The 114,091-nt window shown below is 68.0% G+C and carries 109 protein-coding genes and 3 pseudogenes (1 of these 112 running past the window's edge); 26 read left to right on the top strand and 86 right to left on the bottom strand.

The annotated features are described in order from the left end of the window. Positions 1-239: 239 nt before the first annotated feature. From ACFVJ3_RS01135 to ACFVJ3_RS01120, 4 genes are all read right to left on the bottom strand, one after another. Positions 240-545 (bottom strand): hypothetical protein, encoded by a 306-nt coding sequence (locus ACFVJ3_RS01135; protein ID WP_378450283.1) that lies wholly within the window; start codon positions 543-545, stop codon positions 240-242. 128 nt (positions 546-673) lie between these two features. Beyond that, a complete protein-coding gene (locus ACFVJ3_RS01130) occupies positions 674-1,087 on the bottom strand; it encodes a hypothetical protein (RefSeq protein ID WP_378450282.1) in 414 nt (137 codons plus the stop codon). 135 nt (positions 1,088-1,222) lie between these two features. Beyond that, positions 1,223-2,953 carry an acyl-CoA dehydrogenase family protein gene (locus ACFVJ3_RS01125; RefSeq protein ID WP_378450281.1) on the bottom strand — a complete coding sequence of 577 codons (1,731 nt, stop codon included), beginning with the start codon at positions 2,951-2,953 and terminating at the stop codon, positions 1,223-1,225. 68 nt (positions 2,954-3,021) lie between these two features. Beyond that, positions 3,022-4,767 carry a proline--tRNA ligase gene (locus tag ACFVJ3_RS01120; protein ID WP_378450280.1) on the bottom strand — a complete coding sequence of 582 codons (1,746 nt, stop codon included), beginning with the start codon at positions 4,765-4,767 and terminating at the stop codon, positions 3,022-3,024. A gap of 56 nt (positions 4,768-4,823) precedes the next feature. Here ACFVJ3_RS01120 and yaaA point away from each other — a divergent pair, with 56 nt between their 5' ends. Then, positions 4,824-5,567 carry a peroxide stress protein YaaA gene (gene yaaA, locus ACFVJ3_RS01115; protein ID WP_378450279.1) on the top strand — a complete coding sequence of 248 codons (744 nt, stop codon included), beginning with the start codon at positions 4,824-4,826 and terminating at the stop codon, positions 5,565-5,567. A 55-nt stretch (positions 5,568-5,622) separates the two neighbouring features. Here the strand turns inward: yaaA and ACFVJ3_RS01110 are convergent, their stop codons facing one another. Genes ACFVJ3_RS01110 through ACFVJ3_RS01095 form a run of 4 tightly spaced genes read right to left on the bottom strand, consistent with a single transcriptional unit; the run spans position 5,623 to position 9,092 of the window. After that, a complete protein-coding gene (locus ACFVJ3_RS01110) occupies positions 5,623-6,009 on the bottom strand; it encodes a universal stress protein (RefSeq protein ID WP_037245669.1) in 387 nt (128 codons plus the stop codon). After that, entirely contained in the window at positions 6,006-7,565 is a 1,560-nt protein-coding gene (locus ACFVJ3_RS01105) for a tripartite tricarboxylate transporter permease (RefSeq protein WP_378450278.1), read from the bottom strand. The genes ACFVJ3_RS01110 and ACFVJ3_RS01105 overlap by 4 nt, the downstream gene beginning before the upstream one ends. A gap of 1 nt (position 7,566) precedes the next feature. Further along, entirely contained in the window at positions 7,567-8,106 is a 540-nt protein-coding gene (locus ACFVJ3_RS01100) for a tripartite tricarboxylate transporter TctB family protein (RefSeq protein WP_378450277.1), read from the bottom strand. Continuing rightward, positions 8,103-9,092 (bottom strand): tripartite tricarboxylate transporter substrate binding protein, encoded by a 990-nt coding sequence (locus tag ACFVJ3_RS01095; RefSeq protein WP_005259246.1) that lies wholly within the window; start codon positions 9,090-9,092, stop codon positions 8,103-8,105. Before ACFVJ3_RS01095 ends, ACFVJ3_RS01100 begins: the two co-directional genes overlap by 4 nt. 67 nt (positions 9,093-9,159) lie before the next feature. Between ACFVJ3_RS01095 and ACFVJ3_RS01090 the strand changes: the two genes are divergently transcribed. Both ACFVJ3_RS01090 and ACFVJ3_RS01085 read left to right on the top strand, forming a co-directional pair. Then, complete coding sequence (locus tag ACFVJ3_RS01090) at positions 9,160-10,776, top strand: ATP-binding protein (RefSeq protein WP_378450276.1); 1,617 nt, start codon at positions 9,160-9,162, stop codon at positions 10,774-10,776. Positions 10,777-10,806: 30 nt separating this feature from the next. Beyond that, entirely contained in the window at positions 10,807-11,481 is a 675-nt protein-coding gene (locus ACFVJ3_RS01085; RefSeq protein ID WP_378450275.1) for a response regulator, read from the top strand. Positions 11,482-11,490: 9 nt separating this feature from the next. On the opposite strand, the gene ACFVJ3_RS01080 is transcribed toward ACFVJ3_RS01085, so the two are convergent. The 10 genes from ACFVJ3_RS01080 to mqo all read right to left on the bottom strand — a co-directional run bounded on the left by ACFVJ3_RS01080 (position 11,491) and on the right by mqo (position 22,221). After that, the gene (locus ACFVJ3_RS01080) at positions 11,491-12,258 is read right to left on the bottom strand and encodes a trypsin-like serine peptidase (RefSeq protein ID WP_378450274.1); all 768 of its coding nucleotides are present in this window, start codon (positions 12,256-12,258) and stop codon (positions 11,491-11,493) included. 61 nt (positions 12,259-12,319) lie between these two features. Further along, a complete protein-coding gene (locus ACFVJ3_RS01075; RefSeq protein ID WP_378450273.1) occupies positions 12,320-12,691 on the bottom strand; it encodes a glyoxalase superfamily protein in 372 nt (123 codons plus the stop codon). 56 nt (positions 12,692-12,747) lie between these two features. Then, positions 12,748-14,181, bottom strand: a complete 1,434-nt coding sequence (locus ACFVJ3_RS01070; RefSeq protein WP_378450407.1) for an MFS transporter — start codon at positions 14,179-14,181, stop codon at positions 12,748-12,750. A 101-nt stretch (positions 14,182-14,282) separates the two neighbouring features. After that, complete coding sequence (gene cobA, locus ACFVJ3_RS01065) at positions 14,283-15,509, bottom strand: uroporphyrinogen-III C-methyltransferase (RefSeq protein ID WP_378450272.1); 1,227 nt, start codon at positions 15,507-15,509, stop codon at positions 14,283-14,285. A 47-nt stretch (positions 15,510-15,556) separates the two neighbouring features. Continuing rightward, on the bottom strand, positions 15,557-15,937 hold the full coding sequence (locus ACFVJ3_RS01060) for a cobalamin biosynthesis protein (protein WP_378450271.1): 381 nt from the start codon (positions 15,935-15,937) through the stop codon (positions 15,557-15,559). Next, complete coding sequence (locus ACFVJ3_RS01055) at positions 15,930-17,330, bottom strand: cobyrinate a,c-diamide synthase (RefSeq protein WP_378450270.1); 1,401 nt, start codon at positions 17,328-17,330, stop codon at positions 15,930-15,932. The genes ACFVJ3_RS01060 and ACFVJ3_RS01055 overlap by 8 nt, the downstream gene beginning before the upstream one ends. Beyond that, positions 17,324-17,938 (bottom strand): cob(I)yrinic acid a,c-diamide adenosyltransferase, encoded by a 615-nt coding sequence (gene cobO, locus ACFVJ3_RS01050; protein ID WP_005240608.1) that lies wholly within the window; start codon positions 17,936-17,938, stop codon positions 17,324-17,326. Before cobO ends, ACFVJ3_RS01055 begins: the two co-directional genes overlap by 7 nt. Positions 17,939-17,974: 36 nt before the next feature. Beyond that, positions 17,975-19,921, bottom strand: coding sequence for a magnesium chelatase subunit D family protein (locus ACFVJ3_RS01045; protein WP_378450269.1), 1,947 nt, complete (start codon positions 19,919-19,921; stop codon positions 17,975-17,977). A gap of 178 nt (positions 19,922-20,099) precedes the next feature. Continuing rightward, on the bottom strand, positions 20,100-20,621 hold the full coding sequence (locus ACFVJ3_RS01040) for a GNAT family N-acetyltransferase (protein WP_378450268.1): 522 nt from the start codon (positions 20,619-20,621) through the stop codon (positions 20,100-20,102). Positions 20,622-20,685: 64 nt separating this feature from the next. Further along, entirely contained in the window at positions 20,686-22,221 is a 1,536-nt protein-coding gene (mqo, locus tag ACFVJ3_RS01035; RefSeq protein ID WP_378450267.1) for a malate dehydrogenase (quinone), read from the bottom strand. A 121-nt stretch (positions 22,222-22,342) separates the two neighbouring features. Here mqo and ACFVJ3_RS01030 point away from each other — a divergent pair, with 121 nt between their 5' ends. From ACFVJ3_RS01030 to ACFVJ3_RS01020, 3 genes are read left to right on the top strand one after another with little or no spacing between them, the layout of a single operon-like run. Beyond that, entirely contained in the window at positions 22,343-23,353 is a 1,011-nt protein-coding gene (locus tag ACFVJ3_RS01030) for an alpha/beta hydrolase (protein ID WP_378450266.1), read from the top strand. Beyond that, a complete protein-coding gene (mtr, locus tag ACFVJ3_RS01025; protein ID WP_378450265.1) occupies positions 23,350-24,735 on the top strand; it encodes a mycothione reductase in 1,386 nt (461 codons plus the stop codon). Before ACFVJ3_RS01030 ends, mtr begins: the two co-directional genes overlap by 4 nt. Further along, on the top strand, positions 24,732-25,061 hold the full coding sequence (locus ACFVJ3_RS01020) for a YnfA family protein (RefSeq protein WP_378450264.1): 330 nt from the start codon (positions 24,732-24,734) through the stop codon (positions 25,059-25,061). Before mtr ends, ACFVJ3_RS01020 begins: the two co-directional genes overlap by 4 nt. Positions 25,062-25,091: 30 nt before the next feature. Here the strand turns inward: ACFVJ3_RS01020 and ACFVJ3_RS01015 are convergent, their stop codons facing one another. After that, positions 25,092-25,658 (bottom strand): alpha/beta fold hydrolase, encoded by a 567-nt coding sequence (locus ACFVJ3_RS01015; RefSeq protein ID WP_378450263.1) that lies wholly within the window; start codon positions 25,656-25,658, stop codon positions 25,092-25,094. Between the two features lie 103 nt (positions 25,659-25,761). Between ACFVJ3_RS01015 and ACFVJ3_RS01010 the strand changes: the two genes are divergently transcribed. The 3 genes and pseudogenes from ACFVJ3_RS01010 (at position 25,762) to ACFVJ3_RS01000 (ending at position 27,001) form a co-directional block, all read left to right on the top strand. Next, positions 25,762-26,124: a GntR family transcriptional regulator gene (locus tag ACFVJ3_RS01010; protein WP_378450262.1), complete on the top strand. Its 363-nt coding sequence runs from the start codon at positions 25,762-25,764 to the stop codon at positions 26,122-26,124. Further along, on the top strand, positions 26,121-26,306 hold the full coding sequence (locus ACFVJ3_RS01005) for a hypothetical protein (RefSeq protein ID WP_378450261.1): 186 nt from the start codon (positions 26,121-26,123) through the stop codon (positions 26,304-26,306). Before ACFVJ3_RS01010 ends, ACFVJ3_RS01005 begins: the two co-directional genes overlap by 4 nt. Positions 26,307-26,353: 47 nt before the next feature. Then, positions 26,354-27,001, top strand: a pseudogene (locus tag ACFVJ3_RS01000) (ABC transporter permease). On the opposite strand, the gene ACFVJ3_RS00995 reads toward ACFVJ3_RS01000, so the two are convergent. The 4 genes and pseudogenes from ACFVJ3_RS00995 to ACFVJ3_RS00980 all read right to left on the bottom strand — a co-directional run bounded on the left by ACFVJ3_RS00995 (position 26,998) and on the right by ACFVJ3_RS00980 (position 31,532). Then, the gene (locus tag ACFVJ3_RS00995) at positions 26,998-28,536 is read right to left on the bottom strand and encodes a cobyric acid synthase (RefSeq protein WP_378450260.1); all 1,539 of its coding nucleotides are present in this window, start codon (positions 28,534-28,536) and stop codon (positions 26,998-27,000) included. The pseudogene ACFVJ3_RS01000 and the gene ACFVJ3_RS00995 overlap by 4 nt on opposite strands. After that, positions 28,533-29,390 carry a type I methionyl aminopeptidase gene (gene map, locus ACFVJ3_RS00990; protein WP_378450259.1) on the bottom strand — a complete coding sequence of 286 codons (858 nt, stop codon included), beginning with the start codon at positions 29,388-29,390 and terminating at the stop codon, positions 28,533-28,535. The genes ACFVJ3_RS00995 and map overlap by 4 nt, the downstream gene beginning before the upstream one ends. A gap of 10 nt (positions 29,391-29,400) precedes the next feature. Continuing rightward, positions 29,401-29,715 (bottom strand): annotated as a pseudogene (locus ACFVJ3_RS00985) (UTRA domain-containing protein); the annotation flags it as partial. 194 nt (positions 29,716-29,909) lie between these two features. Continuing rightward, positions 29,910-31,532: an AMP-binding protein gene (locus ACFVJ3_RS00980; RefSeq protein ID WP_378450258.1), complete on the bottom strand. Its 1,623-nt coding sequence runs from the start codon at positions 31,530-31,532 to the stop codon at positions 29,910-29,912. A gap of 109 nt (positions 31,533-31,641) precedes the next feature. On the opposite strand from ACFVJ3_RS00980, the gene ACFVJ3_RS00975 reads away from it, so the two are divergent. Then, positions 31,642-32,508 carry a response regulator transcription factor gene (locus ACFVJ3_RS00975; RefSeq protein ID WP_378450257.1) on the top strand — a complete coding sequence of 289 codons (867 nt, stop codon included), beginning with the start codon at positions 31,642-31,644 and terminating at the stop codon, positions 32,506-32,508. A gap of 54 nt (positions 32,509-32,562) precedes the next feature. Further along, positions 32,563-33,984 (top strand): APC family permease, encoded by a 1,422-nt coding sequence (locus ACFVJ3_RS00970; RefSeq protein ID WP_378450256.1) that lies wholly within the window; start codon positions 32,563-32,565, stop codon positions 33,982-33,984. 16 nt (positions 33,985-34,000) lie between these two features. Here ACFVJ3_RS00970 and ACFVJ3_RS00965 read toward each other — a convergent pair whose 3' ends face one another. From ACFVJ3_RS00965 to dxr, 8 genes are all read right to left on the bottom strand, one after another. Beyond that, positions 34,001-34,429 (bottom strand): AraC family transcriptional regulator, encoded by a 429-nt coding sequence (locus ACFVJ3_RS00965; protein WP_378450255.1) that lies wholly within the window; start codon positions 34,427-34,429, stop codon positions 34,001-34,003. Further along, positions 34,426-34,908, bottom strand: coding sequence for a GyrI-like domain-containing protein (locus tag ACFVJ3_RS00960; RefSeq protein ID WP_378450254.1), 483 nt, complete (start codon positions 34,906-34,908; stop codon positions 34,426-34,428). The genes ACFVJ3_RS00965 and ACFVJ3_RS00960 overlap by 4 nt, the downstream gene beginning before the upstream one ends. 1 nt (position 34,909) lies before the next feature. After that, complete coding sequence (locus ACFVJ3_RS00955) at positions 34,910-35,215, bottom strand: hypothetical protein (RefSeq protein WP_378450253.1); 306 nt, start codon at positions 35,213-35,215, stop codon at positions 34,910-34,912. Between the two features lie 156 nt (positions 35,216-35,371). Further along, positions 35,372-37,186: a penicillin-binding transpeptidase domain-containing protein gene (locus tag ACFVJ3_RS00950; protein ID WP_378450406.1), complete on the bottom strand. Its 1,815-nt coding sequence runs from the start codon at positions 37,184-37,186 to the stop codon at positions 35,372-35,374. Between the two features lie 53 nt (positions 37,187-37,239). Further along, positions 37,240-38,076 carry a GNAT family N-acetyltransferase gene (locus ACFVJ3_RS00945; RefSeq protein WP_378450252.1) on the bottom strand — a complete coding sequence of 279 codons (837 nt, stop codon included), beginning with the start codon at positions 38,074-38,076 and terminating at the stop codon, positions 37,240-37,242. A gap of 94 nt (positions 38,077-38,170) precedes the next feature. Further along, entirely contained in the window at positions 38,171-39,328 is a 1,158-nt protein-coding gene (gene ispG, locus ACFVJ3_RS00940) for a flavodoxin-dependent (E)-4-hydroxy-3-methylbut-2-enyl-diphosphate synthase (RefSeq protein WP_378450251.1), read from the bottom strand. A gap of 41 nt (positions 39,329-39,369) precedes the next feature. After that, positions 39,370-40,590: a M50 family metallopeptidase gene (locus ACFVJ3_RS00935; RefSeq protein WP_378450250.1), complete on the bottom strand. Its 1,221-nt coding sequence runs from the start codon at positions 40,588-40,590 to the stop codon at positions 39,370-39,372. 6 nt (positions 40,591-40,596) lie between these two features. Then, positions 40,597-41,793 carry a 1-deoxy-D-xylulose-5-phosphate reductoisomerase gene (dxr, locus tag ACFVJ3_RS00930; RefSeq protein ID WP_378450249.1) on the bottom strand — a complete coding sequence of 399 codons (1,197 nt, stop codon included), beginning with the start codon at positions 41,791-41,793 and terminating at the stop codon, positions 40,597-40,599. A gap of 81 nt (positions 41,794-41,874) precedes the next feature. Between dxr and ACFVJ3_RS00925 the strand changes: the two genes are divergently transcribed. Continuing rightward, positions 41,875-42,144, top strand: a complete 270-nt coding sequence (locus ACFVJ3_RS00925) for a DUF2631 domain-containing protein (protein ID WP_378450248.1) — start codon at positions 41,875-41,877, stop codon at positions 42,142-42,144. Positions 42,145-42,223: 79 nt separating this feature from the next. Here ACFVJ3_RS00925 and rlmN read toward each other — a convergent pair whose 3' ends face one another. Next, entirely contained in the window at positions 42,224-43,333 is a 1,110-nt protein-coding gene (gene rlmN, locus ACFVJ3_RS00920) for a 23S rRNA (adenine(2503)-C(2))-methyltransferase RlmN (protein WP_005240549.1), read from the bottom strand. A gap of 114 nt (positions 43,334-43,447) precedes the next feature. Here rlmN and ACFVJ3_RS00915 point away from each other — a divergent pair, with 114 nt between their 5' ends. Further along, positions 43,448-43,861, top strand: coding sequence for a lipopolysaccharide assembly LapA domain-containing protein (locus ACFVJ3_RS00915; RefSeq protein ID WP_378450247.1), 414 nt, complete (start codon positions 43,448-43,450; stop codon positions 43,859-43,861). 83 nt (positions 43,862-43,944) lie between these two features. Further along, a complete protein-coding gene (locus tag ACFVJ3_RS00910; protein WP_378450246.1) occupies positions 43,945-44,796 on the top strand; it encodes an HpcH/HpaI aldolase/citrate lyase family protein in 852 nt (283 codons plus the stop codon). A 10-nt stretch (positions 44,797-44,806) separates the two neighbouring features. On the opposite strand, the gene ACFVJ3_RS00905 is transcribed toward ACFVJ3_RS00910, so the two are convergent. From ACFVJ3_RS00905 to rpsB, 6 genes are all read right to left on the bottom strand, one after another. Then, positions 44,807-45,508: a class I SAM-dependent methyltransferase gene (locus ACFVJ3_RS00905; RefSeq protein WP_378450245.1), complete on the bottom strand. Its 702-nt coding sequence runs from the start codon at positions 45,506-45,508 to the stop codon at positions 44,807-44,809. 10 nt (positions 45,509-45,518) lie between these two features. Then, a complete protein-coding gene (locus ACFVJ3_RS00900) occupies positions 45,519-46,445 on the bottom strand; it encodes a phosphatidate cytidylyltransferase (RefSeq protein WP_378450244.1) in 927 nt (308 codons plus the stop codon). Between the two features lie 28 nt (positions 46,446-46,473). Further along, complete coding sequence (gene frr, locus ACFVJ3_RS00895; protein ID WP_378450243.1) at positions 46,474-47,031, bottom strand: ribosome recycling factor; 558 nt, start codon at positions 47,029-47,031, stop codon at positions 46,474-46,476. 81 nt (positions 47,032-47,112) lie between these two features. Next, positions 47,113-47,841, bottom strand: a complete 729-nt coding sequence (pyrH, locus tag ACFVJ3_RS00890; protein ID WP_005240535.1) for a UMP kinase — start codon at positions 47,839-47,841, stop codon at positions 47,113-47,115. 174 nt (positions 47,842-48,015) lie between these two features. Further along, entirely contained in the window at positions 48,016-48,843 is an 828-nt protein-coding gene (gene tsf / locus ACFVJ3_RS00885; protein WP_378450242.1) for a translation elongation factor Ts, read from the bottom strand. Positions 48,844-48,955: 112 nt separating this feature from the next. Next, on the bottom strand, positions 48,956-49,843 hold the full coding sequence (gene rpsB / locus ACFVJ3_RS00880) for a 30S ribosomal protein S2 (RefSeq protein ID WP_141466989.1): 888 nt from the start codon (positions 49,841-49,843) through the stop codon (positions 48,956-48,958). 243 nt (positions 49,844-50,086) lie between these two features. Between rpsB and ACFVJ3_RS00875 the strand changes: the two genes are divergently transcribed. Further along, positions 50,087-50,689 (top strand): M23 family metallopeptidase, encoded by a 603-nt coding sequence (locus ACFVJ3_RS00875; protein ID WP_378450241.1) that lies wholly within the window; start codon positions 50,087-50,089, stop codon positions 50,687-50,689. On the opposite strand, the gene ACFVJ3_RS00870 is transcribed toward ACFVJ3_RS00875, so the two are convergent. After that, positions 50,686-51,711: a MinD/ParA family protein gene (locus tag ACFVJ3_RS00870; protein WP_378450405.1), complete on the bottom strand. Its 1,026-nt coding sequence runs from the start codon at positions 51,709-51,711 to the stop codon at positions 50,686-50,688. The genes ACFVJ3_RS00875 and ACFVJ3_RS00870 overlap by 4 nt on opposite strands. 125 nt (positions 51,712-51,836) lie before the next feature. Further along, a pseudogene (locus ACFVJ3_RS00865) lies at positions 51,837-52,763 on the bottom strand (tyrosine recombinase XerC). 85 nt (positions 52,764-52,848) lie between these two features. Between ACFVJ3_RS00865 and ACFVJ3_RS00860 the strand changes: the two are divergent. Further along, entirely contained in the window at positions 52,849-54,018 is a 1,170-nt protein-coding gene (locus ACFVJ3_RS00860) for a multidrug effflux MFS transporter (RefSeq protein ID WP_378450404.1), read from the top strand. A gap of 18 nt (positions 54,019-54,036) precedes the next feature. On the opposite strand, the gene ACFVJ3_RS00855 is transcribed toward ACFVJ3_RS00860, so the two are convergent. From ACFVJ3_RS00855 to ACFVJ3_RS00815, 9 genes are all read right to left on the bottom strand, one after another. After that, positions 54,037-54,816, bottom strand: coding sequence for a siderophore-interacting protein (locus tag ACFVJ3_RS00855; protein ID WP_378450240.1), 780 nt, complete (start codon positions 54,814-54,816; stop codon positions 54,037-54,039). 72 nt (positions 54,817-54,888) lie between these two features. Beyond that, on the bottom strand, positions 54,889-56,436 hold the full coding sequence (locus ACFVJ3_RS00850; RefSeq protein WP_378450239.1) for an acyl-CoA carboxylase subunit beta: 1,548 nt from the start codon (positions 56,434-56,436) through the stop codon (positions 54,889-54,891). Between the two features lie 938 nt (positions 56,437-57,374). Next, positions 57,375-57,947: a hypothetical protein gene (locus tag ACFVJ3_RS00845; protein WP_378450238.1), complete on the bottom strand. Its 573-nt coding sequence runs from the start codon at positions 57,945-57,947 to the stop codon at positions 57,375-57,377. Positions 57,948-57,998: 51 nt separating this feature from the next. Continuing rightward, positions 57,999-58,592 carry a hypothetical protein gene (locus ACFVJ3_RS00840; protein ID WP_378450237.1) on the bottom strand — a complete coding sequence of 198 codons (594 nt, stop codon included), beginning with the start codon at positions 58,590-58,592 and terminating at the stop codon, positions 57,999-58,001. 263 nt (positions 58,593-58,855) lie between these two features. Beyond that, a complete protein-coding gene (gene dprA / locus ACFVJ3_RS00835) occupies positions 58,856-60,010 on the bottom strand; it encodes a DNA-processing protein DprA (protein WP_378450236.1) in 1,155 nt (384 codons plus the stop codon). Further along, complete coding sequence (locus ACFVJ3_RS00830) at positions 60,007-61,515, bottom strand: YifB family Mg chelatase-like AAA ATPase (RefSeq protein WP_378450235.1); 1,509 nt, start codon at positions 61,513-61,515, stop codon at positions 60,007-60,009. Before ACFVJ3_RS00830 ends, dprA begins: the two co-directional genes overlap by 4 nt. Next, on the bottom strand, positions 61,515-61,871 hold the full coding sequence (locus ACFVJ3_RS00825) for a YraN family protein (protein WP_005259362.1): 357 nt from the start codon (positions 61,869-61,871) through the stop codon (positions 61,515-61,517). The genes ACFVJ3_RS00830 and ACFVJ3_RS00825 overlap by 1 nt, the downstream gene beginning before the upstream one ends. Before the next feature lie 210 nt (positions 61,872-62,081). Next, a complete protein-coding gene (locus ACFVJ3_RS00820) occupies positions 62,082-62,954 on the bottom strand; it encodes an LLM class F420-dependent oxidoreductase (protein ID WP_378450234.1) in 873 nt (290 codons plus the stop codon). 52 nt (positions 62,955-63,006) lie between these two features. After that, complete coding sequence (locus ACFVJ3_RS00815) at positions 63,007-63,909, bottom strand: Lrp/AsnC family transcriptional regulator (protein ID WP_378450233.1); 903 nt, start codon at positions 63,907-63,909, stop codon at positions 63,007-63,009. A gap of 224 nt (positions 63,910-64,133) precedes the next feature. Here ACFVJ3_RS00815 and ACFVJ3_RS00810 point away from each other — a divergent pair, with 224 nt between their 5' ends. Continuing rightward, positions 64,134-65,852, top strand: a complete 1,719-nt coding sequence (locus tag ACFVJ3_RS00810; RefSeq protein ID WP_378450232.1) for an amidohydrolase — start codon at positions 64,134-64,136, stop codon at positions 65,850-65,852. Beyond that, positions 65,849-67,192 (top strand): MFS transporter, encoded by a 1,344-nt coding sequence (locus ACFVJ3_RS00805; protein ID WP_378450231.1) that lies wholly within the window; start codon positions 65,849-65,851, stop codon positions 67,190-67,192. The genes ACFVJ3_RS00810 and ACFVJ3_RS00805 overlap by 4 nt, the downstream gene beginning before the upstream one ends. A 55-nt stretch (positions 67,193-67,247) precedes the next feature. Here ACFVJ3_RS00805 and ACFVJ3_RS00800 read toward each other — a convergent pair whose 3' ends face one another. From ACFVJ3_RS00800 to ACFVJ3_RS00770, 7 genes are all read right to left on the bottom strand, one after another. Further along, entirely contained in the window at positions 67,248-68,291 is a 1,044-nt protein-coding gene (locus tag ACFVJ3_RS00800) for a patatin-like phospholipase family protein (protein ID WP_378450230.1), read from the bottom strand. Positions 68,292-68,325: 34 nt separating this feature from the next. Further along, the gene (locus ACFVJ3_RS00795) at positions 68,326-68,643 is read right to left on the bottom strand and encodes a DUF2469 domain-containing protein (RefSeq protein ID WP_005240496.1); all 318 of its coding nucleotides are present in this window, start codon (positions 68,641-68,643) and stop codon (positions 68,326-68,328) included. Between the two features lie 37 nt (positions 68,644-68,680). Then, positions 68,681-69,361, bottom strand: coding sequence for a ribonuclease HII (locus tag ACFVJ3_RS00790; protein WP_378450229.1), 681 nt, complete (start codon positions 69,359-69,361; stop codon positions 68,681-68,683). Further along, a complete protein-coding gene (lepB, locus tag ACFVJ3_RS00785; RefSeq protein WP_378450403.1) occupies positions 69,358-70,140 on the bottom strand; it encodes a signal peptidase I in 783 nt (260 codons plus the stop codon). Before lepB ends, ACFVJ3_RS00790 begins: the two co-directional genes overlap by 4 nt. Before the next feature lie 81 nt (positions 70,141-70,221). Next, a complete protein-coding gene (rplS, locus tag ACFVJ3_RS00780; protein ID WP_005240490.1) occupies positions 70,222-70,563 on the bottom strand; it encodes a 50S ribosomal protein L19 in 342 nt (113 codons plus the stop codon). 94 nt (positions 70,564-70,657) lie between these two features. Beyond that, positions 70,658-71,563 (bottom strand): hypothetical protein, encoded by a 906-nt coding sequence (locus ACFVJ3_RS00775; protein WP_378450402.1) that lies wholly within the window; start codon positions 71,561-71,563, stop codon positions 70,658-70,660. Positions 71,564-71,637: 74 nt separating this feature from the next. Then, positions 71,638-73,971, bottom strand: coding sequence for a Tex family protein (locus ACFVJ3_RS00770; protein WP_378450228.1), 2,334 nt, complete (start codon positions 73,969-73,971; stop codon positions 71,638-71,640). Between the two features lie 75 nt (positions 73,972-74,046). Between ACFVJ3_RS00770 and ACFVJ3_RS00765 the strand changes: the two genes are divergently transcribed. Next, positions 74,047-75,102, top strand: a complete 1,056-nt coding sequence (locus ACFVJ3_RS00765; protein ID WP_378450227.1) for a serine hydrolase — start codon at positions 74,047-74,049, stop codon at positions 75,100-75,102. Positions 75,103-75,127: 25 nt separating this feature from the next. On the opposite strand, the gene trmD is transcribed toward ACFVJ3_RS00765, so the two are convergent. The 14 genes from trmD to ACFVJ3_RS00695 form a co-directional block, all read right to left on the bottom strand. Then, positions 75,128-75,820 (bottom strand): tRNA (guanosine(37)-N1)-methyltransferase TrmD, encoded by a 693-nt coding sequence (gene trmD / locus ACFVJ3_RS00760; RefSeq protein ID WP_378450226.1) that lies wholly within the window; start codon positions 75,818-75,820, stop codon positions 75,128-75,130. Positions 75,821-75,830: 10 nt separating this feature from the next. After that, a complete protein-coding gene (rimM, locus tag ACFVJ3_RS00755) occupies positions 75,831-76,382 on the bottom strand; it encodes a ribosome maturation factor RimM (RefSeq protein WP_378450225.1) in 552 nt (183 codons plus the stop codon). Positions 76,383-76,395: 13 nt separating this feature from the next. Further along, the gene (locus tag ACFVJ3_RS00750) at positions 76,396-76,638 is read right to left on the bottom strand and encodes an RNA-binding protein (protein ID WP_005240479.1); all 243 of its coding nucleotides are present in this window, start codon (positions 76,636-76,638) and stop codon (positions 76,396-76,398) included. Continuing rightward, positions 76,635-77,096 (bottom strand): 30S ribosomal protein S16, encoded by a 462-nt coding sequence (gene rpsP, locus ACFVJ3_RS00745; RefSeq protein ID WP_378450224.1) that lies wholly within the window; start codon positions 77,094-77,096, stop codon positions 76,635-76,637. The genes ACFVJ3_RS00750 and rpsP overlap by 4 nt, the downstream gene beginning before the upstream one ends. A gap of 179 nt (positions 77,097-77,275) precedes the next feature. Next, the gene (locus tag ACFVJ3_RS00740; RefSeq protein WP_378450223.1) at positions 77,276-78,361 is read right to left on the bottom strand and encodes an amidohydrolase family protein; all 1,086 of its coding nucleotides are present in this window, start codon (positions 78,359-78,361) and stop codon (positions 77,276-77,278) included. Between the two features lie 3 nt (positions 78,362-78,364). After that, on the bottom strand, positions 78,365-79,951 hold the full coding sequence (gene ffh, locus ACFVJ3_RS00735) for a signal recognition particle protein (protein WP_378450222.1): 1,587 nt from the start codon (positions 79,949-79,951) through the stop codon (positions 78,365-78,367). A gap of 76 nt (positions 79,952-80,027) precedes the next feature. Then, complete coding sequence (locus ACFVJ3_RS00730; protein WP_378450221.1) at positions 80,028-82,580, bottom strand: [protein-PII] uridylyltransferase; 2,553 nt, start codon at positions 82,578-82,580, stop codon at positions 80,028-80,030. Next, complete coding sequence (locus ACFVJ3_RS00725; RefSeq protein ID WP_005240467.1) at positions 82,570-82,908, bottom strand: P-II family nitrogen regulator; 339 nt, start codon at positions 82,906-82,908, stop codon at positions 82,570-82,572. Before ACFVJ3_RS00725 ends, ACFVJ3_RS00730 begins: the two co-directional genes overlap by 11 nt. Before the next feature lie 4 nt (positions 82,909-82,912). Beyond that, entirely contained in the window at positions 82,913-84,232 is a 1,320-nt protein-coding gene (locus ACFVJ3_RS00720; protein WP_210752954.1) for an ammonium transporter, read from the bottom strand. A gap of 260 nt (positions 84,233-84,492) precedes the next feature. Beyond that, positions 84,493-85,932, bottom strand: coding sequence for a signal recognition particle-docking protein FtsY (ftsY, locus tag ACFVJ3_RS00715; RefSeq protein WP_378450220.1), 1,440 nt, complete (start codon positions 85,930-85,932; stop codon positions 84,493-84,495). A gap of 66 nt (positions 85,933-85,998) precedes the next feature. Beyond that, on the bottom strand, positions 85,999-89,604 hold the full coding sequence (gene smc, locus ACFVJ3_RS00710; RefSeq protein WP_378450219.1) for a chromosome segregation protein SMC: 3,606 nt from the start codon (positions 89,602-89,604) through the stop codon (positions 85,999-86,001). 22 nt (positions 89,605-89,626) lie between these two features. Further along, on the bottom strand, positions 89,627-89,896 hold the full coding sequence (locus tag ACFVJ3_RS00705) for an acylphosphatase (protein WP_378450218.1): 270 nt from the start codon (positions 89,894-89,896) through the stop codon (positions 89,627-89,629). Positions 89,897-89,901: 5 nt separating this feature from the next. Beyond that, the gene (locus ACFVJ3_RS00700) at positions 89,902-90,831 is read right to left on the bottom strand and encodes a hypothetical protein (RefSeq protein WP_378450401.1); all 930 of its coding nucleotides are present in this window, start codon (positions 90,829-90,831) and stop codon (positions 89,902-89,904) included. Continuing rightward, positions 90,831-91,271, bottom strand: a complete 441-nt coding sequence (locus ACFVJ3_RS00695) for an OsmC family protein (protein ID WP_378450217.1) — start codon at positions 91,269-91,271, stop codon at positions 90,831-90,833. Before ACFVJ3_RS00695 ends, ACFVJ3_RS00700 begins: the two co-directional genes overlap by 1 nt. 147 nt (positions 91,272-91,418) lie before the next feature. Between ACFVJ3_RS00695 and ACFVJ3_RS00690 the strand changes: the two genes are divergently transcribed. Further along, positions 91,419-92,123, top strand: a complete 705-nt coding sequence (locus ACFVJ3_RS00690) for a pyridoxamine 5'-phosphate oxidase family protein (protein WP_378450216.1) — start codon at positions 91,419-91,421, stop codon at positions 92,121-92,123. Here ACFVJ3_RS00690 and mutM read toward each other — a convergent pair. The 10 genes from mutM to ACFVJ3_RS00640 form a co-directional block, all read right to left on the bottom strand. Beyond that, positions 92,065-92,943 (bottom strand): bifunctional DNA-formamidopyrimidine glycosylase/DNA-(apurinic or apyrimidinic site) lyase, encoded by an 879-nt coding sequence (gene mutM, locus ACFVJ3_RS00685; RefSeq protein WP_378450215.1) that lies wholly within the window; start codon positions 92,941-92,943, stop codon positions 92,065-92,067. The genes ACFVJ3_RS00690 and mutM overlap by 59 nt on opposite strands. Beyond that, on the bottom strand, positions 92,936-93,694 hold the full coding sequence (gene rnc / locus ACFVJ3_RS00680) for a ribonuclease III (RefSeq protein WP_378450214.1): 759 nt from the start codon (positions 93,692-93,694) through the stop codon (positions 92,936-92,938). Before rnc ends, mutM begins: the two co-directional genes overlap by 8 nt. Before the next feature lie 19 nt (positions 93,695-93,713). Next, positions 93,714-93,896, bottom strand: a complete 183-nt coding sequence (gene rpmF, locus ACFVJ3_RS00675; protein ID WP_005240446.1) for a 50S ribosomal protein L32 — start codon at positions 93,894-93,896, stop codon at positions 93,714-93,716. A 2-nt stretch (positions 93,897-93,898) separates the two neighbouring features. Then, positions 93,899-94,459: a YceD family protein gene (locus ACFVJ3_RS00670; RefSeq protein ID WP_378450213.1), complete on the bottom strand. Its 561-nt coding sequence runs from the start codon at positions 94,457-94,459 to the stop codon at positions 93,899-93,901. Between the two features lie 158 nt (positions 94,460-94,617). Continuing rightward, on the bottom strand, positions 94,618-95,391 hold the full coding sequence (locus ACFVJ3_RS00665) for a DivIVA domain-containing protein (RefSeq protein WP_378450400.1): 774 nt from the start codon (positions 95,389-95,391) through the stop codon (positions 94,618-94,620). A 108-nt stretch (positions 95,392-95,499) separates the two neighbouring features. Then, on the bottom strand, positions 95,500-95,994 hold the full coding sequence (gene coaD / locus ACFVJ3_RS00660) for a pantetheine-phosphate adenylyltransferase (protein WP_073359143.1): 495 nt from the start codon (positions 95,992-95,994) through the stop codon (positions 95,500-95,502). Further along, entirely contained in the window at positions 95,991-96,557 is a 567-nt protein-coding gene (gene rsmD, locus ACFVJ3_RS00655) for a 16S rRNA (guanine(966)-N(2))-methyltransferase RsmD (RefSeq protein WP_378450212.1), read from the bottom strand. Before rsmD ends, coaD begins: the two co-directional genes overlap by 4 nt. Then, a complete protein-coding gene (locus ACFVJ3_RS00650; protein WP_378450211.1) occupies positions 96,554-99,958 on the bottom strand; it encodes a pyruvate carboxylase in 3,405 nt (1,134 codons plus the stop codon). The genes rsmD and ACFVJ3_RS00650 overlap by 4 nt, the downstream gene beginning before the upstream one ends. 155 nt (positions 99,959-100,113) lie before the next feature. Beyond that, positions 100,114-102,372 (bottom strand): ATP-dependent DNA helicase RecG, encoded by a 2,259-nt coding sequence (gene recG, locus ACFVJ3_RS00645; protein ID WP_378450210.1) that lies wholly within the window; start codon positions 102,370-102,372, stop codon positions 100,114-100,116. A gap of 8 nt (positions 102,373-102,380) precedes the next feature. Continuing rightward, positions 102,381-104,075 (bottom strand): DAK2 domain-containing protein, encoded by a 1,695-nt coding sequence (locus ACFVJ3_RS00640; protein ID WP_378450399.1) that lies wholly within the window; start codon positions 104,073-104,075, stop codon positions 102,381-102,383. Between the two features lie 236 nt (positions 104,076-104,311). Here ACFVJ3_RS00640 and rpmB point away from each other — a divergent pair, with 236 nt between their 5' ends. Together rpmB and ACFVJ3_RS00630 are read left to right on the top strand one after the other, a co-directional pair. Next, a complete protein-coding gene (gene rpmB, locus ACFVJ3_RS00635) occupies positions 104,312-104,503 on the top strand; it encodes a 50S ribosomal protein L28 (protein WP_005240429.1) in 192 nt (63 codons plus the stop codon). A gap of 149 nt (positions 104,504-104,652) precedes the next feature. Continuing rightward, positions 104,653-105,441, top strand: a complete 789-nt coding sequence (locus tag ACFVJ3_RS00630) for an enoyl-CoA hydratase/isomerase family protein (protein ID WP_378450209.1) — start codon at positions 104,653-104,655, stop codon at positions 105,439-105,441. Positions 105,442-105,502: 61 nt separating this feature from the next. On the opposite strand, the gene ACFVJ3_RS00625 is transcribed toward ACFVJ3_RS00630, so the two are convergent. Genes ACFVJ3_RS00625 through ACFVJ3_RS00615 form a run of 3 tightly spaced genes read right to left on the bottom strand, consistent with a single transcriptional unit; the run spans position 105,503 to position 107,619 of the window. Then, on the bottom strand, positions 105,503-106,180 hold the full coding sequence (locus tag ACFVJ3_RS00625; RefSeq protein WP_378450398.1) for a uracil-DNA glycosylase: 678 nt from the start codon (positions 106,178-106,180) through the stop codon (positions 105,503-105,505). Further along, entirely contained in the window at positions 106,177-106,698 is a 522-nt protein-coding gene (locus ACFVJ3_RS00620; protein ID WP_073359150.1) for a gamma carbonic anhydrase family protein, read from the bottom strand. Before ACFVJ3_RS00620 ends, ACFVJ3_RS00625 begins: the two co-directional genes overlap by 4 nt. A 9-nt stretch (positions 106,699-106,707) precedes the next feature. Then, positions 106,708-107,619, bottom strand: coding sequence for a thiamine-phosphate kinase (locus ACFVJ3_RS00615; protein WP_378450208.1), 912 nt, complete (start codon positions 107,617-107,619; stop codon positions 106,708-106,710). Positions 107,620-107,866: 247 nt separating this feature from the next. Here ACFVJ3_RS00615 and ACFVJ3_RS00610 point away from each other — a divergent pair, with 247 nt between their 5' ends. Further along, positions 107,867-108,100, top strand: a complete 234-nt coding sequence (locus tag ACFVJ3_RS00610; RefSeq protein WP_005240420.1) for an Lrp/AsnC ligand binding domain-containing protein — start codon at positions 107,867-107,869, stop codon at positions 108,098-108,100. Between the two features lie 2 nt (positions 108,101-108,102). After that, positions 108,103-108,699 (top strand): DUF3515 domain-containing protein, encoded by a 597-nt coding sequence (locus ACFVJ3_RS00605; RefSeq protein ID WP_378450207.1) that lies wholly within the window; start codon positions 108,103-108,105, stop codon positions 108,697-108,699. A 20-nt stretch (positions 108,700-108,719) separates the two neighbouring features. On the opposite strand, the gene ACFVJ3_RS00600 is transcribed toward ACFVJ3_RS00605, so the two are convergent. From ACFVJ3_RS00600 to ACFVJ3_RS00590, 3 genes are all read right to left on the bottom strand, one after another. Beyond that, a complete protein-coding gene (locus ACFVJ3_RS00600) occupies positions 108,720-109,826 on the bottom strand; it encodes a D-alanine--D-alanine ligase family protein (RefSeq protein WP_378450206.1) in 1,107 nt (368 codons plus the stop codon). Between the two features lie 92 nt (positions 109,827-109,918). Then, complete coding sequence (locus ACFVJ3_RS00595) at positions 109,919-111,043, bottom strand: cystathionine gamma-lyase (protein WP_378450205.1); 1,125 nt, start codon at positions 111,041-111,043, stop codon at positions 109,919-109,921. Between the two features lie 4 nt (positions 111,044-111,047). Next, a complete protein-coding gene (locus ACFVJ3_RS00590) occupies positions 111,048-112,046 on the bottom strand; it encodes an NAD(P)H-dependent glycerol-3-phosphate dehydrogenase (RefSeq protein WP_378450204.1) in 999 nt (332 codons plus the stop codon). Positions 112,047-112,195: 149 nt separating this feature from the next. Between ACFVJ3_RS00590 and cofC the strand changes: the two genes are divergently transcribed. Further along, positions 112,196-112,918, top strand: a complete 723-nt coding sequence (cofC, locus tag ACFVJ3_RS00585; protein ID WP_378450203.1) for a 2-phospho-L-lactate guanylyltransferase — start codon at positions 112,196-112,198, stop codon at positions 112,916-112,918. Between the two features lie 68 nt (positions 112,919-112,986). Next, on the top strand, positions 112,987-114,091 hold the 5' portion of the coding sequence (locus tag ACFVJ3_RS00580; RefSeq protein WP_378450202.1) for an RNA degradosome polyphosphate kinase. It continues 1,100 nt past the right edge of the window; 1,105 of the gene's 2,205 nt are visible here — the first part of the coding sequence; the start codon lies at positions 112,987-112,989; its stop codon lies off the right edge, out of view.

Below are 114,091 nucleotides of genomic sequence, written 5' to 3'. Positions count from 1 at the left end.
CCTCACAGAGGGGGGCTCCCATCGGAAGACCTGCCCGATGCGCCGACCGTCGAGCATGCGGCGACCCGACAGTGCCCGGGTAGAGGACCCCGGAATCTCACCTCGTGAGTGCCGATCCCGGGTCCTCGCCGCGAAGAAGCGACCGGTCCGGGCCGCCCGTGACTGGAGCGGTCTTCGCCGCGCCTTCAGGATGCGGCGTCCAGTTCAGCCGGACCAGGCACCCTGGGGTGGGGAACCCGTCACCCCCAGGGAAGGCCGGGGCCACCCCCTCCGCCGAAGTCGTAACCGCCGACGTTCGCTCCGCCGGGTCCGGCCTTGATGCCGTCCACCGCGATCGGTCCGACGTGTGGGCCGCCGATGTCGACGTTGCCGCCCTGGGCGTTCGGTCCGGGGGCGACGGTAGCCACGGAGGGGTCGGACGAGGGGGCATCCGCATCCGGGGCGGCAGACGCGATGCCTGCGCCGGCCGCGAGAACGAAGAACGCGGCCGCGACGGTGGCACCCGTGCGTGTCAGTACGGTGGAGAGGTCGAATGAAGCCGACATAGGGAAGAACCTTTCGCAGTGCGTGGTGCCGGGGAGGCTGGGGAGGACAGTCCTGGCGCCGAGGGGCCGACACCCGCAGGTGACGGCCCCTCGGCACTGTTCAGGGAGATCGATCGATCACGACTCGGTCACCAGCAGATGATGAACCCGCAATTCTGGGTGTTGTCCGTGGTGGTCGTGTCGCCGGCACCCGCGCCCCCGTTTGCGTTGCCGCCGTTGGCATCACCGGCGTTGCCGCCGTTGGCATCTCCGGCGTTTCCTCCGTTGCCGCCGTTTCCTCCGTTGCCGGCGTTCTGCGGCCCGGTGGTGGTGCCCGGACTACCGATGACCGGCCCGCCGAGGACGACGTTTCCACCGGCGCCGTTGCCGCCGGCACCGCCGGCGCCGCCCTGCGACGTGCCGCCGTTGCCACCCTGCGAGGTCCCGCCCGGAGCGGTGCCGCCGTTGCCACCCGGATCAGCCGAGGCGATTCCTGCTCCGGCTGTGAGGGCGAAGCCCGCGATGGCGAGAGCGGAGAGGGTGCGCTTGAGGGTGTGTGCCATGTGTGGATCTTTCTGTGGGGGTGGGGTTTTGCTTGCCATATAAGAATGCGCCGATTGCACCCACCCGAACAGGTACCCCAGGGGGCGCTACCGGCACCCCGAGGGATGACGCCGCCCCACCCCGTAGAGCCGTGTCTACGGCCGCATTTCGTAGGCGCCGTCGTAATTCTCCACCTGCGCCCACACCCGCGAGAACCGCTCCGCGTCCACCACCGGGCGGCGAATCGCGCCGAGCGCCCACTTCTGCTGCGCCTCGGTGGCGGACGATTTACCGTGCAGCGCAACGGCATAACCGGAGAAGTCGCGGATCTGGAAGTCGAAGATCTGGTCGATCAGATCGCGATCGATGCCGGCGATCGCGGCTTGCTCGAGAATCAGGTGCCCGTAGACCACGAGCGAGAACAGGTGCCCGAGGTCGAGCAGGAAGTCGAGATCCTTCTGCTGGCCTGCATCGGGCGGGGCGGTGGTGAGCAGTTCCCTCAGCGCGATCGCCTGCTCGTGGAACCGGGCCACGTTGGGGACGTCCGAGTGCGCCTCGTAGGTCTTCGTCCAGTCGTGGAACTGAATCTTGCCCGCACCGCGGGTCGGGCCCTGGGCCCAGAAGAAGGCATCGTCGGCGGCGTCGAGCCGGGTTCCGATCTCCGGGTATTCCGCCGGGTTGAGCAGGTAGTTCGGCATGAACTTGAGGATGAGGCCGACGTTGACGTGCACGGTGCCCTCGAGCTTCGGCAGGGTGCCGATCAGCTGGGCAGCCTCGCGGAAGTAGGTGTTCTTCTCGTAGCCCTTTGCCGCGATGACGTCGTGCAGCAGCGCGATCACCTTCTCGCCTTCGGAGGTCACCTTCGCCTTCGTCATCGGGTTGAACAACAGGTACCGGCGATCGTCGAGACTCGCGTTGCGGAAGTAGTCGACGGAGCGTGCACTGAACAGCTTCATCGCGATCAGCCGGCTGTAGGCGTCGACGAAGTTTCCGCGCACGTGCGCGAAGTCGGTAACGGGGTTGCCGTAGAGAATCCTGTTGTGCGCGTGGGTGATCGACTCGTAGAACGCGTGCTCGGAGATCCCGATGGATCCCGTGCACAGGTTGAACTTGCCGACGTTGACCGTGTTCAGCGCGGCCTCGAAAGCGGCGACCCCCGTGTGGAGGATGTCCTCTTCTCGCACCGAGTAGTCCTCGAGCCGGAACGTGCTGACGTACATCTGGCCGTGCACCACATTGCCCTGCAGATGGTATGCCGGGTGGCGACTGTCCACGAGGAAGAAGACGTACCCGTCGCTGCCCTCCACATCGGTGCGCCTGCCGAACACCGACACCATGCCCGCGACGTTGCCGTTGCCGATGTAGTACTTGTCGCCGCTCGCGGTGAACGCAAGATCCGGGTCATTGTCCGCAGGGGTCAGCAGCATGTCCGTCGAGTAGACGTCCGCGCCGTGTTCCTTCTCCGACAGACCGAACGCCAGCACCCCGCCGTCGTCGAGGAGCGTCGCGGCGCGTTCCTTCGCAGCGCGGTTCCCGCTCATCCAGATGGGGCCGAGACCCAGGATGGTCACCTGCCACGCGTACCAGTACGCGAGACCGTAGAAACCGAAGATCTCACTGAGGGCGGCGTTGCGTGCCGCATCCCAGCGCTTGTCCGGATCGCCGCCCGCCAGGTCGGCAGGCGTGAGGAACTTCGCGAACAGTTTCTCCTGTTTCACGAACTCCAGGAAGTCGTCGGGCCACACGGCCTCGAGGTCGTCCTCGAGCAGCCGCTTCTTCCCCCGCGACTCGAACCACTCGATCAGCGCCCGCAGCAGTCTGCGCGTCTCCGGATCGAAATGCTCGGGATCGTAGGAGGTCGGATCGAACAGCAGGGAATTCGTCACAGCAGGCCTTTCGTCCGGACGTGTCAGGCCAAGCTAACAGTCCGGACGAAAGGCGTGGGGCGGTTTGATCAGCCCCTGACGGTCTCGACGATCTCGCTCAGCGCGGACTCGGCGGCCACCTCACGGCTCTCGCCGGTAAAGCGGTCGCGGACCTCCACCTTGCCCTCGCCCCAGCCACGGCCGACGACCACGACCAGCGGGACACCGAGCAGTTCGGAGTCCTTGAACTTCACGCCGGGCGATGCCTTGCGATCGTCGAGGATCACCTCGAGACCGGCCTTGTCGAGTTCGGCGGCGAGTCCCTCGGCGCCTTCCCGGGCGGTCTCGTCCTTGTTGGCGATCACCACGTGCACGTCCGCGGGCGACACCTCGGCCGGCCAGCGGAGGCCCTTCTCGTCGTGGTGCTGTTCCGCGATCACGGCGACGAGGCGGGAGACGCCGACACCGTAGGACCCCATGGTCGGGCGGACGGGCTTGCCGTTCTCGCCGAGCACGTCCACGGAGAACACGTCGGTGTACTTGCGGCCGAGCTGGAAGACGTGACCGATCTCGATTCCCCGGGCCGAGACGAGCGCGCCGGCTCCGTCGGGTGACGGGTCGCCGTCGCGGACCTCGGCGGCCTCGATGGTGCCGTCCGGGGTGAAGTCACGGCCCGCGACGAGCCCCACCACGTGCTTGCCCTTCTCGTCGGCTCCGGTGATCCAGCTGGTGCCGTCGACGATGCGCGGATCGACCAGGAAACGAACACCGTTGGCTTGCAGCGCCTTCGGTCCGATGTAGCCCTTGACCAGGAAGGGGTTGGCCGCGAAGTCGGCCTCGGTGAGCAATTCGAACTCCGCGGGCTCGAGGGAGGCACCGAGACGCTTGTCGTCCACCTCGCGGTCGCCGGGAACACCGATACCGAGCAGTTCCCACTCGCCACCGGGCTGCCGGGTCTTGACCAGGATGTTCTTCAGGGTGTCCGCCGCGGTGACGGTCCGACCCAGGTCGGCGCCGTTGGCCCAGTCGACGAGCGTCGCGATCGTGGGGGTGTCCGGTGTGTCGTGCACCTTCGCGGCAGGCAGTCCGTCGAACGGGACGGCCTCGGGAGCCAGGGTCTTCACGGCCTCGACGTTGGCGGCGTAGCCGGACTCGAGGCAGCGGACGTAGGTGTCCTCACCGATCTCGCTCTCGGCGAGGAACTCCTCCGACGCGCTGCCACCCATCGCACCGGACGTCGCCGACACGATCACGTACTTGACGCCGAGCCGGCTGAAGATCCGCTCGTAGGCGTCACGGTGCGCCCGGTACGACTCGGTGAGGCCCTCGTCGGTGAGGTCGAAGGAGTACGAGTCCTTCATGACGAACTCGCGGCCGCGGAGAATGCCGGCCCGCGGGCGCTCCTCGTCGCGATACTTGGTCTGCACCTGGTACAGGGTGACCGGGAAATCCTTGTACGAGTTGTACTCGCCCTTGACGGTGAGCGCGAACAGTTCCTCGTGGGTGGGGCCGAGCAGGTAGTCGCCGCCCTTGCGGTCCTTCAGGCGGAACAGTCCGTCGCCGTACTCGGTCCAGCGGTTGGACGCCTCGTACGGTTCGCGCGGCAGGAGCGCGGGCAGGGAGATCTCCTGGGCACCGATGCCGTTCATCTCTTCCCGCACCACCCGCTCGACCTCGCGCAGCACGCGCAGACCCAGCGGCAACCACGAGTAGACGCCGGGCGCGATGCGACGCACATAACCGGCGCGGACCAGCAGCTTGTGGCTGGGGACCTCGGCGTCGGCGGGGTCGTCGCGCAGAGTGCGGAGGAACAGGTGGGACAGGCGGGTAATCACGGGATACCAGAATAGTCGGCTGGGAGTGGGCCGAGCGCGTCGGTAGGGTTTCGTGCGTGCTGGTGTTACTTCCTCCCTCCGAAACCAAGTCCGACGGCGGCGCCGACGCGCCGCTCGACCTGGCCGAGCTGTCCATGCCGCAGCTCACCGAAACCCGCGAACTGCTGGTCCAGGCGTTGGTCGCGCTGGCGGCGGACGAGGAGGCGTCGCAGCTCGCGCTCGGCCTCGGCCCCACCCAGGCCGACGAGATCGAGCGGAACGCCAAACTGTGGGTCTCCCCCACCCGGCCCGCACTCGAGCGTTACACCGGTGTGCTGTTCGACGCGCTCGACGCGAAGTCGTTCACCAAGGCGCAGAAGTCCAAGGCGCTGTCGCGGCTGGCAATGGGGTCCGCGCTGTTCGGTGCGGTGCGCGCCGGCGATCTGATCCCCGCCTACCGGCTGTCGGGCGGGTCTAAGCTTCCCGAGCTGGGCACGCTCCGGGCGTTGTGGAAGCCGGAGCTGAGCCGGGCGATCGCCGCGGAAGCGGACGGTCTCGTCGTCGACCTGCGGTCGGGGACGTACCAGCAACTCGGACCGATCCCCGAGGCCGTGATCGCCACCGTCCTGACCGAGAAGCCCGACGGCACCCGCACCGTCGTCAGTCACTTCAACAAGCATCACAAGGGTCTGCTGGCGCGGGCGCTCACCGTGTCCCGCGCCGAACCCCAGGACGTTCGCGGGGTGGCGCGGGTGGCGTCGAAGGCCGGCCTGCGCGTCGAGGTGGCGTCGAACCGCGAGCTGATCATCCTCACCGACTGACCCCAGCTGTGAGTACTTATCAACCGCGGGCGGTTGATAAGTACTCACAGGCGGTCTATTCGGGCTTGACGGCCAGGACGGGTTTGCGGCAGGACAGCAGCAGGCGCTGGGCGGTGCTGCCCATCAGGAGCTTCCCGACGGGGGTGCGGTCGCGGATGCCGATCACGAGCAGTTCCGCGCTGGGCGCCGTCATGGCCTCGAGAATCACGTCGACGGTCTCGTCTCCCACGATCTGCCGGACTTCGTGGTCGACCCCGCTCGCAGCCAGCTTGCCTTCGAGTTCCTGCAGGTGCGCGTTGTCGGCGAACGACTGGTCGGCGAGGGAGTCGCCCTTCGACGTGTTGATCACGAGCAGCGACGTACCGCGCAGCTGCGCCTCCGCGACGCCGTGTTCGAGGGCCGCCCCTCCGAACTGGTCGGGGGTGTATCCGACGACGATCATGCGTGTGCCTTCTCTCTGGTGTCGGTGGCGTCGCCACCCGCCGGTCCGTCGGGGAAATCGGGCGCCGCGACGGGGTAATGCGAGCGGACGACCTTGGCGACGAGGGGTGCGATGAGGAGCACTGCGATCACGATGTAGACGATGATCGCGACGGGCTCGGTGAACAGGCTGCCCCAGTCACCGCCACCGAGCTGCAGGCTCTGCCGCAGTTGGCGTTCGATGCGCGGTCCGAGGATGACGCCGATGATCAGCGGCAGCACCGGCAGCCCGAACCTCCGCATCATCAGACCCATCAGCCCGAACGTCAGCAGCAGCGCGAGGTCGAGCCACTGGAGGTTGACGGCGAACGCGCCCAGCGCGGCGAAGAACAGGATGCCGGCGTAGAGGTAGGGGCGCGGTGTGCGGAGCAGCTTCGCCCACAGCGGTGCGAGCGGAAGGTTGAGCACCAGGAGCAGGAAGTTGCCGATGAACAGGCTCGCGATCAGCGTCCAGATCAGGAGCGGTTCCTTCTCGAACAGTGTCGGGCCCGGCTGGATTCCGTACGACACGAACGCCGTCAGCATGACCGCGGCGGTGGCGTTGGTCGGCAGGCCCAGCGACAGCATCGGCACGAGTGTGCCTGCCGCGGAGGCGTTGTTGGCGGCCTCCGGGCCGGCGACACCTTCGATGGCGCCCTTGCCGAATTCGTCCTTGTGCTTGGACAGCTTCTTCTCAGTGATGTAGGAGAGGAAGGTGGGCAGTTCGGCGCCGCCTGCGGGGAGTGCGCCGAACGGGAATCCGTAGGCGGTGCCCCGGAGCCACGGCTTCCACGAACGCTTCCAGTCGCTCTTGCCCATCCACGGCCTGCCGACGGGAATGACCTCGGCTGGCTTGCGGCGGAGGTGAGCGGCGACCCAGAGGGCCTCACCGAGTGCGAACACGGCGACCGCGACGACGACGATGTCGATCCCGTCGGACAGCTGCGGGATGCCGAACGTGGCACGCGGCTGACCGGTGAGGAAGTCGATGCCGACCAACCCGATCGCGAGACCGAGCAGCAGGGAGATGCATCCACGCATCTTCGAGGTTCCGAGGACGGCGGTGACGGCCACGAGGGCGAGCAGCATGATTGCGAGGTAGGACGGGGCTCCGAGGGTGACCGCGAAACTCGACACCATGGGCGCGAACAGCACCAGGAGCATCGTGCCGATCGACCCGGCGACGAACGACCCGATCGCGGCGGTCGCCAGGGCCTGCGCGGCCCTGCCGGCTTTCGCCATCTTGTTGCCCTCGATCGCCGTGATCACCGACGACGACTCCCCCGGCGTGTTCAGCAGGATCGACGTGGTGGAACCGCCGTACATGCCGCCGTAGTAGATGCCGGCGAACATGATGAAGGCGGCGCTCGGGCTGACGTTGTAGGTGACGGGAAGCAGGAGGGCCACGGTCATGGCCGGTCCGATACCCGGGAGCACGCCGACCGCCGTGCCGAGGAGGACGCCGATGCACGCGTAGAGCAGATTCATGGGGGTGGCTGCTTGCTCGAACCCCTGCAGCAGCCAGTTCAGATTGTCCATGTCAGAGAATTCCGTCCAGAATGCCGGCGGGCAGCGGTATTCCGAGCCCGACGTAGAACGCGTAGAAGCTGCCGAATCCGAGCACGGCCCCGATGACGATGTTCCGCACCCAGTGGCGGCTGCCCAGAATGGTTGCGGCCCCGGCGAACAGGACGGTGCCGATGATCGCCCAGCCCAGGAAGTCGACGAGCGCGATGGTCACGACGAACAGCCCGACGAGTAGGCCCACCGTCTTCCAGTCACCCGGGGAGTCCGGATCGACGTCCTCGCCGCTGTCGGCTTCCCCGGTGGAGCCCCGCAGGATCGCGACGGCGAGCACCACAGCGAAGACCAGCAGTCCCCCGCCGATGACGAGCGGGAACAGTCGCGGGCCCACCGGGTCGACCTTCGCGAAGCCGTCGCTGAGCGACAGTGCGTCGACGATGAGGAACACCCCGATCACCGCCATCACCGCGGAGACGATGAACTGTGCGTAGTCGCGCCGCTTCGGCGCCGGGGCCGTGTCCGCGGAGACGGCGGACGGTTCTGCGGGCGCGGTCATGTCAGCCCCAATTCGGCCAGGGTGGACGAGACCCGCTCGTCCTGGTCCCGGAGGAACTGCTCGAACTCCGGTCCCGTCGTGAAGGCGTCACTCCAACCGTTCTTCACCAGGGCCTCCTTCCATTCCGGTGTGTCGTGCAACTTTTCGAGCGCCTCGACCATGTCGGCCTTGGCGCCGTCGGACAGTCCCGGCGGCGCCAGGATTCCCCGCCAGTTGGTGAAGGTCAGGTCCACCCCGGCCTCCGTGAGGGTCGGCGCGTCGATTCCTTCGACCCGCTCGTTCCCCGACACCGCGAGGACCCGGACCTGGCCGGCCTCGATCTGGTCGACGTACTCGCCGAGTCCCGACGTGCCTGCGGTGATCTTCTGGCCGAGAAGGGCAGTCAGCAGGTCACCGCCGCCGTCGTAGGACACGTAGTTCACCGCGTTCGGGTCCACTCCGACCGCGCGGGCCGTCTCCATCGGAAACAGGTGGTCGGGACCGCCGGGCGAGGAACCGCCGCCGATGGTGATCGACGCCGGGTCGGCGCGCCATGCGGCCACGAAGTCGTCGATGGTCTGCAACGGCGAATCCGCGGGCACGAGGATGCCCTCCTGCTCCTCGACCACCTTGGCCAGCGCGGTGGCCTCGGAGACGCGTGCGGTGGATCCGTTGGTGTAGCCGGCGCCGACGACACCCAGGCCCATCATCATCATGAGGTCGTCGTTGCCGGCCTCGTTCATCAGCCTGGCCATCGCGACCGTTCCACCTGCGCCGATCACGTTGAAGACCTCGACGCGGCCGGTGATGCCCTCGTCTTCCATGATCTTCACCGCGGTCCGCGCCGTGAGGTCGTAGCCGCCGCCCGGACTGTTCGGAACCATCATCCGCACCCTGTGCAGGCCCTCGTCCTCGCCGCGGGTGACCCCGCAGCCGGCCACGAGGAGGCCTACGAGCGCGAGCAGGAGCAGCGCGCGTACCCTGCTCCCGCTACCTGTTCTCGACATCGTTCCTCATTTCGCCATGAATGTGATCTTCCGCAATACTGAACCTCAGGGGTGATGCACGTCACCTATGCGAACGAAACGGAACTTAAGTTCATTGTGGTCACCACTTCATCCCCGCGTGCGTAGCCTCGCGGGCCAGGTTCTGCTCCTCCAGCTCGTCGTCGTCGGCGTCGTGCTGCTCGCGGTGGCCGCCGTGTCGGTCCACCAGTCGACCGTGGAGTTCCGCGACCTCCAGGGTCAGCGCATGATCGCGGTGGCCGAGAACGTGGCGTCGACGCCGGTGGTGCGCGACCAGCTGTCGGACCGCTCGGTCGAGCGCGTGCTGGCGCCGGAGGTCGATCGCGCCGTCAACCTGTCGGGCGCCACTCTCGCCGAGATCGTCGCGCCGAACGGGGCGGTGACCGTGTCGTCCGATCCGACGCGGCTCGGGGTGCCCGCGGAACTCGGCGCCAGCGATGTGATGACCGGGCGGGCCTGGTCGGGCGACGTGGAGGTCGACGGCCGCCGCGCCATCGTCGGGCATGTCCCGATCCTGTCCGCCACCGGGGACGTCCTCGCGGTCGTGTCCGTCAGCGACGACTACCCGTCCGTGTGGGACCTGCTCAGCAGCGCGGGCGCGCGCCTGCTCCTGTATCTCGGAATCGGTGCCGGTCTCGGGCTTCTCGGCTCGTGGCTGCTGTCCCGCCGGATCAAGACCCACACCCGCGGTCTCGAGATCGCCGAGATCGCAAGCCTTGCCGACCATCGCGAGGCCCTGTTGCACAGCATCCGCGAGGGTGTGGTCGCGGTGAACCCCGACGGGGTGATCACCCTGCTGAACGACAGCGCCCAGGAACTGCTCGACCTCACCGACGACGCCGTCGGCCGACACGTCGACGACGTCGCGCTCGACCCCGCCGTTCGGCAGTACTTACTCAACGGAGAGGACGGCCGCGACGTGGTGCTGTCGACGTCGTCGCGCATGCTCGCGCTGAGCCGGCGTGCGGCCACCAGCCAGGGGCACAAGATCGGCACCGTCACCACGATGCGTGACAGCACCGAACTGGCATCGATGCAGAGCCAGCTGTCTTCGCACAAGAGCGTCACCGACACCCTGCGCGCGCAGACGCACGAGTTCGCCAACCAGCTGCACACGATCTCGGGCCTGACGCAGCTCGGTGACTACGACGCGGTCACCGACTTCGTCGGCACCCTCACCCGCCGCCGAGCCGAGATCAGTGATGCTGTCACGCAACGCATCTCGGATCCGGCCGTCGCCGCGCTGCTGATCGCGAAGACGTCGCTCGCCGCCGAGACCGGGGTGTCGCTGACGCTGGAACCCGACTCGCACCTGCACGCCCTCGACCCCGAACTCGCCACCGACGTGATCACCGTCCTCGGCAATCTCATCGACAACGCCGTCGACGTGTCCGAGGGCGGCCGGGACGCGCGGATCTCGATCCGGATCACCGACGACGACGGCATTCTCATCGAGGTCGCCGATTCCGGCCCCGGAGTTCCCGAGACGATGCGGGAGGAGATCTTCTCGCGCGGTGTCACCTCGAAGCCGGGCACACCCGGTGGCCGGGGAATCGGGCTCGCCCTGGTCCGTCTCGTCAGCTCCCAGCACGGTGGGTCCGCAGCCGTGTCGGACGCACCCGGCACCGGTGGTGCCTTGTTCACCGTCCACGTGCCGCGTAGCTAGACTCTCCGATCATGACGGGACGGCGTGGCGATGTATGAGGTCCTGGTCGTCGACGACGACTTCATGGTCGCGGAGATCCACCGCCGATTCGTCGACAAGACACCGGGGTTCACCACCGTCGGGGTCGCACGGACTGCCGCCGAGGCCCTCGAATCGGTGCACACCGCAAACCCCGACCTCGTGCTTCTCGACGTCTACCTGCCGGACATGTCCGGCCTCGACGTCCTGCAACGACTGCGGGCGGAGGGCAACGCCGTCGGCGTCATCATGATCACCGCCGCCCGGGAGATCGACACCGTCAGCCGCGCACTGCACGGCGGCGCCTCCGACTATCTCGTCAAACCGTTCGACTACACGCAATTACAGGAGAAACTCGAGAACTTCCGGCGCCGTGCCCGGGCGCTCGAATCGCAGTCCGGCGCAGACCAATCCCTGATCGATTCCCTGTTCGGGGGCAAGGGCAAGAATCCGGAGTCGAGCCGGCTCCCGAAGGGGCTCAGCGCCGAAACCGGCCGCCTGGTGCTCGACATCCTGCGGTCGAAGGGCGAGCTGTCGTCGACCGAATGCGCCGAACTCGCCGGACTGTCCCGGGTCAGCGTGCGCCGTTACCTCGAGCACTACCTGTCCGAGGGACTGCTCGAGGTCCGGCTCGAGTACGGGGGCGCAGGCAGGCCCGTCCGCCGGTACCGGCCTGCCCCACGCTGACACGGTTCGTCAGGATCGGGTGCAGGTGCCGGCGAGGGCGAACGGTGTCGAGTCGCCGGCGTCACGGCGCTCCGCGCGGTCCAGCAGGGCGAGCGTTCCGGAACCGAACGTCGGTGAGTAGGACACCGAGTCGGTGCACCCGCCGTGGTCGAGGCCGCCGACGAGCGCGACGACCCGCGAACCCGTGACCCACGGGCCTCCACTCGTTCCCTCGCCGAGACCGTCGCAGACCACCGTGGGATAGCTGTCCGTCGACGTGGTCGCGGCGGTGCACGACACCGGACCCTCGCCGAGGGTCGGATAGCCGGTCACGGCCACGGTGGTCGCGGGTGCCGGCGCGGACGCCAACTCGAAACCCCCGCCGACCACCGATTCGACGGAAGCCGGCACGGTGGTTCCGCTCGGGGCCACCCGGAGAACGGCGTAGTCGTGCTGCGGGTCCTGCGACTCCAGCCAGGCGGGGTCGACGTAGATCTGAGACACCGTCCACAGTCCGAACGGGGACACGCCGCGGTCGAATCCGGGCGCGAACGACAGCGCGCCGCCCGACCCCGCGATGCAGTGCGCGGCGGTGAGGACGAGGTCGCCGTCCGCGCTGTCCAGAACCGATCCGGTGCAGACGTGGATCGGCGTGCCGGCCAGGAACAGCGGACCGACGCGAGGATCCGGTGCGGCGGGCGCAGGCGCGGCGGCGGCCGATCCCCCGGCTACGCAGGCAGCGAGGAGCAGGCCCACCGCGGCTGCCCCCGTGACGGATGTGCGGGAGGGCTTGACCACAGGACCATCATGCTCCGCCCGCCGCGCGCCGGGAGGCGGATTTCTGCGACCGGCCAGCCGGTCAGCTGCGTGGCGGAAGCTGCTGCAGCGCCCACTCGTTGCCGTCGGGGTCGGCGAAGTACACGAAGCGCCCCCACGCCAGGTCCTGTACCTCGCTGACCGGAACGCCACGGGAGGACAGCTCGGCGTGGGCGGCATCGGCGTCGTCGATGACGATCTGCAACCCGTGCACCGAGCCGGGCGGGGTGTCGACCAGGCCCTCGCCGACGGCAATCGAGCACGCCGACCCGGGAGGCGTGAGCTGGACGAAACGCACGTTCTCGCTCACGCGGTGGTCGTGGTCGACGACGAAGCCGACCTGGTCGGCGTAGAACGCCTTGGCCCGGTCCACGTCGGACACCGGCAGGATGATCAGCTCGATTTTGTAGTCCATGACCGGATGCTATAGACGGCCTCCGACAACCGGGCCGAAACCGGACCGGACCGCGTTCACGCCTGCTGCGCCGCCTTCTCGGCGGCCTGCGCCTGCGCGACCTGTTGCGGGGTGAAGCGGATGAACAGCGCGGCCAGTCCGGCGATGAAGGCGCAGCCGGCGCTGCCGACGAGGGCGAAGGTGTACCCGTTGCCGAGCGCCTCGAGTTGCGTCGGATTCATGTCGGCGACCTTGCCGGAGATGCCGCCGAGGGACAACGTGCGCGAGGTGGCCATCGCCCCGATGACGGCGAGGGCGAGGGGTCCACCGAGGGTCTGCGCCACCTGGGCGATCGCGGCGAGCGGACCGATCTCCGTCTCGGACACACCGGCGATGGCGCACAGCGGGAGCGGGACGACGGCGAGTCCGACGCCGAATCCGATACCGATGACCGGTACGAACAGGTTGCCGAGGTAGGTGGCGGAGCTGTCGAGGGTCGAGCCGTAGAGCAGCCCGACCACCATGATCGCGGCGCCGGCGATCACGAGCCACCGGGGCTGGATCCGGACGGCGAGCTTGGACGCCACAGCGGCCGCGCCGCCGAGGCCGAACGCGAACGGGATGAACGCGAGGCCCGCCTCGAGGGGGCTGTAACCGAGAATGTCCTGGACGAACAACGCCACGAAGGCGGCGACCGTGAACATGACGGCACCGGCGAAGAAGATCGCGACGAGCGTCGCAACCCGGTTTTTGTCGCGGAACAGGGAGAACGGCAGCAGCGGGTTGTCGGCGGTCCGCTCGACGTACAGGAACGCGCAGAACAGCAGCAGACCGGCGACGAGCGCGCCGACCACGTACGGACTCCCCCAGCCGAGTTCCGGCCCCTCGGTGAGCGCGAACACCACGCCCGTCGCCGCGACCGTCGCGAGAACCGCCCCGGGAACGTCGAGGGCCAGGCGCTCGCCCGCGGTCTCCTTCAGTGCCACGAACGCGCATCCCACGATGACGACGCCGATGGGGACGTTGATGAGGAAGATCAGGCGCCACGACACCTCGGTGAGGGCGCCTCCGATGATCAGTCCCGCGATCGACCCGATGCCCGTCATGGCCGCGAAGATCGCGATGGCCTGGTTGCGCGCAGGTCCGGCCGCGAACGTGGTCGCGACCAGGGCCAGTGCTGTCGGGGACGCCACCGCGGCGCCGACACCCTGCAGGAACCGGGCGGCGATCAGCATGAACTCGCCCACCGCGAGACCGCACAGCAGCGAGGCGACGGTGAACAGGGCGACACCGCCGACGAACATCTTCTTCCGGCCGAACGCGTCGCCGAGCCGTCCCCCGAGGAGCATGAGGCCGCCGAACGCGAGCGCGTACGACGTCAGCACCCAGTTGCGGCCGCTGTCGCTGAGACCGAGATCGGCCTGCAGCGGCGCGAGCGCCAGGTTGGCGACGGTGCCGTCGAGGACCACCATCATCTGCAGCCCGCTCAGCACGATGATCGCAAGCCCCATCACGCGGGTGGCGGCGGGCGGATTCACCGTGGCTCTCGCCGCAGACTTGTTCGAGGCTGATGCGCCTTCGGGTACTCGGGATTCAGACACGAGGGTTCACGTTACCCAGCGTCCACAGAAAACCCGGCCACCGGCCCGATGACCACGATGGCGGGCGGCCGGATCTGCTCTTCCTTCACCCGGGCGGCGACGGTCTGGAGATCGGCGCGCACGGTGCGCTGCGTGCGCAGCGTGCCCTCCTGGATGACCGTGACCGGGGTGTCCACCGGACGTCCCCCTTCCATCAGGACCGTCGCGAACGCCTCGATGCGCTCGACGGCCATCAGCAACACGATCGTGCCCTTCAACCGGGCCAGCGCCGACCAGTCGACGAGGGAATCCGGGTGGTCGGGGGCGACGTGACCGCTGACGACGACGAACTCGTGGGTGACGCCCCGGTGAGTGACCGGGATGCCGGCGGCCGACGGCACCGAGATGGCACTGGTGATCCCGGGGACGACCGTGACGGGCACGCCTGCCGCGGCGCACGCTTCGAGCTCCTCGTAGCCGCGCCCGAACACGTACGGGTCGCCGCCCTTGAGTCGCACCACGAACTTGCCTGCCTTCGCGCCCTCGATGAGGGCGGCGTTGATCGCCTCCTGCGCCATCGCACGGCCGTAGGGAATCTTCGCGGCGTCGATGACCTCGACGTCGGAGCCGAGTTCGGCGAGCAGTTCCGGCGGGGCGAGGCGGTCGGCGACCACCACGTCGGCCCGGGCCAGCAGTCGACGGCCGCGCACGGTGATGAGGTCGGGGTCGCCCGGTCCGCCGCCCACCAGTGCGACACCGGCCGCCGGGTGGTCGGCGGTGTCGGCGACCGCACCGGATTGCAGGCCCTCGACGAGCGCGGTGCGCACGGCGGCGGACCGGCGGTGGTCGCCGCCGGCCAGCACGCCGATGCTCATCCCGTCGTAGCTCGCGCTGGCCGGAGTGACGGCGGTGCCGTAGCGGGCGTTGTCGGCGCGGACGCAGAAGACACGATTCCGCTCGGCCTCGGCGACGATCGCCGCGTTGGTGTCCGGTTCGTCCGTGCACGCGATGGCGTACCAGGCGTCGGCGAGGTCGCCGTCCCGGTATTCGCGAAGTTCCACTGTGATCTGTCCCGCGGTGGCCATTCCCTCGACCGCCGGCGTGACCGCGCGGCTGATCAGGTGCACCCGCGCACCCGATGCGATCAGGAGCCCGAGCCTGCGCTGTGCCACTGTTCCGCCACCGACCACAACCACACGACGATCGGCCAAATTGAGTCCGACCAGGTAGTTGGTCTCGTCTCCGGTGGCAGCAGTCACGCGCTCTCCCCGTTTCTCCAGAAAATCCTGCACGTCTCGTCTCGAACCTACGAAACTTTACGGGCTGCCGCGACGACGACGCCATTCGCGGACCACTTGGTCACGATCAGGGGCCCGCCGCCCGCGCCGAGCACCGCCGCCGCTTCCGCGACGCTCGGCGATCCGGTCGCCGAGTGCACCCGGTCCGACGGGTTCGCCACCGCGACGGCGGTCAGTTCCCCGGCGGCGAATCCGCGGACCGGGACACCCAACGCCGCCGCCGCATCGCGGACAGCCGGTTCCGCGGCCTTGCGGTCGAGGGTGCACAGGCAGTCCAGGGTCGCGTCCGAACCCAGGTTCGCGGATGTCAGCACGTGCCGGACGGCGGCGAGGATGTCCGTGCTGCCCGCGGCCGCGCGGAACCCGACGCCGACGCAGAAGTCAGACATGCGCGGAGAAGGTGCGGGCCGCGGCCACGAAACGGGTGATCGCGGCCGGGTGACCCGCGGGGTGCGTGTGCAGGTACGAGGCGTGCACGCCGCCGCGCACGAAACCCTCGCGCGCGGGGTCGCCGTCCCAGGGCCGCCAGCCCCAGGCCGGCGCGAAGCCGTCCGCCTCGGCCGCGGCGAGCGACGTGCGATGGAACTCGTGGCCGACCACCCGCTCACCCGCCGAGAAGAGTGTGGAATCCGTGACCGCCACCGCTTCGCGGTACCCGAGCGTGAGACGAGACCCGAACGAGGCGTCGACCCCGACCACGGAGGCCATCGCGTGGCCGTCGAGACTGCGGGCGAGGTAGAGCAGACCGGCGCACTCCGCATGGATCGGCGCCCCCGCTGTGGCGAGTGCGCGTATCTGCGTCAGGAGCACAGAGTTGTCTGCGAGGGCGACGGCGTGCTCCTCGGGGAAACCACCGGGCAGCACCACGCCGCTCGTGCCGGGCGGCAGCGTGTCGTGCAGGGGGTCGAACGTGATCACGTCCGCACCGGCGGCGTTCAGTAGTTCGCGGTGTTCGGCGTACCCGAACGTGAACGCCCGGCCCCCGGCGATCGCCACGGTCGGGCGCGGGCCGGGCGGAATCGGCCCGGCCTCGGCGGCTGGGTCCCACACCGGCCCGTCGACCGCCGACGACGCGAGTGCGCGGATGGCGGGCAGGTCGAGGTGGCGGGCGGCCAATCGGGTCATGGCGTCGACGGCGTCCACCGCGTCGGCTCCGTGCTCCGCGGCCGGGATCAGCCCGAGATGGCGGGACGGGACCTCCAGTTCGGCCATCCGCGGCACGGCGCCGAGCACGGGGAGCCCGACGCGCTCGCATGCCTGCCGCAGCACGTGTTCGTGCCGCGGGCTTCCCACCCGGTTGAGGATCACCCCGCCGATGCGGACCCCGGAGTCGTAGGTGGAGAAGCCGTGCAGGACCGCGGCCAGGCTCTGGCTGTGGCCGCGGGCGTCGACCACGAGCACGACAGGGGCGCCGAGCAGTGCCGCCACCTGGGCCGTCGACCCCTCGGCCGACGGCTCGTGCGACGCGGCGTCGATCTTGCCGTCGAACAGGCCCATGACGCCCTCGACGACCGCGAGGTCGCACCCCGAACTGCCGTGCCGGTACAGCGGGGCGATCCGCTGTGCGCCCACCATGACCGGGTCGAGATTGCGGCCCGGACGTCCGGCCGCGAGCCCGTGGTATCCGGGGTCGATGTAGTCGGGGCCGACCTTGAACGGTGCCACCGTGCAGCCCGACTCATGCAGCGCTCCCACCAAACCGGTTGCGACAGTGGTCTTTCCGCTACCCGATGCGGGGGCGGCGATGACCACGGCGGGCACCGCGGGGAGACTGATCACCACTCGATGCCCCGCTGGCCCTTCCGGCCGGCGTCCATCGGATGCTTGATCTTGGTCATCTCCGTCACCAGATCCGCCGCGTCGATCAGCGCCTGCGGGGCGTCGCGGCCCGTGATCACCACGTGCTGGTTGCCCGGCCGGTTCTGCAGGACCTCGACCACCTCGTCGACATCCACCCACCCCCACTTCAGGGGATACGTGAACTCGTCCAGCACGTAGAACCGGTGTTCCTCGGCCCCCAGCCGGCGGGCGATCTCGCGCCATCCCTCGGCGGCCGCGGCGGCGTGGTCTTCCTCGCTGCCGTGCTTGCGCGTCCACGACCAGCCCTCGCCCATCTTGTGCCACTGCACCGCCCCACCGACACCGGTGTCCTCGTGCAGCTGACCGAGGGCGCGGAAGGCTGCTTCCTCCCCCACCTTCCACTTGGCGCTCTTGACGAACTGGAACACCCCGACGTCGAATCCCTGATTCCAGGCCCGCAGCGCCATGCCGAACGCGGCCGTCGACTTCCCCTTGCCCGGTCCGGTGTGGACCGCGAGCACGGGAGCGTTACGTCGTTGACGTGTGGTGAGGCCGTCGTTCGGAACGTTCTCGGGAACACCCTTGGGCATGTGTCTTCTCTCTCCCCTACCGAATCCGGGTCCGGATCACGCCGCGGCGCGGACGACGCCCGCGACCTGCTGCGCGGACAATTCACCGAGGCGGACGTAGCCGCCCCGCAGTTGCCGGGACAGTTCCGCGGCCAGCCCGAGCCGGACCATGCCGGTCTCGCAGTCGACGACCACCGACGCGACCGAGCTGTCGGCCAGCAGTCCGGCGGCCACCTTTGCCCGGTGCAATGCGTCCTTGCCGCCCGTCGCCCGCCCGTCCGTCAGTGCGACGACGAGCGCGCGGCGCTGCGGATCGCGGAGACGTTCCCGCAACACGACCTCACGCGCGCGTAGAAACCCTTCTGCCAGTGGGGATTTGCCGCCCGTCTTCATTCCTCGCAGGCGGCGGACGGCGATGTCCACCGAAGAGGTGGGCGGCAGGACCAGTTCCGCGGTTCGTCCGCGAACCGTGATCACCGCCACCTTGTCGCGGCGCTGGTAGGCGTCGCGCAGCAGTGAGACGACGGCACCGGTCACGGCCGACAATCGGTCACGGGCCGCCATCGACCCGGACGCGTCCACGACGAACACGACGAGGTTGCCCTCGCGGCCCTCGCGAATCGCCCCGCGCAGATCGGCGGAGTCCAGGATCATCCGACCGGCGCTCCGGCCGCGGGCCACCTGCCGCTCGGCGGCGGCGAAGAGCGTGCCCACGAGGTGGAGTCCGTGCCCCCGTTCAGCGGTGGAGCGCACGGCGCGACCGCGGGACGAGCGCGAACGGGAACGCCGGCCCGGCGCGCCCTCGCCGACTCCGGGTACCTCGAGGAGCTTGGTGGTGAACTGGGTTCCGGTCGGCCCGGCCGGGCGTTCCGGGGGTGCCGGAGCCCCGCCTCCGGGCCCGTCGGGATCGTCGGGTCCCTCGGGATCGGTGCCCCCGTCGTCCGGTCCGGGCGGGGTGCCGGGCGGAGTTCCCGGCTCCTGCTCCGGCGGTTCCTCGGCACCGGACCTGGCGTCCTCGTCGGCCTGGCGGAGAGCGTCGTCGAGCTGCTGTTCATCGAGGCCGGGTTCGTCGAACGGATCCCGGCGGCGGCGGTGCGGCAGGGTCAGCTCGGCGGCGACCCGCACGTCCTCCGCCGTGACGGCGACGGCGCCCCGCCATGCGGCGTGCGCAGTCGCGGTCCGGGCGAGGACGAGATCGGCGCGCATGCCGTCCACGTCGAACGACGCACAGAGAGAAGAGATTCGGCGCAACTCGACGTCGTCGAGCTCGACGGAGTCGAGCCGGCCGCGGGCCTCGAGGATGGCGACGGCCAGGGCGGCGTCCTGCTCGGCGTAACGCTCGGCGAACCGTGCGGGGTCACGCTCGAAGTCCAGGCGACGCCGGACCACCTCCATACGCACGTCCACCTCCCGCGACGCGGCGACGTCGACGGCCAGCCCGAACCGGTCGAGGAGCTGCGGCCGGAGCTCGCCCTCCTCCGGGTTCATCGTGCCGACCAGCACGAACCGGGCGGCGTGCGAGTGCGAGATGCCGTCACGCTCGATGTGGACGCGGCCCATCGCCGCCGCGTCGAGAAGCACGTCGACCAGATGGTCGTGCAGAAGATTGACTTCGTCGACGTAGAGAACACCCTGATGGGCGGCCGACAGCAGGCCGGGTTGGAACGCACGCTCACCGTCGCGCAGGACCTTCTCGAGGTCGAGGGAACCGACGACGCGGTCTTCCGTGGCGCCGACCGGCAGTTCGATGAGTCGCGCCGGGCGCGTCCCGTTCTCGTCGTGCACCGCGGGCAGCAGTGCGGTGAGTGCACGGACCACCGTCGACTTGGCCGTCCCTTTCTCACCGCGGACGAGGACGCCGCCGATACCGGGATGGACCGCGCAGAGGATGAGGGCCAGCCGCAACCGGTCCTGACCGACCACCGCGCTGAACGGGAATCCCCACGAAAAGTCGGGTCGAACCTGGTCCACTTCACGATCCGTACGCACGCTGCATCCCTTCATGTCCCGGTTTCCTCGCCGAGAGCCTTGGCCGGTACGAACGCCGCGGCAATCTGGCTGGGAGACCGGATCGGCGACCAGGGTGGTGGCAGCCGGTCAGAGATCCGTCACAGTGGCGGGACCGCGCCTGATTCGAACAGGACTTCCCCGCGGACATTCACCTGACGACCCTAGTCGGCGCTCACTGCCCGGCGCGCGACGGGGCCGCCTCCGCCACCTCGTACGCGGCACCGCCACCGCCATGGGCGGCACCGCCGCCGCGACGCATGGGGACGTGCGGGATGCCGTCCTCGACGAACTCTTCGCCGTCCGGCTTGAAACCGTGCTTGGCGTACATGTCCACCAGATACGTCTGCGCGTTGATGCGGCACGGCGCGTCGCCGACCTCCGCGAGTGCGGCGCGCAGCAGACGCGTCGTGTGCCCCTGACCGCGGGCCGGCCGCGACGTGCACAGCCGACCGATGCGGAACGACTTGTTGCCGTCGGCGTGCTCCTCGAGGAGGCGGAGAGTGCAGACCACCTGACCGTCTTGCTCCAGCCAGAAGTGGCGGGTCTCGACCAGCAGATCGCGGCCGTCGAGTTCCGGGTACGGGCACGCCTGCTCGACGACGAAGACCTCTACGCGAAGCTTGAGCAACTCGTAGAGCGTCTTGTTGTCGAGATCGAGTGCCCACGAACGCTTGAGTGCTGCAGTTGCCGTCATGACAGGCAACTATCGCACAGCACCGACGAGTGTGCGCGCCCGTGGACCCGGGCCGGCCGGTGCGTCAGACCGCGACCTCCACGTTGCTGGTGTCGAGCTGGAGCACCTTCGACGTCCAGTCCCATACCTGCGAGAACAGCGCGGTGTCGTCGGAGAGCTTCACGCCCAGCGACGGCACCATTTCCTGGAGCTTCGGCTTCCACGACTCGTACTGGGCCGGGAAGCAGCGCTGCAGCACGTCGAGCATGGCGGGCACCGCGGTGGACGCGCCCGGCGACGCGCCGAGCAGGCCCGCGATGCTGCCGTCGGCGGCGTTGACGACGGCGGTGCCGAACTCGAGGACACCGCCCTTGCCCTTGGCTCGACGGATGACCTGGACGCGCTGGCCTGCGGTGATCAGTTCCCAGTCCTTGCCGAGGGCCTTCGGGACGAACTCCCGAAGGGTCTCGATCCGGCCGGCCTCGGACATCGCGAGCTCACTGATCAGGTACTTGACGAGACCGAGTTCACTGACGCCGACACCGAGCATCGACAGCAGGTTGTTCGGCTTGACCGAACTGGGCAGATCCGTAACGCGGCCCTGCTTGAGGAACTTGGGCGACCAGCCGGCGTAGGGCCCGAACAGCAGTCCGGGCTTGTTGCCGATCACGCGGGTGTCGAGGTGCGGAACCGACATGGGCGGCGCGCCGACGGCGGCCTTGCCGTAGACCTTGGCTCGGTGCTGGTCGATGAGCTCCGGGTTGGTGCAGCGCAGGAACGCGCCGCTGACGGGGAACCCACCGAAGCCCTTGGCCTCCTCGATGCCGGACTTCTGCAGCAGGTGCAGCGCACCGCCACCGGCGCCGACGAACACGAACTTGGCGCGCACGACCTTCTTCGCACCGTTGCGGCGGTTGGTGACCTTGACCACCCAGCTGCCGTCGGACTGCTTGGTGAGGTCGGTGACCTCGTGCCCGAAGTGGACGACGCCGCCGGACGCGCCGACGTAACCGAGGAGCTGCTTGGTGAGGGCGCCGAAGTCGACGTCGGTGCCGTCCTGGGTCCAGTTGAGGGCGACGGGATCGCTGAAGTCGCGGCCCTTCGCCATCAACGGCAGGCGACGGGTGAATTCGTCGGGGGCGTCGATGTACTCCATGCCCGCGAACAGGGGGTGGCCGGCGAGGGCGTCGTAGCGGGCCCGCAGGTACTTGGCGTTGGCCTCGCCGTGCACAAAGCTCACGTGCGGGATGGGGTTGATGAACTCCTTGGGCTGCGTCAGCACACCGCTCTCGACGCCGTGCGCCCAGAACTGCCGCGACACCTGGAACTGCTCGTTCACGTTGACGGCCTTCGCGATGTCCACGGTGCCGTCGGCGTTCTGCGGAGTGTAATTGAGCTCACACAGCGCGGAGTGGCCGGTGCCCGCGTTGTTCCACGGGTCGCTGCTCTCGGCGGCTACTGCGTCGAGCCGCTCGAATGTGGTGATCGACCAATCGGGCTGCACCTGACGCAGGATCGCCCCCAGCGTCGCGCTCATGATGCCCGCGCCAACCAGCACTACATCCGTTTTCGTCTCTACCGCATTCTGATCTGACACTGGAGTATCGACTTCCTTGTCCATAGCCGTACGCGCATACGCCTGCCGTGTTCGCCGAATAGGTTACCCGCGCGTATGAGCGAGAATCACCTGCCCCAATTGTGCGCCTCCCCGCGCCCCCGAATTGCACATTAGATTGTGATCTGTGACTACTTGGGCTCCCGACGTTCTCGGCGACGGTTATCAGCAGCTGACCATTCCTCTCGGCACCGACCCCGACGGCGAGGGTGAGGTGAAGGCGACGCTCATCCGCTATCAGCCCGCGCTGGAGACGAAGAAGACCGGCCGCGCCGTGCTCTACGTCCACGGATTCACCGACTACTTCTTCCAGAAGCACCTGGCCGAGCACTTCGCCGAACAGGGTTACGCCTTCTTCGCGCTCGATCTGCGCAAGTGCGGGCGCTCGCTCGAACCCGGCCAGACGCCGCACTTCGTCTCTGATCTGACCCTGTACGACGCCGAACTGAACGAGGCGTTGCGCCAGGTCCGCGAGCAGACCGGTGACGGCGAGGTCCTACTGGTCGCGCATTCGACCGGCGGTCTGGTTCTGCCGCTGTGGCTGCACCGCCTGCAACGCAAGCCGGGCGGCACCGCCGCGCTCGGCATCAGCGGGGTCATCCTCAACAGCCCGTGGTTCGACCTGCAGGGTCCGTCGTACCTGCGGAACGTGGGGACGGTGGCCGTCGACGCGGTCGGGCGTGTCAAGCGCAAGTCGATCATCCCGAAGACCGGGCTCGACACGTACGGCGTGAGCCTGCACGTGGAGGGCAACGGCATCTGGAACTACAACCTCGACTGGAAGCCACTGAGTGGTTTCCCCGTCACGTTCGGATGGCTGCGCGCGGTGCGCCGCGGGCACGCCCAACTACACCGGGGTCTCGACATCGGGGTTCCCGCCCTGATCCTCCGGTCCAAGGCGTCGTACTTCGCGCCGCGGTACGACCCGAGGGTCGACACGGCCGACGCCGTCCTCGACGTCCGGCAGATCGCCCGCTGGGCGGGATGCCTCGGTGACCGCACCACGATCGTGCCGATCGCGGGCGCCCGCCACGACGTGTTCCTGTCCGCCGACCAGCCCCGGGCGGAGGCGTTCGCCGAAGTGGACCTCTGGCTCGACTGGCTGCACGGCCACAACGCTGCGGAGGCCAACCGGTGACACATTTCGATCTGGCGATCATCGGCTCGGGGTCCGGCAACTCGCTGCCCGACGAACGGTTCGCGGACAAGAAGGTCGCGATCCTGGAGGAGGGCACGTTCGGCGGGACGTGCCTGAACGTGGGTTGCATCCCGACTAAGATGTTCGTCTACGCCGCGGAGGTGGCCCGGACGGTCGGCAATTCCGCCAAGTACGGCGTCGACGCACAGCTCGAGGGGGTGCGCTGGCCGGACATCGTCAAACGGGTCTTCGGCCGCATCGACCCGATCTCGGCCGGCGGGGAGCGCTACCGCGCCGAGGACAGCCCGAACACCACGCTGTTCCGCGGGCACGCGACGTTCGTGGGCCCACGCACCCTCGACACCGGAACCGGGGAGACCGTCACCGCCGACCAGGTGGTGATCGCCGCCGGATCCCGGCCGATCATCCCCGACGCGGTCCGGGAATCCGGCGTGCGGTACTACACGAACGACGACATCATGCGGCTGCCGGAGCTGCCCGAGCGCATGGTGATCATCGGTGCGGGATACATCGCCGCCGAGTTCGCACACGTGTTCTCCGCGCTGGGCACCCGGGTGTCGCTGATCGCGCGCAGCTCCCACCTGCTGCGGCACCTCGACGAGGACGTCTCCCGCCGGTTCACGGATCTCGCCCAGAAGAAATGGGACGTGCACCGCGGCAGCGCCGTCGCAGCCGTGCGCCGGGACGGTGACGGCGTCGCGGTCGAACTCGAGGACGGCACCGTCGTGTCGGGTGACGTTCTACTGGTGGCGACCGGGCGGCAGTCGAACGGGGACGCCATCGGCGCCGCCGCCGGTGGGATCGACCTCGACGACGAGGGACGCGTCGTGGTCGACGACTACCAACGGACCAGCGCCGAGGGCGTTTTCGCGCTCGGTGACGTCTCCTCGCCGTACCAGCTCAAGCACGTCGCCAACCACGAGGCGAGAGTCGTTCAGCACAATCTCCTGCAGGACGCGTGGAAGGACACGTCGGGGCTGCGCGCCTCGGACCACCGGTTCGTTCCCGCCGCGGTGTTCACCGACCCGCAGATCGCGCACGTCGGGCTGACCGAGGCCGAGGCCCGGGAGGCGGGCTGGGACATCACGGTGAAGGTGCAGGCGTACGGCGACGTCGCCTACGGGTGGGCCATGGAGGACGACGAGGGCCTGTGCAAGGTCATCGCCGAACGCGGCACCGGGCGTCTGCTCGGTGCGCACGTGATCGGCGCCCAGGCGCCGACGGTGATCCAGCCGCTGATCCAGGCGATGAGCTTCGGGCTGACGGCGCAGCAGATGGCCCGGGGGCAGTACTGGATCCACCCGGCGCTGCCGGAGGTGGTCGAGAACGCTCTCCTCGGCCTCGACCTGCCGCCCGAGTGACGGTCGCCAAGTCCGTCGCGCTGTTCGCCGTCGCGGCGCTGTTCGAGATCGGCGGCGCGTGGCTGGTGTGGCAGGGCGTCCGCGAGCACCGGGGCTGGATCTGGATCGGCGCCGGCGTCGCGGCGCTCGGTGCGTACGGGTTCGTCGCGACGTTGCAGCCGGACGCCAACTTCGGCCGGATCCTCGCCGCGTACGGCGGCGTGTTCGTCGCGGGCTCGCTGCTCTGGGGCATGGTGGCCGACGGTTTCCGCCCGGACCGCTGGGACGTCTCGGGCGCCCTGATCTGCCTGCTGGGCATGGCCGTCATCATGTACGCCCCACGCTGAGCACGGTCGTGCGCGGCGTGGGGCCTGGATCTACCAGGGGCTGGTGCGGAGAACGATCTCGGTGGCCAGCTCCGCCGCCGCCGCGGCCGGGACGTTGGTGACATTCTCGAGTTGTACGACGCGGAAGTCCGAGTAGACGAAGCGTCCGCTCGCGTCCGCCTCGGCACGCCGGTCGGGACTGCCGACCATCACGGTCGTGGGGAGTTCGACCGGCGGGCAGTCGGATCCGCGCACCGCACCGGCGGCGTCGGGTGCCGCCGGATGCCCCCGGTCGGCCACTACGAGGCTGGCGAAGCGTCCGAACTGGCGCGCCGCCAGCGACCAGGCCAGTTCGGCTCCTTCCCGGCTCCCGACGAGGTTGACCCACCCGACCTTCAGTTCGTCGAGCAGCGCCATGATCGTCGTCTCGTCGAGACCGGTGATGTCCTCGGGCACGATCGTGCGCAGATCGGAATTGTGCAGGCGCTCGCAGACGCCGTCGTAGACGTCCGGTCCGTCGCCGGCCCCCGGTAGCAGGAGAACGGTGTGTTTGCTCGCCGGTCCGTCGATGCGGACCGTGCAGTTTCCATTTTCCACCGCCACGTGCGTCAGTTCCATGGGCTAAAAACTACGCGATCGGGGGCGTCTTGCGCTCGGACCTCCCTAGTCCTATGGTTCATTATATGAGTAATGAACCGGTCAACCGACGAGGCGGGCGTTGATGATCGACAACGGCAGACCGCTGTTCCAGCAGATCGCAGAGCTCATCGAGAACTCGATCATCGACGGAACCCTTCCCGAGGAAGGCCAGGCACCGTCCACCAACGAGCTCGCCGCCTTTCACCGGATCAACCCGGCGACCGCAGCCAAGGGACTGAATCAGCTCGTCGCCGACGGGATCCTCTACAAGAAGAGGGGAATCGGAATGTTCGTCACCTCCGGCGCCCGGAACGCGCTGCGCTTCCGGCGACGCGAGCGGTTCGCGCGCCAGTTCATCGATCCGCTCGTCACCGAGGCGGACAAACTCGGCGTCAGCATCGCCGAACTCAAGTCCATGCTCGACCAACGGGAGGGAGCACGATGATCGGCACAGCATTCGACACGAAAACGGTCGCCTCGGCGCGGGGCCTCGGCAAGAGATTCGGCGACTTCGTCGCACTCGACGGGATCGACTTCTCCTTGCAGGAGAACAAGATCTACGGAGTTGAAAGCCTTCAACAACTCGTGGTCCGCAGCACCACGGCCACCAAGGAGAACGCACGATGACGAACCGGGTCCTGACCGTCTCCCGCATCCACACCGTCGCCTGACCCCTGCTCGTCGCGTGGCCACTGGGCGTGCTGGTCGCGTAGTTCACGATCGGTGCGGCCATCTTCGCGATGGTCGGCGACACCGGCAGCGACACCAACTTCACCGGCGGCGTCTTCGCCCTCTTCGGGTTCGCCCTCGCGTTCTACCAGCAGGCAATGACACAGACGTTCCCGTTCGCACTGGGGATGAGCGTCACCCGGCGCGACTATTTCGCGGCCACCCTGATCGTCGCCGCCGTCAAGGTTCTCGTGTTCGGGGTGATGCTCTACGGACTGTCGTTGATCGAGGAGGCCACCGGCGGCTGGGGTGTCGGGATGCGGATGTTCGCGATACCCAACTACTTCACGTCCGACCCGGTGATCCAGCTGGCCGCCTACTTCGCCTTCCTGTCACTGACCGCGGCGGCGGGAATGTTCCTGGGCGCACTGCATCACCGGTGGTGGGGGGTGGGGCTCTTCACGCTCGGCGTCGGCACACTCCTCGCCGCAGGCGCCGCCGCATTCGTGATCACGTGGCAGAAGTGGTGGCCGGACATCGGCCACTGGTTCGCCGACGTGCCCCGGTCGGTGCCGATGGTGTGGCTGCCGGCACTGGCCGCGGCGGCGGGGATCGTCGCGGCGTGGGCGCTGGTCCGCCGCGCGACGGCCTAGCGCACCAGGGTCGACGCGATGGTCGGGAGGCTCGTCGGGGGGCCTTCGCCGAGGAGGTCCTCGAGGGCACGGAGATCGAGATTCTGCTCCACCAGGTCTGCGAGCAGATCGAGTTGAGCGGTCCGGATCGCGGCGACATCCGTGTCCGGCGCGGTGACGAAACCGGTTCTCCCCGCGTGTTCGGCCACGTCGTCCAGCAGGAGCCGGCGGAAGCGGTCGGTCTCGAGCAGTCCGTGCCAGTGCGTGCCGTAGACGGCGCCGCGGATACTGCCTTCCGCGGCGCCGCTGCTCGCGTGGAGCAGCGGCTGGTCGCCGTTGCGCCGCACCCGGCCGTGATGGATCTCGTACCCGGACACCGGAACTCCGTGGGCGTCGCCGCGCACCTGCGCGAGCACCTTGTCCGGGGCGAACTCCACCTCGAGGTCGAGCAGTCCGAGACCGGGCACCGCACCACGGCCGGATTCGACGTCGTCGACGATCACGGACCCGAGCATCTGGTAGCCACCACACACGCCGAGCACCGGGCCGCCGCGTTTCGCGTGCGCGGCGATCGCATCCGCGATCCCGTTGCGGCGCAACCATTCCAGATCCGACACGGTCGACTTGCTGCCGGGCAGGACGATCAGGTCGGCACCCTCCAGCCGCGACGGATCGGTGACCCAGCGCACCGACACCCCGGGTTCGCACGCGAGCGCCTCGACGTCCGTCGAATTGGAGATGCGGGGCAGGCGGATCGCGGCCACCCGCAGCCAGTCGTCGCCGATCGGGGGTGCCGGACGTCCGACCGGGGCGTCCCCCACCACCCCGAGCGAATCCTCCGCGTCGAGCCACAGTTCCTCGGCGAAGGGAATCACCCCCAGCGTCGGGCGTCCCGTCATGGCCGTCAACTGCTCGAGGCCCGGCGCCAGCAACGACACGTCGCCGCGGAACTTGTTGATCACGAATCCCGCGATCAACGCCTGGTCTTCCGGTGCGAGGACCGCCACGGTGCCGAACAGGTGGGCGAGCACCCCACCACGGTCGATGTCGCCGACCACGACCACCGGCAGGTCGGCGGCCCGGGCGAGCCCCATGTTCGCGAGGTCCGTGGCTCGCAGGTTGATCTCGGCGGGTGAGCCCGCCCCCTCGCAGATCACGACGTCGTACTCGGCGCGCAGCGACGCCAATTCCTCGGCCACCACCGCGCGCAGGTGCTGCCGGTGCTCGAAGTAGTCGCGGGCTCCGACGGACGTGACCGCGCGGCCACGCACCACCAGTTGCGACGTGCGGTCGCTACCCGGTTTCAGCAGCACGGGGTTGAAGCGGACACTCGGCTCCAGTCCGCAGGCCGCAGCCTGCAGGGCCTGCGCCCGGCCGATCTCACCGCCGTCCAGCGTGACGACGGAGTTGTTCGACATGTTCTGCGCCTTGAACGGCGCCACCCGGACACCTCGCCGCGCGAGCATCCGGCACAGTCCCGCGACGAGCACACTCTTGCCCGCGTCGGACGTGGTGCCGGCGACGAGCAGGGCGCCCTTCCACCGGCTCTCGCTCAAGGCAGGGTGAGGATCTCGTTGCCGGTCTCGGTGACCACGATGGTGTGCTCGAACTGAGCCGTCCACTTGCGATCCTTGGTGACGACGGTCCAGTCGTCGTCCCAGATCTCCCAGCCGATGTCGCCGAGGTTGATCATCGGTTCGATCGTGAACACCATGCCGGGTTCGATGACCGTGTCCACGGACGGCTCGTCGTAGTGGAGGATGACGAGGCCGTTGTGGAAGGTGGTGCCGATGCCGTGTCCGGTGAAGTCGCGGACCACGCCGTAGCCGAAGCGGTGCGCGTACGACTCGATGACGCGGCCGACGACGTTGAGCGCGCGGCCCGGCTTGACGGCCTTGATGGCGCGCATCGTCGCCTCATGGGTCCGCTCCACCAGCAACCGGTTCTCCTCGGCGACGTCCCCGGCGAGGAACGTGGCGTTGGTGTCTCCGTGCACGCCACCGATGTACGCGGTGACGTCGATGTTGACGATGTCGCCGTCCTGGATCACCGTCGAGTCGGGGATGCCGTGGCAGATCACCTCGTTCAGCGACGTGCAGCACGACTTGGGGAAACTCTTGTAGCCGAGCGTCGACGGATAGGCGCCGTGATCGATCATGAACTCGTGCGCGATGCGGTCGAGCTCGTCGGTGGTGACACCCGGCGCCACCGCCTTACCGGCCTCCTGCAGGGCCTGCGCGGCGATCTTGCTCGCCACCCGCATGGCCTCGATGGTCTCGGGGGTCTGGACCCACGGCTCGTTGCCTTCCTTCGCCGTGGGCTTCCACGCGTACTCGGGACGCTCGATCCCCGCCGGTACGGCGAGGACGGGCGACACGGTTCCGGGGCTCAGTGCTGTGCGGACAGACATGGGTACCAGGTTAGACCCGTGCATGGCCCGGGCGTCTCCGGACCCGGCGTGCGCGTCGACGCCACTCCCGCAGCGTGGTGAGGAAGGCGATCCTGTCGCCGCGGTAGAGGGAACGCACCCGTTCGATCGGGACGCCGCCGGTGTCGAGCGAGACACGGTGGAGCCGCAGCATCGGCATCGCGGTGGTCGAGTCGAGCAGCGCGGCCTCCCGCGGGGAGGCCGGCACGGTCTCGATCCGCTCGGTCGCGGACGCGAACACCACGCCGGTCCCGCGGATCGCCGCGCACAGCGAGGTTCCCGGGTCGAATCGGCGCGCCATCTCACCCAGGGAGTCGATATTCACGGCACCACGGTGAGCACCTCGACCACCTCGCTGCCGACGGCCGCGGCATCGCCGAACTCGTCCTCGAACGCGGCCTGCTCACCGAGGAGCGGCTGCACGAGCTCCGCAGGCGCTGACGCACCCGTGCGCCTTTCCGGTAGCAGGAGCTACCGGAAAGGCGCACGGGCCCGGAGGGCCTACTTCTGGCGGAGCAGATACCGCTGCACCTTGCCGCTGGGAGTCTTCGGCAGGTTGGGGACGAAGTGCACGGTGCGCGGGTAAGCGTGCGCCGCGAACTTCTTCTTCACCAGCGTCTGCAGCTCGACCTCGAGTTCGCCGGTCCCGTCGACGCCCTCGCGCAGGACCACGAACGCCTCGAGTACCTCGCCGCGCAACTCGTCGGGCATCCCGACGACCGCGGCCTCGACGACGTGGTCGTGCATGACGAGCACGCTCTCGACGTCGAAGGGCCCGATCCGGTAGCCGGCCATGATGATCACATCGTCGTCGCGGGCGGAAAAGAAGTAGAAGCCGTCCTCGTCGGTCTGCCCGGCGTCGCCGGTGAGGTACCACCGACCGTCGGCGGTGAACCGCTGCGCGGTCTTCTCCGGAGCGTCGACGTAGCCGGTGAACCACATCAGCGGGCTGTTGTGCGTGTCGATCGCGACCCGGCCCGGGGTGCGCGGCGGCGCGATCGCGTCGGAGCCGTCCTCGAGGACGGCGCACGCCCACCCCGGCAGCGGTTTGCCCATGGACCCGTCGCGCACCTCTTCCCGCAGTCCGTCGGCCCAGGAGTTGGCGATGAACATGCCGTGCTCGGTCTGGCCGTAGTGGTCGCGGACGAACACGTCCAGGTTGGCCTCGGCCCACGAGATCACGTCGGGAGTGAGCGGTTCACCCGCGGACGACGCGCGCCGCAGTTTCACCGTCTCGGGGATCGGCGTGGGGTCGGCCCGCAGGCTGCGGTAGACGGTGGGCGCGGCGGCGAAGTTGGTGACGCCGAAGCGCTCCATCACCTGCCAGGTGAGGGGTGCGGAGAACCCGGCGTGCAGCAGGATGCTGCGGGTGCCCGCGGCGAGCGGCCCGAGCAGCGCGTAGTACAGGCCGTACGCCCAGCCCGGGTCGGCGGCGTTCCAGAACACGTCGTCCTTGCGGACGTCGAGGCCGAACTCCTGGTAGGCGTGGAACGACGCGAGCGCCCGCAGTCGCACCGCCACACCCTTCGGTGTTCCGGTCGTGCCGCTGGTGAACAACTGAACGAGGGGTCCGTCGCCGCCGACCGTGACGGACGCGCCCTTCGCATCCGCGGCGTCGTGCGACTCGACGAGCGTCGCGAAGTCGAGAGCATCGGAGTCGGACCCGCCCACGACGACGACCTGCCAGGACGCATCCGCAGGCATGTCTTCTCCGGGGGCCAGCTTGTCGAGCTGGTTGGCGTCGGAGACGACGACCTTCGCTCCGCTCGCACCCAGCCGGAACGCGATCGCCGGCGGCGCGAACGCGGTGAACAGGGGAACGTGGACGGCACCCCGGCGCCAGATGCCGAGCAGTGCGACGACCAGTTCGGCCGACTTGCCCATCAGCGTCGCGACGTGGTCACCCGGCTCGACGCCGAGGTCCGCGAGCGCGGCGGCGAATCGCGTCGACTGCTCGCGCAGGTAGCCGTAGGTGAGGTCCGTCGACGACAGATCCGATTCGACGACGGTGAACGCCACGTCGTCGGCGCGGTGTCGATCACACAGCAGTTCCGCGGCGGACGCCGTCGGCGTGTCGTACTGGTCCAGCAGCTCACGCACGCGTGCGGTGGGATCGGTGGTCATGCGGTACTCCTTGTGCTCTCATGGCCCGTGACAGATGGTCGGGCCGTCGCCCGAACTCGCTACGGTTATGATCTAGCTCACAGACCGCTGTGACTACCCCCGGAAAGGGGTGACCGACTTGGTTGCTCGCGCACCGTCGCTGCTGCGCCCTCGGGACGGGGACGCTCTTCGCGGTGAACTGCGTTCCATCGCAGCTCACGGCGTCGCGCCGGTCCTGTTCGGCGGCGAGGTCCAGGACGGCACACTGCACCTCAGCGAGTTCGTCGGCACCCGCACCAACAACCTCAAGGGCCTCGCCATCCCCTCGCGTTCGGGACTCGGCGGCCGCGTGGTCGCCCAGCGCACACCCGCGGCGGTCAACGACTACGGCCGCTCCTCGACCATCACGCACCACTATGATCGGCCCGTCCTCAGCGAGGGGCTCCGGTCCATCCTGGCGGTGCCGGTCATGGTGCGGGGCAGCTCGCGCGCCGTGCTCTACGCCGCCATCCGCGACTGCGCACCGATCGGAGACCGCACCGCCGACATCGTCGTCGCGGCGTCGCGGCGCCTCGGCACCGAGATCGCCATCCGGGACGAGGTCGATCGCCGCCTCGAGATGATGAAGACGCTCGACGTGAACGGCGCCGGCGGCGCCACCACCGAGGAGCTCCGCGACATCCACGCGGAACTGCGGGGTGTCGCGCAGACCGTCGCCGACACGTCGTTGCAGGCCCGCCTCCGCGGGCTGTCGCAGCGACTGGCAGGCATTCTGCGGCCGGACGCCGACGAGGACCCCGCCGTCCACCTCACTCCACGCGAGATCGACGTCCTGTCCCATGTGGCCCTGGGATGCACCAACAGCGAAGCAGCACAGCGGCTCTCGGTGGGACCCGAGACGGTGAAGAGTTACCTGCGCAGTGCTATGAGCAAGCTCGACGCACGGTCGCGGCACGAGGCGGTGGTCACCGCGCGCAGGCTCGGGCTGCTCCCCTAGCGACACGCGTCTTCTCGAACGAGGGACGCAGGCGGTAGCGAAAGGCGGTGGATCATGGGATCGACAGCGGACGCCACGAGTTCGAACGCACCGGATTCGAATTCGCCCGAACAGCCGAGCCTCAAGCGGGTGATGGGCCCGGGGCTGCTACTGCTGTTCATCGTCGGAGACATCCTCGGCACCGGGATCTACGCGCTCACCGGAAAGGTGGCCAATCAGGTCGGGGGCGCGGTGTGGCTGCCGTTCCTGGTGGCGTTCGTCGTCGCGATCATCACCGCATTCAGTTATCTGGAGCTGGTCACCAAGTTCCCGAAGGCCGCGGGCGCCGCGCTGTACACGCACAAGGCGTTCGGGGTGCACTTCCTCACGTACATGGTCGCGTTCGCGGTGATGTGCTCGGGAATCACGTCCGCGTCGACGGCGTCGCGGGCGTTCGCCGCCAATTTCGTCGAGGCGTTCCACCTCGACTTCTCCACCGGGATCGGCATCACCCTGCTCGGTCTCGGCTTCATGACGCTGGTGGGTCTCGTCAACTTCCGCGGGGTCAGCGAGAGCGTCAAGACCAACGTCGTGCTCACCTGCGTCGAGCTGTCCGGTCTCCTGATCATCATCATGATCGGGCTGTGGGCCCTCGGCGTCGGAGACGGCGACTTCTCCCGGGTGGCTACGTTCGACACCGGCGACCGATCCGCACTCAGCGCGGTCGTCGCGGGCACCGCCCTCGCCTTCTTCGCGATGGTCGGGTTCGAGGACTCGGTCAACATGGCCGAGGAATGCAAGGAACCGAGCCGCATCTTCCCCAAGGTCCTGCTGACCGGGCTGATCATCACCGGCTGCATCTACGTGTTCGTGTCGATCACCGCGATCGCCCTCGTGCCGGTGAGCGAGCTCGGCGAGGGTGACACTCCGCTGCTGAAGGTCGTTCAGGCCGGGGCGCCCGGGTTCCCGATCGGGATCTTCGCGTTCATCACCATGTTCGCCGTCGCCAACACGGCGCTGATCAACATGCTGATGGCAAGCCGGTTGCTGTACGGCATGAGCCGGGAGGGCGTCCTGCCTCCCCCGCTCGGCAAGGTTCACACCACGCGGCGCACGCCGTACGTTGCCATCGTCTTCACCACGATCCTCGCCTTCGGCCTCATCACGTTCGTCGGTGAGGTCCCCGAACTCGGCGGCACCACCGCGCTACTGCTTCTGGGCGTGTTCACCATCGTCAACATCACCGTGCTCGTCCTGCGCAAGCAGCCGGTCGAGCACAAGCATTTCCGGGTGCCGACCATCCTGCCGATCATCGGCGCCCTCACGTGCGGCTTCCTCGTCACTCCTTTCGCCGACCGTCCCGCGGTGCAGTATCAGATCGCGGGCGTTCTCCTCGGAATCGGTGTCGTGCTGTGGGCCGGGACCGTCGTCGTGAACAAGAGGCTCGGCAAGGGCGGGCCCGAGATCGACCCCGAGAAACTCGCCGAGCACGAATGACCCGCCCGTTCGCCGCTCAGTACAGCGAGAGGAACAGTTCGACCGACCCGTCCGGATGATGCACCTCGAGGTCCTCGGTGAAGGCGCGTTCGATCCGGCCGCGCGCCGCCGCGTAGTCGGCGACGCTCCACGTCTCGGCGAGCGCATCCGGTTCCGATTCGTCCGCGCAACAGAATCGGGCGAAATAGCCGGAACGTACGCCGACCAGGACGTCGCCGTGCTCCATCTTGTCGATCGAATCGCACGGGTGTCCTACGACGACCGTGAAGGTGCGCGGCGGCGGGGAGGCCGCGTAGACGACGAAGATCTCGGAGATCCCCCGATCCCTGATCCGCTCCACCGTGTAGTCGACGAGTTCCCGGCCCGGCCCGGGACGTCCGGGTTTACCCTCGGGAATGGTCAGGCCCACAAACGATTCGGCCGCCCGCTTGACGATCTCGATCATCGCTTCTCACCCACCGCACTCGACGGCGCCCCGGACTCGTCCACGTGGATCGGAATGTACAGGTCCACGGCGTACGCGTGGGGATACGCTTCGAGGTCCCCGGTGTACGTCCGCTCGATGTCACCGTTCGTCTCCGCCTCACTGACCTGCGCCCACAGCCGGAGCATCACGTCGGGAAACATTCCCCGCGAGGAGAACTTGGCGTACGTGCCGGGCGGGATCCGCGAAATGACGTGACCCCGCGTGGCGTCGTCCACCGTCGCGCACTCGTACCCGACGATCTGGGTGTAATAGGACTCGACGTCGGGTGCGAAGTCGATGTAGGTGGACGCGAGCGGCCCCCCGACCTCGTGGTGGAGCACTCTCGTCCAGGCGCGGTCGAGGCGAGGGTCGCTCAGCTTCCCCAACGCTCGCTGGGGGCTTCGCACTGGTAGACCGGCCACCAGGGTCTCGCCGCGCTCGATGATCTCGAAGCCCATGTCAGATCGCATCCTCGAGAACGTGTGCGTCGCGAACGCCGACGCAGGGCACCCCTCGAGCCCGCGCCAGCTGCATCGCCATCGCATCGGACGGCGAACAGAGTCCGTCCAGGACGTCCTCGGTCGCGATCGCGCAGACGACGTCGCCCTCACATTCGCTGATCGATTCGATTCCGCGTTCGGAAGCCCACTGCCGCAACGCAACCCACCGCGTCAGCTCGGTGCCGGCGCCCGGGCGCCCGACGAACAACACCCTCCGGGTGCCGTTCGCTGTCTCCACGCGATTGACTTCTGCACTGATGGTCATGGTCCGACTTCCTGTCCACGTTGGCTTTTCGATCCCGACTGTGCGGGTTCTTCCGTCTGCAACCAACTATGGACCGCCCCGGCGGCCGAGTCTGTCCACCGATCAGCCCCTGAACAGGATGAATTCCGCGTCCCCCGATCGGTGGACAGCGGCGTGTCAGTACCCCTCGGGCAGCGCGGCGAACATGTCGCGGGTAACGGCGACGGCATTGTCGGAACTGCCGCCGCGCACCACCAGCGTCGCGAACGCGAGGTCGCCGCGGTAGCCGACGAACCAGGCGTGCGAACCGCCCTCGACCTCGGCCTCACCCGTCTTGCCGTACACCTCGCCCTGGTCTTCGATCCGCTCGGCGGTACCGCTCGTCACCACGAGGCGCATCATTCCGCGCAGCCCGTCGACCATCTCCGGGCTGATCTGCGGACGCTCGCCGTCGATCGTGGTTTCCCGTCCGGCGATCAACCGCGGCACGGGCGTCGAACCGTGTGCGATGGTCGCGGCGGCCAACGCCATCCCGAACGGGCTCACCACCACCTTGCCCTGCCCGAATCCGTCCTCGGTTCGCTGCACCAGATCCTCGGCCGGCGGCACCGAACCCGAGTCCGTCGGCAGGCCCACCACTTCGTAGTCGGGCCCGATTCCGTACTGCGACGCCGCGACCGTCAGTGCGTCGGGCCGCATCTCGCTGGCAAGTTTCGCGAACGATGTGTTGCACGACCGAGCGAACGCCGTCGCCATCGGCACGGTACCGAGCGCGAATTCGTTGTAGTTCGGGACGCTGCGCTCACCGATCTCGATGCGTCCCGGACACGGCACCATCGTGTCGGGTGTCGCGATGCCCGAGGAGATCGCGGCGCCTGCGGTGATGATCTTGAATGTCGAACCGGGCGGATACAGTCCGGTGAGCGCGACCGGTCCGTCCTTGTCCGCGGCCTTGTTCTGCGCGACGGCCAGAACGTCGCCGGTCGAGGGCTGGATGACGACCATCATCGTCTGGTCGGTGCGCGCATTGACGGCGTTCTGCGCGGCGATCTGGATGGGACGGTCGAGACTGATCGAGAACGACGGGGAGGTCTGCGGCGCCGTCTCGGTGAGCACGTCGGTGTCGACACCGTTCTGGTTGACCGTCACCACACTCCAGCCGGCCTTGCCGTCGACCTCGTCGATCACGGTCTTCTTCACCTGACCGACCAGATCGGGTGCGAAGTTCCGGTCGGTGGCCACGAGATCCGCCTCGTCGGACACGCTCACACCGGGAATGGCGCCGAGCACGCCGGCGACCTGTTCGTAGTCGTCCGACCGGAGCCTGGTGACGAGGTAGTCGCCCTTGACCGCCGTCGCCGATTCGGCGATCGACTGCGCAGTGAGCGTGTTGTCGAACGTGGCAAGCGCCGACGCGAGGGACTGCGCGCTGCCGATCACGTTGCCCGACTGCGCCGCATCGACCTTCACGCGGTACACCACGCCGGGCACGAGGACGTCCGACCCGGAATGCTCGTTGACCCGCGCCCGCGGGGGGGCAGTGGAACGCAGCGACATCGTCTGCCGATCACCCAGCCGGGGATGGACGTTGGTGGAACTCCAGCGCACGGCCCAGTCGCCGCCGCGCCGCCCCATCTGGAGTTCACCCGAATACGTCCACACCCGGTCCTTCGGCAGATGCCATTCGTACGTGTACCCGACGGTGGCCGTGTCACCGCTGACGTGAACGTCCGTCGTCCGGGCGTCGAGAGACTCCGCCTGCAGCGCCGTCCACGCGGACTCGAGGGCCTGGCGGGCGACGTCGGGGCGATCCGACAGATCGGCGGCCTGCTCCGGGTCCTGCTCGGCGAACGCCGTCAGAAACGCCTGCGCGGCTGGTTCCGGACCGTCCGGTCTCGGCGTGCACGCCGTGAGACCCACCGTCAGCACAGCGGCGCCGCAGAGGGCGATCGACTGGACGACGCGTAAGCGAGAATATGGCCGCAGGTTCATCGCCGCCCATGGTATGTCGGCGGACACCGCCGACACGGTAGGCGGACAGCGAGTCAGTCCAGGAGAATTGTCGCGAACGTCGCGACCTGGCTGAAGCCGATGCGCGCGTACGCGCTGCGGGCCACCGTGTTGAAGCTGTTGACATAGAGGCTGGCGATGCGGCCCTCGGCGATGACGGCCTCCGCGACCGTCGCGGTACCCGCCGCCCCGAACCCGTGTCCGCGATACATCGGATGCACCCAGACACCCTGGATCTGCCCCACCCGTGAAGACACCGATCCAACCTCGGCCTTGAACACCACCTGGCCGTCGTCGAATCTGGCCCACGCCCGGCCGGCGGCGATGAGATTGGCGACGCGGCGGCGGTACCCTCGTCCGCCGTCATTGGCGCGGGGATCGATGCCGACCTCTTCGATGAACATCGCGACCGCGGCCGGCAGATACTGCTCGAGTTCGTGCATCCGCACCTGCCGGACCAAGGGATCCGGGCGGCATTGCGGGGTACTCGCCAGCGCCAGCAGCGGCTGGTCGGCCCGGACCTCGCGGGCAGGCCCCCAATCCATCTCGAGCATCTCCCACAGCGGCAGCGTCAGTTCTGCCCTGCCGACCAGCGACGAACACATCCGCGGCGTGCGACAGGCCCGGTCGGCGAACGCCCGCATGTCGTCGATGCTGCCGCGCAGCGGCACGAAGTTCGCGCCCGAGAAGCACAACGATTCGAGCGGCCCGCCCCGACTCCACAACTCTCCGTGGATCATCCGGGGATCGATGCCGCCCTCTTCGACGCGAGCGGCAACCATGCAGGCGGCGACAGGATCGGCGTCGAGAACGCGAAGCACGTGTGCTGCGTCCCGACTGCTCAACTGTTTGGCACCGAGGAGCTTGAGCATCTACCCAACCTTGTCAGCTAGTGGACCTGCCCACCAGATTGCCATGAACTCGCCGGAAACGGGAGACGTTTCGTTGCCCGCTGCCTGCGCCGACTCAGCTGACCGTCACGACAGGTGATCCGGGCTTCGCATCACCCTCCATCTCCTCGGCGATCCGCATCGCTTCCTCGATCAGGGTTTCGACGATCTGCGCCTCCGGAACCGTCTTGATGACCTTTCCCTTGACGAAGATCTGCCCCTTGCCGTTGCCGGACGCGACACCCAGGTCGGCCTCGCGGGCCTCACCGGGACCGTTGACGACGCACCCCATGACGGCGACGCGCAGCGGGATCTCCATACCCTCGAGACCGGCGGTGACCTCGTCGGCCAGCGTGTACACGTCGACCTGGGCGCGCCCGCACGACGGGCAGGACACGATCTCGAGCTTCCGGGGCCGCAGGTTCAGCGACTGCAGGATCTGCGTGCCGACCTTGATCTCCTCGGCTGGCGGGGCGGACAGCGACACCCGGATGGTGTCGCCGATGCCGTCGGCCAGCAGCGCACCGAACGCCACCGCCGACTTGATCGTGCCCTGGAACGCCGGACCGGCCTCGGTCACCCCGAGGTGCAGCGGATAGTTGCACTGCGCCGCCAGCTGCCGGTAGGCCTCGACCATGATCACCGGGTCGTTGTGTTTCACCGAGATCTTGATGTCGCCGAACCCGTGTTCCTCGAACAGTCCCGCCTCCCACAGGGCGGACTCGACGAGCGCCTCCGGCGTGGCCTTGCCATACTTCTGCATCAGCCGGGGGTCGAGGGAACCGGCATTGACGCCGATGCGGATCGGGATGCCTGCGTCGCCCGCGGCCTTCGCGACCTCCTTGACGCGTCCGTCGAACTCCTTGATGTTGCCGGGGTTCACGCGGACGGCCGCGCAGCCCGCCTCGATGGCGGCGAAGATGTAGCGGGGCTGGAAGTGGATGTCGGCGATGACCGGGATCTGACTCTTCTTCGCGATGGTCGCGAGCGCGTCGGCGTCCTCCTGCCGCGGGCAGGCGACACGGACGATGTCGCAGCCGGACGCCGTGAGTTCGGCGATCTGCTGCAGGGTGGCGTTGACGTCGTGGGTCTTGGTGGTGCACATCGACTGCACGGATACCGGGAAGTCGCTGCCGACACCGACAGTTCCGACCTGGAGCTGGCGAGTCTTGCGGCGGGGTGCGAGAACGGCGGCCGGGCCTTCGGGCATACCCAATCCGACAGGGCTGGTCACGTGGGTGCCTTCTTTCGTAGCTTCAAGTCCGAGTTTAGCGATCACTGGAAGAGCTTGATCGGGTTGACGATGTCGGCGGTCAGGGTGAGGAGCATGTATGCCCCGCCTATGACGATCACCACATAGGTCACGGGCAGAAGCTTCATGTAGTCGACGGGTCCCCCGCTGGGCAGTCCGCGTCTGCTGCGGAACCAGTCCCGGACCCGCTCGTACAGGGTGACCGCCATGTGTCCGCCGTCGAGCGGCAGCAGCGGCAGGAGGTTGAACATTCCGAGGAAGAAGTTCAGGCTCGCGAGGAGCAGCACGAACGCCTCCCAGATGCCCTGTTCGGCGATCTGACCGCCGATGACGCTGGCGCCGTACACGGAGATCGGGGTCTCCGGGTCGCGTTCGCCGCCCGTCACCGCATGCCATAGGTCGACGGCCTTGCTCGGCATCTGCACGAGCCGCTCGGCGGTCATCACGAACATGTCGCCGGTGAACTCGAACGAGGCGGGCACCGCCGAGAGGGCCGAGTGCTCGACGACGCTCGGGGTCGCCCCGATGCCGATGGCACCGACCGTCGCCTCGTGAGGTTCGGTCTCCCCCTCTTCCTGGACCCAGCGCTGCACCTGCTGGACCGGGACGACGATCGTCTGCTCTTCGCCGTCCCGCTCGATCCTGAAGTCCACCGGGCCGGACAGCGGACGTGTGGCCGCAGCCACGTCGGCGAACGAGGGCGTGTCCTTGCCGTCGACCGCGGTGACGACGTCGCCGGTCCTGATGCCCGCCTGCTCGGCGGGGCCCGGGCCGGTGCACTCGGACAGGGCGTAGTCGGGGCCGGGACCCTGGGTGGGCGCAGCACACCCGACCGAGCCGACGACCGCGTCGGTGGAACGGTTGAGGTCGGGCAGCCCCCACCCGACTGCGAGGACGTAGACCAGCACGAGCCCGAGGACGAAGTTCATGCCGATGCCGCCGGACATCACCGCAAGGCGCTTCCAGGTCGGCTTCTTGTACATGGCCCGGTCTTCTTCGTCCGGTTCGAGTTCGTCCAGCGCCGTCATCCCGGCGATGTCGCAGAACCCGCCGAGCGGGAGCGCCTTGAGCCCGTACTCGGTCTCACCGCGGCGGAAGGAGAAGACCTTGGGTCCGAAACCGATGAAGTACCGGCGGACCTTCATGCCGGTGGCCTGCGCCACCCACATGTGCCCCGCTTCGTGAAGTGCGATCGACAGTGCGATCCCGAGGGCGAAGAGAACAACGCCCACTGCGAACACCATGCAGTTCTAGCCTTCCTGCTTCACGAGCTGACGTGCTCGCTCACGTGCCCAGCCGTCGGCGGCCAGTACGTCCTCCACGGTAGCCGGTGGCGCCGACCACTCGTCCGCCTCGGACAGCACGGAGGCGACGGTGCGGACGATGCGCGGGAATCGGATGATCCCGTCCAAGAATGCCTGAGCCGCGACCTCGTTCGCAGCGTTGTAGACGGCGGTGAGGCATCCGCCACCCTTGCCTGCCTCGCGGGCGAGGTCGACGGCGGGGAAAACCTGCGAGTCGAGTGGCTCGAACTCCCAGGTGGATGCGGTGCTGAAGTCGCAGGCCGCGGCGGCACCGGCAACCCGGTGCGGCCAGCCGAGCGCCAGGGCGATCGGGAGTTTCATGTCGGGTGGGCTGGCCTGCGCCAGCGTCGACCCGTCGGTGAACGTGACCATCGAGTGCACGATGGACTGCGGGTGAACGGTGACGTCGATCCGGTCGTAGTCGACGCCGAACAGCAGGTGGGTCTCGATCAGTTCGAGCCCCTTGTTGACGAGTGTCGCGGAGTTCAGCGTGTTCATCGGCCCCATCGACCACGTGGGGTGGGCACCGGCCTGCTCGGGTGTGACCGATTCGAGCCGATCGGCCGTCCAGCCGCGGAACGGTCCGCCAGAGGCGGTGAGAACCAGCCGGTCCACCTCGTCCGCGCTGCCGCCCCGCAGGCACTGGGCCAGCGCGGAGTGCTCGGAGTCGACCGGCACGATCTGTCCCGGAGCCGCCGCGGCCGTGACGAGGGGCCCGCCGGCGACGAGAGACTCCTTGTTGGCGAGGGCGAGCCGCGCGCCGGACTCGAGCGCAGCCAGAGTCGGCTCCAGTCCCAGCGAACCGACGAGTGCGTTGAGCACGACGTCCGCTTCCGTGGTCCGCACGAGTTCGGTGACGGCGTCCGGCCCGCTCAGCACGCCGGGCCGACCCAGCGATGCGGCCGCCCGCGGATCCGCGACTGCGACGGAGGACACACCCGTCTCACGAATCTGCCGGTCCAGCAGTTCGACGTTTCCGCCGCCTGCCGCGAGTCCCACCACCGTGAACTTGTCCGGGTTGGCGGCCACCACCTCCAACGCCTGGGTACCGATCGAACCTGTGCTGCCGAGCAGCAGGACGCGAGTGGGCCTGTTTTCATCCACCCACCCATTGTTCCTGATGAAATGCGGACTGCCCGCCATGGATGGCCCCGCTACATACGACGGGCAGTCGTATGTCACGATATGTCGAGTAGCGCAACCGAATCTGCAGGAGGATCGATCGTGGCCGGTACCCAGTTGGAGCCCTCGTCCAGCGACCCCATCGTGGCCGCACACATCGACACCGCGGAGGTCCCGTCGGCAGCGTGGGGCTGGAGCGGTGAGGCGCCGAAGACGTTCCGGTTCTTCGGATGGCTCTTCGCCGTGTTCCTGCTGCTCATGATCATCGGCAACCACACCGGCGAGATCGAGGACCTGTGGCTGATCGGCTGCGCGGCCCTGATGGTCCTGATCCTCGTTCGCGACATCGTCCTGCGGCGCAAGCCCCGGTAGCACCGAACCACGAACGAACCCCTCGCCCCGATCACTCGGGGACGAGGGGTTTTGTCGTTTCTGTCTGCGCGGCGGAACCTCAGTTCTCGGCGGCGAGCTGCCCGCAGGCGGCTGCGATCTCCTGGCCGCGGGTGTCCCGCACGGTGCAGGACACACCCTGCGCCAGCACGCGCCGGACGAATTCCTTCTCCACCGGCTTCGGGCTCGCGTCCCATTCACTGCCCGGTGTGGGGTTCAGCGGAATGAGATTCACGTGCACCAGCGGCCCGAGCGCCTTGCGCAGCTTCTTGCCCAGCAGGTCGGCGCGCCACGGCTGATCGTTCACGTCCCGGATCAGCGCGTACTCGATCGAGACGCGGCGGCCGGACTTGTCCGCGTAGTAGCGGGCGGCGTCGAGGACCTCCGCCACCGACCAGCGGTTGTTCACGGGGACCAGGGTGTCGCGCAGTTCGTCGTCCGGGGTGTGCAGAGACACAGCCAGCGTGACGCTGAGGTCCTCGTCGGCGAGCTTGCGGATCGCGGGCGCCAGACCCACCGTCGACACCGTCACGGAGCGTTGCGACAATCCGAGGCCGTCGGGGGCGGGCGACGTGATGCGGCGCACGGCGGCGACCACTCGCTTGTAGTTGGCGAGCGGCTCCCCCATCCCCATGAAAACGACATTCGACAACCGGCCCGGACCCCCGTGGACGTCACCGTCGCGCAGAGCGGCCGCGGCGGCGCGTACCTGGTCGACGATCTCGGCGGTCGACAGGTTGCGTTGCAACCCGCCCTGACCGGTCGCACAGAACGGGCACGCCATTCCGCACCCCGCCTGACTGGAGATACACAGCGTCGCGCGGTCGGGGTAGCGCATGAGGACGCTTTCGAGCAGCGTCCCGTCGTTCGCCTTCCAGAGCGTCTTGCGGGTGTCACCGCCGTCGCAGGCCAGGTGCTTCACGGGGGTCAGCAGCGTCGGGAACAGGGCCGCGCCCACCTGCTCGCGCACGGCGGCGGGGAGATCGGTCATCTTCTCCGGATCCGCCTCGAGCCGCGCGTAGTACTGCCGCGCCAGCTGGTCGGCCCGGAACCCGGGCAGACCCAGCTCCTTGACGGCCTCCCGCCGCTCGGCGGAGTCGAGGTCCGCGAGATGCTTGGGCGGCATCCCACGCCGGGGCGCGGTGAAAACGAGGGGAAGCGAGACAGCCATAGTTTCTCCATTGTCCCATTGATTCGGGGGTCGTTGTCGTGCGGATGCCTGATCGACGTCGTTTCGCCGCCCGATGCGCATGCGGAACCCGCCCAGGTGGGTGAAGATCAACTTATGTCGACAACACCGGACGACCCCTCGAACTTCCCGCCGGACGTCCCGGCCGGCCGTGGTCCGAGCACCGGACCGGTGCCCACGGACCCGCCGCACCCCGACACCACACCGGCCGGCACCGAGCATCCCGACGTCGCACGCCGCAAGGGCATCAAGCACACCCGGGTCGGCGCCACCTGGACCGGTCTGGTGATCGGAATCGTCGTTCTGGTACTGCTTCTCGTGTTCATCCTGCAGAACCTCGACAGCGTGACCCTCGAAATGTTCGCCTGGGAATTCACCCTCCCGCTGGGCGTCACACTGCTGTTCGCGGCGATCGCCGGCGCGGTGATCATGGCCCTCGCGGGCGGTGTCCGCATCATCCAGATCCGCCGGGCAGCGAACCGGCAGCGGCGCCTGAACAGTAATTTCTAACTGAACAATAGTTACGCAAGTGGATTGCGCAGACGCTGAGCGAGCAGAATTACTGTCGTGGATATCACCGGAACGGCACGACTGTGAAGGCCGACATGGAGACGACTGTGGCACCGCGTATCGCGGCTGAACAAGCACGATCCTGGCTGCTGGTTCCCGCCGGCAAACCCGAGGGTTTCGAGGCGGCCCATGCCAGCGCCGCCGACGCCGTCATCCTCGACCTCGAGGACGCCGTCACCCCCGACCGCAAACCCCAGGCCCGCGCCGACGTCGTCGCCTGGCTCGGCGAGAACCGGCGCGCGTGGGTGCGGATCAACGACGCGACCACCCCCTACTGGGCGGACGATCTGGCAGCCCTGAACGGTGTCCCCGGACTCGAGGGCGTCATGCTCGCCAAGACCGAGAGTGGAATGCAGGTCGACGCCACCGCCGAACGGCTCCCCGAGGGCACGAAGGTGCTCGCCCTCGTCGAATCCGCGATGGGACTCGAGGCCGCACCCGAGATCGCCCGGACGGAGGCCACGTTCCGGCTCGCGTTCGGCAGCGGCGACTTCCGCCGCGACACCGGGATGGACGATTCGCCGCTGGCGATGGCCTATCCCCGATCCCGTCTGACGGTCGCCAGCCGGGCCGCCCGGATCGCACCGCCGATCGACGGCCCCACCCTCGGCACCGACGTCGACGCCTTGATCCGTGCATCGGCGATCACCCTGTCTATGGGGATGAGCGGCAAACTGTGCATGACCATCGCGCAGACGGCGCCGGTCAACGACGCACTGAGCCCCTCCCCGGCCGAGGCCGAATGGGCCCGCGATGTGATCGCGGACCTCGGCGAGGACGGCTCCCGGGTACGGGACGGCAGCGACCTCCCCAAGCTGGCGAAGGCCACGAAGATCAACGCGCTCGCGAAGCTCTTCCACATCGCACCGCGCTGACGACACCCGGTCAGAGCAACTCCAGCCCGGCGGGCTTTCGACGGACGTGCACGCGGTAGCGCACGTCGAGAGCCACGCCGGGTGTCTGCGCGAACGCCGTGGATGCCGTCTTCTTGCTGAACTCGATACCGAGCACTCCGCGCAGCGATTCCCGATCCGGGAATCGCCATCGCGTCTCCACGCGCACCAGGTCGAACCCCTGCGCGGCAAAGAAGGCCTCGACGGTCGCCGGGTTGTACTGCGGCAGGTCGGCCCGCATCCATTCGCCGTAGGGATGGGCCGTCGCATCGAGATCGACTACCACGAGCGCGCCGCCCGGGCGCAGCACTCGCATCGCCTCGCAGATTCCGCGGCCGCAGCCGGGACCGAAGAAATAGGCGGTCCGCGCGTGCACGACGTCGACGCTCGCGTCGCCAAGGGGTATGCCCTCGGCCGAGCCCTCGGTCACGCGGACGTTCGGCAGGTGCCCGACTCGTGTGCGAGCACGTTCCAGTAGCGGCGGATGCGGTTCGATTCCGTAGACCGTGGCCGCGGACTCGGCGAAGACCGGGAGGTGGAAGCCGGAGCCGCAGCCCACGTCGGCGACGGTGCCGCCGGTCCAGTCGACGGCCCCGCGCAGGTGCCGAAAGATCGCCCCGTCCACGTCCTGGGCACGATTCTCGACCTCGTACCACTCGGGCCAGTGCCAGATGTTCGGGCTGGGGATGGTCACGGCAGGACGGTCAGACGAGGACCGTGAGCACCAGCCACGTCACGAACGCCGACGGCAGCAGGGAATCGAGACGGTCCATGATGCCGCCGTGCCCGGGAAGCAGGGTGCCCATGTCCTTGATGCGAAGCTCTCGCTTGACCTGGGATTCGATGAGATCGCCGAGCGTGGCGGTGACCACCAGGACGACACCGAGGAGCACGCCGATCATCGAGTTCTCGTCGAGGATCAGGGTGACCGTGAGCAGGCTGCCGATGACGCAGAACAACAGCGAACCGAAGAACCCTTCCCACGACTTCTTGGGGCTGATCGCCGGCACCATCGGATGCTTGCCGAACAGCACACCCGCCGCGTAGCCGCCCACGTCGGAGCAGACCACGCCGATCATCAGGCACAGCACCCGCCCGGCGCCGTCGTCCTGCAACACCATCAGCACGGCGAACGACGCCAGCAGCGGAATCCAGGAGGCGACGAACACGGTGATCGCGGTGTCCCGGAGGAAATTCTGCGGTGTCGCCTTCAGCCCGTGGTCGAACAGCCGCCAAACCATGCAGACCAGCACCGTCCCCGCGAAGGCGCTGAGCACCCCGACCGGGCCGAACGGCCACCCCAGCCACAGGATCGCCTGGCCGCCGGCCAGCAGCGGGATCCGGGGGGCGCTGATCCCGGCCTCACGCAGGCGCTTGGTGACCTCCCAGGTGGCCACGGCCATCGCGACGGCCACCACGCCGATCCACACCAGCGGCACGTAGACGAGGATCAGGATCAGCGCGACGCCGAGACCGACGCCCACGCCGATCGCGGCGGGGAGGTTACGCCCGGCCTTCGACTTCGCGGCCGGGGCCGCCTCCGACGCGGCCGCACCGTCGGAGACCGGTTCCGAGGGGTCGCCCTCGGAGATGGGTCCCCCTGGGGTCCCGTGTTCTGCTGGCACGGTCACTGTCCCCGATCCACTCCTCGTCTCGTGACTAAACTTCCAGTAACTCGGCTTCCTTGTGCTTCACCAGCTCGTCGACGTGCGCGACGTACCGGGCGGTCGTCTTGTCGAGTTCCTTCTCGGCCCGGCCGACCTCGTCCTCGCCTGCCTCGCCGTCCTTCTGGATCCGGGACAGCTCGTCCATCGCCTTGCGGCGCACGTTGCGCACGGACACCTTCGCGTCCTCGCCCTTGGACTTGGCCTGCTTGACCAGCTCGCGGCGGCGTTCCTCGGTGAGCTGGGGTACGGAGATCCGGATCAGGTTTCCGTCGTTGGACGGGTTCACGCCGAGGTCGGAGTTCCGGATCGCCGTCTCGATGGCGTTGAGCTGCGAGGGCTCGTACGGCTTGACGACGACCAAGCGCGCCTCCGGCACATTGATGCTGGCGAGCTGCGTGATCGGGGTGAACGCGCCGTAGTAGTCGATTCCGATGCGATTGAACATGCCAGGATTCGCGCGGCCCGTGCGGATCGATCCGAGATCGTCCTTGGCCACCGTGACAGCCTTCTCCATCTTCTCCTCGGCTTCGAAGAGAGCTTCATCAATCACGGCTGTTCCTCCATGTCGTTCTGCATCGATTCGTCACTGCCTCTGTTTCGAGAAAACCCTGTGTCGAGCGTGTCACTCGCGTCATGACTTGACGAGCGTTCCGATCTTCTCACCGGACACTGCCCGAGCGATATTCCCCTCGGTCAGCAGATTGAACACCATGATCGGCATCTCGTTGTCCATACAGAGGCTGAAGGCCGTCGCGTCGGCGACCTTGAGCCCCTGTTCGATGACCTCACGGTGCGTGATCTGCGTGTACATCGTCGCGGTCGGGTCGAGATTCGGGTCCGCGGTGAACACGCCGTCGACGGCCTTTGCCATCAAGACGACCTCGGCGCCGATCTCGAGTGCACGCTGCGCCGCGGTCGTGTCGGTCGAGAAGTAGGGCATGCCCATGCCGGCGCCGAAGATCACGACGCGGCCCTTCTCGAGGTGACGCTGAGCGCGCAGCGGAATGTAGGGCTCCGCCACCTGCCCCATGGTGATCGCCGTCTGCACGCGGCTGTCGATGCCCTCTTTCTCCAGGAAGTCCTGCAGAGCAAGGCAATTCATCACGGTGCCGAGCATGCCCATGTAGTCGGAACGCGCGCGGTCCAAGCCTCGCTGCTGCAGTTCCGCACCACGGAAGAAGTTGCCGCCGCCGATGACCACCGCCACCTGCACCCCGGATCGCACGACCTCGGCGATCTGTTCCGCGACCTTGGTTACCACGTCGGGGTCGAGGCCGACCTTGCCACCACCGAACATTTCTCCGCCGAGTTTGAGAAGGACTCGATGGAATCCCGTACGTTCGTTGGCTGGTTCGGACATTGCTCTCCTCAGTTCCACAGCACTCGTCGATTTCGACAGCGGCCGAGCGCACCCACGCGCTTACTCGACCCATTCAGACGGCCATCTTCATCCTGCCTCATCAGGACGGTGGCGGTATACGTAGGCCCCGCCGGGCGAGCGCACTCGTCCGACGGGGCCATACGACTCACACGACTAGCTCGAAGCACCGACCTCGAAGCGAACGAAGCGCTTGATGGTGACGCCGGCCTCGTCGAGGATCGCCTTGACGGACTTCTTGGAGTCCTGCACCGAGGACTGCTCGGTCAGCACGACGTCCTTGAAGTAGCCGTTGACGCGGCCTTCGATGATCTTCGGCAGAGCCTGCTCCGGCTTGCCCTCGGCGCGAGCGGTCTCCTCGGCGATGTGACGCTCGCTGGCGACGATGTCCTCGGGGACCTCGTCACGCGTGACGTACTTGGCCTTGAGCGCCGCAACCTGCATGGCGGCACCGCGAGCGGCCTCCGCAGCAGCGTCACCCTCGCCGGTGTACTCGACGAGGACGCCGACGGCGGGGGGCAGGTCGGCGCTGCGCTTGTGCAGGTAGACCGCGACCGGTCCGTCGAACGAGGCGATCTTGCTCAGGACGAGCTTCTCGCCGATCTTCGCGGACTGCTCCTGGATGACGGTGTCGACCGTCTTGCCGTCGAGTTCGAGCGCCTTGAGCGCGTCGACGTCGGCGGGCTTCGCTGCCGCCGCGACCGTGACGATCGACTCGGCGAGCTTCAGGAAGTCCTCGTTCTTCGCGACGAAGTCCGTCTCGCAGTCGAGCTCGAGCAGGACGCCGTCCTTGGAAACGACCAGGCCCTCGGCCGTGGTGCGCTCGGCACGCTTGCCCACGTCCTTGGCGCCCTTGATGCGCAGCTGCTCCACAGCCTTGTCGAAGTCACCCTCGGCCTCAGCGAGAGCGTTCTTGCAGGCCATCATTCCGGAGCCGGTGAGCTCGCGGAGCCGCTTGACGTCAGCGGCGGTGTAGTTCGCCATGGTGAGCGAGCCTCCTCATATGTCTGTCGGGACGTAAGTCAGGGTAGTACTCGGACCAGACCGTCAAACGGCCCTGACCAAAAGATCTCTGGTCAGGGCCGTTTGCATCGGATCAGGCCTCGGTGGAGGGAGCCTCTGCTGCGGCGGGGGCCTCGGCAGCCGGAGCCGCCTCTGCCTCAGCTGCGGGAGCGGCCTCTGCGGCGGGCGCTGCCTCTGCGGCGGGCGCTGCCTGCGAGAGCAGTTCCTGCTCCCACTCGGCGAGGGGTTCGCCGGCGCCGGCCTCGGGCTTCGCGTCCTTGTCGGCGCTCAGTCCGGCACGGGCCTGCACGCCCTCGGCCACCGCGGAAGCGACGACCTTGGTGAGCAGGGCGGCGCTGCGGATGGCGTCGTCGTTGCCCGGGATCGGGTAGTCGACGAGGTCGGGGTCGCAGTTGGTGTCCAGGATCGCGATGACCGGGATGTTCAGCTTGCGAGCCTCGGCAACGGCCAGGTGCTCCTTGTTGGTGTCGACGATCCACACCGCGGAGGGGACCTTGGCCATGTCGCGGATACCACCGAGAGTGCGGTCCAGCTTGGTCATCTCACGCGTGAGCATGAGGATTTCCTTCTTGGTGCGACCCTCGAAGCCACCGGTCTGCTCCATGGCCTCGAGCTCCTTGAGGCGGAGAAGACGCTTGTGGACGGTGGTGAAGTTGGTGAGCATGCCGCCGAGCCAACGCTGGTTGACGTAGGGCATCCCGACGCGAGTGGCCTCGGCCGCGATGGATTCCTGGGCCTGCTTCTTGGTGCCGACGAAGAGGACGGTGCCGCCGTGGGCAACGGTCTCCTTGACGAATTCGTACGCCTTGTCGATGTACGTCAGCGTCTGCTGCAGGTCGATGATGTAGATGCCGTTGCGGTCGGTGAAGATGAAACGCTTCATCTTCGGGTTCCAACGACGGGTCTGGTGACCGAAGTGCGTGCCGCTGTCGAGCAGCTGCTTCATTGTTACGACAGCCATGGCTGTGTATCTCTCTTTCATTGCCGGTTGATGCGGAGCATCACAAGACGCTCCACCCTGGCGCCCGCAGACCATCGGACTCACACCGAGATGCGAGACCAGCCGACGGCCGATAACCTGCGCGGGCGCGCGAAGTCGGACTGTGGGAGCACAGACCGCTCGATCAGTGTACGGCCTCCACGCCGAACGCCCTAACCGCCCCTGCCACACCGCGGCCACCCGCGCAAGGGTTTTGCGGGATCTGTGGACAATGCGCAGTCGATCCACATTCTCGTCCGCTGCCCGTTCATCGGCCCGGACGTGCGGGATCGTCGAGCCATGACGGAGTTCGGGGCGATTCTGCGGGTGCTCACGGCGGCGGCCACGGCTTCGACCCTGCTGACGGCCGCGGTTCTCCTCGCTCCGCCCGCCGATGCCGCGCCGACCGGCGACTTCGACTGGCCGCTGCACCCACGACCGCGGGTGGTCCGGGCGTTCGACAATCCCGAGCGCGACTGGCTTCCGGGCCATCGCGGCGTGGATCTGGGTGGCGTGCCCGACGAGGCGGTGCTGTCCGCGGGGGCGGGCGTGGTGGTGTTCGCCGGCACGGTGGCGGGCAAACCCGTCGTCTCCGTCGACCACCCGGGTGGCCTCCGCACCACGTACGAACCGGTGACCGCCCGGGTTACCCCCGGGCTGCGCGTCGGCCGCGGCACCGTCCTCGGCACGCTCGAACCCGGGCACCCCGGCTGCATCGCACCCGTCGCAGCGTGCCTGCACTGGGGTCTTCGCCGCGACCGCGAATACCTCGACCCGCTCGGACTCGTCCGCGTGGCGCCGGTACGGCTCGAACCCGTCGGCGGCTAGCGCCACTCCGCGACGGCGTGCCTGCCTGCCGACTCCGGGAAGTCGTCCGCGACCATCGCCGCGAGTTCGACGAACGCCTTCCGCGTCGCTGGACGCAGCAGATCCAGATCCACCACCGAACCCTCGGCGAGGTGCTCGTCGAACGGCACCACCTTCACGGCCCGGCACCGGAGCAGGAAGTGATTGGTCAGTTCCGTCATGTCGATCGTGCTCGAGCCGGGCCTGGCGGCGCTGATCACGACGACCGTCCGCGAGACCAGGTGCCCGTAACCGTGGTGCTGCAACCAGTCCAGCGTGGCGGCGGCACTGCGGGCGCCGTCGATTGCCGGCGAGCTCACCAGCACGAGGGAATTGGCGAGTTGCAGGACGCCGTTCATCGCCGAATGCATGATTCCGGTGCCGCAGTCGGTGAGGATGATGTTGTAGTACACCTGCAGTATGTCGATCACCTGCCGGTAGTCGTCCTCGCTGAATGCCTCGGAGATCGCCGGGTCCTGTTCGCTCGCAAGCACCTCGAGACGGCTCGGCGCCTGCGACGTGTGGGCCCGCACATCCGAGTAACGCCGGATGGTCGACTCCGCCGCGATGAGATCACGGACGGTCGAATGCGTCTGCAGGGGCACGCGTTGCGCAAGTGTCCCGAAGTCGGGGTTGGCGTCGACGGCGATCACGCAGTCGCCGCGCAGTGACGCGAACGTCGATCCCAGCCCGATCGTGGTCGTCGTCTTGCCGACGCCGCCCTTCAAGGACAGGAACGCAATGCGATAGTCCCCCTGGATCGGCTGCCGGATGCGGTCGAGCAGCGCCGCTTCGCGCGCCTCCCCTGCCGACTCCCCCGGATTCACCGACCCCCCGGTGAGCCGGTGCAGTCCGCGCCGCCACCCTCGGCTCGGCGCCCTGCGTGCCCGTTCGAGGAGAGCATCCGCCACCAGATCCTGGCTGGTCACCTGATGCCGGCTCGGCTCCGGGGCGGGACCGTCCCAGGACTGCTGCCCCCATGGATCGGCCGCGCTGTCGCCCACCGGGGCGCCGCCACCGTCTTTCAGCCAGGACGGCTGCGGTCGAGTCAAGTCTTCGCGGTCCACTACTTCCCCCGGGATAGTGCAGAAACAACTGCAGATTCGTGGCGCGACGCTACCAAACCGGGTCAGGCCCGGGGATGCGCCTGATCGTGCACCGCGCGGAGCCTCGCCACGGACACGTGGGTGTAGAGCTGAGTGGTCGCGAGGCTGGCGTGTCCGAGGAGTTCCTGCACGACGCGCAGGTCGGCGCCGCCTTCGAGGAGGTGTGTGGCCGCCGTGTGGCGCAGGCTGTGCGGGCTCAGGTTCGGTGCGCCGGGGACCGCGGAAAGGACCTCGTGGACGACGCTGCGGGCCTGCCGCTGGTCCAGACGCTTCCCTCGTTTGCCCAGGAGGAGCGCCTGCCCGGAACTGTCCGTCGCGACGGCGGGCCTGCCGACGTGCAACCAGAGGTCCACGGCGTCGGCGGCCGGTTTCCCGTACGGCACGGAGCGCTCCTTGTCGCCCTTGCCGATCACGCGCAGCAGCCGCCGTTCGCGATCGACCGAACCGAGGTCGAGGCCGCACAGCTCCCCCACCCGTATTCCAGTCGCATAGAGCAGTTCGACGATGAGACGGTCACGCAGGGCGATCGGATCGTTCTACTGCGCGCCCGATTCGGCGGCGTCCATCACATCCGCCGCCTGCGACTGTCGCAGCACCGGGGGCAGCGTCCGGTGGGCCTTCGCGGCGCCCGACCGGGCGCCGGGATCGGTGGCGATGCGCCGGGTCCGGAGCAGCCACGCTGTGAAGTTCCGCACCGACGACGTCCGCCGGGCGAGGGTCGTCCGGGCGATCCCGGCCGCCGCCTGGCCCGCGAGCCACGACCGCAGCACCTGGATGTCGAGCTCGCCGCGGTGCGCCTCCGGTGACGTCGACAACCAGTGCTGCAGCAGCGACTTCGCGTCCGCGACGTACGCCTTCACGGTGTGCTGCGATCGGCCGCGTTCGAGCCCGAGATGCCGCGCGTACTCCTCGAGTACCAGCTCCAACGGTGCCGGTAGGTCGCTGCTCATAGAGGCAACAGTCGACTCGGACGGAAGATAAATCAAGCAGCCGCGCCGCTAGAGTTCTTTTGTGCAGCGAACGATCTCCATCCCCATGTTGTGTGTCCTGGCGTTACTGTCCGCGATCGCCCCGCTGGCCACCGACATGTATCTCCCCGGCCTCCCCCTGATGACGGAGAGCCTGAACACGTCGGCGCCGAGCGTGCAGTTGACATTGACGACGTTCATGGCCGGGCTCGGCATCGGTCAGCTCGTCGTCGGACCGCTGTCGGACGGCCTCGGACGCCGGCGCCTGCTGATCGGCGCCACCGTCGTGACGACCCTCGCCGCGATGGCCTGCGCTCTCGCGCCCACCGTCGAAACCCTCATCGCTGCACGACTTTTCCAGGGATTGAGCGGTGGCGCGGCGATCGTGCTCGCACGCGCCTGCATCGCCGACCGAGCCCGCGGTGACAACGCCGCCCGGCTCTTCAGCATCATGATGATCATCGGCGGGGTCGCGCCGGTCGTCGCACCGCTGATGGGCGGCGCCCTGCTCGGACCGGTCGGCTGGCGAGGGATCTTCTGGGTTCTCACCGCCGCGGGTGTGGTGATGTTCGCGGGAGTGCTGATCCTCGTCCCGGAGACGCTTCCCGTGGAGAACCGGCACGGCGGCGGGCTCACCGCACTGGTCCGAAATCTGCGTTACGTCGTCGGCAACCGCGTGTACCTGGGTTATGCGTTCACGTTCATGTTCGGGTTCGTCGCGCTCTTCTCGTACATCTCCGCGTCCCCGTTCGTCGTGCAGAACGTCCTCGGGCTCAGCCCGGGACAGTTCTCCATGGTGTTCGCGGTGAACGCCGCGGGCATGGTGAGCGCCGCGATCGTGAACACGCGGCTCGTGGGCACATTCCACGCCCGGCAGCTGCTGGGTTTCGGGGTCACGCTCCTCCTGGCAGCGGGCGTCGTGCTGCTGCTCGCCGCGACGCTGATCGATTCCCCGCCGTGGTGGGCGATCCTGATTCCGCTGTTCGTCTCGGTGTCGAGCATCGGTTTCGTGATGGGCAATGCGACGGCGCTGGCTCAGGGCGAGGTGACCAAGGCGTCCGGGACCGGGTCCGCACTCCTCGGCGCCGGCCAGTTCGGCCTCGCCGCGGTGGTTTCGCCGCTCGTCGGCATCGCCGGCCCGGACACCGCAGTTCCGATGGCCGTCGCGATCCCGGCGGCGGGCGCCGTGGCGATGCTGTCACTGCTGGTGCTGACGCGGCGGACGCACATCTCGTAGCGCGTCCGCCGCACCGGGTCAGCGGGAGGCACCCTCGCTCGCGGCGAGCTCGGACTTCCACACTCGGAAGCCTTCCTCGGTGCGACCGCGACGCCAGTAACCGGAGATCGACGCGGCCGAGGCGGCGACGCCCCGCTCCTTGCGCACATAGGAGCGGAGGTTCTGCATGACGGCCTGCGCCTCGCCGTGAATGAACACCTGCGCCGTTCCGGGCAGCCACGCGGTCTCGCGCACTGCCGCGACGAGGGGCGCGTTGTCCCCCGACGCCTCTTCGCCGATCCGGTCCGGCGTGTCGCCGCGGTGGATCCACGTGACGTCGACGCCCGCGGGCGAGTCGAAGGCGATTTCGTCATCCGGGCCGGCGACCTCGATGATCACCCGTCCGACCGCCGACGCGTCCAGCTTCTCGACGGACGCGGAGATGGCGGGAATTGCGGTCTCGTCACCCGCGAGCAGGTACCAGTCGGCAGCCGGGTCCGGCGCGAACGCGCCACCGGGGCCGCGCAGCCGGAGGACGTCACCGGCCGCCGCGGACGCCGCCCACGGTCCGGCGACACCGGCGTCGCCGTGCACCACGAAGTCGATCGCGATCTCCCGCTTCACCGGATCCACCGACCGGATCGTGTACGTGCGCAGGACGGGCTCTTCGGGACTCCCGAACTCGAGTTTCGCGTACGCATCGGTGAAGGCATTCGGAACGAAGCTGTCGAATCCCGGGTCGCCGAGGAATACCCGCACCATGTGCTGGGTCAGCCATTCGGTCCGGAGCACGGTCAGTGTCGCAGTCGGCTTTGCCACAGGCATCTCTCCAATGAACTCAAGTTGGTTAGTGTTACCTAACTACGGTACAGGAGCGACTGCCAACGGCGGTCAGAGCGGAATCAGGTGGTGCTTCTGCTCACCGCGGGCGGAGCGTTTGTCACGGAGCAACGTCAGCGCTCGCCGGATCTCGAGCCGGGTGGCGGACGGTTCGATCACAGCGTCGATGTAGCCGCGCTCGGCGGCCGAATACGGTGTCGCGACGTTCTCGTTGTAGGCGTCGACCAGTTGCTTCCGCATCGCCTCCCGTTCCTCGCCGGCAGCTTCGAGTTCGCGGTGGTAGAGGAGACTGATCGCGGCCTCGGCGCCCATGACCGCGATGCGTGCGGTCGGCCATGCGAAGTTCACGTCGGCACCGAGTTGCTTGCACCCCATCACCGCATATCCACCGCCATAGGACTTGCGCACCACCACAGTCACTTTCGGCACCGTGGCCGCCGCGAATGCCTGCAGGAAGCGGCCGCCGCTGCGGAGAACACCGTTCCGCTCCTGTTCCAGCCCGGGCAGGAAGCCCGGTGTGTCGACGACGAACACGAGCGGAATCTCGTAGGCGTCACAGATCCGCACGAAGCGGGCCGCCTTGTCGGCGCTGACCTGATCCAGTGCCCCACTGAGGAATTGGGGCTGGTTGGCCACCACTCCGACGGATCGTCCGTCCACGCGGGAGAATCCGGTGATCACGTTCGGTGCCGTCTGCGCGGCAAGTTCGTGAAAGTCGCCGTCGTCGAAAATGTTCAGCAGCAGGTCGTGCATGTCGTAGGCGGCGTTGTCGGCGTCCGGCATGAACTGGTTCAACGCCAGATCGTTGTCGGTGATCTCGGGTTCGAGTCCCGGGTTCACAATGGGTGCCTCTTCGTGCCTGCTGGACGGGAGGAAGCCGAGATAGTCACGCACCCAAGCAAACGCCGCCTCTTCGCTCGGCGCGACGTGGTGCACGTTCCCGTTCTCGGCCTGGGCGCGGGCGCCGCCGAGTTCGTCGAGGGTGACGTCTTCACCGGTGACGGATTTGATGATTCCGGGTCCGGTGACGAACATGTATGCCTGCTCGTCGACGGCGACAACGAGATCGGTGTTGATCGGTGCGTACGCCGCACCGCCCGCGCATTTGCCGAGGAGGATCGAGACCTGCGGGCACACTCCCGACAGTGGGATCTGGCGGCGGCCCATTTCGGCGTACCAGGCGAGCGACGTGACAGCGTCCTGTACGCGTGCGCCGCCGGAGTCGTTGATGCCCACGCAGGGGCAGCCGATCCGCGCCGCGAATTCGATGATCGATGCGACCTTGCGACCGAACATCTCTCCCACGCTGCCACCGAACACGGTGTGGTCGTGCGAGAACACCGCCACCGGACGCCCGTCGACGGTTCCGTGGCCGGTGACGACGCCGTCACCGTAAGGGTTGTCGGGGGCTCCCGGGTTCCTCGCCATCTGTCCGACCTCGATGAAACTGCCGCGGTCGAGCAGCATCCGAATCCGTTCGCGGGGTCCCGGCAGACCTTTCTCCTTGCGCCGCGCGATCGCCCTCGGGCTCCCCGGATTCAGCGATTGCTCTAGCCGATTCTCCAGGTCAGCGAGCAGTTCCGCCGTGGTCCTCGTCATGTGAGATTCCTCCTCGAGACGCACCCGCGAGCGGACTGCACTCCCGGAGCGCCGGTAGTTGCCTCATCGGAGACCGTACGTCCACCGACCGGGCGCTGCATCGGTGAGCCGACTGGACTCTAAATACCCACGACGGGCGCAACTACCCCTCCGGCACATCGCTGGGTGGATGGGACTGTCGGCCGGAGGCGGTGTCAGGACTCACAGACTCGATCGCCCAGGACGCGATGCCGGTCCGTGGCTTGCCTCTCAGGTAATGCTGAACCAAAAGTACGCGATCTGCGCGAGGCCCGATGCGATCGCGCGGATGCCAGGCCGAGCCCACTCGGGGATTCCCCACAGGCTGAGGTCGTCCATCACACCTCCGTCCTCACAACACGGCCGAGTGGTCCACCGACCATTCTGGAGTCTCACACGTGGCAACGGGCATCACGCGGGGAACGTCGAGATCGGGGTGACGCGGGCGGATGAAATGCCGGCCGGTAACTCCCCTACGAGCCGGAGGCGATCAACAGGCTCAACACCTGCGCGACGAAGTTCCGCCACAAGTCCTCGGCTGACCCCATATCTCACTCCTAACGTGACGCTGATCCACCAGTGGGTATCGCATGCGGTTGTGAGGTGCGTTATAGGGAAGTTTCTACCCCAACTTGTCGCCGATCGGTCGCTTCGACTCGCACTTTCGGGCGACCGAGCACGACGAAATGAGTGTGAGCGGGATCAGAAATAGTCGACCACGCGTATCAGTTCCCAATGCGTGCTCTCGCTTCGTCCAGTCGATCATTCCGTCTGGACAGCGGGTCTTTGACGCGTGCGTGCCGAAAAGTTGAATTTTGGGCGCCAGAAATCGGAACGATCTTCAGCCTGTTGACGTACGACGTCAAACACATTGACGACCGGCGCCTACCAATGCCCGGACTGAGACAATCATCCCTCCCTCAACTATCGGGTACTTCGTCTCCGAACCACTCCGTTGCAAAGAAAGTCAGCACGACGGCGATGATCGCAACGATTGCCCCTAACACGATCAGAGTCCCAGTCAACAACGGACTCCAATTCCAACTCAGAGACTTGCTCATCCCGCTGACCGCCGTGACAACAACGCCTACGATCGCGACAACGACACCAATCAACTTGGTCCGCCGGCTTTCGCTTGAAAGTATCCGTTGCCCGCGAAAGCGCCTTCTCGTACTCGGGTGCAGGGTCACAACCCGGCCGTCAATGGCCCGACCAAATGCATGTGGGGACACTCGGACGAATTCCTCCGCGCTGGCCGAACTACAGTTGACCTTCAAAACCACATGTGGCGGATTACCACGATCGTGTCGCTCGACACGAACGTACTTCTCGAGGCGTTCGCCTTCCCAGTCGGCAACTGGAACTCTGCCCGTGACGTCGTGATACTTCTGCAGTTGAATATCACGCATCGTTTGACCTGGAACCTGAACCTCCCAGCGATCCAGATCATCGTCGACCATCACCGGCCACACGCGTTCCGGTGAGATCGACACCGAATTTACTGACGAGGACGAGTCCACATGCACCTCTCAGAATTGGTTCGATTACTCCGACAGGCCCCGACGGGGTGGGTAGTCGATGAACGTGGCGATCACTTCGAGTGGCTCGGGAACCGACGACGGCATCAAGAAACTTCCTGAAGTCGCGATTGCAGCCGCAAGCAAGGTACGACCGTCGTCGTCCATCGATCCCCACATTCGTTCCAAATCGTGGGTTAGTCCCGGACTGCCTGAAGCACTCCGGGCATTGAATTCTTCGGCCGTCCTCGCTCTGTCGAGCGCATCGCCAATGCGCCCGACGATGATCGGGATGCGATTGACAATGTTCTCCGTCATGTCCAGGCCGTAGCCGCGAGTAGCTACCCACTCGTCGAAGGACCGGACAATCGAAGCGGGAGGCAGACCGTCCACCTCGGAGGGAAACAATCGACGAAGCTGGTACGCGAGTTCAGATGGGTCACCTTGATTGAGACGCCACGCATTCCAACCAGCGCTGGAACCCTGCAGCGCAGTATCGCACTCGATACACAGAAACTCAGCCTGCTTGTTGCGTACGCCGTGGTGCCCACACGTCAGTGAGCCGCACTTCTTACATGCGCCGATCGGTTCACGTGTCTTGCCGGCGGTAGGTGAGATCATGGGAACGCCCTTGATGCACGCCTGACAGTCCGCGGCCATAGCCTTCCCAGCCCTCTCGACGAGGTCGATGCCGATATCAGATTACTGGGTAAGCATCGGCTGGACTCCCGGTTCCATCGATCGCCCTCGACGTCACCAACCGCCTCCGGTGAGTTCGATCAGGACGGCCTCGCGTAGCCGCTTCCGCTTCCCATGCTTGGCCGCATCCAGAAGGGCGACGAGAACGTCTGCAACCCGCCGCGGTCCGCAGGTCCCGGTTCCTCTCACCTCTGCCGCGACCATCCGGTGTCGTCGGATCCGACGAAGCCCTCCATCTCCAGCAACGGCAACACGGCCCGAACCTGCTCCACCGCGACCCCGGACAGTTCGGACAACTCCCGGACCCCACGCGGCCCGACAGCCGGCAATGCCTCGTACACCAGCAGGGCTTCACCCGACAGCGCATCGAGATCGCGGACCACGTCGAGGCCTTCCCGCAGCCCGATCGGCCCGGCCTCCTCCACCACGTCACCGGCATTCGCGACCAACCGCGCCTCACCCTCCCGAATCATCCGATTGCACCCCGTCGACGACGCCGACGTCACCGGACCCGGCACCGCCATCACCGGACGCCCCAGCTTGCGCGCCCAACTCGCCGTGTTTCGCGCACCACTGCGCCACCCCGCCTCCACCACGACCACCCCGTCGGACAGGCTCGCAACCAAACGATTCCGCGCTAGAAACCGATGCTTCGCCGGTGTCGTGCCCGGCGCGTACTCACTGATCACCGCACCGTTCTGCGCGATCTGCCGCAACAACCGCGCATGCCCCGCCGGATACGCGCGATCCACACCACACGCCAGCACCGCCACCGTCAGACCCCCGACACCCAACGCCGCACGATGCGCAGCACCATCGACCCCGAACGCCGCACCCGACACGATCGTCCACCCGTCGACGGCGAGATCACCCGAAATCTCCGCAGTCACGTGCTCGCCGTAACCACTCGCCGCCCGCGTCCCCACGATCGAGATCGCCCGATCGGTCAGTTCGGCCACCGGCCGCGAACCGAGCACCCACAACGCCAACGGCGGCCCCTCGTCCCGCGACCGGGACAGATTCCCGAAACCGAGGAGCCGCCACTGCGGCCACTCGTCGTCGTCCGGCGTCACGACCCGGCCACCCATCCCCGCCACCAGTTCGAGATCGTGCGTGGCGGTATCCACATGCGCCCGCGCAACCGTGCGCTCCCCCAGCATCTCCGACAGATCCCGCTCCCGCACGGCCCGCGCAGCCTCCTCCGGACCCACCTCCTCCACGAGCCGCGACAGCGCCGGGCACGGCCCCTGCACCACCTTCGACAGATACGCCCACGCCAACCGCCGCGGATCCCGAACACCATTCAGATCGCCTGCACCACTCCGACTTTCCACCGTCACTGAAAGCTCCGATCACGAAACCCCAACGCGGTGACCACCTGCTCCGGGCCCGGCATGTCGAGCCCCGCCAGATCACTCACCGTCCAGGCCACCCGCAACGCACGATCGGCACCCCGGGCCGTGATCAGCCCCTTCCGCAGCGCGCGCTCCACCGGCGCCAGCGCGGGCCGCGCCAACCGGAACTTCTGCCGCAGGGCCGGTCCGGGCACCTCCGCATTGGTGCGCCACCCGTAGTCACTCCACCGCTCGCCGGCGGCAGCCCGCGCCTCGGCCACCCGCTGCCGGACGTCCTCGGTGCTCTCCCCGACCTCGTCGATGAACGCCCCGGTCGCGACGGCGTGCATCCGCACCCGCAGATCCACCCGATCCATCAGCGGTCCCGACAGTTTCCCGAGGTAGCGTCGCCGGGCAGTCGGTGCGCACACGCAGTCGGCCTCGCGCGCGGGCGCGCACGGGCACGGATTGGCCGCGAGGATCAGCTGGAAGCGCGCCGGATAGCGGGCCACCCCGTCCCGTCGCGCGATCCGCACCTCCCCGTCCTCGAGCGGGGTCCGCAGGGCTTCGAGCACCTTGGTTCCGATCTCGGCGCACTCGTCGAGAAACAGCACCCCTCGGTGGGCGCGACTGACGGCGCCGGGCTTCGCGACACCGCTTCCACCGCCGACGAGCGCGCTCACGGACGCGGTGTGGTGGGGTGCGATGAACGGTGGCACGTCGATGAGGGGACGCTCGGGCGGCAGGAGCCCGGCCACGGAGTGGATTGCCGTCACCTCGAGCGATTCACTCTCGGTGAGTGGGGGCAGAACCCCGGGAAGTCGTTGCGCCAGCATCGTCTTCCCCACGCCGGGTGGGCCGGTGAGCATCAGGTGGTGCGCTCCTGCCGCCGCCACCTCGATGGCCCAGCGCGCCTCGGCCTGGCCCACCACCTCGCTCAGATCGGCACGCAGCGGCTGCGCGACCCACTGCGCAGGCTCCGGGTACTCGAGATCACGCTCCTCCCGCATCCACGCGATCGCCGCCTTCAGATCGTGCGCGCCGAGCACCTCCACACCGCCCACGAGCCCCGCCTCGGGCAACGACTGCGCCGGGACCACCACCGTGGCCCAGCCCGCATTCTTCGCGGCCAGCACCGCGGGCAGGATCCCGCGCACCGACCGCAGCCGCCCGTCCAGCGCCAGTTCTCCGAGCAGAACGGTCTCGCGCAGCCGCTGCCGCTTCACCTGCTTGGCCGCGTCCAGCACGGCAGCGACGAGCGCAAGGTCGTAGACCGACCCGACTTTCGGCAGCGTCGCCGGCGACAACGCGAGGATCACCTTCGAATCCGGCCACTCCTCGCCCGAATTCGCCACCGCGGCCCTGATCCGGTCCCGAGCTTCCTGCAGCGCGGTGTCCGGGAGCCCGACCAGATGCACCGCGGGGAGCCCGCGGCCGATGTCGGCCTCGATCTCGACCAGTTGACCGTCGACCCCGGTCACCGCCACCGAATGTGCTCGCCCCAGTGCCATCAGAACGCATCCCGGACGTGCTCGATCTGGGGCTGCGGACCGTGCCCGATCATGATCGCGACCACGTCGAACCGCACCCGCGACCAGTGCCGGCCCGAGTCGCGCAGCCACTCGACGGCCAGCAAGCGGATCCTGCGCTGTTTCGAGAACGTCACCGCCTCGGCGGGACTGCCGTACCCCAGGCCGCGCCGTGTCTTCACCTCGACGAAGACGAGCCAGTCTCCCTCTGCCGCAATGAGATCGACTTCGCCGTATCGGGATCGCCAGTTTCGGTCGACGATCTCCATGCCCGCCTCGGTGAGATACCGGGCGGCCAGATCCTCCCCATGCGCTCCAAGCGCGAGATTGTGCGCCACAGCAGCCTCCACCCCGTCCCCCGGCGGCCCACCGATGCGAACCGCGCCTCTTGCACCACTGTGCCCGACCCGGATTCCGGGAAGATGCGCTCGAACTGGGCGAACGAATTGGGCTGTGTATGAACTGCACGTTGTGGACAACTCGGCACTCCGCGGCAAGTATTCACCCCAAAAACCCAGGCCAAGGCTGTCAAGCCTGTAATCGAACGATCAACCGACAGCGGGCATCCAGCGGCGTGCGAGAGCCCCCACCCAGTCGGCGGCCTCACCGGGATCCTCGGGTGGCGATTCGACGAGGACGAGTTCGTCGACACCCGCATCGACCAGCGCCTCGACGTCGGAGGGGGCCACTTCCCGCAGGGCGACGGCAAGGTGCAGCTCTTCGGCGTCGTGCCCTGCGTCCCGGCACAGTGCGTGGATCGTCCGGATCCGTTCGGTGACGGCGTCGATGCCGTCCAGGTTGAACCCGTACCAGCCGTCCCCCCACGCCGCGACCCGGCGAAGCGCCGCGTCGCTGTTACCGCCGACCACGACCGGAATCCGGCGATCGCGCACGGGTTTCGGATTGACCCGTACCGAATCGACGCGGACGTATTCGCCCGCGAACGTCGCGACGTCGTCACGCCACAGCGTGCGCATCGCCGCGACGTATTCGGCGGCACGCTCGCCACGACCCTCGAACGGAATGCCGAGCGCAGCGAATTCTTCCCTGGACCAGCCGATGCCGACGCCGAGCGTCAGCCGGCCACCACTCATCACATCCAACGTCGCCGCCTGCTTGGCCATGAGGACGGGATTGTGTTCGGGCAGCAGCAACACACCGGTGGCGACGCCGATCGTGTGGGTGGCAGCGGCAGCGAAGCTCAGCCCGATCATCGGGTCGAGCCAATCCGCGACGGCGGGGACCGCGATCCGGCCGTCGTCCGCGTACGGATACCGCGATGCCGACCGGTCCACCATCACGACGTGCTCGCCGGCCCACAGCGTGGCGAATCCGCTGTTCTCGGCGGCAACTGCGACAGAATCGATCACCGCGCGACGAGCGCCGGTACCGATCCCGAGTGCATGCAACCCGAGGCGCATCGGCCGATCGTCTCACAGTTGCCGGCCGAAGCGGCGCACTTCCGGGACGCTCCTATCCGCGGACGTCGAGGCTGCGGGCGTAGTGCTCCTTGAACACCTCGAGGTGCGTCCAGGTCTCCAAGGCCATCACGCCGTCGATCGTCCGGATGTGCTCGGCGAGGGAGTAGAGGTCACCTGACGAATCGGCGGCGACCGTGCCGATCAGGTCGAATCTGCCGAGTGTCCGCGCCAGGAACTCGATACCCGGCAGGGCTTCGATCTGCGCGCACGCCTCCCGGTCCCGCGATCCGAGGCTGACACCGATGCCCATGGCGAGTGTCCTGGCGCCACCGCGGCGCTTCACGACGGCTCCGACGCGCAACGCGGTGCTGTCGATCAGATGGTTCACTCGATTCCGCGCCGCACTGGGCGAGAGCCCGGTGCGCTCGGCCAGTTCCAGAAACGGCATACGCCCGTTCCCCTCCAGCAACTCGATGAGCGCGACGTCTTTCTCGTCCAGCCGAACGTCTGCCCGTAATGCGCTCTTGGGCATGAAGATTCCCTTGATGACATCGGCGTAGAACAGCGTGTTGACGGTGCGGACACCGGGTTCCGCACGGATCGCGGCGATGGCGTCGTAGAGGTCCTGCTGGCAGGGGACGCGCAGTTCGGCGATGATGTTGTACTGCCCGCTCACCGCGGAAATGTAGACGGCCGCGTCCGACGCGCAGAGCGCCTCGGCCACGGGACTCACCGGCCCCGACACGGCGACGGACACGTGTGCCATCGCCTCGAGGCCCAGCAACCCGGGATGGGCGACGGCAACGACCTGCACCGTGCCGGTGTCTAGCAGCGTCTGCACACGCGTGGACACCGCGGCGCGAGGTGCGCCCACGGTCGCGGCGAGCTCCCTATACGTCGCGCGACCATTCGACTGCAACGCCGCGATGAGCTTGGAATCCAGTTCGACACTCATGATGCCCCGAGATTTCTCGATTTCTTTCTGCACTCCCGACAGGGAAGAAGAATCGCACACATCGCCAGATTCTGCGAATTCGTGCGAATTTGCGCCAAAAGCTGAACACATTCACCGTAGACCGCCCGGACCGAAACTTTGATGTATTGCGCAGCCCCTGGTCAGGGCGTAATTTTCCCTCCCAGCCGGAACGTGACCCACACCACCATCTCGAAGGACCCCCCATGCGCAAGCTGTTTCACAACGAGGCGTCCCCCCTCGACGCCACCGCCACCGTCTTCACCGGTGGCACGCTCCGCACCGTGGACGCAGACACCGAGGGGGCCGAGGCCTTCCTCGTCTTCGGCAATCGGTTCGCCGCGGTCGGCACCGTCGCGGAGTGTCGCGAGGAGGCGCGGAGGATCGGCACCCGGACGACGGACGTCATCGATCTCGCCGGAGCGACCGTCGTACCCGGGTTCGTCGATCCGCACGCCCACCCCCTGATGTACGGCCAGATGCTCAGCTGGGTGGACTGCGGCCCCGAAAAGGCGCGCACCATCCCCGAGATCGTCGCGCTGCTGCAGGAAGCCGCCCGGAACCAGCCTGCCGGGATCCCGGTGCGTGGGTACGGCTACGAGCACCGCAACCTCGTCGAGGGCCGTCATCCCACGAAGGAAGAACTCGATCAGGTCGGTACCGACCGCGAGGTCTACCTGATGAACGCGAGCGGCCACGGCGGCGTCGTCAACACGTTCACCCTCGAACTCCACGGCGTCACCCGCGACACCCCGAATCCGCCCGGCGGCGAGTTCTTCCGCGACGCGGACGGCGAATTGACCGGCGAACTGTCCGACGCCGCCTGCAACATCCTCACCGGCGTCAACGGCGTCAAGGTCGGTCATCACGGCCCGAACTTCCACCTCGAGGACGAACCCGAGGAGCATCTGCGGCAGCTCTCGGTAGCGCAGGAGAAGTTCCTCGAGGGCGGCGTCACCACGATCGGCGACTGCCAGGTGACGCGGCGCGAATTCGACATGTACCTGCGCCTGGCGGAGCAGGGCCGGCTCGAGACCCGCGTGAGCATGTACCTGCTCAGCCACCTGCTCGATCACGCGCTCGACACCGGATTGCACGGTGCGTTCGGCAACTCACGTCTCGCGTTCGGCGGGATCAAGTTCTACGCCGACGGCACTCTCGGCGGTTGGACCGCGTACTTCCCGGACGGGTACGTGGGCGACCCGTGCCGGACCGGGCAGCTGTATCACGAGCCCGCCGACTACGCAGCTCTGATCGCGAAGGCACACGCCGTCGGCCTGCAGACTGCGACGCATGCGCAGTCGCCGACCGCGATCGACATGGTCCTCGACGCGATCGAGGCCGCGCAGAAGGCGCATCCCGACGCCGATGCCCGCCACCGCATCGAGCACTGCGGGTTGCCGACCCCCGAGCAGATCACGCGGATGCACGCGCTCGGTGTGTACCCGGTCAACCAGCCGCAGCACTACTACAACTGGGGCGAGGGCGTGACCGCGGCCATCGGCACCCCGGGTGAGCGTTTCAATCCCCTGGGTGAATTCGTCGAAGCCGACGTGCCGGTCACGATCAGTTCCGACGCGCCGGTCGCCGAGCCCAAACCTCTCGAGGCCATCCAGGCCGCCGTCACCCGCATCACCCGGCAGGGACATCAACTCGGCTCGAACGCGTTGCGACTGACCGCCGCCCAAGCCCTCACCGCGCACACGCTGAACGGGGCCCACGCGCTTGGACGGGAATCCGAACTCGGCAGCATCTCCCCCGGCAAGCGCGCCGATTTCGTGGTCCTCGGCGCCGACCCTCTCACCGTCGACCCGCACACCATTGCCGACATCGAGGTCCGTGAAACCTGGATCGACGGCGAACTGGCGCATTCCACCCGCAGCGACCTATTCTCGACCACTGCAACCACCGAGGATCAGTCATGAGTCACGACACTCAGATCGCGAAGGCCCGCAAGGCGGGTTTCGCGGCTTTCGTCGGCACCACTATCGAGTGGTACGACTTCTACGTGTACGCCACGGCGGCGGCCCTGGTGTTCGGTGAGATCTTCTTCCCCTCCGACACCGACCGTCTGACCGGCATCGCCGCCGCGTTCGCGACCTACGCGGTGGGCTTCTTCGCCCGTCCACTCGGTGGCGTCGTCTTCGGACACGTCGGCGACCGGGTGGGCCGGCGGACGGCGCTCGTCGTGACCCTCACCCTGATGGGCGCGGGCACGTTCCTGATCGGTGCCCTCCCGACGTACGCGCAGATCGGATTCTGGGCGCCGCTCCTGCTGGTGGTGCTGCGCTTCGTGCAGGGCTTCGCGGTGGGCGGCGAGTGGGGTGGCGCCGTGCTGATGGCCGTCGAACACGCGCCCGAGGACAAGAAGACGTTCTACGGCGGATTCGCACAGCTGGGTAACCCCGCCGGCGCGCTGCTCGCCACCGGGTTCTTCAGTGTCCTCTCGACCTTCGGCGACGACGCCCTGCGGGACTGGGCCTGGCGGCTGCCCTTCCTGTGCTCGGCGCTGCTGATCGGCGTGGGGCTGCTGGTGCGACTGAAGGTGGAGGAATCCCCCGTCTTCGAGTCCGAGGTGCAGTCGGCGTCCGAACCCGAAGCGCTGCCACTGAAGTACGCCATCGTCACCAATTGGCGCCCGATCCTGCTCGGCATGGGCATCCTGCCCGTCGCGGTGGGTGGCTATTACCTGGTGACGACGTTCATCACGGCGTACGCCACCGACCCGGACGTCGGGCTGTCCGAAACACTCATCCTCAACGCGCTCAGCGTCGCCGCGGTGGTGGAGCTGATCGCCACTCTCGGGGTCGCCTGGCTCGGTGACAAGGTCGGCCGGATCCGCGTGGTGATCTACGGACTGCTGGCCGTCGCGGTGCTCGCCGCACCACAGTTCCTGGTCCTGAAGTCCGGTTCGGTAGTCCTGATCTTCCTGACCTTCGCCGTCATGCGGCTCGTCTTGGCCGCGACCTACGGTCCGATCGCGGCGGTGCTGTCGCAGATGTTCCGTCCGCAGGCCCGGTACACCAGCATTTCCCTCGCCTACCAGGGCGCGGGCGCGATCTTCGGCGGGCTGTCACCGTTGGTGTCCACGCTCATGTACCGGGCCACCGGCAGCGTGTGGCCGGTGATCGGCCTCCTGATCGGAATGTGCGCAGTCAGTATTCTCTGCCTGCTCGTGGCGCCGCAGCACGTCGATCACGTCGACAGCGAGTCCGGCGAATCGGTGGGTGACCTGGGCGCCGCCCGGGCTCCGGCCTCGAGCTGAAATTACGTGACGGGAAGGGCCGGTGCTGCGTGCGCAGCCCCGGCCCTTCCACCTGTCAGGTGGGCTCGACGTTCGACTCTGCGGAAGACGCGACGGCTGCCGGCGAAACGAGTCCGGCCTCGTCGAGCGCACGCCCGGTGAGCACCCGACCAAGTTCGATCATCTCGGCGGCACGGTGGAAGTCGAGACTGCGGCACGCGTTCCGGTTCACCCGAACATGCACGTCCGGTGGGTACGCGGCGAGCTGGTAGCGCGCCAACGTCGCCTGCATCACGTCGAGCGAACGGTTCATCACCGCGAACCGGCTGAACTTCGGGACTGCCACCGCGTCGCCCTCGACCACGGTCTGATCGCCGATCACCTGGCCGACCTGCTCGTCCGACGGATCCGGGTCAGTGTGCGCGGCGCCGAACCGCCCGACGACCGACCGCACGATGTCCAGGTCACGCAGCTGTGCGGCGCTCCGGCGGAAGCGGGCCACCCATTCGTCCACCGGTCGCGAGTCCGCACTGACGTTCTCCGGGGCCAGGGAGCGACCGTCCCGATCCTCGGCACTCAGGCTGATCCCGACGGTCAGGTCGGCGCTCACGGAGACGAGCGGCGCCATCGGCAGAGGGTCGAGCACCCCACCGTCGGCGAGCACCCGGCCGTTGAGCACATACGGCGTGATGACACCGGGGATCGCGATCGACGCACGGATGGCCGCGTCGACGGGTCCTCGCTGGAACCACACCGACCGCCCCGCAGCGAGATCGGTGGCCACGGCTGTGTAGGGAATGGGAAGATCTTCGATGCGGATCTCGCCGAGCATTTCTCTGACCCGTTGCAGGATCTTCTCGGCGTGGATAGCTCCGGGTGCGGACACCGACAGGTCGAGAAGCCGCACGACGTCGAGCTGGGTCAGGCCGATCGCCCACCGGGTGAAGTCGTCGAGCTTGCCCGCGGCGTGGAGTCCACCCACCAGGGCACCCATCGACGATCCTGCGACGCCGACGATCTCGAACCCGCGCTCCTCGAGTACCTGGATCGCTCCGATGTGGGCGTACCCCCGTGCACCGCCGCTACCCAGAGCCAGCGCAACGCGCCTCGGTCCGGTCATCGGATGATCGTACGCGGACGAGAACTTCGGACCGTCAGGACAGACCGTTGTCGGGGAGCCGCAGGTCCGGCTTGTCGAGCTCCTCGATGTTCACGTCCTTGAACGTGATAACCCGGACATACTTCACGAAGCGCGCGGGACGGTACATGTCCCACACCCACGCATCGGACATCCGCAGCTCGAAGTAGATCTCTCCGTCCGCGTTGTGCGGCAGCAACTCCACCGAGTTGGCCAGATAGAACCGGCGCTCGGTCTCCACGACATAGGAGAACTGACCGACGATGTCCCGATATTCGCGGTAGAGCGACAGCTCCATCTCGGTTTCGTACTTCTCGAGATCCTCGGCACTCATCGGTCTCGGAGTCCTCCTGCTCTGGTGTGAATTGTCATCATCTCGCACTTCCGGAACTGTTATCCACTCGGTGTAGCAGCGCCGCGACGTTCGACCACGAGCGGCGGTGCTCCGGGCACGGGCCCAGCTTCTCGAGCGCCGTCAAGTGCGCGGGGGTGTTGTAACCCTTGTGGATCGCGAAACCGTAACCGGGATGTGTCTCGTCCATCGCGACCATCACCCGGTCACGAGACACCTTGGCCAGCACGCTCGCCGCCGCGATGCATGCCGCCGCGGCGTCGCCGCCGATCACCGGCAGTGACGGGGCCGGGAGCCCCGGGACTCGGAAGCCGTCGGTGAGAACGTAACCCGGGGTGGTCGAGAGGCCCGCGACGGCACGTCGCATGCCCTCGATGTTGGCTACGTGCACACCCATGCGGTCGACTTCCTCGGCCGGGAAAGACACGACGCTCCACGCCACTGCCAGCCGGGTGATGGCCGGGAACAGCTCTTCACGCGTGCGTTCGGTGAGCTTCTTCGAATCGTCGAGGCGCGCCAGCGCCGGATACGGCTTCGGCGCGAGCACGCAGGCCGCCACGACGAGCGGGCCCGCACACGCACCCCGGCCTGCCTCGTCGACACCGGCCACCGGCCCGAGGCCGCTGCGGACCAGGGCCGACTCCATCGTCCGCAGACCGGACGACCTGCGAATGACGATGCGTGGAGGCCAGGAAGTCACTTGCCCTGAATATCGGGTGAACTGATCGTGCCCATCCGCGACGGCGGCAACGCGATGAAGACCGCCCTACCGATCACGTTGTCGAGCGGGATGGTGCCTTGCATGTCGTCGCCCACGTGGTACCGCGAGTCCGCGGAGTTGCTGCGGTTGTCGCCCATCACCCAGAGGTGGCCGTCGGGGACGGTGACCGGGCCGAAGCAGCGCGCCGACTTCAGCGCCGTGTCGCAGGCCTGGGAGCCGGGGACGAACGGGAAGTCCATGACGACATAGGGCTCGTCGAGCGGTTTGCCGTCGACCAGGATGCGGCCCTGGTCGTCGCAGCATTCGACGGTCTGACCGCCGGTGGCGATCACACGCTTGACGAGGTCGTTCTCGTCCGGGGGGACGAGTCCGACGAGGGAACCGAGTTCCTGCGCACCGCGGATCACCACGTTGGAGGACCGGGTGGAGACGAAATCCTGCGACCACGAATCGGGGCCGCGAAACACGATGACGTCACCCGGTTGCGGTTCACCGAAGCGGTAACCGATCTTCTCGACCACGATGCGGTCGCCGGTGCAGCCCGCGCACCCGTGCAGCGTCGGTTCCATCGATTCCGACGGAATGAGATACACCCGGGCGACGAACGTCTGCAACAAGAAGCTCAGAACGAGCGCGACCAGAATCAGGATCGGCAACTCGCGGAGGAAGGAGCGGGGCTTCTTCTCGGGCTCCGCCGCACCGCCGTTCACGGCGGAGGTGGCGGCCGAATCGCCGGTGGTCTCGGATTCCGACGACAATGCCCGCTCCTTCGAAGAATCTGTCACGAAATCAGATTAGCCCGGCACTGCGAGTACGCAGTGCCGGGCTCATCGGAAAGGTCAGCGCTTTTCCTTGATCTTGGCGGCCTTGCCACGCAGATCGCGGAGGTAGTACAGCTTGGCACGACGGACGTCACCGCGGGTGACGACCTCGATCTGCGCCAGGTTCGGGCTGTGGACCGGGAAGGTGCGCTCGACGCCGACACCGAAGGAGACCTTGCGGACGGTGAAGGTCTCGCGGACGCCGCCGCCCTGACGGCGGATCACGACGCCCTTGAAGACCTGCACACGCTCCTTCGAGCCTTCGATGACCTTGACGTGCACGTTGAGGGTGTCGCCGGGACGGAACTCGGGAATGTCGTCGCGGAGGGACTTCTTGTCCAGGAAATCGAGAGTGTTCATCGGTGTTCCATCCTTGCGTTTTCGCAGGAGCAGAGGAACCGAGCGGCACCTGGACGTTCGGAGAACACCGGTGCTCGTCTGGTTCGTGCCCAGATCAAGTATTGCTGCCTGGTCCAGGCAACCCGTCCATTGTGCCAGACGCCACCGGGTGAAGAGAAATCGGCGGTGGCGCCGCATGCACCACATGGTCGAGTTCGACCTCGGCCGCCACCCTGGCATGTTCCGCGGCTTCTTTCACGTGCTCCGCGCTGGGAGTCCCCGCGATGAAGTCCTGCACGAAGATCTTGGCCCGGATGACCGGCCGACGCCACTTCCGCTCCCGTTCGAGTGCCCGGAGCATCCGCTTCGGCTTTGCGGTGTAGCGCCACCGGGCCCACGGTGCGCTGGGCCGGCTCAATCGGAGCGCCCCGATCAGCAGGATCGGGAAGATGAACAGGCCGAGCAGCCCGGTCCAGATCTTCCCCTTCAGCAGCACCACCGCCGCGATGAGCAGGTTGATCACGGACGACAACGCGATCGCGACCCGCACCCAGGGATCCGGCGAATCCCGGAAGTCGGTGACGTTGATCAGTTCGAGCGGCCGGAGTCCGAGGAGCAGCAGCCCCGTCACCGCGATCGCCACGAACACGGCATCGACCGACGTCCGGCCCTCATCCGCCCAGTACACGTCCTGCAGGTAGAAGATCAGCGCGAACTCGTCCAGCACCAGCGCGGCGCCGATCCCGAAGAACGTGGCGAGGACGGCGCCGGTGGTCTGGGTGCCGTCCTCGTACACGGCGATGAGGGCGACTCCCGACATGAGCATCGTGACGACGCCGAACACCACGTGGTGGACGTGGTGCCCGCCGGGTTTCACGTTGCCCGGCCACCACGACACCTCCGCGCGGATCATCCGCACGCTCAACCGGATGAACAGGAAAGCCGCGAGAAACCCGAGCAGGAAAAAGAGCAGAGGCAGGCGCCCGTGCCCGACGATTTCCCGATCCAGCCATTCGTACATCGGCATCCACTATCCCAGTAAAGAACTGGTCACTCCATCGAAAAGTGGAGGCTCGTGTCGGGATGGTGACCTCTTTACTTGCCGAACCCCGCCTTCCGCAGCGCGTCGGCCATCGAACCGCCGGGCGCCGGGCGGGAGTCACGCCCACGATCGCGTCCACCCTGCTGCGGCGGCTTGCCGCCGCGCTTATCCTGCGGTTGCCCGCCTCCCCGCCGATCCTGCCGCTGTCCGCCGCCGCGGGGACCGTCGTTCTTGCGGCCGGTCCCGACCTCGTCGTCGAGCCGCAGCGACAGCCCGATGCGCTGACGGGCCTCGTCGACCTCGAGGACCTTCACCTTCACGACGTCGCCCGACTTCACGACGTCCCGCGGGTCCTTGACGAAGTTGTGGGACATCGCGGACACGTGCACGAGGCCGTCCTGGTGGACGCCGATGTCGACGAACGCGCCGAACGCCGCCACGTTGGTGACGACACCCTCGAGGGTCATCCCCGGCTTCAGGTGCGACACCTTCTCGATGCCGGCCGCGAACGTGGCCGTCTTGAACTCGGGGCGGGGGTCGCGACCGGGCTTCTCGAGCTCACCGATGATGTCGGTGACCGTGGGGAGACCGAACCGGTCGTCGACGAAGTCTGCCGGGTTCAGGCTGCGGAGCGCGGACGCGTTGCCGATGATCTCGCGCACGCCGGTGCCGCTGGCGCCGACGATCTTGCGCACCACCGGGTAGGCCTCGGGGTGGACGCTGGACGCGTCGAGCGGGTCGTCCCCGTTGGGGATGCGCAGGAAGCCGGCGCACTGCTCGAACGCCTTCGGACCGAGTCTCGCGACGTCCTTGAGTCCCTTGCGGCTGCGGAACGGGCCGTTCTGGTCCCGGTGCGCGACGATGCTCTCGGCCAGCGAACCGGCGATTCCGGACACGCGGGACAGCAGCGGCACCGACGCGGTATTCACGTCGACGCCGACCGCGTTCACCGCGTCCTCGACGACGGCACCGAGCGACCGTGCGAGCAGCGTCTCCGACACGTCGTGCTGGTACTGACCGACGCCGATCGACTTCGGGTCGATCTTCACCAGTTCGGCGAGGGGATCCTGCAGGCGGCGCGCGATGGAGACTGCTCCACGGATCGACACGTCGAGGTCGGGCAGCTCCGCCGAGGCGTACGCGGACGCCGAGTACACGGACGCGCCGGCCTCGGACACCACGATCTTCGTCAGGTTGGTGGCGCCCGACTTGGCGATCAGCTCGGTCGCGAGCGCATCCGTCTCGCGGGAGGCGGTGCCGTTCCCGATGGCGACGAGCTCCACGCCGTACTTGGCGACGAGACCGGCGAGGGTGGCCAGGGAGGCGTCCCACTTGTTCTGCGGCTGATGCGGATAGATCGTGTCGTGGGCCACCACCTTGCCGGTGGCGTCCACGACCGCGACTTTCGTGCCGGTCCGGAAACCGGGGTCGAGGCCCATCGTGGCGCGGGTACCGGCAGGCGCTGCCAGCAGCAGGTCGCGCAGGTTGTTGGCGAACACGTCGACGGCGTCCTTCTCCGCCGACTGTCGCAGGCGCATCCGAGTGTCGATGCCCAGCGTGACGATCATCTTGGTGCGCCACGCCCACCGCACGGTGTCGAGCAGCCACCGGTCGGCGGGCCTGCCGCGGTCGGCGATGCCGAACCGGCCGGCGATCCGGCCCTCGTAGACGGTGGGCTCGCCGGGGACGGGCTCCTCCGTGTCGGGCGCCAGGGTGAGCGTGAGCACCTCTTCCTTCTCGCCGCGCAGCACCGCCAGGATCCGGTGGGACGGGAGCTTGCCGAACGGCTCGGAGAACTCGAAGTAGTCTGCGAACTTCGCGCCGTCGGTCTCCTTACCCTTGCGGACCGCGGACACCAGCTGCCCGCGGGTCCACATCAGCTCGCGGAGCTCACCCACCAGGTCGGCGTCTTCGGCGAAGCGCTCGACGAGGATCGCGCGCGCACCCTCGAGCTGTTCGGCCGTGTAGGACGCCGGATCGGTGGAGGGGTCGGTGATCAGTGCGTCGGCGACGGGTTCGTGACCGGCCTCGCGGGCGATCTGCGCCTTGGTGCGACGCTTCGGCTTGAACGGCAGGTAGATGTCCTCGAGGCGCGCCTTCGTGTCGGCCGTCATGATCTGCCCGCGCAGCTGGTCGTCGAGCTTGCCCTGCGAGTCGATCGACTCGAGCACGGCAACCCGGCGCTCGTCCAGTTCCCGCAGGTACCTCAGGCGTTCCTCGAGCTGGCGGAGCTGAGCGTCGTCGAGCGTTCCGGTGACTTCCTTGCGGTACCGGGCGATGAAGGGCACGGTGGCTCCACCGTCGAGGAGGTCCACGGCGGCCGCGACCTGTCCCTCCCGGACGTCGAGCTCCTCGGCAATGCGCTGGTTCACGGTCTTGAGAGTCACGGAAATGGACCCTACCGCTACTCTGAGACAATATCGCCGGCGGTGAGGCCGTCACGGAAATCTCGGGAGAATTTCATGTCCAGGCTGATCCGGTGCCTGACGGTCATGGTCTTCCTGCTGGGTGCGCCGCTGGCCTGCACCATCCCCACCGAGACCAACTCGGTGGTCGACATCCCGGCGACGTCACCGGCCGTCGCGACCCCCGATCTCCTCCCGGCCGACGACCCGCCGGCGGGTGACGACCCGCCGGCGGGTGACGCCGTGACCGTGAGCCCCGAGCCGTTCCCCTCCGCGCGGGTCCCCGTCTCCGCACCCCTCGCCGAACGCATCTCGGCGGCGGTCGCGATGGCGGCCGCCGAGCGCGGCGCCGACGTGTCGATCGCCGTTCTGGACCACGCCACCGGCAGCTACCTGGAGGGCGCCGCCGCCGAACCAGTCGAAACGGCGTCGCTGGCCAAGCTGTTCATCGCCGCCCAGATGTATCATCTCGACGCGCTCGGTGAGCGGCCGCTGTCCGACTACGACCGTCTCCTCGTGACGCGGATGCTCCAATCCTCCGACGACGACGCGGCCAACACCCTCTGGGACGATCTCGGCGGCTCGGATCTCGTCGTCGACGTCGCCGGGCGGTACGGACTCGCGGCGACCACACCGCCCTGGGACGGGTTGTGGTGGAACACCGAGACGACCGCCGCCGACCTCGTGACGTTCTATGCCGGGCTTCTCGACGACCGCGACGGCCTGGGCCCGGGTCGCATCGCCGAGTTCGTCGGCTATCTGCGCTCGGCGACACCCGAGGCGATCGACGGTTACGACCAGCGGTTCGGCATCCCCGACGGGTTGCCCGGCGAGAGCGTCGTCGGGGTGAAGCAGGGTTGGATGTGCTGTGTGGGCGATCGGTGGATCCACGTGTCGACGGGGCTGATCGGCGAGGACAACCGTTACATCGTGGCCGTCGCGTCGCAGGAGGACATCCGGTACGAGGACGACGAGGAGTCGTACCCGGACACCGCGATCACGGACGTCACCGACGATTCCAGCGCCCGGCATGCACGAGACACGATAACCGGGTTCGTGAAGTCCCTGTTCCCGACCGGTGTCGTCGACGACTGGGCGCAGCCCCAGGGTTAGTGCCCGGGCGGGCACGGAAATCGTTTCAGGGCAGCAGGTCCGGACGGCGCTCGGCGGTGCGGTGCAGTGACTGCTCGTGTCGCCACGCAGCCACCTTCGCGTGATCACCCGACAGCAGGACGGGCGGGACGTCGAGTCCGCGCCACGTCGCCGGCCGCGTGTAACTGGGCCCTTCGAGGAGGCCGTCGGAGAACGAATCCTCTTGGTGCGACTGCTGATTGCCGAGCACACCGGGAATCAGGCGCACGAACGCCTCGGTCATCACCAGCACGGCCGCCTCACCCCCGATGAGGACGTAGTCGCCGATGCTCACTTCTTCGACGCGCACACGGCGGGCGGCGTCGTCGAACACGCGCTGATCGATGCCTTCGTAACGTCCGCAGGCGAAGACGATGTGCTTCTCCCCCGCCCAGCGCTCGGCGGTGGCCTGCGTGAAAGGGACACCGGCCGGTGTGGGGACGACCAGCAGAGTGTCCGAGTCGCCGTCATCCGCGGCGAGGACGTCGTCGAGCGCGGGCCCCCACACGGTGGGTTTCATGACCATCCCCGGCCCGCCGCCGTACGGCGAATCGTCGACGGCCTTGTGGACGTCGTGCGTCCAGTCCCGCAGATCGTGCACGTCGACGGAGATGAGGCCCTTGTCGATGGCCTTGCCGAGCAACGCCGCTCGAAGCGGTTCGAGGTATTCGGGGAAGATGGTGACCACGTCGAGACGCATGGCTACCGACTCACTTCCCGTCGGTGGATTCACCGAAGTCGGGATCGAGCAGCCCTTCCGGCGGATCGATCTCGGCGACACCGTCGGCGACGGACACCGACGTGACGATCGCGGCCACGAACGGGACGAGGAGTTCGCCGGACTGTTCGCCCGCCCGGCGGATCGAGAGCAATTCGCCTGCCGCGGAATGCAATACCTCGATGACGGTGCCCACCTCGGTGCCGTCCGCGAGGCGCACCGACAGTCCTTCGAGTTCGTGATCGTAGAACTCGTCGGGGTCGTCGGAGGGCTCGAGTTCGGCACTGTCGATGACGAACAACGTGCCCCGCAAGGCATCCGACGCGGTGCGATCCGACACACCCTCGAGGCGCAGCAGAAGCCGCCCGGAATGGTCCCGGGCGGCTTCCACGGTGTACGTGCTCACAGACTGCTCGCGCGGCTTGTGCCCCCGCAGCACGGCACCGACGGCGAATCGATCCTGGGGTTCGTCGGTACGAACCTCGACCACGATCTCACCCTTGATGCCATGCGACTTGGCGACACGGCCGACGACGAGCTCCACTGTTGTAAGGCCTCTACTGATCGGTGTCGACGACGTCGACACGGATCCCGCGGCCACCGATACCGGAGACCAGCGTGCGCAGAGCGGTCGCGGTGCGACCACCGCGGCCGATGACCTTGCCGAGATCGTCAGGGTTGACGTGCACCTCGACAGTGCGCCCCCGACGCCCGGTGATCAGCTCGACACGAACGTCGTCGGGGTTGGCGACGATGCCACGAACGAGGTGCTCCACGGCATCGGCGACGACGGCACTCACTTGTCAGCAGCCTCGGACTCTGCAGCAGCCTCGGCGGGAGCTTCGGCAGCAGCCTCGGCGTCCTCGGCCTTCGCCTTCTTCTTCTTGGGCGTGATGGCCTCGCCGACGGGCTCGTTCTCGGCCTGCGCGAGCGCAGCCTGGAACAGCTCCAGCTTGGTGGGCTTGGCTTCCTTGACGCGGAGGGTGCCCTCGGCGCCCGGAAGGCCCTTGAACTTCTGCCAGTCACCGGTGATCTTGAGGATGGCCTCGACGGGCTCGGTGGGCTGAGCGCCGACGCCGAGCCAGTACTGGGCGCGCTCGGAGTCGACCTCGATCAGCGAGGGCTCTTCCTTGGGGTGGTACTTGCCGATGGTCTCGATCGCACGGCCGTTGCGGCGGGTGCGGGAGTCGGCGACGACGATGCGGTACTGCGGGTTCCGGATCTTGCCGAGCCGGGTGAGCTTGATCTTGACAGCCACTGCTGTACTTCTCCTTCAGTGCGCACACGAGTGTGCCCACACGTCACGTGCAATTCGGCGACGCGCAGGAATAGCGCGCCCGGTTTTGCCTCTAATCTGTGACCGCCGCGCGGTGCGTGACCGGATGCGACGAACAGCGGTTCATTCTGCCAGACGAACACCGTCAGGGGGAAACCAGGTCATCGGGTCTTGACGACGTTGCCCCGCAGCACCACGACATCGGGCGCGGCGAGGGCGTCGCTGCTCGCGCGCGGGTCGCTGCGGAAGACCAGCAGATCCGCGGACGCACCCTCTTCCACCCCCGGATGTCCGAGCCAGGTCCGCGCGTCCCAGCACGCGGCGCCGAGCGCCTCGGACGGGGTCAGTCCGACCGCCTTCAGTTCCTCGACCTCGTCGGCGATGCGTCCGTGGACGATCGATCCGCCCGCGTCGGTGCCGGCGTAGATCGGGATCCCCGCGTCGTGAGCGGCACCGATCGTGTCCTTCACCCGCGAGTGCAGGTCACACATGTGCGCGGCGTAAAGCGGGAACCGCGAGGCGGACTCGGCGATGTCCGGGAACGTCGCGATGTTGATCAGCGTCGGGACGAGCGAGGTTCCGTGCGAGACCATCAGCTCGATCGTCTCGTCGGTGAGCCCGGTGCCGTGCTCGATGCAGTCGATTCCGGCGTTGATCAGGCCCGGAAGCGCATCCTCGGCGAAGACGTGCGCGGTGACGCGAGCCCCTTCGCGGTGCGCGGCCGCGATCGCCTCGACGAGGATGTCGTCGCTCCACAACGGCGCCAGGTCGCCCGCGGAGCGGTCGATCCAGTCGCCGACGAGCTTGACCCACCCGTCACCGGCCCTGGCCTGGCGCACCACCTCGTCGGGCAACTGCGACTCGTCCTCGAGATCGACCGGCAGTCCGCGGATATAGCGCTTGGGGGCCGCGATGTGCTGCCCGGCGCGGATGATCCTCGGCAGGTCGGGGCGGTCGTCGACGAACCGGGTGTCGACCGGCGAACCCGCGTCACGAATCAGCAGGACCCCGCAGTCGCGCTCGGTCTCCGCCTGCGCGATCAACCCCTCGACGCTCTCGCCACCGCCGCCGCCGAACCTGATGCCGACGTGGCAGTGGGCGTCGACGAGACCGGGAACGATCCACCCGGATTCACACACGGTCTCGGCGCCGGGAACCGGTTCCGTCGAGATCACACCGTTGTCGACCCAGAATTCGACCGGCTGTTCGTCGGGCAGACCGGTGCCCCGGAAATGCAGCGCGCCCATCGGCTACTTCTTCGGCAGCTTCAGCTGGGACAGGTCGATGCCCTCGAGTCCAGGAGGCAATTCGTCCAGGCCCTTCGGCATGTTCGACAGGTCGGGCATGCCCGCGGGGAGACCTCCGGGCGGCATACCCGGGAACCCTCCGGGCAGGCCGCCGGGGAATCCTCCGCGCACCTTCGGCGGCGTCGGTCCCTTGCCACCTTTCTTGCCCTTCTTGCCCTTCTTGCTGCGCTGCGGCTTCCGCGAACCGGGCATGCCCATACGCCCGGCCATCGCGGCCATCATCTTGCGGGCCTCGAAGAAACGGTCGACGAGCTGGTTGACGTCGGAGACCTTGACACCCGATCCGTTGGCGATCCGCAGCCTGCGGGACGCGTTGATGATCTTGGGATCGTCGCGCTCGGCGCGGGTCATACCGCGGATGATGGCCTGCACACGGTCGAGCTGCTTCTCGTCGACGTTCGCGAGAGCGTCCTTCATCTGCCCCGCACCCGGGAGCATGCCCAGGAGATTGCCGATGGGGCCCATCTTGCGAACGGCCATCATCTGCTCGAGGAAGTCTTCCAGCGTGAGCTGGCCGGAGCCTATCTTCTGTGCTGTGGCCTCGGCCTGCTCGGCGTCGAAGTGCTGCTCGGCAGCCTCGATCAGGCTGAGGACGTCACCCATGCCGAGAATGCGGCTTGCCATGCGGTCGGGGTGGAAGACGTCGAAGTCGTCGAGCTTCTCACCCGTGGACGCGAACAGGATGGGCTGCCCGGTGACCTCGCGGACGCTGAGCGCCGCACCACCGCGGGCGTCACCGTCGAGCTTCGTGAGCACGACGCCGGTGAATCCGACACCCTCACGGAACGCCTCGGCCGTGCTGACCGCGTCCTGACCGATCATCGCGTCGAGAACGAAGATCGTCTCGTCCGGGTTCACGGCGTCGCGGATACCCGCCGCCTGCGCCATCAGGTCGGCGTCGATACCCAGGCGACCCGCGGTGTCGACGATGACCACGTCGAACTGCTTGTTGCGGGCTTCCTCCACACCTGCGCGGGCCACCTCGATCGGGTCGGCCGCGGTGATGCCCAGCTCGTTGTCGCCGCCGCCGATGGACGTGCCGGGGTGCGGTGCGAACACCGTGGCTCCCGCGCGCTCACCGACGATCTGCAGCTGGGTGACGGCGCCGGGACGCTGCAGGTCGCAGGCCACGAGCAGCGGGGTGTGCCCCTGGTCGCGTAGCCACTTCGCGAGCTTGCCGGCGAGGGTCGTCTTACCGGAACCCTGGAGACCGGCGAGCATGATGACCGTCGGCGGCGTCTTGGCGAACGCCAGCCGGCGGGTCTCGCCACCGAGGATCCCGACGAGTTCCTCGTTGACGATCTTGACGACCTGCTGCGCCGGGTTCAGCGCCCCGGAGACCTCGACGCCCTTGGCGCGTTCCTTGATCTTGGCGATGAACGAGCGGACGACGGGCAGCGCGACGTCTGCCTCGAGCAGGGCCAACCGGATCTCACGGCAGGTGGCATCGATGTCGGCTCCGGAAAGGCGACCCTTGCCACGCAGATCCTTGAGGGCTCCGGTCAACCTGTCGGAAAGGGATTCGAACACCGAGTGCGCTCCTGAAGTCATGCGAGTGTGCGGTGGATATTCTCGGGCCCCAGCCTAGCCGCTCACGTCCTGTCGTTCATTCTCCCCCGCTGCCCTCCTGCTTCTTCGGCTTCGTGAGCGGAACGACGCCGAGGATCGCGCTCTCGACCTGTTCCCGGCTCGCCCGGGTGTCCCCGCCGCCGAGATCGAGGCAGAACGAGTCGATAACCGACGAACCCAGGGTGGTCACGCGCGCCCAGCGGACGTCGGCGCCGCACGTGTCGAACGCGTCGGCCAGCCTGGACAGCAGCCCCAGCCGGTCCTCGGCCCTGAGCTCGAGAATGATCTCGCCGGGTGACGCGGTGTCGAACCAGATGACCCGCGGCGGCGCCTGTGCGTACTGCACCGGCACCGCGGCTTCGCCCCGTTCCTCCACGGCAGCCACTCGCTGGCTCTCGCGAGCCTCCTCTTCCTTGGCCGTGAGCATCTCCAGCAGATTCAGCTCCCCCGCCAGCGCGCGGATCAGCTCCTGCCGCAGCAGACCCGCCTGCGGGGGCGCCCCGAACCTCGGGGACACGACGAACGAGTTGACCGCCGACCCCTCGGCGCTGCCCAGGGACGCGGAGTAGACCCGCAGGGAGTGCAGCGCGAGCACGCCCGCCGCCTTCGACAGCAGCCCCCGCTGGTCGGGGGCGATGACCGTCACCACATACGTGTGGGGACTGTCGGCGGGGACCAGTGCGACGTGCACGCCACCCGACGCCGCCAGCGCGACGTGTTCCGGATCGAGCGGATCGGGTGCGGGAAGCACCTCTCCCGCCATGACGAGGCGGCAGCGCCGCACGAGTTCCCCGATCAGTGACGACTTCCAGTCGCCCCACACACCGGGACCCGTCGCCAGTGAATCCGCCTCCGCCAGCGCGTGCAGCAACTCCAGCAGGACGCCGTCGCCGCCGAGCGCCTCCACGACCCGCTCGACCGTCTCGGGATCGTCGAGGTCACGCCGCGTCGCGGTGTGCGGCAGCAGCAGGTGGTGGCGCACGATCGCCGTCAGCAGCGCGACGTCCGAGGGCCACAATCCGAGGCGCTTACCGATCTGGGTGGCCAGTTCCGCGCCGACCACACTGTGGTCGCCGCCGCGACCCTTGCCGATGTCGTGCAGCAACGCACCGAGCATCAGCAGGTCCGGGCGGGCGACGCGGGTGGTGAACCTACTGGCGTAGGCGGCGGTCTCGACGAGATGACGGTCCACCGTCCACGTGTGCACGGCGTCCCGCGGCGGCAGGTCCCGGACGGCACCCCACTCGGGAAGTAGCCTGCCCCACAGCCCGGTCCGATCGAGAGCCTCGATCGCCGCGACGGCGCGGCTACCCGCGCCGAGCATCACCAGCAGATCGTTCAGCGCCTCCTTCGGCCACGGCTCGCGCAGCTCGGGGGCGTTGTCGGCCAGGCGATTCAGAGTGGACGCCGACATCGGCATACCCGTCGTCGCCGACGCCGACGCGACCCGCAGCACGAGGCCGGGGTCCTTCGCCGGCCGGGCGTCGCGTGCCAGCACCACTTCGCCGGCGTGCTCGACGACACCCTCGTCGAGCGGCCGCCGCACCGGTGGTCGGCGCAACCGCGCCAGGCCGCGCCGCGGCAGGGCGTGCCCGGCCGTCCGCACACCGACGTCGACGGAGTAGCTGATGGTGCGCGCGGCATCGCTGAGCATGCGCGCGAGGTCGAATCGATCGCCGATCCGCAGTGCGGCGCCGATCTCGTCGGCGTCCTGCGCCCGCAACTGATCGCGGGAGCGACCGGCGACCCGGTGCAGCTCGGTGCGGACGTCGAGCAGCCGGCGATGTGCGAGTGCCAATCCCCCGCCGGGCGACTCGGGACCGAGCCCCGGCATGCCGTCGGTGAGCTGCGCGATGGACAGCGCGTTGAGCAACTGTACGTCCCGCAGTCCACCGCGACCGCTCTTGAGGTCGGGCTCTGCGCGGTGGGCGATCTCGCCACTGCGTTCCCAGCGCGACCGCGTCTGCTCGATGAGGCCGTCGAAACGGTTGCGGATGTCGGTGCGCCACTGCCGGCGTACCCCACTGATGAGCAGATTTGTCAGCTCGACGTCGCCGACGATGTGACGCGCCTCGAGCATTCCCAGGGCCGCGGTGATGTCCGTGTCCGCCACCTGCAGTGCCTGAGGGATGGTGCGGACGCTGTGGTCGAGCTTGATGTGCGCGTCCCACAACGGATACCAGAGTTGGTCGGCCACCTGCGAGACGACCGCCGGATCCATGTCGTCGTGAAGCAGGAGGAGGTCGAGATCCGAGTACGGCAGGAGTTCCCGCCGGCCGAGCCCACCGACCGCGACGAGCGCGAAACCGCTGTCGGGCTTGATGCCCAGCTCGGCACCCTTTGTGGTCAACCAGAACTCGTGCAGGTCGACGAGTGCGTGACGCAGCGCAACGGCGTCGAGCCGACGCCCGTGACCTGCGGGATTCCTTGCGCCGGGGCCGGTCTCGGAACCCCCGGTGAGCAGTTGCCTGCGTGCGCGGGCCAGGTCCGCTGCTTCGTCCGATCCGCCTGACGCAACCGGCCCTGGTTCCGGCGCCTTGGCGACGGGACCAGGGCCGGTCTTACCGGACCCGTTGGGGTCAGAGCGCATCCGCGCCGCGTTCCCCGGTACGCACCCGGATGACCGACTCGACCGGTGAGACCCAGACCTTGCCGTCACCGATCTTGCCGGTGCGTGCCGCCTCGACGATCACCTCGACGACCTTGTCCACAGCAGCGTCGTCCACGACGACCTCGACCCGGACCTTCGGAACGAAATCGACCGAGTACTCGGCACCTCGGTAGACTTCGGTGTGGCCCTTCTGCCGGCCGTACCCCTGGACCTCGCTGACGGTCATCCCGAGGACGCCCGCCTGCTCGAGTCCGGTCTTCACGTCCTCCAGAGTGAACGGCTTGACAATTGCTGTGATCAGCTTCATTTCCTCATCCCTCCTTGCCGGATACACGAGCAGTTGCCGAGTTTCCGCCGAGAGCGGCGAAATCGTAGCCAGTTTCTGCGTGTTCCGACTCGTCCACTCCAAGTGATTCACCCTCGTCGCTGAGCCGCAGACCGATCGTGAACTTCACGATCAACGCGACGACGGCCGTACCGACGAGCGAGTAAAGCAGTACTGCTCCGGCGCCCACTGCCTGACGCCAGAGTTGGTCGAGGCCTCCACCATAGAACAGTCCGACAACACCCGCGGGCGCCTCAGCTGTTGCGACCAGGCCGACCATCAGCGTTCCGACGATGCCGCCGACGAGGTGAACACCGACGACGTCCAGCGAGTCGTCGAATCCGAAGCGGAACTTGAGTCCGACCGCGAGCGCGCAGAGTGCTCCTGCCACGACGCCGATGGCGAGTGCTCCGAGGACGTTCACCGAGGAGCAGGAAGGCGTGATGGCAACCAGGCCGGCCACGATTCCGGACGCCGCACCGAGTGTGGTGGCGTGGCCGTCGCGAATCCGCTCGACCAGGAGCCAGGCGAGCATGGCTGCGCACGTTCCGATGACGGTCGTGATGAAGGTTGCTCCGGCAATGCCGTTGGAACCGACGGCCGAACCGGCGTTGAAACCGAACCAGCCGAACCAGAGGAGGCCGGCGCCGAGCATCACGAAGGGCAGGTTGTGCGGCCGGAACGGGGTTCCCGGCCATCCCTTGCGCTTGCCGAGGATGATCGCGAGGACGAGACCGGCGGCGCCGGCGTTGATGTGGACGGCGGTACCACCCGCGAAGTCGACCGCGGCGAGCTTGTTGGCGATCCAGCCACCGGTCTCGGCGGTGACGCCGTCGAAGGCGAAGACCCAGTGCGCCACGGGGAAGTACACGACCGTCGCCCAGAGGCCGGCGAACAGCAGCCAGGGACCGAAGCGCAGGCGATCCGCCACGGCACCCGAGATGAGGGCGACGGTGATGATCGCGAACATTGCCTGGAACGCGACGAATACCGTCGCGGGGATGGTGCCGACGAGCGGGATCGCGGAATCGGCGATGACCGAACCGGCGTCGTCGGTCTCGGCCAGGTAGGACCCGCCGAACAGTCCCTTGAGCCCGAAGTACTGGAACGGATCACCGACAAGGTTCCCCTTGTCCTCGCCGAAGGCCATGGAGTAGCCGTAGAGAACCCACAGGATGCCGACGACACCCATCGCGCTGATGCTCATCATGAGCATGTTCAGCACGCTCTTGGCCCGCACCATGCCGCCGTAGAAGAACGCAAGACCCGGAGTCATGAGCAACACGAGCGCGGCGCTGGTCAGCATCCACGCTGTGTCCCCGGTGTCCGGTGCACCGATAGTGGGGAAATCCACCTTGAGCCTCCTCCTTCTCTGCCCAGCCGGTTGCGGCTGACGACCTGAGAAGAAGGGTGCTCAGTTGGTGTTTCGGCTGTGCCACTGCACTGTTTCGCGCGCGTGAACGCATCGGCCTATTTTGTTGCGTACACATTTCGCCAGGCGATTTGCGGTCGGTTTCATCCCCCCGGAGCCGTCCGGAACCCCGAGACGGCCGTCGGATCGCCTCGTCAGCCGAGCAACGCGTCGACGAAGGCGCCGGGCTCGAACGGCGCCAGATCGTCGGCGCCCTCGCCGAGTCCGACGAGCTTCACGGGAACCCCGAGTTCGTGCTGAACCTGGAACACGATGCCGCCCTTGGCGGTGCCGTCGAGCTTGGTGAGCACCACACCGGTGATGTCGACGACCTCGGCGAACACCCGCGCCTGCGCGAGGCCGTTCTGACCGATGGTCGCGTCGAGAACCAGAAGGACGTCGTCGACCGACGCCTTCTTCTCGAGGACCCGCTTGACCTTGCCGAGCTCGTCCATCAGTCCCGTCTTCGTGTGGAGCCGGCCGGCGGTATCGATCAGTACGACGTCGACGCCGTTGTCGATTCCCTTGGACACGGCATCGAACGCGACGGCCGCCGGATCAGCGGCTTCCTTCCCGCGCACCACCTCGGCGCCCACCCGCTCGGCCCACGTCTGCAGCTGGTCCGCTGCGGCGGCACGGAACGTGTCGGCGGCACCGAGCAGGACGCGCCTGCCGTCGGCCACGAGAACACGCGCGAGCTTGCCGGTGGTGGTGGTCTTGCCGGTGCCGTTCACGCCGACGACCAACAGGACCGCCGGGTGGTCGTCGTGCGGCAGGGCACGGATCGAGCGATCGAGTTCCGGCCGGAGTTCGGCTACCAGGACTTCGCGGAGCAGCGCGCGGGCGTCGGCCTCGGTGCGGACGCTGCGCGACGCCATCTGCTCACGCAGCGACGTGACGATCTTCGTGGTGGTCGCCGAGCCGAGGTCGGCGATGAGGAGGGTGTCCTCCACCTCTTCCCAGGAGTCTTCGTCGAGGTCGCCACCGCCGAGCAGTCCGAGCAGGCTCTTGCCCACCGCGGACTGTGAACGGGACAGCCGCCCACGCAGACGGTCGAGCCGTCCTTCGGTGGGAGCGATGACGTCGAGCACCGGCGCGGCGGGAGCCGGTTCGGGTTCGGGAGCGGGCGCGACCTCGGGTTCCGGTTCGACCTCGGGCGCGACGACCGGTTCGTAGGTGACCGGCTCCGGCGGGGCCGTGGGCTTCTCCGGAGCCTTCTCCGGCTCGGGGGCCTTCTCCGGCGCCGGGGGCGCGACCACCTCGGGTTCGGGCGCTACCACCTCGGGTTCGGGCGCTACCACCTCGGGTTCGGGCGCTACCACCTCGGGTTCGGGCGCCGGCTTCGGCAGAACCGGCTCGGGCGCAGGCGGACGTGGCGGCGCCGTCGCCGTCGACCCCTGGCTGAAGTTGAACCCGCCGTCCGCCCGGTAACTGCCCGAGCGGTCCTTCTCCGCCGTGGTGACCTGCGGGGTGTCCGGCGCCTTCAGGGAGATCCGGCGACGCCGATACAGGAGGGACCCGACGACGAGAACGACGAGAAGTACGGCCAGTGCGGCCGCGATGGCAATCCAAGCTCCGGTAGTCACGCCGCCCATTGTTTCAGGCTCCGGATTTCGTCGCGCACTGCCTTCCCGCGCGCACAGTACCGGCCCGGACCGGAATCAGGCGTCCGCGGCCGCCATGTCCTGGCCACGGAGCCGCTGGGAGATGACGGTGGTGATGCCGTCGCCGCGCATGCTGACGCCGTAGAGTGCGTCGGCCACCTCCATCGTCGGCTTCTGGTGGGTGATGACGATCAGCTGCGACTTCTCCCGCAACTGCTCGAACAACCCGATGAGACGACGCAGGTTCGTGTCGTCCAGCGCGGCCTCCACCTCGTCCATCACGTAGAAGGGGGACGGCCTGGCCCGGAAGATCGCCACGAGCATCGCCACCGCCGTCAGCGACTTCTCGCCACCGGACAGCAACGACAGCCGTTTGACCTTCTTGCCGGGCGGGCGGGCCTCCACCTCGATGCCGGTGGTCAGCATGTTCGACGGGTCGGTGAGCACCAACCTGCCCTCACCACCGGGGAACAGTTTCGCGAACACCTGCACGAATTCGCGTTCGACGTCCGAATAGGCCTCGGTGAACACCTGCAGGATGCGGGCATCGACGTCGGCCACCACCCCGAGGAGATCCTTGCGGGCGGTCTTCACGTCCTCGAGCTGTGTCGAGAGGAAGTTGTAGCGCTCCTCGAGCGCGGCGAACTCCTCGAGTGCCAACGGGTTGACCTTGCCGAGCGTCGCCAGGTCCTTCTCGGCACGCTTCGCGCGACGTTCCTGCGTGGCGCGGTCGTACGGGATCGGCGCGGGCATCGTGACCTGCTCGCCGCGCTCCTTCGCCTGCTCGTACTCCTCCATCTCGAGCGCGGACGGCGGCAGCGTGACATCGGGGCCGTATTCGGCGATCAGATCGTCCAGGCCGATCCCGTGCTGTTCGAGGATCGCCTCCTCGAGCTGCTCGATGCGCAGCGCGGCCTGGGCGCGAGCCACCTCGTCGCGGTGCACGGCGTCGGTGAGCGACGCCAGCTGTCCGGTCAGCTGGCGCACCCTTTCCTTCACCTGTTCGAGTTGGGTCGTGCGCTCGATGCGTGCCCGCGCGAGTTCGTCGCGGTGCGCCATCGCGGCGGCGACGACGTCGCCGAGGTGCTCGGCGACCCGCTGTCCGGACTCGGCGACCGCCGCCGCGACGGCGGCCGCGTTCTGGCGGGCCTTCATCGCACGTTCGGCCCGGGCGCGTGCGTCGCGTTCCACCTGGGCGGCGCGGCGCAGGGAGTCGGCTTTGCCGCGCACCGATTCGGCGCGCTCCTCGGCCGTGCGCACGGACAGCCGGGCTTCCACTTCCACGGCCCGCACTTCGGCCAGCGCCGCGGCCGCCATTTCACGATCGAAGCTCGTCGTATCGGATCCACCCGTGTCGGCACCGGCGGGCGACCCGTCCTGTTCCGCCAGGCGCAGCCGTTCCTCGAGTTCGGCGAGCGCGGTCAGTGTGTCCTCGCGACCGCTCTCGGCCTTCTCCCGCTGCGCCATGAGCCGATCGGATTCGGCGTGTGCGGCCCGCGCGGCCTGGCCGAGGCGGCCGAGGCGCTCGTAGATGGCGGACATCGCGGCGTCGGACTCGTTCAGCGCGGCCAATGCCTGCTCGGCGTTCTCCTGGCGGTCGGCCTGTTCCGCGACCGCGCCGGACAGTGCCGCGGACAGTTCCTCGGCGCGACGTTCGGCGCGGGCCAGATCCTGCACCGAGTTGTCGATGGCAGCCTGGACCTCGAGGGTGCTCGGCTGACGGTCCGACCCGCCACTCATCCAGCCGGCTCCGAGGAGATCTCCGTCGCGGGTGACCGCGCGCACCTCGGGCCTGCGCCGGACGGTCTCGACGGCGTCGTCGATGGACTCGACCACGACCACTCCGCCCAGGAGCGCCGCGAGCCCGGTCCGCAGTTCGGCGGGGCACTCGATGACGTCGACGGCCCACCGGGCGCCGGAGTCCAGGTGCCCGCCGTTCGGTGCGACCTGATCGGTTCCGATGAACAGGGACGCCCGTCCGCTGTCCGTCTCCTTCAGCGCACCGACTGCGCCGCGGGCGGCGTCGAGGGATTCGGCGACGACGGCGTCCGCGGCGGGGCCCATCGCCGCCGCGACCGCGCCCTCGTACCCCTTCTCCACGGTGATGAGGCCACCGATCGGTCCCCGGATACCGTGCTCGCCCCGATTCTCGACGAGCCAGCCGGCGCCGTCCTTACGTTCGAGGCCCATCGACAGCGCGTCGATCCGGGCACGCAGGGATGCCACTTCCTGCCCGGCGGCGCGCTCCTCGGCCTGGAGTTCCGTGACGCGTTCGGTGATCAGGCGCAGCGCCTCGACGGCACGCTCGTGGTGGGAATCCAGCCCGAGCTCGCCGGCGTCGAGGTCACCGATCTCGTCCTGGACGACCTCGAATTCGGACTGCGCCGCGTCGCCGCGCTGACGGGCCTCTTCGATCGCGACGGTCAGCCGGGACACTTCGGCGTCGACGGAGTCGGCGCGGGTGCGCAGCGTGTCGACCTGCCCGGACAGCCGGGCCAAACCTTCACGGCGGTCGGCGATCGCCCGGACCGCCGCCATGTGAGCCCGTTCCGCCTCGGCGGCGGTCTCCTCCCCCAGTGCCAGCTGCTCCTTGGCCGCGTCCAGCGCCGCGCGCGCCATCTCGACGGCTTCGACGAGCTCCATTTCCTCCGCCGCGATCCGGTCGGCGCGGGCCTCCATCTCGTCCGGGTCCTGACCGCGGTTCGCGGAGGGCTCGGAGTCGAGGTGGCGCGCCCGCTCGCGGGCGATGCGGATGGTCGCGTTGACGCGCTCCGCGAGTGCCGACAGCTGGAACCACGTCTGCGCGGCCGCTTCCGCACCCGGTGTGAGCCTCGACAGTTCCTGCTCGTGCCGTCCCAGCTCCAGATTGGACTCGTCGAGGGCCTCGGTGACCTGGTCGTGCTGCTCGCGCGCGACCTTCTCGTCCTGCGCCTGGTTGGCCAGGTCCTCGCGTCGCGTGACCAGGTCGTCGGCGGCGAGCCGCAGCTTCGCGTCGCGGAGGTCGGCCTGCACGGTCTGGGCGCGGCGCGCCACCTCGGCCTGCCGTCCGAGTGGTTTGAGCTGGCGCCGCAGTTCCGCCGTGAGGTCGTTCAGGCGTGCCAGGTTGGCCTGCATCGCGTCGAGTTTGCGGACCGCCTTTTCCTTGCGTTTGCGGTGCTTGAGGACGCCGGCCGCTTCCTCGATGAACGCGCGCCGGTCCTCCGGACGCGATTCGAGGATCGCGGCGAGGCGGCCCTGACCGACGATCACGTGCATCTCCCGGCCGATGCCGGAGTCGCTGAGCAGTTCCTGCACGTCCATCAGCCGGCACGAGCTGCCGTTGATCTCGTATTCGCCGGCGCCGTCGCGGAACATGCGCCGGGTGATCGACACCTCGGAGTAGTCGATCGGCAGGGCGCCGTCGGAGTTGTCGATGGTCAGCGTGACCTCGGCGCGCCCGAGGGGCGCCCGCCCGGCGGTGCCGGCGAAGATGACGTCTTCCATCTTGCCGCCGCGCAGGGCCTTGGCTCCCTGCTCCCCCATCACCCACGTGAGCGCGTCGACGACGTTGGACTTACCCGACCCGTTGGGCCCCACGACACAGGTGATTCCCGGCTCGAATCGCAGAGTCGTTGCGGACGCAAAGGATTTGAATCCCTTCAGCGTCAGACTCTTCAGATGCATGACGGAGAACTTTACCTGCGGTTCACCGTTCCACGAACCCGGTGAGGTCGCCGCGGGCGGAATCCCATTGCTCCACGACGAGATCCACGGCGCCCGGCGTGTCTCCCGACCGCAGCAGCGTCAGCAGGGTCTCCAGCTTGTCCCGAGGTCCCTCGGCGATGACGAGCACGCGGCCGTCCTTCTGGTTGGCCGCGTATCCGTCGAGGCCGAGTTCCAGGGCGCGGGCGCGGGTCCACCACCGGAATCCCACACCCTGCACGTAACCGTGCACCCACGCGGTCATCCTCTCCATGTCCGTCACGACCGCTCGAGCTTGTAGATCTTCCCGGTGAAACTGGTGGCGTAGAGCGCGTCCGGATCCCAGCCCGGTCCGGCGCCGAACCGCACCGAGGACACGAGCGGCAGCCCGGACGCCAGGGCGCAGCTCTCGCCCGTCGTGGGATCGACCCGCACCACCTTGCCGCCGCCGTTGTAGGCGACGTAGACGATGCCGTCCGGTCCGACAGTGAGGTCGTCGGCCGCGTTGAGGGGCCCGGAGCCGGGCAGCTCGACCGATACGACGGGACCGCCGAGGTCGTCTTCGCGGAGGATGCGCAGCGTGGTGGTCGTGTCGAATGTCGTCACCGTGTAGACGTTGCCGTCGTGCACGGCGAGTCCGTCGACCGTTCCCAGATCGGTGCGCACGACCTCCGGTGTGTGGGGATCCGCGGCCGGAACACGGGCCAGTCCTGCCCCGGAGCCCAGATTCCGCGCGGTGAGGATGTCTCCGTTGCTCAGCCGGACGAGCCCGTTCGGCATGACCAGCCCCTCGGTCACCGTTCGTCTGTCACCCGTGTCGAGGTTCACGACGTCGACCGTGCCGCTCGCCGAGCCCGTGACTCCGGCGGCGAAGGAGTTCCCCGTGGCGAAGTACGCGTCGGCGCCGTCGACAGCGATTCCGCCGGGCGACTCGATCTCGGGCACGATCGGGGTGACGGTGCCGTCAGGGGCGACCCCGTCGAGGGCTCCGCCGCCGACCAGGCCTGTTCGCGACACCAGCATGGTGCCCGCGCCGTCGAAGGCCAGGTTCTCGAGAACACCCGCCCCGGACGTCACCTCCGACACCGACCACGGGGTGCACGCACCGCCGGGGGGCGAGAACGCGGGCCCGGCAGCCGCGGGAGCGACCACGAGCAGACCCGCGCAGAGCGCCGTCCCGCCCGCGAGCGCCGCCAGCTCACGCCGCATCATGCTTCCCTTTGGACGGTCAACGTCACCGTCGTCCCGGCCTTCAGTGTCCGCCCGACCGTGCAGACCTTGTCGACCGACCGTTCCACGAGCGCCACCAGACGCTCCTGCGCGTCGGCGTCGAGCTCGCTGAGATCCAGCTCCAGCACCTCGTCCAGCTGCGGGTATACCTCGTTCTCCCGGTCGGCGGCACCGGACACCCGGATGGTGGCGTCGTAGTTGTCACCCAGCCGCCGCGACAGCGGGAAGTCCGAGCTCATTCCGCTGCACGCGGCGAGTGCGATCTTCAGGAGTTCCCCGGGGGTGAACACGCCCTCCACGCCCTCGGAGCCGATCAGGACCTCGGCGCCGCGCGAGCTGCGGCCGATGTACCGCCGGGTGCCCGTTCGCTCGACCCACAGTGAGGTGGGCGCCGTCGTGTCGGAAGTCTGTTCTGCCATGCGCTCAATCCTGCCACCGATCGGCGCAACGCCAGGTAGGTGGGTGGGCGGCAGCGGTTTCCGCGCAATTGTGAACGAGGATTCTCAGCAGAGGGAACCGGTGGGCCGTAGGGTGAACCGACCAATGACGCCGAGACGTAGCGGGGAATGCAGATGGGCCAGATCGGTAGTGCGGGAGAGCGCCAACTTCAGTCCGAGTACGGCACCGAGGATCGTGCCGCCAAGTTCTACTCGGATCAGATGCTGGATCATCTCAATCCGACGATGATCGAGTTCATCGGACGCCAGGAGATCGCCTTCATCGCCACCGCCGATGCATCCGGCGAATGCGACAACAGTCTGCGCGCCGGGACACCGGGATTCATGCACGTCATCGACTCGAAGACCCTCGCGTACCCGGAGTACCGCGGCAACGGCGTGATGGCGAGCCTCGGCAACATCCGGGAAAACCCGCACGTCGGAATCATTCTCGTGGACTTCGTGCAGGACCTCATCGGACTGCACGTGAACGGTTCGGCACGGATCGTCGAAGACCCCGTCCTGCGCTCCGACATCGTGGATCTGCCTGCGGACCACACGAACGGCCGGATCCCGGAACGCTGGGTGGTCGTGGAGGTAGAGGAGGCATACATCCACTGCCGCAAGCACATTCCGAGAATGACACCGGTCCCCCGCCACCGTGAGTGGGGCACCGACGACGTGAAACGCAAGGGCGGCGACTACTTCGACGCCAAGGCGACACCGCGCCACGACACCGACGGTCAGTTCGCCGAGGAGGCCGTGACCGCCGCGCTCACACAGACGATTTCGCCGGGCTTCTCCGTGGTGCCGGCTGGCACTTCGGGCAACTGAACGACGAGCGGTTCATGAATTTCTCCCGCCGGATCGCGGTGCCGCACCGCGGGCACGGGCGATCCTCCTGACCGTAGGCGGACAGCGAACGGTCGAAATAGCCCGACTCGCCGTTGACGTTCACGTAGAGCGCGTCGAAGGACGTGCCGCCCTGGGTGAGTGCCTCACGCATGACCTCCTGGGCGGCCGTGAGCACTTCACGGATCTTGGGCCCACTCAACCTGTCGGTGAGCCGATTTCCGTGAATCTGGGCGTGCCACAGCGCCTCGTCGGCGTAGATGTTGCCGATGCCGGAAACGACGGTCTGGTCCAGAAGCGCACGCTTGATCTCGGTGTGCTTGCCGCGCACGACCTTCACGGTGGCCGCGAGGTCGAACCGCGGATCCAGTGGGTCGCGGGCGATGTGCGCCACCGAATCCGGCACAAGCGAGCCGTCGACGTCGACGAGGGGCGCCAGCGCCCAGCCCCCGAACGTCCGCTGGTCGACGAACCGGAGGTCGAGACCGGAATCGAGCCGGGCCCGGATGCGCAGATGCTTCTCGGTCGGCAATTCCGGTGGCTGCACGAGCATTTGACCACTCATGCCGAGATGCACCACGAGAGCGACCGTGCTGGGTTCGAGGACAAGCCACAGATACTTTCCACGACGGTCGGCGCTCGCGATGCGTTCGCCGGTGAGCTGTCCGGCGAGGTCGGCGGCGCCGGGGAGATGACGCCGAATCGCCCGCGGGTGCAGGATGTCGACGGAATCGATCGACGCCCCCACGATGTGGCGTTCGAGTCCGCGCCGGACTACCTCGACTTCGGGTAGTTCAGGCACTGACGTCGTCGGCCGCTACGTCGGGGCCTGCGTCGGACAACGCATTCCACGCCGTGCTCGCAGCCTTCTGCTCGGCCTCTTTCTTGGATCGACCGATACCGACGCCGAGGGGCTTGCCTCCGACGATCACGGTGGCGGTGAATTCCTTGTCGTGGTCCGGGCCGGTCGCGGTGATCTCGTACGCCGGGACACCGACGCCACGCTCCGCGGTCAACTCCTGCAGACTCGTCTTCCAGTCCAGACCCGCGCCGAGACGGGGGGCTCGCTGGAGGAGGTCGCTGAAGAGGTCGAGTACGACGCGTCGCGCCGTGTCGATGCCGTGCTCGAGGTGGATGGCGCCGAGAATCGACTCCATGCCGTCGGCCAGGATGCTCGGCTTGTCACGGCCACCAGTCATCTCCTCGCCCTTGCCGAGCAGGAGATGGGCACCGAGGCCGCCCTCACCGAGAGCGCGGGCCACCTCCGCGAGCGCGTGCATGTTGACGATGCTCGCCCGAATCTTCGCGAGGTCGCCCTCGGACTTCTCGGGATGCGCAAGGTACAGCTTCTCGGTGACGGTGACTCCGAGCACGGAGTCACCGAGAAATTCGAGACGCTCGTTGGTGGGGAGACCACCGTTCTCGTACGCATACGAGCGGTGCGTCAACGCCAGGGTGAGCAGCGAAGGCTCGATTTCTACGCCGAGGGCGGCGAGGAGGGAAGCATGATCCTCCTCGCCGCCGGCGGGTGTATTACTGATGTCGCTCGTCACAACGCCTCTCCGCGGAGAACTAAACGGCGGCAGTGACCTGGCGGCCCTTGTATGTGCCACACGACGGGCACGCGACGTGGGGCAGCGTCTTCTCGCCGCAGCCACGGTTGGGGCAGGTGACGAGGGTAGGCACAGTGGTCTTCCACTGGCTGCGACGCGACCTCGTGTTGGATCGCGACATTCTGCGCTTGGGGACAGCCACTTCTACTTCTCCTCGGCTTCGGTGTTCACAAGATTCTTGCTGGGTTCTGATTCCACGCCAAATTTGGCTGCAAGACCAGCCCAGCGAGGATCAAGTATGTCATGCCCATGGCCAGATTCGGCAATCGCCAGGCGAACGCCACATTCTGGGCACAATCCTTGGCAGTCGTCACTGCAGAGCGGCTGCAACGGCAGTGCGAGGCCGACGGCGTCGATCACGACGGGTTCGAGGTCGATCTCGTCGTCCACGACGTGATAGACCTCCCCCTCCTCCGTGGTCTCTTCCGTGGCGCTGTCCGGGTAAGCGAACAGCTCCGTGAGAGTCAGGTCCACCGTGTCGGATAACGGCTCGAGACATCTCGAGCACTCCCCCGCGGCATCGGCTCGCAACGAACCCGTGACCAGGACCCCCTCGGATACGGCCTCCAACCGGAGATCGAGATCGATCTCCGATCCTTCCTCGATGGCGATCAGGTCGAGACCGATGCGCCGTGGCGCCGTCACCACCCGTTCCACGGTGCGCATCGAACCGGGACGACGGCCGAGTTTGACCGTGTCCAGCACGAAGTCCGCGTCCCGACGGGAACGCGATGAGCTGTGGCGATGGGATGACAACAAACTTCACTTTCGAGAAAAGGGAAACGACAAAGGGCAACCACTCCACGATACGCAATCTGCGCGGTGGAGCCAAATTCGATGGAGCGCGCCGGCCTGACGGTCGCTCAGCGGCGACGCTCGGCCCGGCGGTCGTCGACGTCGTAGTCCGAGGCGTAGTCGGGAACACCCGAACCGGTCCGCAACTGCTGACGTCCCCGCCCCACGGACCGGACCGTGCCGTTCAGGAAGTCCTCGAACTCCGCGAGCTTCGTGTCGACGTACAGATCGCAGTCCGAGCGGAGACGATCGGATTCGGCGTGCGCGGAGTCGATCACCCGGGCCGACTCGGCGTGCGCCGCCTGGACGACCTCCGTCTGCGAGACGAGGCGCGCCTGCTCCGCCGTGCCCTCCGCAACGGACCTCTCGTAGGACGCCTTGCCCGACTCGATCATGCGATCGGCCTCGGACCGCGCACGACCCGTGAGTGCGTCGTACTCACGCTGGCCTTCCGCGACGGAGGACTCGGCCTCGGCGCGCGCGTCCGTGACCAACTGCTCGGCGTGCGCGCTGGCCTCGGCGACCATCCGGTCGGCCTGCGCCTTCGCGTCCGCCAGAATACGGTCGGCGTCGTCTCGCGCGTTCTCGATGGTGGAGTTCGCCTCGGCGTTGGCGCTGGAGACGGTCTTCTCCGCGTTGGACCGCGCGTCCCCCACCAGTTTGTCCTTGTGGTCCAGGACGTCCTGGGCGTCGTCGAGTTCACCGGGAATCGCATCGCGCACGTCGTCGAGCAGTTCGAGGACGTCACCGCGTGGAACCACGCAGCCGGCGGTCATCGGTACGCCGCGTGCCTCTTCGACAATCGCGACAAGTTCGTCGAGCGCCTCGAATACCCGGTACACAAGCAACCCCAATCATCCATGACCCTCAGCAGGTCGGCGCAGCCGTCTTCGTGCAAGTCTGCCCGACCGGACGCCGCGGGTGTGTCGTGGCAGCCGGTGTGTCGGGTATCAGCTGCTCTCGGCGGCGCGCTCGGCGATCCTCGCGAGAAGACGGGCGTGCACCTTCTCGGGCAGCATGTCGGAAACGTCGCCACCGAACGTGGCCACTTCCTTCACGAGCGAACTCGACAGGTAGCTGTAGGTGGGGTTGGTCGGGATGAAGAGGGTGTCGACGCCACTGAGCTTCTGGTTCATCTGCGCCATCTGCAGCTCGTAGTCGAAGTCGTTGGCGCCGCGCAGGCCCTTGACGATCGCTGTGATCCCTTGCTGCTTGGCGTAATCCACCAGAAGACCGTGCCAGGAGGACACCCGCACGTTGGGCAGCTCACTGGTCGAGTCTTCGAGCATCTCGATGCGCTCGTCGACGGTGAACAGGCCACGCTTGCTCTTGTTGACCATGACCGTCACGATGACCTCGTCGAACTGCGCGGCAGCTCTGCCGATCACGTCAAGGTGGCCATTGGTCACGGGGTCGAAGGATCCGGGGCAGACAGCGCCAGTCATGAGTCCAGACCGTAGCAGGTCGCCAATTCGATTCTCGCCTCGCCGTACTTCTTCGCCTTGACGGGCGCGAAGCCTTCGGGCCAGGCCGTCTCGGGTGCCCTCGACGACCGCTCGAGCACCACGATCGAGCCGTCGCCCACCCAGCCGTTGACCCGCAGGTGGCCGAGCACCGTCTGCACCGCCGCGTCGTCGACGGCGTACGGCGGATCTGCCATCACCAGGTCGTACGGCCGGTCGGCGGTGCCCGCGACCACCGCGGCCACTGGAGCGCCACGCACTTCCGCGCCCGGCAGACCGACCGTCGTCACGTTGTGCTTGATGATGCCCGCCGCTTTCGAGTCGGACTCGACGAGGACGACGCGGTCCGCACCCCGGGAGAGCGCCTCCAGGCCGAGCGCCCCCGATCCCGCGTAGAGGTCGAGGACGGACGCGCCCTCGAGGTCCATCCGGCTGTGCAGGGCGCTGAACAATGCCTCGCGGACCCGGTCCGAGGTGGGCCGGGTCCCGCTCGGCGGGACCCGCAGGCGTCGACCGCCCGCGAGTCCCGCGATGATCCGAGTCACTCGCTCGCGGACTCCCCCGTCGACACGACGGCGAGGAGGTCGCCGCCCTCCACCTGCTGGACCGATCCGATCGCCAGCCGGGAGACCGTGCCACCGCGGGGTGCGGTGATGGCCGCTTCCATCTTCATGGCCTCGATGGTCGCGATCGTGTCGCCGGCAGCGATGTGCTGGCCCTCGGTCACAGCGAGGGTCACCACACCGGCGAACGGCGCCGGAACGTGGCCGGGGTTGTTCTTGTCGGCCTTCTCCGCGGCCGGGAGCTCACTGGAGATGGACCGGTCGCGCACCGACACCGGACGCAGCTGCCCGTTGAGGATGCACATGACGGTGCGGTATCCACGCTCGTCGGGTTCGGAGATGGCCTCGAGCCCGATGATCAGCTCGACACCCTGTGCGAGGCGGACCCGGTGCTCGTCGCCGCGGCGCAGGCCGTAGAAGAACTGGTTCGCCGAGAGCTGCGAGGTGTCGCCGTACTTGTCCCGGTGCTCGAGGAATTCCTTCGTCGGGCCGGGGAACAGCAGCCGGTTGAGCGTCGCGCGGCGTTCGGTGGACGTGCCGGAGAGGGCTTTCTCGTCGTCCGCGGACAGAGCCACCTCGGGCTTCGCTTCGCCGCGCCCTTCGAGTGCCCGGGTGCGGAACGGTTCGGGCCAGCCGCCGGGCGGGGTGCCCAGTTCGCCGCGCAGGAACCCGACCACCGAATCGGGGATGTCGAACTTCGCCGGGTTCTCCTTGAATTCCTCGGTGGACGCACCGGATCCGACGAGGTGCAGGGCGAGGTCGCCGACCACCTTCGACGACGGGGTGACCTTCACGAGGCGGCCGAGCATGCGGTCGGCGGCCGCGTACTTGGCCTCGACCTCCTCGAACTTGTCGCCGAGACCGAGAGCGACGGCCTGGGTGCGCAGGTTCGACAGCTGACCGCCCGGGATCTCGTGCGTGTAGACGCGTCCGGTCGGGGCCGGCAGACCGGACTCGAACGGCTTGTAGACCTTGCGCAGCGCCTCCCAGTACGGCTCGAGGTCGCACACGGCCTGCAAGTCCAGGCCGGTGTCGTACTCGGAGTGCGCGGCCGCCGCCACGATCGCCGACAACGCAGGCTGACTGGTCGTGCCCGCCAGCGCGGCCGAGGCCCCGTCGACCGCGTCCGCGCCTGCGTGCCACGCGGCCAGGTAGGTCGCGAGCTGACCACCCGGGGTGTCGTGGGTATGCACGTGCACGGGCAGGTCGAAGTTCTTGCGCAGCGCCGTCACCAGGGTGGTGGCGGCTGGGGCGCGAAGCAGTCCGGCCATGTCCTTGATCGCGATGATGTGCGCACCGGCGTCGACGATCTCCTCCGCCAGGCGCAGGTAGTAGTCGAGGGTGTACAGCTTCTCGTTCGGGTTCGACAGGTCGCCGGTGTAGGACAGGGCGACCTCGGCGAGGGCGGTGCCGGTCTCGCGGACGGCGTCGATGGCCGGCCGCATCTGGTCGACGTTGTTGAGGGCGTCGAAGATGCGGAAGATGTCGATGCCGCTGTTCGTGGCTTCCTCGACGAACGCCCGCGTCACCTTCTCCGGGTACGGGGTGTACCCGACGGTGTTCCGACCACGCAGCAGCATCTGCAGGCAGATGTTCGGCACGGCCTCCCGCAGCGCCGACAGCCGGTACCAGGGGTCCTCGTGCAGGAACCGCAGCGCCACGTCGTAGGTGGCACCGCCCCACGCCTCGATGGACAGCAGTTCCGGGGTCAGCCGGGCGACGTGTCCGGCGACGTCGAGCAGACCGCTGGTGCGCACCCGGGTCGCGAGCAGCGACTGGTGGGCGTCGCGGAACGTGGTCTCGGTGACGGCGAGGGCCTTCTGCTCCCGCAGTGCCCTGGCGAACCCTTCGGGACCGAGGGCGAGGAGCTTCTGGCGGCTGCCGTCCGGCGGCGGGGTGGACAGGTCGATCTGGGGCAGCTTGTCGCGCGGGTACACCGCCGACGGCCGCTCGCCGTGCGGCTTGTTCACCGTCACGTCGGCGAGGTAGGTGAGGATCTTCGTGCCACGGTCGGCGGAGCTGCGCAGCGTGAGCAGCTCGGGGCGCTCCTCGATGAACGAGGTGGTGACCCGGCCGGCCTTGAAATCGGGGTCGTCGAGCACTGCCTGCAGGAACGGGATGTTCGTCGAGACCCCGCGGATGCGGAACTCGGTGACCGCGCGGCGGGCCCGGGCGACGGCGGTCTCGAAGTCGCGGCCCCGGCATGTGAGCTTGACGAGCATCGAATCGAAGTACGCGGAAACCTCCGCCCCGACCGACGTCCCGCCATCGAGGCGGATACCGGCACCACCCGGGGTGCGGTAGCCGGTGATCCGACCGGTGTCCGGACGGAATCCGTTGGCCGGGTCCTCGGTGGTGATGCGGCACTGCAGCGCCGCACCGCGCAGCGTGATCTTGTCCTGGCTCAGACCCAGATCCGCGAGGGTCTCCCCCGACGCGATCCGCAGCTGCGACTGCACGAGATCGACATCCGTCACCTCTTCGGTGACGGTGTGCTCGACCTGGATGCGGGGGTTCATCTCGATGAAGACGTGGTTGCCGCGGGTGTCGAGGAGGAATTCGACGGTGCCCGCACAGGAGTAGTTGATCTCCTTCGCGAACGCCACCGCGTCCGCGCAGATCTTCGCCCGCAGCTCCTCCGACAGGTTCGGTGCAGGCGCGAGCTCGATCACCTTCTGGTGACGACGCTGCAGCGAGCAGTCCCGCTCGAACAGGTGGATGACGTTGCCCTGACCGTCGGCCAGGATCTGGACCTCGATGTGCCGCGGGTCGACGACGGCCTGCTCGAGGAACACCGTCGGGTCACCGAACGCCGACTCTGCCTCACGCGCGGCGGCCTCGATGGACTCCTTGAGCTGAGCCCGCTCCGCGACGCGCCGCATGCCGCGGCCACCACCACCGGCGACGGCCTTCACGAACAGCGGGAACTGCATGGACTCGGCCGCGGCCAGCAGCTCGTCCACATCGGCAGACGGCTCCGACGACGCCAGCACCGGCAGACCGGCGGCCTTCGCCGCGGCAATCGCGCGTGCCTTGTTGCCGGTGAGCTCGAGCACCTCGGCGGAGGGACCCACGAACGTGATGCCCGCCTCGGCGCACGCGGCGGCGAGATCCGGGTTCTCGGAAAGGAAGCCGTAGCCGGGGTAGATGGCGTCGGCGCCTGCCTGCTTGGCCGCGGAGACGATCTCGTCGACGGAGAGGTACGCCCGAACCGGGTGTCCCTCCTCGCCGATCTGATAACTCTCATCAGCCTTCAGACGGTGGATCGAGTTCCGATCCTCATACGGGAACACCGCAACTGTTCCAGCACCTAGTTCGTAGGCGGCACGGAAAGCGCGGATCGCAATTTCGCCACGGTTGGCGACCAGGACTTTGGAGAACATTGGAGCAAACTACCCCGCCGCGGACGGCCGCGGAGAAATGGCATCCCACATTGCAAGATCCTCCACAAACTTCACAAAGACCCCCCTGACGTGTGCGAATTCTGCAACAGACCTGAAACAGACGAGCAAAGATTTACGTGAAGCGAAGTAAGTTCTCACGTTTTCTCCAAGTATTCGATGCGGTCGGCGTCGAGCGCCGACGTCACCATCGCCGACAATCCGGGATGGTTTTCCAAGCGCGGATCGTCCGCGATCACCGAACGCGCGAACTCGGACGCCGCGGCGATGACGTCCTCGTGGCCGAGCAGCGACAACAGTCTCAGCGTGGACGTCGTGCCCGACTGCGCCGCACCGAGAATGTCGCCCTCGCGGCGGGTGGCGAGGTCGAGTTGAGCGAGTTCGAAACCGTCGTTGGTCGACGCCACGTTCGACAATCGCTCGTAGGCGGGGCCGCCGGGGTTCATCTCCGTGACGAGAATGCACAGGCCCTGGTGCTTGCCACGGCCGACGCGTCCGCGCAGCTGGTGCAGCTGACTCACCCCGAAACGATCCGCGTCGACGATCACCATGATCGTCGCGTTCGGGACGTCGACGCCGACCTCGACGACCGTGGTGCACACGAGGACGTCGATGTCGCCGGCCGTGAAGTCGCGCATCACCGCGTCCTTCTCGTCCGAGGGAAGCCGGCCGTGCAGCAGCCCCACCCGCAGGTCGGGCAAGATGCTGTCGCTCAACTCCTCGAACACCTCGACGGCGGATTTCGTCTCGGGCGCCTTCTCGTCGAACGCCTCCTCACCGTCGCCCTTCTCGCCGTCGCCGATGCGCGAGCACACGACGTACGCCTGCCGCCCCTCGGCCACGTCCTCGCGGATCCGTTCCCACGCGCGCGCGACCCACTGCGGCTTCTGGGACGCGGGTACCACACTGCTCTTGATCGGTGACCGGCCCTTCGGCAGCTGGCGCAGCGTCGACACCTCGAGATCGCCGAGCACTGTCATCGCGATGGTGCGGGGAATCGGCGTCGCCGTCATCACCAGCAGATGCGGGCTCAGACCCTCCCGCGCCCTCGACCGCAGCCGGTCGCGCTGCTCGACACCGAACCGGTGCTGCTCGTCGACCACCACCATCCCGAGGTTGAAGAATTCGACGTTGTCCTGGATGAGGGCGTGCGTGCCGATGACGATCCCGGCGTCGCCGGTGATCGCCTCGTTCAGAGCCGCGCGTTTGGCGGCGACCGGCATCGACCCCGTCAGCAGCGCCACCCGCGTGGCCTTCTCGTGGGCACCGAGTTCCCCGGCGGTCGCGAGGGAGCCGAGCATCGCCCGCAGCGATCGGGCGTGCTGCGTCGCGAGCACCTCGGTCGGAGCGAGCAGGGCGCACTGGTAGCCGCCGTCGACCACCTGGAGCATGGCGCGCAGGGCCACGATCGTCTTGCCCGAACCCACCTCACCCTGCAGCAGCCTGCTCATCGGGTGCGGCTGCGCCAGATCGGCGGAGATCTCGTCGGCGACCGTGTGCTGACCATCGGTGAGCTGGAACGGAAGCATGCTCTCGAACACGTCGGCGATCCCGCCGGGCACAGGCGGGCACTCGGGCGCGAGCCGTTCGGCGTTGTCGTGGCGGCGACGGGCGAGAACCAGTTGCAGCGCGGTCGCCTCGTCGAACCGCAGACGGTCGTGGGCGTTCTCCACGTCCTCGCGGGTGTCGGGCAGGTGCACTGACCGCAGGGCTTCGTCGAGACCGATCAGGTCGCGTTCGGCCCGGATGTTCTCCGGCAGGGGGTCGTCGACGTGATCGAGCTGATCCAGGATCTGACGGACGCACTTCATGATCGTCCAGCTCTCGACGTCCCGCGTGGCGGGATACAGCGGGATCAGCGCCCGGTCGAACACGGACATGTCGACCCCCGCACCGGCTTCCTGCGACGCCCGGGCGATGCCCGCGAGATCCCCGGCACCGCGGATCCGGGCGACGTTCACCACGGGGTCCTCGCTGCCCGCGCGCGGCTCGGGGAGGATGAGGTAGCTCGGGTGGGTGAGGCTCCACTTCTGGCGGAAGTATTTGACCGTTCCCGAGAACATCGCGCGCACACCGGGCTTGATCACGTGCTTGACCTTCTGCGGGCTGAAGAAGGTGACGTCCACGTTCTGGGTGTCGGTCGACAGGACCACCTTGAGCATGCTGCCCGGCCGGTTCTTCATCTTCACGACGGCCGCAGACGTGACCCGGGCGATGATCGTGATGTGCTCGCCCTCCGGCGGGTCCTTCTCCGCGAGCTCACGGCCCTGCGAGGCGTACCGGTGCGGGTAGTGCCGCAGCAGGTCCTCGACCGTGCGGATGTCGAACGCCGCCTCGAGCGCGTCGGCGGTCTTCTTCCCCAGCAGATGATCGAGCCGGTCGGACAGTGTGGCCATCGAATTCCTCATTCCACCCCGAGTTGCAACAGATCTCCAGGTTGTCCACCGTGGTAGATCATCACCTCGACGCCGGGGTGCCGCTGCGAGATGTGATCGGCCAGTTCCGTGTCGAGCCCCTCCGGCGCCTCCGAGCCCATCAGGAGCGTCACCAGTTCGCCACCCGCGCCGAGGACGAGGTCCACGAGCCGCCGTCCGGCCGCGACCGCGTCCGGTTCGATGACGATCACCTCGTGACCCATCAGTCCGATGCCGTCCCCCGGTTCGCACGTACCCACGTAGGTGAGGGCCCGTTCCCGGGCGATACGCAGCGATCCCCAGCGGGTGGCGGCCGCGGCCTCCGACATCGCGAAGGCGTCGTCCACCGCCTCACGCTCGGGGTCGTGCACCGCCAGGGACGCGAGTCCCTGCACCATCGCGGACGTTGCGAGCAGCAGGACCTCGTGCCGGGCGTCCCTTGCCGCGGCACTGACCGCGACGAGTTCCTGGGCCGTCAGCGCGCCGTTGGGGAGGACGAGCACCTCGGTGCGTCCCATCTGCCTGATGATGCCGAGGAGCTGGGCGCGGGTGACGGGGGCGTCGTCGCATCGGAGGACTGTCGCGCCCTCGCTCGCGAACAGTTCGGCGGCGCCGTCTCCGGCCACGACGGCGACGATTCCCCGCTCCCCCTGATCCGGCCGGGTCCGGACCGGTGGCACCAGCCACCCCTGGTCCCGCGCGTCCACGAGGAAGCTGCTGACCCGGATTCCGTGGATGCGTCCCGCCGCGAGTCCGGCCTCCACGGCGGCGCCCGCGTCCGTGCAGTGCACGTGCACCGACCAGCCTCCGCCACCGTCGCCGACGATCACGATCGAGTCCCCGAGGGCGTTCAGCGTGGTGCGCAACTCCGCCATGCGGTCGTCGTCGGACTGCGCGACCAGGTACATCACCTCGAAGTCCTGATCCGAGCCGTCTTCGCAGTCGGGTCCGGGCCCCGGATGCGCGTGCGTGCCCTGCGACGCGGGCGGCGCGGAAACGGGGCCGGGCTGTGCGCGATGCGTGGACGGTGTGCGGCGCGGAACGTGGAGCGCGATTGGTGCGCGATCCGGCGGCGCGCCCGTCACGGCTGTGACGAGAGCGTCGAGGATCACCACGAGGCCGAGCCCTCCCGCATCGACGACGCCCGCGGTGCCGAGCACGTCGAGTTGCGACGGTGTCCTGGTCAGCGCGGACGCCGCCGCATCCGCGGCTGCGCGTGCCGTGATTGCGATCGGCGCCTCGTCCGGAAACTCCGCCGCCGCGTCGGCGGCGCAGCGCAGCACGGTGACGATGGTCCCCTCCACCAGGTAGCTCACCGCGTCCGTCACCAGATTGGTGGCCATCAGCAGGCCGGTTCGGACCGTCCGGGTGTCGACGGCGGAGGTGACCGCGGCTTCCGCGACCCCTCGCAGCACCTGCGACAGGATCACCCCGGAGTTCCCGCGCGCGCCGGCGACCGCGCCCCGCGCCAGGGCGATGGCCACCTGCCGGACGTCCTTGGTGCCGCCGTCGCTGCCCGCGTACTCGTCGATCGCACCCAGCGCCGCACGCATCGTGAACAGCAGATTGGTGCCCGTGTCGGAGTCCGGGATCGGAAAGACGTTGAGGCTGTTGATCTCCTCGCACCGCTTTTCCAGACCCGCGACGGCGGTCCGCGCCCACGATTCGAGGACTCGACCGTCCATCGGGAGCTCAGGGGCCACTGTCGTCCTCTCCGGCCAGGGGAATGGGAAGGTGCCGTCAGACTAGTCGGGGGACGATGATCGGGCCCGCGGTCCGAGCCCTTCGGGACCGGGTTTGGCCAATCCGCACGCGAGCGGCTACTCTTGCACAGTTGCCTCGTAAAGGGCGCGCTTGCTGTGTCCTGTCTCCACGAAACCAGCAAATTTCACAGTTCACTATCTTGAAGGAGTTCGCGACTATGGCTGCCGTCTGCGACGTATGCGCCAAGGGGCCCGGCTTCGGTAAGTCGGTCTCGCACTCGCACCGGCGTACCAACCGTCGCTGGAACCCGAACATTCAGACTGTTCGTGCCGAGGTTGCCCCCGGAAACACCCGGAAGGTCAACGTCTGCACCTCCTGCCTGAAGGCTGGAAAGGTTGCTCGGGGCTGACCCGACGCTGCGTGCGATGTCACTGCGCCCCCGACACTTCGGTGTCGGGGGCGCAGTTCTTTTTGTGTCGCCACACCTGTCCGATTCGGCATCGTCGCAGCGCATCGGGGCACGTCGGACACCGGCAGGGGCCCACGTAAGGTGCAACGGTGACTTCTCTCGATGGACTCAGCAAAGTACAGCTCGAAGACGGCGTCCTGCGCATCACGATCGCGACGGCGGAGAACGGCACCTCGCTGGACGGCGAGGGCATGGTGCAGGGTGCCCGAGCACTCGAAGCGGTCGGTGACCGCATCGGCAGCGTCCTTCTCGTCGGGGAGGGCCCGAACTTCTGCGCGGGCGGCAACGTCCACGCCTTCGCGTCCGCACCGGTGCGAAGCGAATACGTCGCCGAGGTAGCCCGCGTGTTCCACGAATTCGTTCGTGCGCTCGACGCCGTGACCGTTCCGGTGATCGCCGGTGTTCACGGGTGGGCGGCGGGCGCCGGTATGAGCCTCGTGTGCCTCACGGACGTCGCCATCGGCGGCCCGGGCACCAAGCTGCGTCCGGCCTACCCTTCCATCGGCTTCACCCCGGACGGCGGCATGTCCTGGACCCTCCCGCGCATCGTCGGCGACGCCCGCGCGCGCGAGATCCTGATCACCGACGCCGTTCTCAGCGGTGACGAAGCCGTCCGCCTGGGCATCCTCAGCCGCCTCGTCGGCGACGACGTCGTCCAGGACGAGGCGCTTCGGCTCGCCCGCACCCTCGCCGCCGGCCCGACGCCGTCCTTCTCGGGGATCAAGACGCTCATGCGCGACTCGCGATATCGCACGCTCGCCGAGCAACTCGACGCGGAGGCCGCGTCGATCGCCACCGCGGCCGACAGCCCGGTGGGACGCGAGGGCGTCGACGCCTTCGTCGAGAAGCGGCGTGCCGATTTCTCGTCTGTGCAGTGAAGCGGTGTGCCGATTTCTCGTCTGTGCGGTAGAGGAGCGTGCCGCCTTCTCGGGCCACCGATTACGGCAGCTGCCAGTTCACCGGCTCGGCGCCCAGGCTGTCGAGGAGTTCGTTCGCACGACTGAACGGCCGCGAACCGAAGAATCCGCGCGACGCGGACAACGGTGACGGGTGGGCCGACTCGATCGTCGGCACGTCGCCGAGCATCGGTTTCAACGTGGACGCGTCCCGGCCCCACAGAATTGCGACGAGGGGTTCGGGGCGCGCCACGAGAGCGCGAATCGCCTGCTCGGTTACCGCCTCCCAGCCCTTCTTCCGGTGCGAGGCCGGAAGTCCGGGCTGCACGGTGAGAACCCTGTTCAGCAGAAGCACTCCCTGACGTGACCACGGGGTGAGGTCGCCGGTGGTGGGCGTCTCGTAGCCGAGATCCTTGCTGTACTCGGTAAAGATGTTGCCGAGGCTGCGCGGCACCGGGCGCACGTCGGGAGCGACCGAGAAACTGAGACCGACCGCGTGACCGGGTGTGGGGTATGGGTCCTGACCCACGATCAGGACCTTGACCTCGGAGAACGGGTGGGTGAACGCCCTCAGGACGTTCTCCCCGGCGGGGAGGTACTCACGCCCGTCGGCGATTTCCGCGCGCAGGAACTCGCCCATCTCCGTGATCCGCCCGGACACCGGTTCGAGTGCGTCTGCCCAGCCGGCCTCGACGAGGTCCGACAGCGGCGCCGCCATCAGTCGAGCCTGCGCAGCGAGTCGCGGTAGTAGGCCGCGTTCGCGGCGTACATCTTCACGTTCATCTCGAGGTGCCCCTCGGGAACCTCGTAGCCCTGCCGGATCTTCGCGGGGACGCCGAGTGCCATGCTCCGCGGCGGAACCTCGAACTTGAACGGAACGACGGCGCCGGCTCCGACGACCGAACCGGCACCGATGACCGAACCGTTGAGCACGATCGAACCGGACGCGATCAGGCAGTGGTCGCCGATCGTGGATCCCTCGATGTGCGCCGCGTGACCGACGACGCACCCCGCGCCGATGACGGTGGGGTCGATCATCGTGCAATGGATCACGGTGCCGTCCTGGATGTTCGTGTCGGCGCCGACGGTGATGGTGCCGTAGTCGGCGCGGAGCACGGCCTGCGGCCACACCGAGGTGCCTGCCGCCAGGGTCACGTTCCCGATCACCACGGCGTCGGGATGGACGTAGGCGTCCGGATGGATGTCGGGTTCGCGGTCCCCGAGCGCGTAGATAGCCATGCGTGCAACCTATACCGCGAAACTCTGCCAGCCGCCGGCCCCCGGCCAGGTCTCGCCGTCGACCGAGATGCCGGACCCGTCGTGCACCGTGCCGATCCCGGTCCACCCCGCCGGGAGCGGGACGTCGGCAGGAAAGGTGGCGGCGAAACCGTGGTCCTCTCCCCCGGTGAGCACCCATTCCCAGTGGTCGGCGCCGAGAACCTTGGCCGCCGACACCAGTTCGGGTGAGACGGCCATTTCGGATCGGGTGAGGGACATTCCGACGCCGGAGGCGTCGCAGATGTGACCGATATCGGCGAGGAGCCCGTCGGAGATGTCGGTCATCGCATGGGCGCCCCCGTCCGCGGCGGCCCAGGCGGCGGAATACGGCGGAGTCGGGACACGATGCGCGGCGAGAAGGTCCGGGAACTCCGAGGAGCCGCCGAGCAGCAGCGCGAGACCGGCCGCCGACCGGCCGAGTTCCCCGGCCACCGCGACGACGTCGCCCGGCCGCGCGCCCGATCGCCGGATCGGGCTCCTGCCACCCAGATCACCGAGGACGGTGACGGAAATCACGACCTGCCCGGCCTGCACGAGATCACCGCCCACGACGCCGGCCCCGAGTTCCTCGGCGCTCTCCCCGATTGCCGCCGAGATGCCGTCCGCCACGTCGATCGACGTGTCCGGCGGCAGGCCGAGGGAGACCAGGAAGGCCGTGGGCCGCGCACCCATCGCCGCGACGTCGGCCGCATTCTGTGCCACCGCCTTGCGGCCCACGTCGCGCGGAGACGACCAGTCGAGCCGAAAGTGCCTGTCCTGCACCAGCATGTCGGCGGACACCGCCACCCGTCCGTCGTCCGCCCGGACGAGGGCGGCGTCGTCTCCGGGGCCGATCAGCGTGGACGGGGGCTGCACCCGGCCCTCCACCGCCCGGCCGATCACGGCGAACTCGCCGACGTCGGCGACGGTGAGGGGCGGGTTCGGGTCCGGGGAATCCGTCGGTGTGATGGTGTGCCTCCAGTGTCGGGTGGCCCGCGCAGCGGCTGTGCGTCCAGTCGACGGAATGTACGACTGCGGTACCTTCTAGCTGTTGCCGGGACTTCTCGGCACGTGACCGATCAGCGCGCCGAAGCACCCGCGACTCTACCGAGATCCATGCGGCGCGGAGCAGGGAAGGGCCGGAGCGAGAGTGCAAGCGTTCATCCTGATCCAGACCGAAGTCGGCAAGGCTGCGGCGATCGCGACCGAGATCGCGAAGATCACCGGAGTCCGGACCGCCGAGGACGTGGTCGGACCGTACGACGTCATCGTGCGGGTGTCCGCTGACGACGTCGCCCCCGTCGTCAAGGAGATCCGTCAGGTCTCCGGCATCACCCGAACCCTCACCTGTGACGTCCCCGAAAAGTCTGCGAACAAGAACTGAGCATGTCCGACCTCGAACCCGAACAGAGCACACCCGCCGGCACCTCCGACCCGGTTCCCGCGGAGCGACGGAATCCCGCACTCATCGCGACGGCCGTGGCGCTTCCCGTCGCCCTGGTCATCGGCATCGTCGTCGCGGCGGTGTTCGCCGGGCGGAACCCGGTGAAGGAACCCGTGTCGCTGGGCCCCGTGCCCGCGCCCGCATCCGGCTCCGCGGAGTGCGCCACCCTGATGGCGGGCCTCCCCGACGCGCTGGGCGACTACACGCGCGCCGAACTCACCGAACCCGCACCCGAGGCGACCGCCGCGTGGCAGCCGGCCGAGGGCGAACCACTCGTCCTGCGTTGCGGTCTGGACCGTCCCGCGGAGTTCGATCAGGCTTCGCCGTTGCAGGTGATCGACGGAGTTCAGTGGCTCGAGATCTCGGGTGCGAGCGCCGGAATCGACGCGAGCAGCTATTTCGCCGTCGACCGCGGCGTGTACATCGGACTCACGGTTCCCACCGGGGTGGGACCGACGCCGCTTCAGGACATTTCCGGCGCGGTGTCGCAGGCGTTGCCGCAGAAACCCCTCGATCCGGCGCCAGTGGCGAATCCCTGAGCGCCGGGCCGGCAGTTTCTCTAGCGCAGGCCGATGCCGCGCGCGAGGGCGGTGTCGACCAGGGTCGAGACGAGGGTGCCGTAGTCGACACCCACTGCACCCCACATGCGCGGGTACATCGAGATCGACGTGAATCCCGGCATCGTGTTGATCTCGTTGATCACTGGGCCGTCCTCGGTCACGAAGAAATCGACCCGCGCGAGGCCCTGGCAGTCGAGTGCGGAGAACGCGCGCACCGCGAGTTCGCGGATCTCTTCGCTGACCGAGTCGTCGAGTTTGGCGGGCACGTCGAACTCGCACACGTCGTCGAGGTATTTACTGTCGAAGTCGTAGAACGCCTCGTCGTCGCCTGCGCCTTCCGGCATCCGGATCTCGGCGATGACGCTGGCCCGCACGTCGCCGTCCGGGAACTCGAGGACACCGCACTCGACCTCGCGGCCGACGATCCCCGATTCGACGATCACCTTGGGGTCGTGCAGACGCGCGTGGGCGATGGCGTCGTCGAGCGCGGCCCACTCGGCCACCCGGGTGATACCGATCGACGATCCGCCGCGGGCCGGCTTCACGAACACCGGGAGGTGGAGGCGGGACTTCTGTTCGTCGGTCAGCGTGGCGGTGCCCGGACGCAGGACGACCTGGAACCCGATGGGCAAGCCTTCCGCGGCGAGCAGCTTCTTCGTGAATTCCTTGTCCATGCCGGCGGCGCTGGCGAGCACGCCCGGACCGACGTACGGGACACCCGCGAGTTCGAGCAGGCCCTGGATCGTGCCGTCCTCGCCGTAGGCGCCGTGCAGGACGGGGAAGACGACGTCGACCGAGGCCAGGATCTTGCCCGCTTCGCCGTCGTCGAGGGCGACGAGGTCGCCGGACCGGGTCGGGTCGGCGGTGAGGGCCAGTGCGGACCCGTCGGCATCGACGCTGGGGAGAGCCCGGCCGCGAATGGACAGCGTCTCGGGGTCGGTGGAGCCGAGGACCCACGAGCCCTCGGTGGTGATGCCGATCGGCACCACCTCGTACCGTTCCGGGTCGAGGTTCCTCAGGACGCTTCCGGCCGACACACAGGACACGGAATGCTCGTTGCTGCGGCCACCGAAGATGACGGCTACCCGGGTACGCGATTTACTCACGACACAAACCGTACCGTCGCCTCGACACGCTCACCGCACCCACCTCTCCTCATATTTCCTTCGCCGACCTCACGACACGTCGGGCCCCGCACTCACAATGCGGACAGGGCTCGCTCGAGATCGGCGACGAGGTCTTCGGTGTCCTCGATTCCACACGAAATCCGCACGAACCCGTCGGGCACGGGGTCACCCCACCTGGCCCGACGGTCGGCGCTGGTGTGGATGCCGCCGAAGCTCGTCGCAGGCACGAGGAGCTCGCTTCCGGCCACGAGTCGGTGGAACTGTTCGGCGGAGTCCACCTCGAAGCTCACCAGCCCGCCGAATCGACGCATCTGGCCGGCGGCGACGGCGTGCGCAGGATCACCGGGCAGACCCGGGTACCGGACGCGGTGGGCCGCCGGGTGCGACTCGAGCAGGACCGCGAGGGCCAGGGCGTTGGCGCATTGACGCTCGAATCGCAGACCGGCCGTCCCGAGGCTCCGGTGGGCGAGCCACGTCTCGAACGGGCCCAGCACCGTGCCCGACAGGGCCCTCTCGCGTTCCATCCCGGCCAGGAAGTCGGCGTCCGACGCGGCGATGTATCCCATGAGGAGATCGCTGTGACCGCTCAAAGTCTTTGTGCCGCTGGCGACTACCACGTCAGCACCGAGTTCGAGCGGTTGCTGGCCGAGTGGGGTGGCGGTCGTGTTGTCCACCACGAGAACGGCGCCCGCGTTCGCGCACTGCACGGACACGGCGCGCAGATCCACCACGTCGAGGGACGGATTGGCCGGAGTCTCGGCCACCACCACCGTCGTCCCCTCGGCGGAGGCCAGCAGCGCGGCGGCCGCCTCGCCGGCCATTTCGGCGGTCCTCAGCTCGTGCACGGTGATGCCCATCGGCTCCAGACGCTCCCGCGCGTATGCGCGCACCTGGTAGTAACCGTCGGACGGAACGATCACGGTGTCACCGGCGGTGAGCAGACTCCTCAGCACGACGGTGACCGCCGACATCCCGGAGCCGACGACGAGCGCGCCCGCGGCGCCCTCGAGCGTCGCCAGCGCCGATTCGAGATCACGCCAGCCGGGATTGGAAGCGCGCGCGTAGGTGTCGGACTCGGTTCCCTCGTCCGCGCTCAACTGATACGGCGCCGCGAAAACCGGGCCCCTCTGCATCGGCGAGCCGGGAACATTTTCTGCGGCAACGGCTTTGACGCAGCGGGTGGAATCACCACTCACGAGCTCACTCCGGCTTCGTGCGGCGGCCGAGCAGCTGGCCGATCGCGTCCTGCACCACGAGGCCCTCGTGGCACACCCGGTGCACGGCATCGGTCAGCGGCATCTCGACGTCGTAACTGGCAGCGAGAGCCCGCACGGAGGAGCACGATTTCACGCCCTCGGCGACCTGACCGTGAGTGGCCGCCTGGGCACTCTCGATCGAACCACCCTGCCCGAGGCGTTCACCGAAGGACCGATTGCGCGACAGGGGCGACGTGCACGTCGCAACCAGATCGCCCACTCCCGCGAGACCCGCGAGGGTGGCGGGTTTCGCACCGAGCGCTACTCCCAGCCGGATGATCTCGGCGAGACCGCGGGTGATGATGCTCGCAATCGTGTTCTCTCCCAAGCCGATTCCCGATGCCATACCGCAGGCGAGGGCGATGACATTCTTGCAGGCGCCGCCGATCTCACACCCGATGACGTCCGAATTCGTGTACGGACGGAAGTATCCGGTGGCCGAGGCCTTCTGCAGTGCCAGTGCCCGCGTCGAATCCGTGCACGCGACGACCGTCGCGGCCGGCTGACCGATCGCGATCTCCCGGGCCAGATTGGGCCCGGACAGGACGGCGACACGCCCCGGGTCTGCGCCGGTGACCTGGATGATCACCTGACTCATCCGCATCAGGGTGCCGGTCTCGATGCCCTTGGCGAGGCTCAGCATGGTGGCATCCTCGGGGATCATCGGACTCCAGACCTGCAAATTGTCGCGCAGAGACTGCGACGGCACCGCGAGGACGACGATGTCGGCGCCGTCGAGTGCGGCCCGCGCGTCGTCGGTGGCGGTCAACGACGGAGGCAGGGCGATGCCCGGCAGGTAGTCCGCGTTCTCGTGCCGCGACACGATCGATTCGGCGACCTCACCCCGTCGCGCCCACATGGTGACATCGGTCCCGGCGTCGGCCAGGACCTTCGCAAACGCAGTCCCCCATGAACCCGCTCCCAGTACCGCAGCCTTGCTCACACAGCCCCCTCGTCGTTCGTTACCCGATGCGTCGCCCACAGTATTGCCGATGCCGAGGTCGAGCGCCGCCCCGCTACCGAACTCGTTCGCTGCTCAGCCACGACCGGGCGTCCGGAGCACCACCCCGCGCGGACTGGCAAGATATCCGCATGAGCACAGCGACCCGATCCGTGGCGCCGCGCGCGCACGTACTCGTCGCGGTGAAGGAACTCCACGCGGCCAAGACCCGGCTGTCGGGTGTCTTCGACACGGCCGACCGCACCGGACTGGTCCTGTCGATGCTGCGCGACACCCTGGCCGTCGTCAGCGACGTCGCTACGGTCGTCGGTGTCACCGTGGTGACACCGGACCCCGCGGTGGCGCGGCTCGCACGCAGTGTCGGCGCCCACGTCTACGCCGACCCCGCACCCGTTTCGGCCGAGGATCGGCCGGACGAGGGCGGCACCGAGCACAGTCTCAATGCGGCGCTGTCGGCGGCAGCTGAGCACGTCCGCCGCAACGAGCGCGGAGTCGACGTCGTCGCACTGCAGGCCGACCTTCCGTCTCTTCGCGGAGGCGAATTCGGTGAAGCACTCGCCGCGGCGAGGACCGGCGGCAGGTCGGTGGTCGTCGATCATCACGGCACCGGAACCGCCGCACTGTTCTCCTGCGACCCGGAACTTCCGCTCGATCCCCGGTTCGGACCCGGATCGGCGAAGCGGCATCTCGAATCCGGGGCGCGTCCCCTCGACGGGCACTGGCCGGGTCTGCGAACCGACGTCGACACCGCCGACGATCTCGATGCCGCGCAGGCACTCGGCGTCGGACCTGCGACGCGTGCCGCACTCGATGCTCTCGAACACACCGTCCCCTCGCGCTGCGGAAACGAGTAGGCCGCGCACGCCGTGTGAATTTGCCCCATCGATTGTCCGCGGCCGAATTCTCGAGGGATGATCGTGGGGTGAGTAACCGAGAAGCACTCGACCAGCAGACCGACGTCGACGGAAAGAACGGAACCCGCGAAGACATCGTGACGGCGAATCCCACGAGCGTTCCGATGGCGCCACCCGCTGCGACGAGTGCCCTCACGAGCGCGCTGACCGACGGACTCCCCGAAGATCGTTACCTGAACCGCGAACTCAGTTGGCTCGATTTCAATGCCCGGGTCCTCGCCCTCGCCGAGGACACGTCGCTGCCGTTGCTCGAGCGCGCCAAGTTCCTCGCCATTTTCGCGTCCAATCTGGACGAGTTCTTCATGGTCCGCGTCGCCGGACTCAAGCGCCGTGACGAGACCGGGCTGTCCGTGCGGTCCGCCGACGGCCTCTCCCCCCGCGAACAGCTCTCGCTGATCGCGACCCGGACCCAGGAGATCTCGGAGAAGGCCGCGCGCGTCTTCCTCGACTCCGTTCGTCCTGCGCTTGCCGCCGAAGGGATCTCCATCATCGGATGGGACGATCTCACCGACGACGACCGCGAGCGACTGTCGGTGCATTTCCAGGACCAGATCTTCCCCGTGCTCACTCCGCTCGCCGTCGACCACGCCCACCCGTTCCCGTACATCAGCGGGCTGAGTCTCAACCTCGCGGTGACGGTGAAGGATGCGGTCACGGGTGGCGAACACTTTGCGAGGGTCAAGGTTCCGGACAACGTGGGCCGGTTCGTCCGCGTCCGCCGCAACGAGACACCCTCCTCCATCGACGCGTTCCTGCCCCTGGAAGATCTGATCTCCGCTCACCTCGACATGCTGTTCCCGGGCATGGAGATCGTGGAGCACCATGCATTCCGGATCACGCGCAACGCCGATTTCGAGGTCGAGGAAGACCGCGACGAAGATCTTCTGCAGGCGCTCGAGCGTGAGTTGGCCCGCCGCCGCTTCGGTTCACCGGTGCGGCTCGAGGTCGCGGACGACATGACCGAGCACATGCTCGAACTTCTCCTGCGCGAACTCGACGTCGATCCCGGCGACGTCATCCAGGTGCCCGGGCTGCTGGATCTGTCGTGCCTCTGGCAGGTGTACGCGGTCGACCGGCCCGCCCTCAAGGACGCACCGTTCGTGCCGGCAACGC

Source organism: Rhodococcus sp. NPDC127593 (genome assembly GCF_042671975.1).
Taxonomy (GTDB): Bacteria; Actinomycetota; Actinomycetes; order Mycobacteriales; family Mycobacteriaceae; genus Rhodococcus_F.
The sequence above is the reverse complement of the archived record's forward strand: the minus strand, read 5'-3'. Positions and strand labels throughout refer to the sequence as shown.

What these genes read in the sequence shown, in the direction of transcription:
- ACFVJ3_RS01135 (WP_378450283.1), bottom strand. Translation starts at nt 545, where the DNA reads ATGTCGGCTTCATTCGACCTCTCCACCGTACTGACACGCACGGGTGCC.
- ACFVJ3_RS01130 (WP_378450282.1), bottom strand. Translation starts at nt 1,087, where the DNA reads ATGGCACACACCCTCAAGCGCACCCTCTCCGCTCTCGCCATCGCGGGC.
- ACFVJ3_RS01110 (WP_037245669.1), bottom strand. Translation starts at nt 6,009, where the DNA reads ATGATCGTCGTCGGATACACCCCCGACCAGTTCGGAGGGGCGGCCCTC.
- ACFVJ3_RS01105 (WP_378450278.1), bottom strand. Translation starts at nt 7,565, where the DNA reads ATGGACAATCTGAACTGGCTGCTGCAGGGGTTCGAGCAAGCAGCCACC.
- ACFVJ3_RS01100 (WP_378450277.1), bottom strand. Translation starts at nt 8,106, where the DNA reads ATGACCGCGCCCGCAGAACCGTCCGCCGTCTCCGCGGACACGGCCCCG.
- ACFVJ3_RS01095 (WP_005259246.1), bottom strand. Translation starts at nt 9,092, where the DNA reads ATGTCGAGAACAGGTAGCGGGAGCAGGGTACGCGCGCTGCTCCTGCTC.
- ACFVJ3_RS01090 (WP_378450276.1), top strand. Translation starts at nt 9,160, where the DNA reads ATGCGAACGAAACGGAACTTAAGTTCATTGTGGTCACCACTTCATCCC.
- ACFVJ3_RS01085 (WP_378450275.1), top strand. Translation starts at nt 10,807, where the DNA reads ATGTATGAGGTCCTGGTCGTCGACGACGACTTCATGGTCGCGGAGATC.
- ACFVJ3_RS01075 (WP_378450273.1), bottom strand. Translation starts at nt 12,691, where the DNA reads ATGGACTACAAAATCGAGCTGATCATCCTGCCGGTGTCCGACGTGGAC.
- ACFVJ3_RS01070 (WP_378450407.1), bottom strand. Translation starts at nt 14,181, where the DNA reads ATGGGGCTTGCGATCATCGTGCTGAGCGGGCTGCAGATGATGGTGGTC.
- ACFVJ3_RS01060 (WP_378450271.1), bottom strand. Translation starts at nt 15,937, where the DNA reads ATGTCTGACTTCTGCGTCGGCGTCGGGTTCCGCGCGGCCGCGGGCAGC.
- cobO (WP_005240608.1), bottom strand. Translation starts at nt 17,938, where the DNA reads ATGCCCAAGGGTGTTCCCGAGAACGTTCCGAACGACGGCCTCACCACA.
- ACFVJ3_RS01045 (WP_378450269.1), bottom strand. Translation starts at nt 19,921, where the DNA reads ATGAAGGGATGCAGCGTGCGTACGGATCGTGAAGTGGACCAGGTTCGA.
- ACFVJ3_RS01040 (WP_378450268.1), bottom strand. Translation starts at nt 20,621, where the DNA reads ATGACGGCAACTGCAGCACTCAAGCGTTCGTGGGCACTCGATCTCGAC.
- mqo (WP_378450267.1), bottom strand. Translation starts at nt 22,221, where the DNA reads ATGGACAAGGAAGTCGATACTCCAGTGTCAGATCAGAATGCGGTAGAG.
- ACFVJ3_RS01015 (WP_378450263.1), bottom strand. Translation starts at nt 25,658, where the DNA reads ATGGAACTGACGCACGTGGCGGTGGAAAATGGAAACTGCACGGTCCGC.
- ACFVJ3_RS01010 (WP_378450262.1), top strand. Translation starts at nt 25,762, where the DNA reads ATGATCGACAACGGCAGACCGCTGTTCCAGCAGATCGCAGAGCTCATC.
- ACFVJ3_RS01005 (WP_378450261.1), top strand. Translation starts at nt 26,121, where the DNA reads ATGATCGGCACAGCATTCGACACGAAAACGGTCGCCTCGGCGCGGGGC.
- map (WP_378450259.1), bottom strand. Translation starts at nt 29,390, where the DNA reads ATGTCTGTCCGCACAGCACTGAGCCCCGGAACCGTGTCGCCCGTCCTC.
- ACFVJ3_RS00980 (WP_378450258.1), bottom strand. Translation starts at nt 31,532, where the DNA reads ATGACCACCGATCCCACCGCACGCGTGCGTGAGCTGCTGGACCAGTAC.
- ACFVJ3_RS00970 (WP_378450256.1), top strand. Translation starts at nt 32,563, where the DNA reads ATGGGATCGACAGCGGACGCCACGAGTTCGAACGCACCGGATTCGAAT.
- ACFVJ3_RS00965 (WP_378450255.1), bottom strand. Translation starts at nt 34,429, where the DNA reads ATGATCGAGATCGTCAAGCGGGCGGCCGAATCGTTTGTGGGCCTGACC.
- ACFVJ3_RS00960 (WP_378450254.1), bottom strand. Translation starts at nt 34,908, where the DNA reads ATGGGCTTCGAGATCATCGAGCGCGGCGAGACCCTGGTGGCCGGTCTA.
- ACFVJ3_RS00955 (WP_378450253.1), bottom strand. Translation starts at nt 35,215, where the DNA reads ATGACCATCAGTGCAGAAGTCAATCGCGTGGAGACAGCGAACGGCACC.
- ACFVJ3_RS00950 (WP_378450406.1), bottom strand. Translation starts at nt 37,186, where the DNA reads ATGAACCTGCGGCCATATTCTCGCTTACGCGTCGTCCAGTCGATCGCC.
- ACFVJ3_RS00945 (WP_378450252.1), bottom strand. Translation starts at nt 38,076, where the DNA reads ATGCTCAAGCTCCTCGGTGCCAAACAGTTGAGCAGTCGGGACGCAGCA.
- ACFVJ3_RS00935 (WP_378450250.1), bottom strand. Translation starts at nt 40,590, where the DNA reads ATGGTGTTCGCAGTGGGCGTTGTTCTCTTCGCCCTCGGGATCGCACTG.
- dxr (WP_378450249.1), bottom strand. Translation starts at nt 41,793, where the DNA reads ATGGCGGGCAGTCCGCATTTCATCAGGAACAATGGGTGGGTGGATGAA.
- rlmN (WP_005240549.1), bottom strand. Translation starts at nt 43,333, where the DNA reads ATGGCTGTCTCGCTTCCCCTCGTTTTCACCGCGCCCCGGCGTGGGATG.
- ACFVJ3_RS00915 (WP_378450247.1), top strand. Translation starts at nt 43,448, where the DNA reads ATGTCGACAACACCGGACGACCCCTCGAACTTCCCGCCGGACGTCCCG.
- pyrH (WP_005240535.1), bottom strand. Translation starts at nt 47,841, where the DNA reads ATGTCCGAACCAGCCAACGAACGTACGGGATTCCATCGAGTCCTTCTC.
- tsf (WP_378450242.1), bottom strand. Translation starts at nt 48,843, where the DNA reads ATGGCGAACTACACCGCCGCTGACGTCAAGCGGCTCCGCGAGCTCACC.
- rpsB (WP_141466989.1), bottom strand. Translation starts at nt 49,843, where the DNA reads ATGGCTGTCGTAACAATGAAGCAGCTGCTCGACAGCGGCACGCACTTC.
- ACFVJ3_RS00860 (WP_378450404.1), top strand. Translation starts at nt 52,849, where the DNA reads ATGTTGTGTGTCCTGGCGTTACTGTCCGCGATCGCCCCGCTGGCCACC.
- ACFVJ3_RS00850 (WP_378450239.1), bottom strand. Translation starts at nt 56,436, where the DNA reads ATGACGAGGACCACGGCGGAACTGCTCGCTGACCTGGAGAATCGGCTA.
- ACFVJ3_RS00840 (WP_378450237.1), bottom strand. Translation starts at nt 58,592, where the DNA reads ATGATCTCACCTACCGCCGGCAAGACACGTGAACCGATCGGCGCATGT.
- ACFVJ3_RS00830 (WP_378450235.1), bottom strand. Translation starts at nt 61,515, where the DNA reads ATGGCACTGGGGCGAGCACATTCGGTGGCGGTGACCGGGGTCGACGGT.
- ACFVJ3_RS00820 (WP_378450234.1), bottom strand. Translation starts at nt 62,954, where the DNA reads ATGCGCCTCGGGTTGCATGCACTCGGGATCGGTACCGGCGCTCGTCGC.
- ACFVJ3_RS00815 (WP_378450233.1), bottom strand. Translation starts at nt 63,909, where the DNA reads ATGAGTGTCGAACTGGATTCCAAGCTCATCGCGGCGTTGCAGTCGAAT.
- ACFVJ3_RS00810 (WP_378450232.1), top strand. Translation starts at nt 64,134, where the DNA reads ATGCGCAAGCTGTTTCACAACGAGGCGTCCCCCCTCGACGCCACCGCC.
- ACFVJ3_RS00805 (WP_378450231.1), top strand. Translation starts at nt 65,849, where the DNA reads ATGAGTCACGACACTCAGATCGCGAAGGCCCGCAAGGCGGGTTTCGCG.
- ACFVJ3_RS00800 (WP_378450230.1), bottom strand. Translation starts at nt 68,291, where the DNA reads ATGACCGGACCGAGGCGCGTTGCGCTGGCTCTGGGTAGCGGCGGTGCA.
- ACFVJ3_RS00795 (WP_005240496.1), bottom strand. Translation starts at nt 68,643, where the DNA reads ATGAGTGCCGAGGATCTCGAGAAGTACGAAACCGAGATGGAGCTGTCG.
- rplS (WP_005240490.1), bottom strand. Translation starts at nt 70,563, where the DNA reads ATGAACACTCTCGATTTCCTGGACAAGAAGTCCCTCCGCGACGACATT.
- ACFVJ3_RS00775 (WP_378450402.1), bottom strand. Translation starts at nt 71,563, where the DNA reads ATGTACGAATGGCTGGATCGGGAAATCGTCGGGCACGGGCGCCTGCCT.
- ACFVJ3_RS00765 (WP_378450227.1), top strand. Translation starts at nt 74,047, where the DNA reads ATGTCCAGGCTGATCCGGTGCCTGACGGTCATGGTCTTCCTGCTGGGT.
- trmD (WP_378450226.1), bottom strand. Translation starts at nt 75,820, where the DNA reads ATGCGTCTCGACGTGGTCACCATCTTCCCCGAATACCTCGAACCGCTT.
- ACFVJ3_RS00740 (WP_378450223.1), bottom strand. Translation starts at nt 78,361, where the DNA reads ATGGGCGCGCTGCATTTCCGGGGCACCGGTCTGCCCGACGAACAGCCG.
- ACFVJ3_RS00730 (WP_378450221.1), bottom strand. Translation starts at nt 82,580, where the DNA reads ATGCGCTCTGACCCCAACGGGTCCGGTAAGACCGGCCCTGGTCCCGTC.
- ACFVJ3_RS00725 (WP_005240467.1), bottom strand. Translation starts at nt 82,908, where the DNA reads ATGAAGCTGATCACAGCAATTGTCAAGCCGTTCACTCTGGAGGACGTG.
- ACFVJ3_RS00720 (WP_210752954.1), bottom strand. Translation starts at nt 84,232, where the DNA reads ATGCTGACCAGCGCCGCGCTCGTGTTGCTCATGACTCCGGGTCTTGCG.
- ftsY (WP_378450220.1), bottom strand. Translation starts at nt 85,932, where the DNA reads ATGGGCGGCGTGACTACCGGAGCTTGGATTGCCATCGCGGCCGCACTG.
- smc (WP_378450219.1), bottom strand. Translation starts at nt 89,604, where the DNA reads ATGCATCTGAAGAGTCTGACGCTGAAGGGATTCAAATCCTTTGCGTCC.
- ACFVJ3_RS00705 (WP_378450218.1), bottom strand. Translation starts at nt 89,896, where the DNA reads ATGGAGAGGATGACCGCGTGGGTGCACGGTTACGTGCAGGGTGTGGGA.
- ACFVJ3_RS00700 (WP_378450401.1), bottom strand. Translation starts at nt 90,831, where the DNA reads ATGCGGCGTGAGCTGGCGGCGCTCGCGGGCGGGACGGCGCTCTGCGCG.
- ACFVJ3_RS00695 (WP_378450217.1), bottom strand. Translation starts at nt 91,271, where the DNA reads ATGGCAGAACAGACTTCCGACACGACGGCGCCCACCTCACTGTGGGTC.
- ACFVJ3_RS00690 (WP_378450216.1), top strand. Translation starts at nt 91,419, where the DNA reads ATGCAGATGGGCCAGATCGGTAGTGCGGGAGAGCGCCAACTTCAGTCC.
- coaD (WP_073359143.1), bottom strand. Translation starts at nt 95,994, where the DNA reads ATGACTGGCGCTGTCTGCCCCGGATCCTTCGACCCCGTGACCAATGGC.
- ACFVJ3_RS00650 (WP_378450211.1), bottom strand. Translation starts at nt 99,958, where the DNA reads ATGTTCTCCAAAGTCCTGGTCGCCAACCGTGGCGAAATTGCGATCCGC.
- recG (WP_378450210.1), bottom strand. Translation starts at nt 102,372, where the DNA reads ATGGCCACACTGTCCGACCGGCTCGATCATCTGCTGGGGAAGAAGACC.
- ACFVJ3_RS00640 (WP_378450399.1), bottom strand. Translation starts at nt 104,075, where the DNA reads ATGGACGGTCGAGTCCTCGAATCGTGGGCGCGGACCGCCGTCGCGGGT.
- rpmB (WP_005240429.1), top strand. Translation starts at nt 104,312, where the DNA reads ATGGCTGCCGTCTGCGACGTATGCGCCAAGGGGCCCGGCTTCGGTAAG.
- ACFVJ3_RS00620 (WP_073359150.1), bottom strand. Translation starts at nt 106,698, where the DNA reads ATGGCTATCTACGCGCTCGGGGACCGCGAACCCGACATCCATCCGGAC.
- ACFVJ3_RS00605 (WP_378450207.1), top strand. Translation starts at nt 108,103, where the DNA reads ATGTCCGACCTCGAACCCGAACAGAGCACACCCGCCGGCACCTCCGAC.
- cofC (WP_378450203.1), top strand. Translation starts at nt 112,196, where the DNA reads ATGAGCACAGCGACCCGATCCGTGGCGCCGCGCGCGCACGTACTCGTC.